Origin of the sequence: Pseudomonas cichorii (assembly GCF_015471405.1) — a bacterium.
Taxonomy (GTDB): domain Bacteria; phylum Pseudomonadota; class Gammaproteobacteria; order Pseudomonadales; family Pseudomonadaceae; genus Aquipseudomonas; species Aquipseudomonas serbiensis.
Genome location: NZ_BLVZ01000006.1, coordinates 115,343 through 229,012, shown reverse-complemented (window position 1 = coordinate 229,012; position 113,670 = coordinate 115,343). Strand labels below are relative to the sequence as shown.

At 57.3% G+C, this 113,670-nt stretch carries 111 protein-coding genes and 3 pseudogenes (2 of these 114 only partly in view); 43 read left to right on the top strand and 71 right to left on the bottom strand.

The features are described from left to right. From JL015_RS11150 to JL015_RS11140, 3 genes are all read right to left on the bottom strand, one after another. A protein-coding gene (locus tag JL015_RS11150) for a lysine N(6)-hydroxylase/L-ornithine N(5)-oxygenase family protein (RefSeq protein WP_236250199.1) crosses the window boundary here: on the bottom strand, nt 1-1,082 show its 5' portion. The gene continues 355 nt to the left of window position 1, outside the view; the window shows 1,082 of its 1,437 coding nt (coding positions 1-1,082); its start codon is at nt 1,080-1,082; its stop codon lies off the left edge, out of view. A 662-nt stretch (nt 1,083-1,744) separates the two neighbouring features. Next, the gene (locus JL015_RS11145) at nt 1,745-2,026 is read right to left on the bottom strand and encodes a DUF1652 domain-containing protein (protein ID WP_201018517.1); all 282 of its coding nucleotides are present in this window, start codon (nt 2,024-2,026) and stop codon (nt 1,745-1,747) included. A gap of 391 nt (nt 2,027-2,417) precedes the next feature. Continuing rightward, nucleotides 2,418-2,900 (bottom strand): GNAT family N-acetyltransferase, encoded by a 483-nt coding sequence (locus JL015_RS11140; RefSeq protein WP_201018516.1) that lies wholly within the window; start codon nt 2,898-2,900, stop codon nt 2,418-2,420. 235 nt (nt 2,901-3,135) lie between these two features. On the opposite strand from JL015_RS11140, the gene JL015_RS11135 reads away from it, so the two are divergent. Further along, nucleotides 3,136-4,080 (top strand): alpha/beta hydrolase, encoded by a 945-nt coding sequence (locus JL015_RS11135; protein WP_201018515.1) that lies wholly within the window; start codon nt 3,136-3,138, stop codon nt 4,078-4,080. Between the two features lie 42 nt (nt 4,081-4,122). Here JL015_RS11135 and JL015_RS11130 read toward each other — a convergent pair whose 3' ends face one another. The 3 genes from JL015_RS11130 to JL015_RS11120 form a co-directional block, all read right to left on the bottom strand. Beyond that, nucleotides 4,123-4,701 carry a hypothetical protein gene (locus tag JL015_RS11130; RefSeq protein WP_236250198.1) on the bottom strand — a complete coding sequence of 193 codons (579 nt, stop codon included), beginning with the start codon at nt 4,699-4,701 and terminating at the stop codon, nt 4,123-4,125. A 10-nt stretch (nt 4,702-4,711) separates the two neighbouring features. Next, a complete protein-coding gene (locus JL015_RS11125; protein ID WP_201018514.1) occupies nt 4,712-5,320 on the bottom strand; it encodes a hypothetical protein in 609 nt (202 codons plus the stop codon). Between the two features lie 252 nt (nt 5,321-5,572). Further along, nucleotides 5,573-6,100, bottom strand: coding sequence for a DUF3237 domain-containing protein (locus tag JL015_RS11120; RefSeq protein ID WP_201018513.1), 528 nt, complete (start codon nt 6,098-6,100; stop codon nt 5,573-5,575). 294 nt (nt 6,101-6,394) lie between these two features. Here JL015_RS11120 and JL015_RS11115 point away from each other — a divergent pair, with 294 nt between their 5' ends. Further along, a complete protein-coding gene (locus JL015_RS11115) occupies nt 6,395-6,823 on the top strand; it encodes a nuclear transport factor 2 family protein (protein WP_201018512.1) in 429 nt (142 codons plus the stop codon). Nucleotides 6,824-6,848: 25 nt separating this feature from the next. Here the strand turns inward: JL015_RS11115 and JL015_RS11110 are convergent, their stop codons facing one another. After that, on the bottom strand, nt 6,849-7,700 hold the full coding sequence (locus JL015_RS11110; protein WP_201018511.1) for a CAP domain-containing protein: 852 nt from the start codon (nt 7,698-7,700) through the stop codon (nt 6,849-6,851). A 95-nt stretch (nt 7,701-7,795) separates the two neighbouring features. Continuing rightward, nucleotides 7,796-8,176: a winged helix-turn-helix transcriptional regulator gene (locus tag JL015_RS11105; RefSeq protein WP_201018510.1), complete on the bottom strand. Its 381-nt coding sequence runs from the start codon at nt 8,174-8,176 to the stop codon at nt 7,796-7,798. Between the two features lie 95 nt (nt 8,177-8,271). On the opposite strand from JL015_RS11105, the gene JL015_RS11100 reads away from it, so the two are divergent. After that, entirely contained in the window at nt 8,272-8,676 is a 405-nt protein-coding gene (locus JL015_RS11100) for a DoxX family protein (RefSeq protein ID WP_201018509.1), read from the top strand. Between the two features lie 31 nt (nt 8,677-8,707). Here JL015_RS11100 and JL015_RS11095 read toward each other — a convergent pair whose 3' ends face one another. The 3 genes from JL015_RS11095 to JL015_RS11085 all read right to left on the bottom strand — a co-directional run bounded on the left by JL015_RS11095 (nt 8,708) and on the right by JL015_RS11085 (nt 11,500). Next, the gene (locus JL015_RS11095) at nt 8,708-9,523 is read right to left on the bottom strand and encodes an oxidoreductase (RefSeq protein WP_201018508.1); all 816 of its coding nucleotides are present in this window, start codon (nt 9,521-9,523) and stop codon (nt 8,708-8,710) included. A gap of 18 nt (nt 9,524-9,541) precedes the next feature. Beyond that, entirely contained in the window at nt 9,542-10,330 is a 789-nt protein-coding gene (locus JL015_RS11090) for an SDR family NAD(P)-dependent oxidoreductase (protein ID WP_201018507.1), read from the bottom strand. Nucleotides 10,331-10,405: 75 nt separating this feature from the next. Beyond that, a complete protein-coding gene (locus JL015_RS11085; protein WP_201018600.1) occupies nt 10,406-11,500 on the bottom strand; it encodes an alkene reductase in 1,095 nt (364 codons plus the stop codon). Nucleotides 11,501-11,681: 181 nt separating this feature from the next. Between JL015_RS11085 and JL015_RS11080 the strand changes: the two genes are divergently transcribed. Beyond that, nucleotides 11,682-12,239 (top strand): TetR/AcrR family transcriptional regulator, encoded by a 558-nt coding sequence (locus JL015_RS11080; protein ID WP_201018506.1) that lies wholly within the window; start codon nt 11,682-11,684, stop codon nt 12,237-12,239. A 10-nt stretch (nt 12,240-12,249) separates the two neighbouring features. Here JL015_RS11080 and JL015_RS11075 read toward each other — a convergent pair whose 3' ends face one another. Then, entirely contained in the window at nt 12,250-12,975 is a 726-nt protein-coding gene (locus tag JL015_RS11075) for a GNAT family N-acetyltransferase (RefSeq protein ID WP_201018505.1), read from the bottom strand. 446 nt (nt 12,976-13,421) lie between these two features. Here JL015_RS11075 and katB point away from each other — a divergent pair, with 446 nt between their 5' ends. Further along, nucleotides 13,422-14,927 (top strand): catalase KatB, encoded by a 1,506-nt coding sequence (katB, locus tag JL015_RS11070; RefSeq protein ID WP_201018504.1) that lies wholly within the window; start codon nt 13,422-13,424, stop codon nt 14,925-14,927. A 51-nt stretch (nt 14,928-14,978) separates the two neighbouring features. Continuing rightward, nucleotides 14,979-15,512 carry an ankyrin repeat domain-containing protein gene (locus tag JL015_RS11065; RefSeq protein WP_201002869.1) on the top strand — a complete coding sequence of 178 codons (534 nt, stop codon included), beginning with the start codon at nt 14,979-14,981 and terminating at the stop codon, nt 15,510-15,512. 161 nt (nt 15,513-15,673) lie between these two features. Here JL015_RS11065 and JL015_RS28080 read toward each other — a convergent pair whose 3' ends face one another. The 4 genes and pseudogenes from JL015_RS28080 to JL015_RS11050 form a co-directional block, all read right to left on the bottom strand. Next, nucleotides 15,674-16,288, bottom strand: coding sequence for a methyl-accepting chemotaxis protein (locus JL015_RS28080; protein WP_374063414.1), 615 nt, complete (start codon nt 16,286-16,288; stop codon nt 15,674-15,676). Between the two features lie 510 nt (nt 16,289-16,798). Then, nucleotides 16,799-17,317: pseudogene (locus JL015_RS28075) on the bottom strand (MCP four helix bundle domain-containing protein); the annotation flags it as partial. Between the two features lie 169 nt (nt 17,318-17,486). Beyond that, the gene (locus JL015_RS11055; protein WP_201018502.1) at nt 17,487-19,580 is read right to left on the bottom strand and encodes a hybrid sensor histidine kinase/response regulator; all 2,094 of its coding nucleotides are present in this window, start codon (nt 19,578-19,580) and stop codon (nt 17,487-17,489) included. A 210-nt stretch (nt 19,581-19,790) separates the two neighbouring features. Beyond that, nucleotides 19,791-20,009: a DUF6434 domain-containing protein gene (locus JL015_RS11050; protein ID WP_201018501.1), complete on the bottom strand. Its 219-nt coding sequence runs from the start codon at nt 20,007-20,009 to the stop codon at nt 19,791-19,793. Between the two features lie 105 nt (nt 20,010-20,114). On the opposite strand from JL015_RS11050, the gene JL015_RS11045 reads away from it, so the two are divergent. Then, complete coding sequence (locus tag JL015_RS11045; protein ID WP_201018500.1) at nt 20,115-20,426, top strand: DUF6966 domain-containing protein; 312 nt, start codon at nt 20,115-20,117, stop codon at nt 20,424-20,426. 399 nt (nt 20,427-20,825) lie between these two features. After that, complete coding sequence (locus tag JL015_RS11040; RefSeq protein WP_201018499.1) at nt 20,826-23,435, top strand: ATP-binding protein; 2,610 nt, start codon at nt 20,826-20,828, stop codon at nt 23,433-23,435. A 253-nt stretch (nt 23,436-23,688) separates the two neighbouring features. On the opposite strand, the gene JL015_RS11035 is transcribed toward JL015_RS11040, so the two are convergent. Beyond that, nucleotides 23,689-24,009: a hypothetical protein gene (locus JL015_RS11035; RefSeq protein WP_201018498.1), complete on the bottom strand. Its 321-nt coding sequence runs from the start codon at nt 24,007-24,009 to the stop codon at nt 23,689-23,691. Between the two features lie 19 nt (nt 24,010-24,028). After that, the gene (locus tag JL015_RS11030) at nt 24,029-24,556 is read right to left on the bottom strand and encodes a hypothetical protein (protein WP_201018497.1); all 528 of its coding nucleotides are present in this window, start codon (nt 24,554-24,556) and stop codon (nt 24,029-24,031) included. An 877-nt stretch (nt 24,557-25,433) separates the two neighbouring features. Between JL015_RS11030 and JL015_RS11025 the strand changes: the two genes are divergently transcribed. Next, nucleotides 25,434-25,673 (top strand): DUF6124 family protein, encoded by a 240-nt coding sequence (locus JL015_RS11025; protein WP_201018496.1) that lies wholly within the window; start codon nt 25,434-25,436, stop codon nt 25,671-25,673. A 131-nt stretch (nt 25,674-25,804) separates the two neighbouring features. On the opposite strand, the gene JL015_RS11020 is transcribed toward JL015_RS11025, so the two are convergent. The 14 genes and pseudogenes from JL015_RS11020 to JL015_RS10955 form a co-directional block, all read right to left on the bottom strand. Beyond that, the gene (locus tag JL015_RS11020; protein ID WP_201018495.1) at nt 25,805-26,239 is read right to left on the bottom strand and encodes a GNAT family N-acetyltransferase; all 435 of its coding nucleotides are present in this window, start codon (nt 26,237-26,239) and stop codon (nt 25,805-25,807) included. 155 nt (nt 26,240-26,394) lie between these two features. After that, nucleotides 26,395-26,730 (bottom strand): hypothetical protein, encoded by a 336-nt coding sequence (locus JL015_RS11015; protein WP_200993291.1) that lies wholly within the window; start codon nt 26,728-26,730, stop codon nt 26,395-26,397. A gap of 616 nt (nt 26,731-27,346) precedes the next feature. Beyond that, nucleotides 27,347-29,761, bottom strand: a complete 2,415-nt coding sequence (locus JL015_RS11010; RefSeq protein ID WP_201018494.1) for a TonB-dependent receptor — start codon at nt 29,759-29,761, stop codon at nt 27,347-27,349. Nucleotides 29,762-29,833: 72 nt separating this feature from the next. Continuing rightward, nucleotides 29,834-30,772, bottom strand: coding sequence for a FecR domain-containing protein (locus JL015_RS11005; RefSeq protein WP_201018493.1), 939 nt, complete (start codon nt 30,770-30,772; stop codon nt 29,834-29,836). Continuing rightward, entirely contained in the window at nt 30,772-31,278 is a 507-nt protein-coding gene (locus JL015_RS11000) for a sigma-70 family RNA polymerase sigma factor (protein ID WP_201018492.1), read from the bottom strand. Before JL015_RS11000 ends, JL015_RS11005 begins: the two co-directional genes overlap by 1 nt. A 280-nt stretch (nt 31,279-31,558) precedes the next feature. Continuing rightward, nucleotides 31,559-32,056, bottom strand: a complete 498-nt coding sequence (locus tag JL015_RS10995; protein ID WP_201004590.1) for a heme-degrading domain-containing protein — start codon at nt 32,054-32,056, stop codon at nt 31,559-31,561. 37 nt (nt 32,057-32,093) lie between these two features. After that, nucleotides 32,094-32,429, bottom strand: a pseudogene (locus JL015_RS10990) (helix-turn-helix domain-containing protein); the annotation flags it as partial. Nucleotides 32,430-32,500: 71 nt separating this feature from the next. After that, nucleotides 32,501-33,469 (bottom strand): XdhC family protein, encoded by a 969-nt coding sequence (locus tag JL015_RS10985; protein ID WP_201004592.1) that lies wholly within the window; start codon nt 33,467-33,469, stop codon nt 32,501-32,503. 3 nt (nt 33,470-33,472) lie between these two features. Then, complete coding sequence (locus tag JL015_RS10980; protein ID WP_201018491.1) at nt 33,473-35,863, bottom strand: xanthine dehydrogenase family protein molybdopterin-binding subunit; 2,391 nt, start codon at nt 35,861-35,863, stop codon at nt 33,473-33,475. Next, the gene (locus JL015_RS10975; protein WP_201018490.1) at nt 35,860-36,852 is read right to left on the bottom strand and encodes an FAD binding domain-containing protein; all 993 of its coding nucleotides are present in this window, start codon (nt 36,850-36,852) and stop codon (nt 35,860-35,862) included. The genes JL015_RS10980 and JL015_RS10975 overlap by 4 nt, the downstream gene beginning before the upstream one ends. Then, nucleotides 36,849-37,337 (bottom strand): (2Fe-2S)-binding protein, encoded by a 489-nt coding sequence (locus JL015_RS10970; protein WP_201018489.1) that lies wholly within the window; start codon nt 37,335-37,337, stop codon nt 36,849-36,851. The genes JL015_RS10975 and JL015_RS10970 overlap by 4 nt, the downstream gene beginning before the upstream one ends. Before the next feature lie 225 nt (nt 37,338-37,562). Beyond that, entirely contained in the window at nt 37,563-38,084 is a 522-nt protein-coding gene (locus JL015_RS10965) for a DUF2255 family protein (protein WP_201018488.1), read from the bottom strand. A 113-nt stretch (nt 38,085-38,197) separates the two neighbouring features. Further along, nucleotides 38,198-39,289, bottom strand: a complete 1,092-nt coding sequence (locus tag JL015_RS10960; RefSeq protein ID WP_201018487.1) for an NADH:flavin oxidoreductase/NADH oxidase — start codon at nt 39,287-39,289, stop codon at nt 38,198-38,200. Between the two features lie 180 nt (nt 39,290-39,469). Then, nucleotides 39,470-40,216: a YkgJ family cysteine cluster protein gene (locus JL015_RS10955; protein ID WP_201018486.1), complete on the bottom strand. Its 747-nt coding sequence runs from the start codon at nt 40,214-40,216 to the stop codon at nt 39,470-39,472. 317 nt (nt 40,217-40,533) lie between these two features. Here JL015_RS10955 and JL015_RS10950 point away from each other — a divergent pair, with 317 nt between their 5' ends. The 4 genes from JL015_RS10950 to JL015_RS10935 all read left to right on the top strand — a co-directional run bounded on the left by JL015_RS10950 (nt 40,534) and on the right by JL015_RS10935 (nt 43,470). Continuing rightward, a complete protein-coding gene (locus tag JL015_RS10950) occupies nt 40,534-41,373 on the top strand; it encodes an SDR family oxidoreductase (protein ID WP_201018485.1) in 840 nt (279 codons plus the stop codon). Next, a complete protein-coding gene (locus JL015_RS10945) occupies nt 41,373-42,026 on the top strand; it encodes a flavodoxin family protein (RefSeq protein WP_201004606.1) in 654 nt (217 codons plus the stop codon). The genes JL015_RS10950 and JL015_RS10945 overlap by 1 nt, the downstream gene beginning before the upstream one ends. An 83-nt stretch (nt 42,027-42,109) precedes the next feature. After that, the gene (locus JL015_RS10940) at nt 42,110-43,111 is read left to right on the top strand and encodes a zinc-dependent alcohol dehydrogenase family protein (protein ID WP_201018484.1); all 1,002 of its coding nucleotides are present in this window, start codon (nt 42,110-42,112) and stop codon (nt 43,109-43,111) included. A gap of 44 nt (nt 43,112-43,155) precedes the next feature. Further along, entirely contained in the window at nt 43,156-43,470 is a 315-nt protein-coding gene (locus JL015_RS10935) for a putative quinol monooxygenase (RefSeq protein WP_201004610.1), read from the top strand. Nucleotides 43,471-43,600: 130 nt separating this feature from the next. Here JL015_RS10935 and JL015_RS10930 read toward each other — a convergent pair whose 3' ends face one another. Both JL015_RS10930 and JL015_RS10925 read right to left on the bottom strand, forming a co-directional pair. Further along, nucleotides 43,601-44,092, bottom strand: coding sequence for a DUF2269 family protein (locus JL015_RS10930; protein ID WP_201004612.1), 492 nt, complete (start codon nt 44,090-44,092; stop codon nt 43,601-43,603). Between the two features lie 9 nt (nt 44,093-44,101). Next, the gene (locus JL015_RS10925; RefSeq protein WP_201018483.1) at nt 44,102-45,223 is read right to left on the bottom strand and encodes a saccharopine dehydrogenase NADP-binding domain-containing protein; all 1,122 of its coding nucleotides are present in this window, start codon (nt 45,221-45,223) and stop codon (nt 44,102-44,104) included. A gap of 634 nt (nt 45,224-45,857) precedes the next feature. On the opposite strand from JL015_RS10925, the gene JL015_RS10920 reads away from it, so the two are divergent. Then, entirely contained in the window at nt 45,858-46,253 is a 396-nt protein-coding gene (locus JL015_RS10920; RefSeq protein WP_201004615.1) for a PA0061/PA0062 family lipoprotein, read from the top strand. Between the two features lie 494 nt (nt 46,254-46,747). Here the strand turns inward: JL015_RS10920 and JL015_RS10915 are convergent, their stop codons facing one another. From JL015_RS10915 to JL015_RS10905, 3 genes are all read right to left on the bottom strand, one after another. After that, nucleotides 46,748-46,918 carry a DUF2986 domain-containing protein gene (locus tag JL015_RS10915; protein ID WP_201018482.1) on the bottom strand — a complete coding sequence of 57 codons (171 nt, stop codon included), beginning with the start codon at nt 46,916-46,918 and terminating at the stop codon, nt 46,748-46,750. A 194-nt stretch (nt 46,919-47,112) separates the two neighbouring features. Continuing rightward, nucleotides 47,113-48,237 (bottom strand): metallophosphoesterase, encoded by a 1,125-nt coding sequence (locus JL015_RS10910; RefSeq protein ID WP_201018481.1) that lies wholly within the window; start codon nt 48,235-48,237, stop codon nt 47,113-47,115. A 139-nt stretch (nt 48,238-48,376) separates the two neighbouring features. Further along, a complete protein-coding gene (locus JL015_RS10905) occupies nt 48,377-49,720 on the bottom strand; it encodes an FG-GAP repeat domain-containing protein (RefSeq protein WP_201018480.1) in 1,344 nt (447 codons plus the stop codon). 202 nt (nt 49,721-49,922) lie between these two features. Between JL015_RS10905 and JL015_RS10900 the strand changes: the two genes are divergently transcribed. Continuing rightward, nucleotides 49,923-50,819, top strand: coding sequence for a LysR family transcriptional regulator (locus JL015_RS10900; protein WP_201018479.1), 897 nt, complete (start codon nt 49,923-49,925; stop codon nt 50,817-50,819). Nucleotides 50,820-51,288: 469 nt separating this feature from the next. Here the strand turns inward: JL015_RS10900 and JL015_RS10895 are convergent, their stop codons facing one another. Continuing rightward, nucleotides 51,289-52,164 (bottom strand): LysR family transcriptional regulator, encoded by an 876-nt coding sequence (locus JL015_RS10895; RefSeq protein ID WP_201018478.1) that lies wholly within the window; start codon nt 52,162-52,164, stop codon nt 51,289-51,291. Nucleotides 52,165-52,262: 98 nt separating this feature from the next. Between JL015_RS10895 and JL015_RS10890 the strand changes: the two genes are divergently transcribed. Both JL015_RS10890 and JL015_RS10885 read left to right on the top strand, forming a co-directional pair. Then, nucleotides 52,263-52,745 carry a multidrug/biocide efflux PACE transporter gene (locus JL015_RS10890; protein WP_201018477.1) on the top strand — a complete coding sequence of 161 codons (483 nt, stop codon included), beginning with the start codon at nt 52,263-52,265 and terminating at the stop codon, nt 52,743-52,745. Between the two features lie 77 nt (nt 52,746-52,822). Continuing rightward, complete coding sequence (locus JL015_RS10885; RefSeq protein WP_201018476.1) at nt 52,823-53,656, top strand: PhzF family phenazine biosynthesis protein; 834 nt, start codon at nt 52,823-52,825, stop codon at nt 53,654-53,656. Nucleotides 53,657-53,669: 13 nt separating this feature from the next. Here the strand turns inward: JL015_RS10885 and JL015_RS10880 are convergent, their stop codons facing one another. After that, nucleotides 53,670-54,821 (bottom strand): MFS transporter, encoded by a 1,152-nt coding sequence (locus JL015_RS10880; protein ID WP_201004623.1) that lies wholly within the window; start codon nt 54,819-54,821, stop codon nt 53,670-53,672. A 317-nt stretch (nt 54,822-55,138) separates the two neighbouring features. Between JL015_RS10880 and rarD the strand changes: the two genes are divergently transcribed. Next, complete coding sequence (gene rarD, locus JL015_RS10875; protein WP_201018475.1) at nt 55,139-56,023, top strand: EamA family transporter RarD; 885 nt, start codon at nt 55,139-55,141, stop codon at nt 56,021-56,023. A gap of 12 nt (nt 56,024-56,035) precedes the next feature. Here rarD and zapE read toward each other — a convergent pair whose 3' ends face one another. Beyond that, nucleotides 56,036-57,151 (bottom strand): cell division protein ZapE, encoded by a 1,116-nt coding sequence (zapE, locus tag JL015_RS10870; protein ID WP_201018474.1) that lies wholly within the window; start codon nt 57,149-57,151, stop codon nt 56,036-56,038. Nucleotides 57,152-57,325: 174 nt separating this feature from the next. Here zapE and JL015_RS10865 point away from each other — a divergent pair, with 174 nt between their 5' ends. The 6 genes from JL015_RS10865 (at nt 57,326) to efeO (JL015_RS10840) (ending at nt 64,714) form a co-directional block, all read left to right on the top strand. Continuing rightward, entirely contained in the window at nt 57,326-58,771 is a 1,446-nt protein-coding gene (locus JL015_RS10865; RefSeq protein WP_201018473.1) for a SulP family inorganic anion transporter, read from the top strand. A 259-nt stretch (nt 58,772-59,030) separates the two neighbouring features. After that, on the top strand, nt 59,031-60,200 hold the full coding sequence (gene ampC, locus JL015_RS10860; protein WP_201018472.1) for a class C beta-lactamase: 1,170 nt from the start codon (nt 59,031-59,033) through the stop codon (nt 60,198-60,200). Nucleotides 60,201-60,461: 261 nt separating this feature from the next. After that, nucleotides 60,462-61,310, top strand: coding sequence for an iron uptake transporter permease EfeU (gene efeU, locus JL015_RS10855; RefSeq protein ID WP_201018471.1), 849 nt, complete (start codon nt 60,462-60,464; stop codon nt 61,308-61,310). Between the two features lie 8 nt (nt 61,311-61,318). Continuing rightward, nucleotides 61,319-62,527, top strand: coding sequence for an iron uptake system protein EfeO (gene efeO, locus JL015_RS10850; protein WP_201018470.1), 1,209 nt, complete (start codon nt 61,319-61,321; stop codon nt 62,525-62,527). A 22-nt stretch (nt 62,528-62,549) separates the two neighbouring features. Next, a complete protein-coding gene (efeB, locus tag JL015_RS10845; RefSeq protein WP_201018469.1) occupies nt 62,550-63,860 on the top strand; it encodes an iron uptake transporter deferrochelatase/peroxidase subunit in 1,311 nt (436 codons plus the stop codon). Nucleotides 63,861-63,889: 29 nt separating this feature from the next. Further along, the gene (gene efeO / locus JL015_RS10840; RefSeq protein ID WP_201004631.1) at nt 63,890-64,714 is read left to right on the top strand and encodes an iron uptake system protein EfeO; all 825 of its coding nucleotides are present in this window, start codon (nt 63,890-63,892) and stop codon (nt 64,712-64,714) included. 80 nt (nt 64,715-64,794) lie between these two features. On the opposite strand, the gene JL015_RS10835 is transcribed toward efeO (JL015_RS10840), so the two are convergent. From JL015_RS10835 to JL015_RS10825, 3 genes are all read right to left on the bottom strand, one after another. Continuing rightward, on the bottom strand, nt 64,795-65,565 hold the full coding sequence (locus JL015_RS10835) for a molybdopterin-dependent oxidoreductase (protein WP_201018468.1): 771 nt from the start codon (nt 65,563-65,565) through the stop codon (nt 64,795-64,797). Then, nucleotides 65,558-66,181, bottom strand: coding sequence for a cytochrome b/b6 domain-containing protein (locus JL015_RS10830; RefSeq protein WP_201018467.1), 624 nt, complete (start codon nt 66,179-66,181; stop codon nt 65,558-65,560). Before JL015_RS10830 ends, JL015_RS10835 begins: the two co-directional genes overlap by 8 nt. Before the next feature lie 142 nt (nt 66,182-66,323). Continuing rightward, nucleotides 66,324-66,929 (bottom strand): hypothetical protein, encoded by a 606-nt coding sequence (locus JL015_RS10825; protein ID WP_201018466.1) that lies wholly within the window; start codon nt 66,927-66,929, stop codon nt 66,324-66,326. Nucleotides 66,930-67,131: 202 nt separating this feature from the next. Here JL015_RS10825 and JL015_RS10820 point away from each other — a divergent pair, with 202 nt between their 5' ends. Further along, complete coding sequence (locus JL015_RS10820) at nt 67,132-67,827, top strand: heavy metal response regulator transcription factor (protein ID WP_201004637.1); 696 nt, start codon at nt 67,132-67,134, stop codon at nt 67,825-67,827. Continuing rightward, nucleotides 67,800-69,191: a heavy metal sensor histidine kinase gene (locus JL015_RS10815; protein ID WP_201018465.1), complete on the top strand. Its 1,392-nt coding sequence runs from the start codon at nt 67,800-67,802 to the stop codon at nt 69,189-69,191. Before JL015_RS10820 ends, JL015_RS10815 begins: the two co-directional genes overlap by 28 nt. On the opposite strand, the gene JL015_RS10810 is transcribed toward JL015_RS10815, so the two are convergent. After that, nucleotides 69,188-69,856, bottom strand: coding sequence for a polysaccharide lyase family 7 protein (locus JL015_RS10810; RefSeq protein ID WP_201018464.1), 669 nt, complete (start codon nt 69,854-69,856; stop codon nt 69,188-69,190). The two genes, JL015_RS10815 and JL015_RS10810, sit on opposite strands and share 4 nt — an antisense overlap. Before the next feature lie 568 nt (nt 69,857-70,424). After that, nucleotides 70,425-71,771 (bottom strand): HD domain-containing phosphohydrolase, encoded by a 1,347-nt coding sequence (locus JL015_RS10805; RefSeq protein WP_201018599.1) that lies wholly within the window; start codon nt 71,769-71,771, stop codon nt 70,425-70,427. A 793-nt stretch (nt 71,772-72,564) separates the two neighbouring features. Here JL015_RS10805 and JL015_RS28070 point away from each other — a divergent pair. From JL015_RS28070 to JL015_RS10735, 15 genes and pseudogenes are all read left to right on the top strand, one after another. Then, a pseudogene (locus tag JL015_RS28070) lies at nt 72,565-72,651 on the top strand (hypothetical protein); the annotation flags it as partial. A 57-nt stretch (nt 72,652-72,708) separates the two neighbouring features. Beyond that, complete coding sequence (locus JL015_RS28065) at nt 72,709-73,377, top strand: ATP-binding protein (RefSeq protein ID WP_374063412.1); 669 nt, start codon at nt 72,709-72,711, stop codon at nt 73,375-73,377. Nucleotides 73,378-73,505: 128 nt separating this feature from the next. Continuing rightward, complete coding sequence (locus JL015_RS10795) at nt 73,506-73,958, top strand: MarR family winged helix-turn-helix transcriptional regulator (protein WP_201004643.1); 453 nt, start codon at nt 73,506-73,508, stop codon at nt 73,956-73,958. Continuing rightward, complete coding sequence (locus JL015_RS10790; protein ID WP_201018462.1) at nt 73,955-76,042, top strand: FUSC family protein; 2,088 nt, start codon at nt 73,955-73,957, stop codon at nt 76,040-76,042. Before JL015_RS10795 ends, JL015_RS10790 begins: the two co-directional genes overlap by 4 nt. Beyond that, entirely contained in the window at nt 76,039-76,248 is a 210-nt protein-coding gene (locus JL015_RS10785) for a DUF1656 domain-containing protein (protein WP_201004645.1), read from the top strand. The genes JL015_RS10790 and JL015_RS10785 overlap by 4 nt, the downstream gene beginning before the upstream one ends. After that, on the top strand, nt 76,245-77,129 hold the full coding sequence (locus JL015_RS10780) for an efflux RND transporter periplasmic adaptor subunit (protein WP_201018461.1): 885 nt from the start codon (nt 76,245-76,247) through the stop codon (nt 77,127-77,129). The genes JL015_RS10785 and JL015_RS10780 overlap by 4 nt, the downstream gene beginning before the upstream one ends. Next, nucleotides 77,126-78,538: an efflux transporter outer membrane subunit gene (locus JL015_RS10775; RefSeq protein ID WP_201018460.1), complete on the top strand. Its 1,413-nt coding sequence runs from the start codon at nt 77,126-77,128 to the stop codon at nt 78,536-78,538. The genes JL015_RS10780 and JL015_RS10775 overlap by 4 nt, the downstream gene beginning before the upstream one ends. Before the next feature lie 579 nt (nt 78,539-79,117). Next, nucleotides 79,118-80,551: a hypothetical protein gene (locus JL015_RS10770; RefSeq protein WP_201018459.1), complete on the top strand. Its 1,434-nt coding sequence runs from the start codon at nt 79,118-79,120 to the stop codon at nt 80,549-80,551. 74 nt (nt 80,552-80,625) lie between these two features. Beyond that, nucleotides 80,626-82,611, top strand: a complete 1,986-nt coding sequence (locus tag JL015_RS10765) for an alkaline phosphatase family protein (RefSeq protein WP_201018458.1) — start codon at nt 80,626-80,628, stop codon at nt 82,609-82,611. A gap of 108 nt (nt 82,612-82,719) precedes the next feature. Then, on the top strand, nt 82,720-83,553 hold the full coding sequence (locus JL015_RS10760) for an ion transporter (protein ID WP_025260848.1): 834 nt from the start codon (nt 82,720-82,722) through the stop codon (nt 83,551-83,553). A 102-nt stretch (nt 83,554-83,655) separates the two neighbouring features. Beyond that, nucleotides 83,656-84,654: a sulfate ABC transporter substrate-binding protein gene (locus JL015_RS10755; RefSeq protein WP_025260849.1), complete on the top strand. Its 999-nt coding sequence runs from the start codon at nt 83,656-83,658 to the stop codon at nt 84,652-84,654. A gap of 363 nt (nt 84,655-85,017) precedes the next feature. Next, nucleotides 85,018-85,440, top strand: coding sequence for a hypothetical protein (locus JL015_RS10750; RefSeq protein WP_201018457.1), 423 nt, complete (start codon nt 85,018-85,020; stop codon nt 85,438-85,440). A gap of 126 nt (nt 85,441-85,566) precedes the next feature. Beyond that, nucleotides 85,567-85,962: a hypothetical protein gene (locus tag JL015_RS10745; RefSeq protein ID WP_025260851.1), complete on the top strand. Its 396-nt coding sequence runs from the start codon at nt 85,567-85,569 to the stop codon at nt 85,960-85,962. A gap of 459 nt (nt 85,963-86,421) precedes the next feature. Beyond that, on the top strand, nt 86,422-86,634 hold the full coding sequence (locus tag JL015_RS10740) for a DUF6124 family protein (RefSeq protein WP_201018456.1): 213 nt from the start codon (nt 86,422-86,424) through the stop codon (nt 86,632-86,634). Between the two features lie 206 nt (nt 86,635-86,840). Beyond that, entirely contained in the window at nt 86,841-87,392 is a 552-nt protein-coding gene (locus tag JL015_RS10735; protein WP_201018455.1) for a hypothetical protein, read from the top strand. 183 nt (nt 87,393-87,575) lie between these two features. On the opposite strand, the gene JL015_RS10730 is transcribed toward JL015_RS10735, so the two are convergent. From JL015_RS10730 to ccmA, 10 genes are all read right to left on the bottom strand, one after another. Next, on the bottom strand, nt 87,576-87,977 hold the full coding sequence (locus JL015_RS10730) for a hypothetical protein (RefSeq protein ID WP_201018454.1): 402 nt from the start codon (nt 87,975-87,977) through the stop codon (nt 87,576-87,578). 10 nt (nt 87,978-87,987) lie between these two features. Then, entirely contained in the window at nt 87,988-89,175 is a 1,188-nt protein-coding gene (ccmI, locus tag JL015_RS10725) for a c-type cytochrome biogenesis protein CcmI (RefSeq protein WP_201018453.1), read from the bottom strand. Beyond that, nucleotides 89,172-89,642, bottom strand: a complete 471-nt coding sequence (locus JL015_RS10720; RefSeq protein ID WP_201004669.1) for a cytochrome c-type biogenesis protein — start codon at nt 89,640-89,642, stop codon at nt 89,172-89,174. Before JL015_RS10720 ends, ccmI begins: the two co-directional genes overlap by 4 nt. After that, the gene (locus tag JL015_RS10715; RefSeq protein WP_201018452.1) at nt 89,639-90,175 is read right to left on the bottom strand and encodes a DsbE family thiol:disulfide interchange protein; all 537 of its coding nucleotides are present in this window, start codon (nt 90,173-90,175) and stop codon (nt 89,639-89,641) included. The genes JL015_RS10720 and JL015_RS10715 overlap by 4 nt, the downstream gene beginning before the upstream one ends. Continuing rightward, nucleotides 90,172-92,145 carry a heme lyase CcmF/NrfE family subunit gene (locus JL015_RS10710; protein WP_201018451.1) on the bottom strand — a complete coding sequence of 658 codons (1,974 nt, stop codon included), beginning with the start codon at nt 92,143-92,145 and terminating at the stop codon, nt 90,172-90,174. Before JL015_RS10710 ends, JL015_RS10715 begins: the two co-directional genes overlap by 4 nt. Nucleotides 92,146-92,148: 3 nt before the next feature. After that, on the bottom strand, nt 92,149-92,616 hold the full coding sequence (ccmE, locus tag JL015_RS10705; protein WP_201004675.1) for a cytochrome c maturation protein CcmE: 468 nt from the start codon (nt 92,614-92,616) through the stop codon (nt 92,149-92,151). Then, nucleotides 92,613-92,789 (bottom strand): heme exporter protein CcmD, encoded by a 177-nt coding sequence (ccmD, locus tag JL015_RS10700; protein ID WP_122316650.1) that lies wholly within the window; start codon nt 92,787-92,789, stop codon nt 92,613-92,615. The genes ccmE and ccmD overlap by 4 nt, the downstream gene beginning before the upstream one ends. After that, nucleotides 92,786-93,589 (bottom strand): heme ABC transporter permease, encoded by an 804-nt coding sequence (locus JL015_RS10695; RefSeq protein ID WP_236250202.1) that lies wholly within the window; start codon nt 93,587-93,589, stop codon nt 92,786-92,788. Before JL015_RS10695 ends, ccmD begins: the two co-directional genes overlap by 4 nt. A gap of 72 nt (nt 93,590-93,661) precedes the next feature. Further along, nucleotides 93,662-94,333: a heme exporter protein CcmB gene (ccmB, locus tag JL015_RS10690; RefSeq protein ID WP_025260862.1), complete on the bottom strand. Its 672-nt coding sequence runs from the start codon at nt 94,331-94,333 to the stop codon at nt 93,662-93,664. Continuing rightward, nucleotides 94,330-94,971, bottom strand: a complete 642-nt coding sequence (gene ccmA, locus JL015_RS10685) for a cytochrome c biogenesis heme-transporting ATPase CcmA (protein ID WP_201018449.1) — start codon at nt 94,969-94,971, stop codon at nt 94,330-94,332. The genes ccmB and ccmA overlap by 4 nt, the downstream gene beginning before the upstream one ends. 187 nt (nt 94,972-95,158) lie before the next feature. Between ccmA and fliK the strand changes: the two genes are divergently transcribed. Both fliK and JL015_RS10675 read left to right on the top strand, forming a co-directional pair. Continuing rightward, a complete protein-coding gene (fliK, locus tag JL015_RS10680) occupies nt 95,159-96,763 on the top strand; it encodes a flagellar hook-length control protein FliK (protein ID WP_201018448.1) in 1,605 nt (534 codons plus the stop codon). Next, nucleotides 96,763-97,083, top strand: a complete 321-nt coding sequence (locus JL015_RS10675) for an EscU/YscU/HrcU family type III secretion system export apparatus switch protein (protein WP_201018447.1) — start codon at nt 96,763-96,765, stop codon at nt 97,081-97,083. The genes fliK and JL015_RS10675 overlap by 1 nt, the downstream gene beginning before the upstream one ends. A 178-nt stretch (nt 97,084-97,261) precedes the next feature. On the opposite strand, the gene JL015_RS10670 is transcribed toward JL015_RS10675, so the two are convergent. The 16 genes from JL015_RS10670 to fliR all read right to left on the bottom strand — a co-directional run. Next, nucleotides 97,262-97,666, bottom strand: coding sequence for a DUF2802 domain-containing protein (locus tag JL015_RS10670; protein ID WP_201018446.1), 405 nt, complete (start codon nt 97,664-97,666; stop codon nt 97,262-97,264). Then, nucleotides 97,667-98,146 carry a chemotaxis protein CheW gene (locus JL015_RS10665; protein WP_025260867.1) on the bottom strand — a complete coding sequence of 160 codons (480 nt, stop codon included), beginning with the start codon at nt 98,144-98,146 and terminating at the stop codon, nt 97,667-97,669. A gap of 57 nt (nt 98,147-98,203) precedes the next feature. Next, complete coding sequence (locus JL015_RS10660) at nt 98,204-99,094, bottom strand: CheW domain-containing protein (RefSeq protein WP_201018445.1); 891 nt, start codon at nt 99,092-99,094, stop codon at nt 98,204-98,206. Between the two features lie 102 nt (nt 99,095-99,196). Further along, nucleotides 99,197-99,985, bottom strand: a complete 789-nt coding sequence (locus JL015_RS10655) for a ParA family protein (RefSeq protein ID WP_201004687.1) — start codon at nt 99,983-99,985, stop codon at nt 99,197-99,199. 46 nt (nt 99,986-100,031) lie between these two features. After that, entirely contained in the window at nt 100,032-100,919 is an 888-nt protein-coding gene (motD, locus tag JL015_RS10650) for a flagellar motor protein MotD (protein WP_201004689.1), read from the bottom strand. Nucleotides 100,920-100,925: 6 nt separating this feature from the next. Beyond that, a complete protein-coding gene (locus tag JL015_RS10645; protein WP_201004690.1) occupies nt 100,926-101,666 on the bottom strand; it encodes a flagellar motor protein in 741 nt (246 codons plus the stop codon). Further along, nucleotides 101,666-102,817, bottom strand: a complete 1,152-nt coding sequence (locus JL015_RS10640; RefSeq protein ID WP_201018444.1) for a protein-glutamate methylesterase/protein-glutamine glutaminase — start codon at nt 102,815-102,817, stop codon at nt 101,666-101,668. The genes JL015_RS10645 and JL015_RS10640 overlap by 1 nt, the downstream gene beginning before the upstream one ends. Nucleotides 102,818-102,868: 51 nt before the next feature. Next, a complete protein-coding gene (locus JL015_RS10635; protein WP_201018443.1) occupies nt 102,869-105,145 on the bottom strand; it encodes a chemotaxis protein CheA in 2,277 nt (758 codons plus the stop codon). 33 nt (nt 105,146-105,178) lie between these two features. Continuing rightward, nucleotides 105,179-105,964 (bottom strand): protein phosphatase CheZ, encoded by a 786-nt coding sequence (locus JL015_RS10630; protein ID WP_201004693.1) that lies wholly within the window; start codon nt 105,962-105,964, stop codon nt 105,179-105,181. A 19-nt stretch (nt 105,965-105,983) separates the two neighbouring features. After that, nucleotides 105,984-106,358: a chemotaxis response regulator CheY gene (locus tag JL015_RS10625; RefSeq protein WP_183134005.1), complete on the bottom strand. Its 375-nt coding sequence runs from the start codon at nt 106,356-106,358 to the stop codon at nt 105,984-105,986. A 259-nt stretch (nt 106,359-106,617) separates the two neighbouring features. Then, the gene (fliA, locus tag JL015_RS10620; RefSeq protein ID WP_025260876.1) at nt 106,618-107,358 is read right to left on the bottom strand and encodes an RNA polymerase sigma factor FliA; all 741 of its coding nucleotides are present in this window, start codon (nt 107,356-107,358) and stop codon (nt 106,618-106,620) included. Next, on the bottom strand, nt 107,355-108,188 hold the full coding sequence (gene fleN / locus JL015_RS10615) for a flagellar synthesis regulator FleN (protein ID WP_201004694.1): 834 nt from the start codon (nt 108,186-108,188) through the stop codon (nt 107,355-107,357). The genes fliA and fleN overlap by 4 nt, the downstream gene beginning before the upstream one ends. A gap of 115 nt (nt 108,189-108,303) precedes the next feature. Next, on the bottom strand, nt 108,304-109,632 hold the full coding sequence (gene flhF, locus JL015_RS10610; protein WP_201004695.1) for a flagellar biosynthesis protein FlhF: 1,329 nt from the start codon (nt 109,630-109,632) through the stop codon (nt 108,304-108,306). 11 nt (nt 109,633-109,643) lie between these two features. Next, on the bottom strand, nt 109,644-111,773 hold the full coding sequence (gene flhA / locus JL015_RS10605; RefSeq protein WP_201004696.1) for a flagellar biosynthesis protein FlhA: 2,130 nt from the start codon (nt 111,771-111,773) through the stop codon (nt 109,644-109,646). A gap of 240 nt (nt 111,774-112,013) precedes the next feature. After that, nucleotides 112,014-113,150 carry a flagellar biosynthesis protein FlhB gene (flhB, locus tag JL015_RS10600; protein ID WP_201018442.1) on the bottom strand — a complete coding sequence of 379 codons (1,137 nt, stop codon included), beginning with the start codon at nt 113,148-113,150 and terminating at the stop codon, nt 112,014-112,016. A gap of 1 nt (nt 113,151) precedes the next feature. Continuing rightward, nucleotides 113,152-113,670, bottom strand: partial view of a flagellar biosynthetic protein FliR gene (gene fliR, locus JL015_RS10595; protein ID WP_201018441.1) — the 3' portion only. 267 nt of this gene lie beyond the right edge of the window; the window shows 519 of its 786 coding nt (coding positions 268-786); its start codon lies beyond the right edge, outside the window; the stop codon is at nt 113,152-113,154.

Genomic DNA, 113,670 nt, shown 5'->3' with positions numbered 1-113,670 from the left:
GGGTAAGTCAGGGACGGCAAGCGAGGCTGATAACCCGTGCATTGCACCACGACACTGGACTCGGCCAAGGCCTGCCCTGCCTTTTCATAATCTGCGGGCTGGCCACCGCTGGTCTGCAGTAACTGCACACGCACGCCTGTCTTGCCGATCCGACCGCTCTTGAGCGCTTCGCAACCGATATCCAGCGCCCTGTAGCGCAAGCCACCGGAACGGTTGATACGCCCCGATATCGGACAGATGTCGGATTGAGGGTCAAACTCATAACCGGCCGCCACAGCCTGCTCGACACTTTCATAGAACAGGCGGATTCGCGTGCGGTGGACCAGCGTCACTTCCTGCAAACCTGCAAACTCCAGGGCATCGGCCAGATTTTCCAGAACCGAAAATGCACTGTGAGAGCCTCCGACCACGGTTATTCGTCTTCCACTGGCCAGAGCAGGCGCAAAGACTTCACGCAGTTGTACGGCATTCATGCGCAGCAGCATGTCGGAGCTCTGGATATTCATCGAAGCAGGCACTGCCAGGCCTTGATCTGCCAGACCACGGATCAGATGCTGAGGGTCCTGGCGCCCTCCCAGATTGAGTACCAGCGTCCGGCAATGGATCAGACGCATGCAGCCTTCGGTTTCAACCTTCAGGCAGAACGTGTCATCGTCGCAGATCACCTCGGTAATGGTCGTACAGCGCCAGATCTTCACGCCATGGTGATGGACGATATAGTTCAGCAACAGCCTGGACGCCTCGGCCATCAACTGCCCGACATCAGACAATTGCGGAGCGCTCTGGGCCTGACCTCTGATACGCCAGTAAGCAGGTGAAGACTCCAGCGGCTCGAACACCTCACTCAACGCCGGATCGCGCAAGCAATCAATAAACACATCTCCAACCGAGTTGGCCGTGATGCGGTACTGCCCCAACACCCCGGTTCCGGGATTGTCACTGGCATCAACCACTATCAAGCCGTTGCGTGCAATATCGGCCAACGTACCGCTTTTCAGCGCGTTGAATAAAAACCCCATACCCGCGAGCCCGGCGCCTCCTACAACACATCCACATGTTGTTTCCAAATGTTCTTCAAACATGATGAGGCTCCATCGTCATATAAATACGTTGGTGCGATCCAGAAGTTCTGGAAGTTATGCGCAAGGCAAGGCGCCCAAGAACAAGGCTCTTGAGCAGAGAAACTTCCCGTTATCTTTATTTTATGAGAGGTGCACCAGGCCTTGATGCACATGGGCTTTTGCAAAAGCCTCTTGATACGGCATAAACATTTTCATATTCAACAAGACTGAACATAAAGCTACCGCCAGCCCGTTAATTAAACAGACGCGGACGACACCTGCATGAAACCCGATATATCCAGCCAGCGCCGGACAGAAGAGAAAGGACTGAATGAATACTTGCAAAGAACACGCAAAGTGTCAAATAACCTTCAAACAACCTGAACAAAATCTGCTCACCGCCGCAACCACATGATCCTTATGAAAATAATAACTCTACTGCTCTAAAACTAGCTTATCCCGCCCACTTTCAAAGCATTCGATGACTTTTTATTTTTACATCGCCCAGGGAAAAACCCGCAAAAGGCCAGCGCCAGCAAATTGACAAACCTGTTCGCAAGCACCCCAGAAATCGTGACTGACTCAAAACCGATACACACGCAAACGCCCCGGCCATGAATGACCGGGGCGTTATGGAGTCAGGCGTTATGGGTACAGGTTATGCGAATAGAATCTGACGTGCGTCAGGCCGTGTGATAGTGAGGTTGAAGCTGGCCGTGATGAGCCCGCTCATCGCGCAACTCCGCTACCAGATCGGAAATGTCCCGGCTGGTCTTGAGCCTGTCCAGGGAGATTCCAGTGACTGAAAGCTCTACACGACCCGTGGATGGATCGGCTATCTGCACGGACATGGTTGTTCTTTCAGGCGTAAGGCCCGGCACGACAGTACAGGTACAACTCAATGGTAAAAAAGCAACTTCTATTATATTTCGCAATTCCAGTGTAGACAGTCCAGAAGCGATCATTTGCCATCTCCTTTTTATCAAACGCTGCAGGGATCAGCAGTTTGCCAATGCTTTTTTAGTTTCCCGCCCAAGCAAGACATTCCATTGCCCGCCAACTAATTACCATCAATAACTGCATATAAACCTGTTTATACGCTCATCCTTCACATCAGGCAAACTTCTTGCCCGGCTATTAATATAGCACTTCTTCAGAATTATTTATGATAACGACCAGAAAAAACGTTTCATCAGGGACTATCAGCCCTTTTGTCCGATACTTTGGCCAAAAAGCATTGCACGTGCTCACTCAGAAGGCAGACAAACGGTCCATGAAGCGACGAAAAACAGCGGCACTTTCAGGCCCTGCGCTCCGTTAAAAGAGCCTGAAAATACCGCACACAACGACACATTATTATTCCGGTGAACGAGGCAGACGCAGATGTATCAAGGCCACACGGGCACCGTGTTTGTCCCGCCGCTCTTCAATGGCAAACGGCCGAAACCCCATGCGGGGATAAAACAACAGGCCTGGAACATTGTGATTGAAGCAAGAAGCGGTCAATTCGGTGGCTTCATGCTTGTCGAACGCGATATTCATCATGCAACTGATCATGTAACGCCCCACGCCCTTGGAGCGGGCCTTGGGTGCAATGATCACATTGCCCAGCGAGCAGCGACCACGGAAATCAGAACGGGAAAAATTGGCAAATCCGACCACTTCGCCATTCATTTCAATCACGGTCGAGTCGAAACGAGTCTCCATGGCCTCCTTGAGTTGAGGCGGTGTCAGTGGATAGACCGCTCTGGGGAACATGTAAAACAGCTCGTCGGCATTCTGAGGCAGCTCGCACACGATGGGGATGTCTTTCTCTTCCATTGGACGGTGATGGAACATTGAACAGTAACCTCTTGAAGGGTTTGAATAACAAGCGATAGGACTATATGCGACCCGACAGATTCCGCACTGCCGCACGACAGAATCACGACATGAAATATTGCCTGACGCTATCCCTGCGGATTCAGGGCCTGCCGCCGACGCAATATTCTGTAACCGATTTTCTACACACCGCCTTGCAACGCGGATACAGAAGCGGCATTTATTTCATTTTGTTTACCGGAACACCACCCTCATGCCGATATTCTCTCTTGCTCGCCTCAAGGCACGCCGATTTACCTGGGCATGCATGGCGGCCATCATTATTGGCTTGCCTGTGGGCTGTGCGGTGCTGGAACACAAGGAGCGAGAGCTGGTCTTTCGCATCGAACCCGGCAATGCCAGCTGGTACAGCGGCCTGCCCGCCGACGTGCAGGAGCTGGAACTCAACACGCCGGCATTCGGCACCTCGCAGAATATCCATGCCTGGTGGTGGCCTGCAACGCGCAAGGATGCTCCAGCGGTTCTGTACCTGCACGGCTCACGCTGGAACCTGACCGGCCAGTTGTTTCGTATCGAACAACTGCGGGCACTGGGCTTCTCGATTCTTGCCATCGACTACCGGGGCTTTGGTCAGAGCATGGGGCAACTGCCGTCTGAAACCACCGTTTATGAGGACGCCCGGATTGCCTGGGATCGTCTCAAGCAACTGCAACCAGACCCGCAACGCAGGCTGATCTACGGCCACTCCCTGGGGGGTGCCGTGGCGGTGGACCTGGCTGCCGAACTGGGGCGCGAAGCCAAGAAAGAAGACACGCCGGCACAGGCTCGCGGCCTGATCATCGAATCCACCTTCACCAACCTGGCCGATGTCGCCACGGCCATTGCCAATACATCGCTACCCGTGCGCTGGCTGCTTTCACAGAAATTCGACTCACTGGACAAGATCGCGGACATTCACATGCCGGTGCTGATCGTACATGGCACCGACGACCGCTATGTACCGGCACGCTTCAGCGAGGAATTGTTCGAGGCCGCACAGGAGCCCAAGAATCTGTTGCTGGTGCCGGGCGGTACTCACAACAACAGCATGCGTCTGGGCAGGCAGGCTTATAGCCAGGCGATTCAAGCCTTGTTGAAGGCTACGGCGTCACCGGAACATGCAAAGAAAGAGGAGAACAGGCAGAAACAGGCGGGATGACTGCTACCGTGCCGAAAATATTTCGGCACGGCATCGATCAGGTCAGATCAGGCCCTTGTTGGCGGCCTCTTCAAGCGTACTGCGTGCCAGTTGCTTGATCAGCACGTCCGAGGACTCGTTGAAGGGAACAGCAAAAACCAGGAACAACTGCATCCAGGTTGTCAGTTTCTCTTGTTTACGCACCTGGCCCAGCTTCTTGCCGTCCTTGTCACGGAAGGTCAACTCAAGCGACAAGGTGTTATCAAACGTGTTGGGGATCAGGAAAAAGGTAAACCCTGTCAGAAAAGCGCCAGCCAGATTGCCTTCTTCATGATTACGCAGTGTCGCAGTGACATACACGTCGGATGATTGCTGCTCGGTGGTAACCCTGGCAAAACGCTGACTGTCCTGAAACTCCTGAACCAACTGCTTTTCCAGACCTGCGATATTGGTATTAGTGTTCATCGCATTGTCGTTATGAGCATACTCGGCGAGCACTTTGAGGTAGACGACAGGTTTATCCTGCTTGGTCTGAGCAAGCGGCCACTGCCCGACAGGCGTCAACTCATGATGGGAGTACGTCATGCAGCCTTGCAGGCTGAGGGAAAAAACAACGACAAGCAACGCAAAAAACTTGTTCACGGAAATAGCCTTATTCTTTGGGAAGTTGTTGAGTGGCGTCTTTGAGCAGGACATTAACCAGCTCGGTCAACTGATGAGAACCCAGGGTCATGTTGTAATAGTCGTTGTCCCACAAACCCGTGTTCTGGTCGCGCTTGAGCACCTGCCGTGACAGGGCCAGTTGCTTGCCTGTGCGATCGGTGATGCTCAGCTCACCCGAAAGATCATATGCATCGACATAAATCGGGCCATTGACCCAGATCCAGACCGTCAATGTCAGCAAGGCGCCAGGAAAATAGCCAGGGTGCGGCGTACGCTTGCCCTTGAGAGACGTGAAGTTGAACGTCAGATCGACATCCTTCTCACCCAGCTTGGCCGGGAACACGATCATTTTCTGGAAGAACTCGCCTCGCTCAATGTACGTATTGATCTGGCTGGTCAACTGAACGCCGATATTACGACGCACATCGGCCTTGATGCTCTCATCCGAAACCTGCACGTCCTTGACCGAGGCCTCTATAGGCAAGGTGTGTTCCGCAATTTCGATAGGAGGGGCAATCGGGCCTGCAGGCGTGAAGGAAACACACCCGGTCAACATCAGCCCCATGAAGCCGATCGCGGCGTACTGCAACTTATTCATTTAACGCACATCCTTGAGATGTCACCGCAAAGCGCCATCTGACCTGTAGAGAGTGAGGGCATACCACAGGCTATCGCCCGTCCGTGGCACGCAAACGATGGCCGAATGCCATCGAGGGCGGCGATTGTAACCACTCTGTATCAGGCGTGCTAATTAATTGATGTGGCGAGGGAGGAAAAGGCTTGGAGGCGCAGGGAAGAGGTTTTACCGGGCAATGCTCACGCTCCCACCCTGGAGCGAAAGTTATGAGTTTCAGTACTTGATACGATAAATATTCAACAGGGTTTCATTGGCATATATATATTCAATCTTGCCGATAAAGGCGCTGCGCTCCAGCCAGTCATTAGGGCCCATCGCGACCTGAAAACGTGGAGTGCAGGTGCATTCATAATGACCTGCCGTCACCGGCCATACGCCGTCCTGAATTTCCTGCTGAGCCGTTTCATCCAGGATAAGCACGCCCTTGTTGATGACGTTGATCAGTTCGCCCAGGTCAGTGCGCAAGGTAAAGCGTGCATTCAAGTGCGCAACATCACCTGAGTTCTCGATAAAGAAATCGGAACCACCTGGCAGTACTACGCCCTGAAATTGCGGGCCATGGAACTCCCCGCCGACAATCGAGGTATTACTGCGAAGACCGTCGCTGCATATACCCAGAAACGCCGGAGCATCGGTACGTAATGTGATAGTGAGAACGTTTTCCAACAAAGGGGTCTTTGTTGTGGTACTTACAGCACGTTCGGTTCTCTTGCGAGAGTCGGTAAAATCAATGACATTCATATCAAGCCCTCTCGCTCGATCCATGTGCGAACATCTGCGCACATTGGCATTACATTTTTATAGTAATAGCACTATTCAAAGTGCATCAAGTTTCGGCTCATCCCAGTTTGGTTGTCAAGATAATTGTACCCGCCAGTTCACTTAATATGATGGGGGTCACATTAACGACCAGAGCAACAAATCCTTGCCATCCCGACAAAATCGGCTAAGTTGTACGATGACAGATGAATGCTAGGAACTCACTATCCAGACCGTCTGTCCGTCTTAATCTAACTACAAAAAAAGGACCTGTTCATGAAAAAGCTCAAACTGCTTGTGGGTTTTCTGTGTCTCTTCACCGGGTTTGTATACGCCGCCTCTTCCGATGAGAACGATGTTGCCGCTGCCGTGGACAAGCTGACCCAGGCCATGCTGCACAAGGATATCGGGCAACTGAAAAAGCTGACCGCAGACAATCTTACCTACGGCCACTCCAGCGGTAACATTCAGGACAAGCAGGCATTCATTGCTGATATCGAAACCGGGAAAAGTGCTTTCAACGAGTTGAAAATGCTCAACCAGAAAATCACCCTTTCCGGCGATGTCGCCCTGGTGCGCAATCACTTTTCGGCCCAGGCAGTGAACAGCGGCAAGGTAGTGCCGACCGAGATCGAAAACTTTCAGATCTGGCAGAAACAGAACGGCCAATGGCTATTGATTGGCAGACAAGCGTTCCGTTTCTGATTCAGGCAATGCGGACGGCCAGTTCTCACTGCGAACCGAACATGGCCGTCCAGTAGATTCCTGCATCGCTCTTGGGGTCGATCGCATAGGCTGCGCCCAACTCGCGAAAGCCCGGATTCATCAGATTGGCGCAGTGGCCGGGGCTGGCTAGCCAGCCATCGACCACCTTGCGCACCGAGTCCTGGCCAGCGGCGATGTTCTCACCGATCTGCTGGGCGATGTAACCGGCCAACTCGGCCCGATCCCCCGGCGTACTGCCATCGCGCCCTTTGTGATCGAAGAAGCTGTTATTGGCCATGGACCGGGTATGCCCTTCAGCCGCCGTTGCCAGCGTGGCATTCCAGGCCAGCGGGGTCGTGGCATTAAAGGCCTGAGTACCGCACTGACGTGGCTGCGTGCGTGCTGTGTTGATCAGCTCAAGCAGCTTTTGCCCTTCAGCCTGCCACTCTCCCAGCCGCGCAGCCAGCAGAGAGCGCGCCAGTACAATGCGCCATTCGCGCCCTTCCCGGCTCACACCGATGTCGACGAATTGCGGGTCCAGCACTACCTGGCAAAAACTTTCCTGCACCGCTTTCATGGCCGATTGCGCATCCCGCGGCCCCGACAGGCTGATAGCCTGCACAGTAACCATCGGATAGGAAGCACGTGCCAGCGATTGCTGCAAATCACCTGACCCGGTAGCCGGCAACACCAGACGTGAATCACTGACCAGCGGCGGCAGCTCCATGGAAACCTGCCCGGCACAGCGTTGAACCTGGCTGCGATAGAGATTGATGGACTCTGCCAGTTGCGTTTCTTCGGTTGCCAGCGCAGCAACGGAAAACACCATTCCCAATGACAGCACAGCAAGACGCAAAGCGGATGACATGACGCGCATGAAGGAGCCTACCTTTAGACCGGACCCGCACATGATGCGTGATTTACGTGGCAAATTGCACTCTGCGGGTGGGGTCTGAATCATCCTGAATAACGTTAACTGTTTTTTGCCTTGCGACCGCGTGTACCCGGTTTTGCCGGCACGCTATTCCCGTACTCGTTCCACCAGACCATAAGCGCTTCCATGGTTGGCCCAAGCCCGCGCGCCTTGGTCGTGATTTCATATTCGACACGAGGCGGCACTTGCGCAAACACGGTGCGCGACACCAGGCCATCGTTTTCAAGCTCGCGAAGTTGCGCCGTCAGCATGTGCTGGGTAATGCCTGGAATTGCCTTGCGCAGTTCTCCGAAGCGATAGATCCTCTGGTTGAGCAACCACATTATTTCCAGCTTCCATTTGCCCGACAGCAACGAGAATGCCCGGCGCATTTCCTCGTGCATATTGATCTTTTCGTCGTCGTTAGTCTGGTTTTCCATACTAAGTATCACTTTTTCATCCTACTTGCGGCTTTTCATATTAGACGACACTCTCGCCGCGAGTCGATGCATTACAACCCGTACAGGACACTTCCATGATTGAAAACTACGCCTACTGGATCAGCACACTGTTGCTGTCTGCGCTCTATCTGGTTTCCGCAGCCATGTACATTCGCAAAAGTGAATGGGTGCGTGAAACGCTGGGGGAACTGGGTTATCCCGGATATCTCGTGCCTCTGCTTATTGTCACGAAAATTCTGGCAGTGGTCGTCATTGTCTCGCGCTTCAACGTAGGGCTTAGCGACCTCGCCTACGCCGGCGTCTTCTATCACCTGCTACTTTCCGCACTGGCCTATATCGGTGTGCGCAAGCCCGGTGGAGCATTGCCAGCAGTGGTGTGTCTGGTACTGCTGACAACCTCTTTCTACACCCAGAATGCCGCCCGTGAAGTGCCATCACCCTATGGTCAGGTCATGGCTTTCTCACAGGAAAGTCAGTAGTCCAGACGGCGTGCCTGACGACAAAGGAAGCTCAGGTATCAAGTTGCAGGTTCTTGCGAATACCCGCATCCAGCACGCTCGCCGGTGCGAATCGACGCAAGAACTGCAACTGCCTTGCAGCCTTGCCCGCGGTGTAACGAAGCTTCGGCCGCTCGGCACTCGCCGCCTGCAACACGACGTCGGCGACGATGGAGGGTTCGTCGGCGTTCGCCATGGCTTGTTTGACCACTTTCGTAACATGCGCACGAATCGACTCATACTCGTTGAGCTTTGCATCCGGCTCAATGTTATTAGCCTCGAACTGCGTCCTGGTATAGGCAGGCTCGATGACCGAGACTCGAACCCCACGGGTACGCAATTCATGATCCAGCGCTTGCGAGTAACCCGCCACTGCATGCTTGCTGGCGCAGTAAAGCGCGACATAAGGCACCGAAACAGCGCCGAGAATCGAGCCGATATTGATGATCCGTCCGCTACCACGCTCAAGCATGTGCGGCACAATTGCACGGGTCATGCGCACGATACCCAGAAAGTTCGTATCGAAGAGAGCCTTGGCCTGTTCGATAGAACTTTCTTGCGCGGCCCCCGGAGCAATCCCGAAGCCCGCGTTATTGACCAACAGATCAATGCGCCCTTCCCGCTTGAGCAACTCGTTGACCGCAGCATCGACGGATTCGTCGTCAGTGACGTCAAGAGCCAGTAATGGAAAACGCCGCTGACCGGCGAGATCACCACGTCGACTCGTGCCATAGACCGTGTAACCCGCCGCCAGGAGTTTATGGGCCGTGGCTTCGCCTATGCCTGAAGAAGCGCCCGTAACGAGCGCAACTGGTTTATTGGTTTTCATGAAGACCTCTTCAGCGGGTTACGAAGCGGTTTGATAGCGCTCGGCAGCATGCGCCTGCCTGATATCCGACAGCAGGCCTTGTCGAGCAGCATCCAGCGCATCCCAACGAGCGGCGTCGTGCAATGGAGGAATGGTGACAAGCTCACGCTTATCAAAACCGACAAGAGCGGCATCAACCAGCTCGCCCACGTCCATCACTTCGGACAGCGTATTGATGTCGATACCGGCACGCTCCCAGATCTCGGTGCGGGTTTCAGCCGGAAGAACGGCCTGTATGTAAATGCCTTTGGGGCCGAGTTCCAGATTCAGGCCTTGGGAAAGGAACAACACGAAAGCTTTGGTCGCACCATAAACCGACATGCCGAACTCCGGGGCCAGGCCAACCACCGAACCGATATTGACGATGGAGCCTTCTCCAGCCTGAACAAGACGCGGGGCGATGGCATTGGCGAGCCGGACCAAGGCCACCGTATTCAATCCGACCATCCGGGTGACATCTTCGGAGGTCTGGTCGAGGAAGCCACCAGACTGGGCTATCCCGGCATTGTTGATGAGAATTCCGATTTGCGCGTCATCGCGCAGGCGCGTCTCCACGCTAACCAAATCGTCGGCACGAGTGAGATCGGCCTGCAGAACGTCGACGGCGACCTCGTGCTCTTTGCGCAGCCGCGCAGCGAGAGTTTCCAGTCGCCCCTTGTCGCGGGCAACCAGTACGAGATTGTGGCCACGACTCGCAAAACGCTCGGCGTAGGTAGCTCCAATGCCAGAAGAAGCACCGGTGATGAGGACTGTCGAAAGGCTGGTCATGAAATGGCTCTCTTGATTAGGTGAACGCATGTCGGGATAGGTGCGAAGCCACATCAATCCGTGGCTCTGCGGGTTTTACTGCGCTTGAGAATCTGCGAAGGTCGGATAGTCGATATATCCCGCTGCGCCGCCGCCATAAATCGTGGTCGGATCGAGCGCTGCCAGAGGCGCGCCGCTGCTCAATCGCTCAACCAGATCCGGGTTGGCAATAAACGGACGCCCGAAAGCAAACAGGTCGGCCTTGTCCTGGTTCAGCCGGGAGGTAGCGAGGTCCAGGTCATAGCCGTTATTGGCGATGTAGGTGTTCTTGAAGCGTCGGCGCAGGGAGTCGAAATCGAACGGCGCAACGTCACGCGGCCCGCCGGTCGCACCCTCGACAACATGCAGGTAGGCAATGCCCAGGGCGTCGAGCTGATCGACGATGTAATCGAACTGGGCCTGCGGATCACTGCTTGAAACCCCATTGGCTGGCGAAACCGGCGAAATACGAATGCCTGTACGCTCAGCGCCGATCTCCTCGACCACAGCCGCTGTCACTTCCAGCAGCAGACGCGCACGATTCTCGATGGAGCCGCCGTAGGCATCGGTGCGTACGTTGGCGCTGTCCTTGATGAACTGATCCAGCAGATAGCCATTGGCACCGTGAATCTCGACGCCATCGAAACCTGCGGCGATGGCGTTTGCCGCGGCCTGACGGAAATCCTTGACGATGCCTGGCAGTTCATTGAGCTCCAGCGCCCGAGGCTCGGAAACATCCACAAAGCTGTTGTTGACGAACGTCTTGGTCTCGGCGCGGATCGCAGAGGGAGCAACCGGAGCAGCGCCATTCTTCTGCAGGTCGACATGCGAAACACGTCCGACGTGCCACATCTGCAGGAAGATTCGCCCGCCTTGCGCATGGACAGCATCGGTAACCTTGAGCCAGCCGTCGATCTGCGCCTGCGTGTAAATGCCAGGCGTGTCCTGATAGCCCTGCCCCTGCTGCGAGATTTGCGTAGCTTCTGAAATCAGCAAACCCGCCGACGCCCGCTGGCTGTAGTAAGTCGCGGCGAACTCACTTGGCACGAAACCGGCACCCGCGCGATTGCGCGTCAACGGCGCTAGAACGATCCGGTTGGAGAGTGTCAGGGAGCCAAGGGTGTAAGGCTCGAACAAGGTTTTCTCGGTCATGTCGTCTTGCTTCCACATCAATTGAAGGTCGTTGCCAAAGGAGCACATCGCCATGCGTCGGCTCCCGAGGCAGGCTTGACGATTATGATGATGATCATAATCTTAGACGTCAACAGTTTTGATGATGAGCGACATCAATGTATAGTGACGACTTGAGCGTAAGCACAAAAGGCATGTCGATATGAGAGTCAGCAAAGCGCAGGCGCAGGCGAATCGAGCGCACATCGTCGATACGGCTTCAGAGCTGTTTCGTGAGCGGGGTTATGACGGCGTGGGCGTCGCCGACCTGATGGCGGCTGCCGGTTTTACCCATGGCGGGTTCTACAAGCACTTCGGCTCCAAAGCCGACCTGATGGCCGAAGCCGCTGCAAGCAGTTTTGCCAAGAGCCTGGCCAATAGCGAAAACCTCAGCGTCGCCGAGTTCATCAATCACTACCTGTCCCGCAAGCACCGCGATGGCCGGAACGTCGGTTGCACAATGGCCGCACTCTGCGGGGATGCTGCGCGTCAATCGCAGGAGGTCAAGGCGACGTTTGCAGAAGGGATCACAAAAATGCTTGAACAGATTGACTCTGCAAGCCCCGACACGGACGAGGCGGATCAACAGCGGGCAAGAATGATCAGCATGCTGGCCCATGCGGTCGGCGCAATTGTATTGTCACGCTCCTGCCCGGATGACTCGCCGCTGGCGGATGAGATCATCGAGGCTTGCAGAGCGCAGATACTCGGGCAGGACTAGGCGACTTCACTCAGCCCACTAACACCGGCCCGCGCCCGCCATTGCGCAAGGCGCCCTCGCCCAACCGCTCGATCACAAACGCCGTGGCGTGACGTGTCATCTCGTCCAGGTGCCGGTCACGCTTTTTCTCGGCGTCCACCATGGCTCTTTTCCCGTGCTGCTTGAGCAGGTACGCATGAATCTGCCGCACCTCCACTGAGCGATAGATCGGCGCGACATCCAGCACTGCCAACAGCCCCTCCGTGCCGTGATCGCGGGTGTTCATGATGACCTGTGGGCCGCGTGCGCCAATGACCTGAAAGCCCAGAGATTCAAAGCACGGCACCTTGCCGACGACGCAGGAAAGTTCGGTGTGAGGGTAACGGCCAAGCATTTTCTGCAGCATCCCGCGTGCGATACCACGGCGACGGTGGCTTTCCCGCACGGCCATATACGCCACGGCACAGGCTTCAGGATCATCCTTGACCGGCAGGTACAGAACGAAGCCGGTCACGATGGAGGGGTCCTGTTCATCCAGCGCCACGATCAGTTCGACCGGAATGCCTTTGGAGCCATTCATTGCATCCAGATAAAGATGAACCTCGTAGCCAATGCCATATTGATAGAGGTTGTAAAGCGGATTGCTCGGGGCAATGGCGACCATGCTGATGTCGGTGACGTAATCGACGACCATCTGCAGAATCTGGCTTTTGATGGCTTCTGGAGGCGTGGCTTCAAGCAGGGTGACAATGGACATCAAACGAGGGGCTCCGGGGCTTACTCATGACAATCTGGCCGCGCCATCATAACGCGCATTGGCCGCAAGCACGGAAGCAATAAAAATGACCGCCACAAAAGCAAGGCCCTCCCGAATTGAATCGCGCTGTTTTAAGGGAGATAACTCATTATTGCCAACAGAAACACGAAAACTCCCGACAAGGACACTTGCCCGACATTCTCTGAGCCATTAATTTAATATCACCCACATATGAAACCTTCAGAAACATATTAAAGCCAACATACAAATAACGATTCTCATCTACACTCACCCGTGTCCCCCATATGTACGTCACACACATTTATCTCAATCGCCCCGATAAATTTTTACGATTACAGATAAATATTCATCCGCCTAGGATAAGTGCGCTGAATACAAAAATATGAGGGATTCAAAAAATGCCGTTTTTAAACTGGTCTGGACAGATGCTGCGTTTAACTGCTGTCGGCTTAATGGTTATTCCGACCGCTTATGCAGCAGATACATTAACCCGCGACAATGGTGCGCCGGTGGGCGACAACCAGAACTCACAGACTGCCGGCCCTCAAGGGCCTACGCTGTTGCAGGATGTGCAGTTGCTGCAAAAGCTCCAGCGTTTTGATCGCGAGCGTATTCCTGAGCGCGTGGTTCACGCCCGTGGTACAGGGGTTCGCGGTGAATTTACCGCGTCGGCCGATATCAGCGATCTGAGCAAGGCAAAGGTGTTCAAGTCGGGTGAGGCGACTCCGGTTTTCGTGCGCTTCTCCTCCGTAGTGCATGGCAACCATTCACCTGAAACATTGCGCGACCCCCATGGCTTCGCCACCAAGTTTTATACCGCCGATGGTAACTGGGACCTGGTGGGTAATAACTTTCCGACCTTCTTTATTCGCGACGCCATCAAGTTTCCCGATATGGTTCATGCCTTCAAGCCTGACCCTAGAACCAATCTGGGTAATGACTCCCGCCGCTTCGACTTTTTTTCCCACGTCCCGGAAGCGACTCGCACTTTGACATTGCTGTACTCCAATGAAGGGACGCCAGCCGGTTATCGCTTCATGGACGGCAATGGCGTACACGCCTACAAACTGGTGAATGCCAAGGGCGAAGTCCATTACGTGAAGTTCCACTGGAAATCACTGCAAGGCATCAAGAACCTCGATCCGGCACAAGCGGCTCAAGTGCAGTCCAAGGACTTCAGCCACCTGACCAACGATCTGGTCAGCGCGATCAAAAAAGGCGACTTCCCGAAATGGGATCTCTACATTCAGGTGCTCAAACCTGCCGATCTCGCAAAATTCGAGTTCGACCCGCTCGACGCCACCAAGATCTGGCCTGACGTACCCGAGCGCAAGATCGGTCAGATGGTCCTGAACAAGAACGTCGATAACTTCTTCCAGGAGACCGAGCAGGTCGCCATGGCTCCGGCCAACTTGGTACCGGGTATCGAACCTTCCGAAGACCGCCTGCTGCAAGGCCGTGTGTTCTCCTATGCCGACACGCAGATGTATCGTCTGGGCGCCAATGGCCTGAGCCTGCCGGTCAACCAGCCGAAAGTCCCGGTCAACAACGGCAACCAGGATGGCGCAATGAACACTGGCCACACCACCAGTGGCGTCAACTACGAGCCAAGCCGTCTGAGCCCGCGTCCGTCCGATACTCAGGCACGCTACAGCCAGTCGCCAGTAAGCGGCACTACCCAGCAGGCGAAGATCACCCGCGAGCAGAACTTCAAGCAAGCAGGCGATCTGTATCGTTCCTACAACACCAAGGAAAAGAGCGATCTGGTCCAGAGCTTTGGCGAGTCGCTGGCTGACACCGACACCGAAAGCAAGAACATCGTGCTCTCGTTCCTCTACAAGGCTGATCCAGACTACGGCACTCGGGTAACCGAAGTGGCCAAGGGTGATCTGGCCAAGGTCAAGTCCCTGGCTGCGAACCTCAAAGACTGACAAGTCGATAGCCGGCCCCGCAAGGGGCTGGCTGTTTTCAGGAGAACGCCCATGCGAACCTTACTTTACGGGTTGGTGCTGTTTGCCGCAGTCGCTCAGGCAGAAACACCTTCGGACCAGACAACCAACCAGCTACGCACCCTGTTTTTCGACGCTTCCCGAGAGGGAAACAGCGAGATGATGGCAACCTTCATCGACGCTCACTACGACCTGAACATCCAGGACGAGAAAGGCTATACGGGGTTGATTCTGGCGGCCTATCACGGCCACGAACAACTCGTTACTCAATTGATCAATGCCGGTGCGGACCCCTGCGCCGAAGACAAACGAGGCAATACCGCCTTGATGGGCGCCATATTCAAAGGCGAACTGAGTATCGCCAAACGCCTGGTCGAAGCCCATTGCGCGCCCGACCAACGCAATAACGCCGGTCAGACAGCATCCATGTATGCCGCCCTGTTCCAGCGAACCGAAATTCTGCAAGCCCTGGCCGCCAAAGGCGCCGACCTGAGCCTTCGCGACAGTATGGGGAATGACGTGAACAACCTGTCCAGAGGCGAGTTTCAGGCACCGCCCGTGCAGTAGAACCAAACCTGTGGGAGGGGGCCGATATGTTCCAAGAGATTTATCGCCAGAAATACCACTGCGCGTAGGAGCGAATTCATTCGCGAGAGGCCCGTACATCCAAAGAAAATGTATTGCCTTCAACACTGCCTCGCGAATGTATTCGCTCCTGCCAAGCGGGCTTACGCCACCTTGAAAAACGCCACCTTCCCGGTCAACCGATCAGCCAGTTCCGCCAGTTCTTCGCTGGAGCTCGCCACTTCACGCGACCCGGCTGCCGACTCAAGGGTGGAGCTGTGGATACGGTTGATATTCTGTGCGACATCATCCGCCACGGCATTCTGCTGAATCGAGGCACTGGCGATCTGGGCGTTCATGTCGTTGATGGCCCCGACCTCTTCACGAATCCTGCTGAGTGCTGCCTGCGCATCCCGGGTCTGCTCGACGGTCGTGCGGGCCAGCTCACAGCTCTGCTGCATGATCTGAGTCGCACCGTGCGTGCCGCCCTGAAGCTTGCTGATCATCTCGCGAATTTCCTGGGTGGACTCCTGGGTGCGCGTCGCCAGCGAGCGCACTTCATCAGCCACCACCGCAAAGCCTCGGCCATACTCACCGGCCCGGGCAGCCTCGATGGCGGCATTGAGCGCCAGCAGGTTGGTTTGCGCCGCAATGGAGTTGATCACCTCGATCACGCTCTCGATGTTTTCGCTGTCTTTGGAAACCTGACCCACCGTCTGCGTGGCCTGCTCCAGAATGGTTGCCAGTTTCTGAATGGTCGTGGCGGCTTCGCCCACCATGCGGTGGCCACTTTCAACCTGACCATCTGCAACCTTGGTCGCCTCGGAAGCCTGAGAGGCATAGCCCGACACCTGACTGACCGAACCCGCCATCTGGTTGATGGCAGTAGCAATATGCTGGGCTTCATTGGTTTGCAGGCTGATCTGGCGATTATTGCTGGCCGAAGTGGACAGCAGACGCGCTGACGAATCGGTTACGTGGGCAGCCGCAGCCCGCACTTCATTGATGGTCTGGGCCAGGTTCCCCAAGGTGGTTTTCAGGGTACCCATGACGCTGTCGGGGTAAGCCGATTCAATCTTCTGATTCAAATCGCCACGGGCCAGACGACGAATGACCTCGGCAACCTCTGCCGGCTCGGCACCCAACGTGGACTTCACAGAACGAATGATCGTCGCAGACACCCCGATGCTGAGCAAAAGCGCCACCGCAGTCGCAATCACCATCAACAACATGAAGCCGCCCGCAGCAGCCTGCACGTTATCGAGCAGCCCCTTGATCTGCGCTTCTTCATGATCGATCAGCGCATTGATGCGCTTGAGCCATTCGCTGTAATCGGCAGACGTCTGGGCCAGCAACATGGCTTGCGCACCCGCCACGTCCTTGTTGCGGCGCAGCTCGATGACTTTGTCCGTAGAAGCCAGCGCCTTGCGCTCGATATCCTTGATGTCCTGCAACAGACGCTTCTCTTCGCTGGAGACGTTTTTCTTCTCGGCGAACAGACGGTCCATCGGCTCGGCGGAAACGTCATATTCCTTACGCAGACGCACGATCTCGTTCAGGTGCCGATTGAGGTCCTGGTCGTTGTTGACCAGCACGGCATCGCGCACGGAAATGGCGCGGTTGTGCACACTGCCACGAAAGTTGATTGCATAACGCTGGATCAGCGCCGAATTGTCGCTGACATACTTCAAGGTATCGTCAATGAAACCCACCCGCTGGATACCCACAGCGGTCACCAGCACCAACAAGGACAACACAGACGCAAAGCCCAATCCGATGCGCTTGGCCAATGAAACGGGTTTACTCATGACGCACCCCAGCGAGAGTGAAAGTTGGCAAATCGGATAGCCAATGGCTATCAACAAACGCAATCTACTCCCACCCAGGCTATGGGCACAATTGAATCTGGAGTTATTACTCCATAAATATTCTTAATGCAGAAAAAAGCATTGGCGACCTCCGGGGTCGCCAGAAAGATCAGTCATCCATGTTCAGCATTTCATGGATGCGGCTGGCAAAGGCTTCCATGGTGAACGGTTTGGTCAGCACCCACATGCCCGGCTCAAGATGGCCGTTGCCGATAATCGCGTTCTCGGCATAACCGGTGATGAACATCACCTTCAGGTCAGGCCGGATGATGCGTGCCGCGTCGGCCAGTTGACGGCCATTCATGCCACCGGGCAAGCCGACATCAGTGACCAGCAGGTCCACACGCATATCGGTGCTCAGCAGTTCCAGGGCCGTGGCCCCTTCCCCGGCTTCGATGGAAATATAGCCATGATCCTCGATGACTTCGCTGACCAGCATGCGAATGGTGGGTTCATCGTCAACGATCATGACCGTCTGCGTACACTCGGCACGGAGGATCTCCGCTGGCTCCGCATCAGGCAAATCCTGCGGCGTGCCGAGGTAATGCCGAGGCAGATAGAGGCACATGGTCGTGCCCTGATCCTTTTCCGAGTAGATCCGCACCTGGCCACCGGACTGGCGCACAAAGCCATACACCATCGAAAGCCCAAGCCCCGTGCCCTGCCCCAATGGCTTGGTGGTGAAAAACGGATCGAAGGCGCGATTGATGACTTCCGGCGACATCCCGGTCCCGGTGTCGCTCACGCACAGTGAAAGGTATTGCCCTGGCGGCAGGTCACGCGCCAGAGAGGCACGCTCGTCGATCCATTTGTTGGCTGTTTCAATGGTAATGCGCCCGCCTTCAGGCATGGCATCGCGCGCATTGATGCACAGGTTCAGCAGCGCATTTTCCAGTTGGGGCGCATCGATGAATGTCGACCACAACCCGACTGACGTCACGACTTCCACCGTGATGTGCGGCCCGACGGAGCGACGAATCAGCTCTTCCATACCAATCACCAACCGATTGATATCGACAGGCTTGGGATCAAGGGTCTGACGTCGCGAAAAGGCCAGCAAGCGATGAGTCAGCGAAGCGGCACGTTTGGAAGCATCCCGTGCAGCGGCAACATAGCGATCAATCTCGTTATAACGCCCCTGACTCAAGCGCGCTTTAAGCAACTCCAGCGAACCGGTAATGCCCGTCAGCAGATTATTGAAATCGTGAGCGATGCCACCCGTAAGCTGACCGACAGCCTCCATCTTCTGCGACTGCCGCAAGGCTTCTTCGGCCTGACTCAGACGAGCCTGCTCCTGAAGACGCTCACTCACGTCATAGGCAAACAGATAGGCACCGATCCGCTCGCCATCGACATTAAGCAGGTTGCTGTAGCGAATTTCATAGTGCCGGGTATCGTCCGCAGAATCGCAAAAACTGGTGACCTCGACAAACTCCTCCCCTGCCAGCGCCCGATCCCAGAAACCGCGAATGACCGCCTGGCTGTCAGGCCGATGCTTGAGCAACTCAAGCATGTTGTCGCCAACCTTGGGCGTGACACCGAACAGACGCTGAAACTCTCGCTCGGCAGAAGCGTTGATCGCCAGCCAGCGGTAATCGGGACCGATGACATGAATGAACGCATTGGTCCCGTTGACCACATCCGAGAGCACCTTACGCTCGGTAACCGCCTCGATGATGCGAGCTTCCAGCGTCTCGTTCAGTTGCCGCAAGGCCTCTTCGGCACGCTTGCGCTCGGTAATGTCCTGAAATAGCACCGCCACCTGGTTACGACTGGCCGGCTCGATACGAAAGGCCGTCAGCGCCAGATAACGCCCGGTCGCCACCAGCTCCCGCTCAAAGCGGATCGGCTCACCGGTGCGCAGCACCTTGCCATAGAACTCGACCCAGCCATCGGCCTCTTCGTGAACCATTTCACGAAGCTTCTGCCCGACGACATTGGGAATACCGGCATGAAAGGCATAGGCCGGGTTGGCCTCGATATGGATGTAGTCACTCAAAGGCCCGTGCGGACCATCGAAAAACTCAATGATGCAGAAACCTTCATCCATGGCATTGAACAGGAAACGGTAGCGCTCCTGAGAAGACGCCAACTCCAGCTCGGCTTTCTGCCTGTTGGTGCACAGCTGATCTTTAAGGCTCAGGTTTTCCTGTTCAAGCGCCTTCAACTGGCTTTTCAGGCTTTCAATATCGGTCGGAGTCAATGCTGCTGTACCTGGAGGTATTGATTACGCTGTTTCACATTCCGCAGAAATGCATGCACACGCTACGAGAAAAAACGGCTGCTGCCAAAAATTAGTGGCGCTTTGAAATCATTAGAGCACTGAGACCTCAGCAAATTCCATCGTAACCGGCTAAAAGAGCGCCAGATGACAAAAATATCCAAACAGGTGTACGAAAGGCAAAAGAATATCCTAACGAGGTAACCCCTGATGCCTGCGCAACCATTCATCTACCAGGTCGCCCATGGTCTTCGTGGTTCCATCGATGATCCAGGCCATGAAGGGTCGGTCGAATTTGAAATCAGGACCGCAATGCTCGGTCATGAAGCGGCGGACGTTCTGGGTATTTTTGTAAGTGGCGGTGACGGGAGTGGATTGGGTAATGGGGTCGGAGTGCCAGTTGAAGGGCATGGGGGCTGGCCTGTATGGATGATGGGGCGTTGTGTTCGAGGGTAATGAGTGAGACATAATCGTCGCGGTATTCCATGAACACAACAGGTTCAAGCGAGACTCAAAATGAGCACAAAAACCGAAGAGCTGATCAGTGTTCTGGACGAACTCATTGCCCTGCTGGAAAGCGACGGTGAAGAGCATTGGAGCCAATGGATGCGCGATGCCCGCGCCCGGTTGGCTGACTCTGATCTGTCAGGAATAACGAAACTGCGCTCGGCCTACGGCGGCATGGGTTCGTTCAACGATCTCATGTTGGGGCAGAGTTATCGCAATGGCGTTTTGTGCTGGAAGTCGGGGTATGGGGAGTTGAATCAGAGGTTTTACAGGTTGCGGGATGATGTTGCTCGGCTTTTGGGTGAGATTGATTGGGTGTAAGCCATGGGTTTTGTATAACAAAGCTGTTTTTACAAAGCCGGCTGGGGCGACTCTGTTGAAAGCAGTCGATCTCGGTTTTGATCCGCAAACAGTACGTGCCTGAGATTGAAATCTTGAATTGTCGCGGAGGATCGGGCTCAGCGCTCACGTAGCAGCATGCTAAAGAAGTCTTTTCATCGGCCAGCCCTTGAGCAGCTTGAGAGAACTGCCTTTTCCAACAGAATCGACCCATTGCTGTCGGTCAAACAATACCGCCCTGATGATGCTTGATAGTCGCTTTTCTGAGAGACTGAAATCCGCCCATGCCGAAAAGAGAGAGTCGCGCCACACCCTCTCTTTCGCCACCATCAATTTGAACCAGACCGCGGAAGAAGACTCTGTGGCCGTTGGGAGTTTCGTTTGCTTACTGTTCCCAAGGATCCAATCGGTGATGACCGCTTATCTCATGTGCTCAATGCCAGTGAGCGGCTGGCCAGTGCAGCATCGGTGGACGAGGTCGTCGCCGTTTTGAGGGACACGGCGCGCGCCACGGTAGGCGCTGAGGGCGTTGCGGTGGTCATTGAAAATGAAGGCCGCTGTTCTTATGTGGCTGAAGATGCGGTCTCTCCCCTTTGGCAAGGCCAGAGCTTCCCGATCGACCACTGTATTTCAGGCTGGGCGATGCGCCACCGCGAGACGGTTGCGATCAGTGACGTTCGGCTCGACCCGCGCATCCCGCAGGACGCTTACGCGCCGACCTTTGTCCGCAGCCTCGTGATGGTGCCCATCGGTAGACCTGTTCCGATCTCGGCGCTTGGCGCTTACTGGTCAGAGGTTCGGGATCACGACCCTGAGACGATCAAACGACTGGAAAGTCTGGCGCGACTGGCAACGATCGCTATTGAGAATGCGCGCCTGACCCAAGCTCGCAATCGCGGGGCAGCACTGGGGGCTACGCAGAACCGTATCCTGGAGCTGGCAGTAAAAGAAAGAGCCCTGAACGTCACGCTGGATGCGATCGTCCGCGAGGTGGAAACGCTATCCATGTCAGGTTTCCTGGGAAGCATCTTGCTCCTGAATGAGGACGGGAATCACCTGGAGCATTGCTCGGGGCCAAGCCTGCCCTACGCCTACAATGATGCTGTCGAAGGCATTGCCGTCGAGCCGAGCGCTGTAACGGCAGTAGCTGACATCACGAACGACCCAGGCTGGGCTGACTTCCGGGATATGGCCGTCGGGCAAGGTCTGCACGTCTGCTGGTCAATCCCGATCCGCTCGGCGCAAGCAACCCCGCTCGGCGCTTTCGTTCTTTACCACCATGAGCTGCGCGAGCCGTTGCCAGCGGATGTAGAAATCATCGACTTCGTGGCTCATACGATCGGGCTGATCGTTCATCGCACACGAGCGGATTCCGCGATCCGTATCAGCGAGTCGAGATTGCGCCTTGCCGTTGACCACGCCGATGTGGGTTTCTGGGACGTGGATTTCGTTAATGACAAGCTGGTTTGGCCGTCACAGACCAAAGCGATGTTCGGCATCTCGGCTGACGTGCCGGTCACGCTGCAAGACTTCTATGAGGGGCTGCACCCCGAAGATCGTGAAGCGACGATCGCAGCCTTCATGGCGGCAGCAGACCCAGAGCGTCGTGCGCTCTACGAAGTCGACTACCGCACGATTGGACGGGAGGACGGCATCGTCCGCTGGGTTGCGGCCAAGGGTCGGGGCGTGTTCGATAAGGCCGGTATCTGTTTGCGCGTGACCGGCACCGCAATCGAAATCACCGCCCGCAAGGCGGCCGAGGAGGAATTGAGGGAGCTCAATGACACCCTTGAAGGGCGAATTGCTCAGGCCATCACCGAACGGGAAGAAGTCCAGAAGGCGCTGCGCCAGAGCCAGAAGATGGAAGCGATGGGGCAGCTTACCGGCGGCGTCGCCCATGACTTCAATAACCTGCTCACCCCGATCGTTGGCACGCTCGACCTGCTCCAGCGACGAGGCGTAGGTGGCGAACGAGAGCAACGGCTCATCTCAGGCGCGATGCAATCGGCAGAACGTGCCAAGACACTCGTGCAGAGACTGCTTGCCTTCGCTCGCCGTCAGCCACTTCAGACGGTGCCGGTCGATGTGGCCAGACTGGTGAACGATATGGGCGATCTGGTTGCCAGCACGACAGGGCCGCAAATCAAGGTGGTCATCGATGCTCCGCAGAATCTGCCCGCTGCCATCGCAGATCAGAACCAGCTCGAGATGGCCCTTCTCAATCTCTCCGTAAACGCACGTGACGCAATGCTTCAGGGAGGAACGATGCGCATATCTGCCAGCACGTCGCTGGTCGGCAATGGGCACCGGTCAAAGCTTCCGCCAGGCGAGTACCTGTGTCTGTCTGTCGTGGACACTGGCATTGGCATGGACGCCGCAACCCTCTCCCGCGCAGTGGAGCCATTCTTTTCCACCAAGGGTGTCGGCAAAGGGACTGGTCTCGGTCTTTCGATGGTGCATGGGCTGGCATCACAGTTGAACGGAGCACTCACGATTCAGAGCTCGCCGGGTTTCGGGACGAATGTCGAGCTGTGGTTGCCGCGCAGTACGACCGAGCCGGCAGTGGCCTTGCGCATTGTCGAGGCGTCGGAACCGCGATTGACGCGCGGGATCGCGCTGTTGGTCGATGATGAAGAACTGGTACGCGCCAGCACCTCGTACATGCTGGCCGAGCTGGGCTACAGCGTGATCGAGGCCGCGTCAGGCGAAGAAGCCATGCAGTTGATGGCCCACGGGGAGCCATTTGATCTGCTCGTCACCGACCATCTCATGCCGGGCATCAATGGCACCGATCTGGCCAGAGTGGTTCAGCGCTCCAGGCCCGAGACCGCAATCCTGCTCGTCTCCGGCTATGCGGAACGTGAGGGCCTTGACCCAGACCTGCCGCGGCTCACCAAGCCGTTTCGCAAGAGCGAGCTAGCGGCAAGCCTTTCCCCACTCCGCGGCGAGTTCCCGGACGATGATGCTGAGGCCAGGGTCGTGGCGCCCTGATCTGTGTATGGGTATGGGTGGCAGTGCCAGTAATCGTCGGGTCGCGTCTTGCTGCCAACGACTGGTCTTCCGGCAACCTCTCGACTGTCGGAAGGCTGTTCTACCAAGTAATGGCGATCAGGGACTGTGTGGGAGGCAGCTTGCTGGCGACTTCAGTGTACAGGCGCAAAATATCTGCCGGTTTCAAGGCCTTTACCGATCTATAGCTACATCCTTTCGTTATCAGAGTTGGCCGAAGGCTCACACGGACAAGCTACAGTTTTTCGTACACCACCTCGAATTCTTCACCCAATTCCTCTTGGATAGATCTCAGTAATTTGGTGGCAGCCTCTTCAAATCTTGCGTAATCGTCTGTATTCCAAGGGCCGGGATCAGGTGGGTAATCCCAGTTCAGCGAGGTGTCATGCCACTGTGAAAGCTTGTTAAGCAGTGCTTGGACTTCGTCACTGAGTGGCAGCATCTCTTCAATAGGCCCTACAGAAAATTTATCAAGGGCAGTATCGTTTCCACACCAAAGGCAACCGCCGCCCCATTCAAACATTAAGCGAATACGATAGCGCTCCGCCCCCATCATTGAGCTCCTTTTTTACACATCAGCAGGGTAAAAATTCAATACTGAGGTCATCCAATTGGTTTCTCGCAGCCTCAATTTTACCGATGATGAGTTCGAGCGAGTGTTTGGAAAATTGGACAAGTTCATGCTCAAGCCCCCTCTTGCTAAATTTAATTTTGACTTGGGTGTACCCATCCTCATTGGTGTGCATCCAATTCGCATGAACAACCTTGTTGCGAAGGCTGCCACATTCCCGAAGATCTGACAGGAGCTGTGAGAACCAGGCAGGCTGATCGCCTCTGTTACGGAAAAAATCAGAAGTGAATCGCTCGAACAAATCCAGCTTAGTGGCATACATCATATTACCCACGACCAAGAGACCTTTTTGATCTGTTCGGTCAGAAATAAATCCGCATAAGATATTATCGATGTCCGCCTCAAGTGTATTAAACCAGAGGACAACCTCTCCGATTAGAGGCATCAACTCGTAGACATACTCATACGCATTATCTGTATCTCCGAGACCTTCAATAATCAGTTGGCCTACAGTTATGGTCTTTGTCCGCATGGGTGTCCGATTCTCTGAATTCATCCGTCGCATACAGTACCGTCTCAAGACTGACGTTACGAGGAGCATCAGGTCGACCAGCGCTGGCCAAATAGCCCATGACGGTCAGCTTAGGATCGCAAGCGGCCTGTCCGGGCATGGACGCCTCAAGCTAGGCCCAAGCAAGCCTCGTGACGGGCAATATAAAAACTCCTGAAGGGCAGCAATCGACTCAAAGCGGGCATTTGACAGTAAGTACTCGATAACTAACTTTTCACTGTGGCTCCAAGTCTGACCATAAACAACTGCGGCCAATGCCAGCCATTAACGTTCCGTAATCTTTAAATTTACAGACATTTACTTCAGCCTGACTCGTCCACGTCGCTTCGCATTCTTCGCACACCCACAGCAAATTTTTTGTAGAGCGAACCCGCATTGCTCGAACGTAACCTTGACCGCACCTTTGGCACTCAATCAGCATGTAAGAAATCTCTGACAGGACTTCGGTGCAGTCTAATCCGATTGACCGCTTTTGGCCGAAAGCTCTCATCAAGTGCTTACCAATTCAAGCTATGCGGCGTTGACACACGACTTTTCCCTTTCTCTCGAACGAAATTTCCTAGAAAATCCCACCCCCTTGCGCCTCCCCATTCAGGTCACTAATGTGCGCCGGTCGCTGCATCGCAGTGATCGGGTTTAGTAGCCCGGGTCGTTGGTCCGCATGGTGTCACCCTACCGTCAGTGAAATATTTCACTGCACTTGATGGTGGCTGTGCGTAGGGCATCTTCGGATGCGCCGGATCCTAACGCCCGGTCTACTAACCTTCGCACAGCCGCCGCCTTTATCGTTTAGTAGCGAGAACTGGCGGCATCCCCCATAGCGTTAGGAATCTCCAACATGCTCAATGCCGAACCCGCGTTACCCCTTGACCCACCTTCCCTTTCCAGCCCGAACACCACCCTTGAACAATCCCTGAGCTATGCCTCGGAACTGCTCAGTTGCGCTGCCGCCACAGCCTATGAAAGCAGTGACCATTTGAGTGGAACGCAACGACATCTGGCACTTTCCGTTATGCATCTGGTGGAAATGGCCAAGACCGTGGTTGATCGTTCTCTGAACGGGATTGAAGTGCGCTGAAATCAGGATATGGGTGGCTGCTTGCTGGCGACTTCAGTGTACAGGCGCAGAATATCTGCCGGTTTTGAGGCCTTTTCGCCAGCAAGCTGCCTCCCACACGTTTTGTGTGTGCCTTGACTGATCGGCATTAGTCATACGTTCTCATTATCCGATCGGGTAAACGAATACCGATCGATATCAGACCTGAGCTGCCAACCCTGGCTGTGCCAATAGTTGGCAGCCGTTGAATTGGTCTTGAAAACGTCGAGGTGACATTTAAGTATTCCGTGTTTCTCAAGACTCGAAAGACAGCGCTCTACCAAGGCATTTGCTATGCCTTGCCGCCGATACTGAGGAAGAACAACCAGATGCTGCAAATATCCTCTGCGGCCATCGTGTCCACACATGATGCAAGCGCAAAGAACGGTTCCGACTTCCGCAACAAAGCTCATCCCGGGATTTCGTTCTAAATACCTGGAGGTCGATTCACGAGAATCAGCATCACGCAAGGAGATGCCTGGAGTACGCCTCATGAGGTCGATGACCGCGTCGTAATCGTCCATGGTCATGACACGTATATTGAACATTGATTGGGCCGTCTTGTTAGCTGACTGGCCCGGCAGACTAGCAGAAGCCGCCTGGAAATTACTGCGCCGATTCGTGTAATCGAAGCGTAGCCCCCTCCCCAATCACCAGAAACAAAAAAGCCCGGCGAACCGGGCTTTCTAAAACCGAGTGCTGATTATTTAGCAGTTTTCAGCTTGATAACATCGCCGGATACGGTAGTGGTGTAGCCGTTCAGGACCCAGGCCCAGAACCACTTTTCCTGCACTTGGGTATTGATCAGTGCATCGCCACCTTTCGCCTGAATTGCAGAGTTTTGAGCGCGAACAAAACGATCGTTCTGACGAATAGGGATCAGGCCGAAAAGCATCAGGCCTGTAGCACTGGCTTCACTGTGACCGACGACGGTGTACTGGTTGCTATCGTATTGCTGAGTCTTCATAGCTGTGCCGGTGCAACCCGCCAGAACCAGACCACATGCTGCAGCAGCGATGACTTTACTAAAGGACTTCACGATGTTTCCCCATGATATATAACCCGAATCCAATTTTCGGGCGGCGCCACTTTACCCGAAGTGCTCAAACTTTTTGAAATTTTTTACACCTGCGTTTCACGAGCACACAGCGTTCTCGTATTGGTATATATACCGGCATCCGGTAGCTTCAAACTTCAGGCAGTCGGCTTCTTGCGACGGTTATTTTCCTACAGGACATGCGTGTGGCTTTTCTATCCATTGCAAGAAAGTGGGCATCGTATGCGCTGCTATTTTTCGGAGCATCCAGTGGACTGGTTTTTTTGCTTGACGCCCTGCTGCCGCCCGACGAGTACAGCGTCGAAAATGTCGTGCCGCGAACATTCCAGGACGGCAAAGTTGTATTTCTCATTCCTTACTCTGGTGGAGATATCGGCACGTGCGAGGTTAGTTCTGACGCACCTTCAACCTATCCGCTGGGTAGCAAGATTCTTGTCTCGAAAAGCCAGGTACTGGGCAGGTGCATACTCACACCACTCCCTGATGGATGGAAAGAACCTCCAATATGTTGCGATCTGCATTGACATAGCAAGGTAGCCTCAGCCGTATACTTTGAAGCTACCACTGCCAGCGTCATGTACCTGTGATTGCAGGGTTATCAAAACTCCAACTGCGCCGAAAAAGCCACAGTCCGCGGATCCCCCAGATAGCTGGTATTGAGCCAATACTTCTTGTCCGTCAGGTTGCTCACGTTCGCTCGCAGGGTCAGGCTGTTGTCGCCCAGCGGCAGGCGGTAGCGGGCTCCGGCGTCGAATGTGGTGAAGGCTGGCAAGGTGTAGTTGTTGGCCTCGTCGGCGTATTGCTTGCCGGTGTAGAACGCGCCGCCGGTCACGGCAAAGCCTGGTAGGGAGGCAATGTCGTATTCGGCATAGACCTTGGCCAGTTGTTTGGCCACGTTGATGGGCGAGTTGCCGTCGTTTGCCGAGGTGGAGCTCTTTTTCACTTCGGGGTCAAGCAGGGTAAGGCCGCTGACAAGCGTCAGTTGCGGGGTAACCTTGCCGGTCACGCTGAACTCCAGGCCATTGTTCTCCTGAAGGCCATCTGCAACGTAAAGACGAGCCGTGTTGCGGAAGGCGTTGGGCTTTTCGATGTTGAACAGCGCCAGCGTCACCAGCGTGTCGCCGAGGCTGGCCTTGGCTCCGATTTCGTATTGTTCGCTGATCTGCGGCGCCAGGGCGGTCCCGGCGTTGATTGCGTTGGCGGGTGCGACGCTGCCACTTTGCAAACCTTCAATGTAGGTGGCATAGGTGGTCAGCCAGGGCACTGGCTTGTAGATCAGCGACACACTGGGTGAGGTCAGGCTCTTGTCATATTCGGTCTTGCGCGGCGTGGTGGTCGTAGTGGCGAAGTTGTTGGTGTAGGCAATGATCTGGGTGTGGGTTGCACCGAGGATGGTCGACCACTGTTCGTTGAATGTGATGATGTCGCCGATCAACAGGTTGTGGGTGTCGCTGGTACTGGAGAGGTGCTGGGCACCATGACCAATCGAATAACCCGGCTTGCTCACCTGCGGCTGCTGGCTGAGCGATACGGCGGTGCCGGTCACCGAACTCTGTTGCTGGCTCGGGGTATGGTCGGTGTACATCAGGGTGCGCGCGGTATTGCCCTGATAACCCAGCGTCAACTTGTGGTCCAGCGGGCCGGTTGCAAACAACGAGTCGAGAAACAGATAGCCTGAGTACTCGCGGGTTTCCAGAGGGGCAAAAGCATACAGCGGCTGTGTATACACGCCTGGCGCATCGATCTGCGGGCCGGTGTAAGTGTATTCCTGGGTGTATTGCTGTGCGGCAAAAGCTGCACGCAGGCTGAACGTGTCGTTCAGGCGCCATTTGGCCCGCACGCCTGCTTTGTCGGTCTGGTTGTCGGAGAAGGCCCATTTCTGGCTGTACAGCTTGTCGGTATCCAGTGATGAAGCGCTTGGGCGATACGCTTCGTTGGCGAAGAACCAATAGCTGGTCAGGCCGCGAGTCTGGCTTTCCTTGTGAGAGGCGTCGAACTGGATCTGCAGGTCGTCGCTGACGTTCCAGTCCAGTGCCAGGCTGACCATCTGCCGACGACGCTTTTGAAGGTCGATTGCGGTTTCGCCATCCTGAGTCAGGACGTTGAGTCTGTACGCGAATTTGCCTTCGCTATCGATCGGGCCACCGAAGTCGCCGTGCAGGTAGTAGTTTTCGCCACCCGCATTGCCGAGTGTGACGCTGTTGTAGCGCTCATAGGTCGGCCGTTTGAGCACGTAGTTGGCCAACCCGCCGGGAGACGCCGGGCCATACAGGAAACCGGTGAGGCCGGTGACCACTTCCAGTTGCTCGGTGTCTTCGATGAAGTTGCCGCCATCGGCCAGTGTGCTGAAACGCAGGCCGTCGTTGGCGATGTTCAGGCTTGAAGAACCGCCGAAACCCCGAATGGTGATAGCACTGGCGTAGCCGGCGGTTTTCGGGGAGTAAAGCTGGGCGAAGGGATTACGTTTGAATACGTCGTCGGTCGAGGTGGCCTGCATGTTCTTGAGCAGCGCCTGGGAAGTCACGCTCATGGAGTAAGGCGTGTCCTGCAGTTTCATGCCGCCCAGAGCGCCGACATTACTGATGTTTTCACTCACATAGCCTGCGGCTTCAGAACCCTCGACCGTGGTGCGGGCGTTGATATCGACATTGGGCATCGTCAGCGTGCCGGCCTCGGTACTGACTTTAACCAATCCATAAACCCGATCGCCCAGTTGCACAGCCCCAAGCCCGGAACCCGCCAGCAGTTTGGCGAGGCCCTGCTCTGCGCTGTAATCGCCCTCCAATCCCGGTGAACTCAAGCCCTGAGCCAGCTCCGGGGCGAATTGCACGGTAATTTTCGCCTGCGAACTGAAACCGGCCAGCGCCTGGGACAGACTCGCGGCCTGAACGCTGTAATGCCGGGTCTCTCCGTCTGCCTGGGCACGCAGCGGCTGAGCGGCCAAAGCAAAGGTCAGCAATGACAGTGCGAGCGTGTTGCGTGTGGCCGCGCGCAGGATACGAGAATGGGTCATGGAGCAAAATGTCCTTTGGTGATTACAGATTCACTACTAAGGACGGACGCCGCAAAAAAACGGGCCAAAAAATCACGCTTTGCTCACCGTCACCCAATAACGGGTTCGATAACTCACCGTAACCGGAAGGGTGATCGGCAGCGCGGAGAGGATGGCGTCGCTGTTGTCGAGCTGGAAACCACCGCTGATACGCAAGGCTGATGCGCTTTCGTCACAGTGCAGCCGACCGGGGCGATAGCGGCTCAGTTCCTGAAGGAAATCGCGCAGCGGCAAGTTATCGGCCACCAGTTCGCCTTGCGTCCAGCGTGTAGCCAGCTCGCTGGCAGGACGTAAAGGGCCGAAGGCATCTGCGCTGAAAGACACTTGCTCGCCGGCCTCTACAACCTGTGACGCGGTGTGCGCAGGCGTTGCCCGAACCCGGCCTTGCAAAACCGCCAGCTGTGTAGTGCCACTGAGCTGGCGCACACTGAAGCGCGTCCCCAAAGGCTCCATGAGCCCTTGTTCACTGGCCACTCGCAAAGGACGTCGAGCAGCGTCAATGCCGGTGCTGATCAATATCTCCCCACGCACCAGTCGGATCAGCCGCTGCCCGGCATCGAATTGCACGTCGATGGCACTGTCGGTGTTGAGGTCGACCACACTTCCGTCCGCGAGTGTCAGTTGCCGCCGTTCGCCTACGCGGGTGCGATAGTCAGCCATCCAGCCCTGCTCGGTGCCAAAGCGGTAGCCGAGGTAGCCAGCGGGTGCGATGGCAGCCAATACCAGCAGCGTCTTCAAGGCCTGACGTCGTTCGCGATTGAGGGTGCCCATGGCAAGCGCGGGCGGAAGGCCACCGAGCTGTTGTTGCACATGCTGCACGCGCTGCCAGGCGCGCTCATGCTCGGGATCGATAGCGCGCCATCGCGCGCAAGCTTGCTGTTGAGCCAGGCTCAGTGGCTGCTCATGCATCAGCACAAGCCAATGGGCGGCCTGACGTGCGACGTCACGACTGATCGGGGCCTGCGCGGACATTAAAACGCTACATCGCTCAGGATGCAGGCTTCAAAGGCAGTGGCCATATGGCGCTTGACTGTGCGCTCACCAATGCCCAACTGCCGGGCGATCTGCACATAGGTCAGGCCATCGATCTGTGCCAGTAGAAATACCGCACGCACGACGGGCTTCAAACGGTCGAGCAAGGCATCGAGCTGGAACAGGGTTTCGCGCATCTGCCATTGCTCTTCAGGCGACAGGGCAAAAGCCTCGGGCATTGTGGCGAGCATGTCGAGATAGGCCCGCTCCAGGGACTGGCGACGGAAATAGTCGCAAACCAGCCGCTGCCCCACCGTCGCCAGATAGGCCCGTGGGCGGTCCAGGGTCAGGGTTTCGCCGGTTCTACGCTGTGAAGTGAGGATGCGCAGGAAAGTATCCTGCGCCAGATCCGCCGCCTGGCTGGTGCAACCCAGACGACGATAAAGCCAGCCCGTCAGCCAGTTATTGTGCTCTGCATAGAGAAGCCCTATACGATCCTCGCCCACGACTTGCCTCCCGAAAGAAGCGGCGATAATAATTGATAATGATTCTCATATCAATGCAAGGCCGGAGCGTTTATCCAGACCGGCCTTCAGGAGCAAGCGCTCGACATACGCTGAGCAGATGGGATTTATTGACGACTCCATGTGAGTCACTGATGAATGTGTCACTTTGTGGGAGGCAGCTTGCTGGCGACTTCCCACACGTTTTGTTTGTGCCTGAACTGATCGGCATTAAACCAGCCACCCGTCCTGGTGCTGTGCTGCTTGAGCGCAACATTTCCGATCACGGTGTCAGTGCCACGTCCGCAAGCTCAACACCACACATCTCGGCAAGCGCCCTGACGACTAACGCATGGTCTTGCCTCTGAGGCAGGCCTGACACTGTCACGACGCCAATGAATCCAACACCCTCGACGTGCAGGGGAAAGCTGCCACCGTGGCATGCATAATCGGCGGGTGGAAGCCCCATGGAAGCCTCCAGCGAATGACCGTCTTCAAATGACAGGCCCACCCGATAAGAACTCTGCCCCATCAATTCCACCACATTGCGTTTACGGCGAGCCCAGTCAGCATTGCTCGAAGCCGTTCCGGGCATCGAGTAAAAAAACACGGTCTCGCGAGCGAGTCTGATTTCAATCGTAGTGCTTACCCCTGCTTCTTCGCACAGGGTCTTCAATCTGAGGCCAAGCTCCCATGCAGCCGCTTTGTCGAAGGCTTTAAGCCGGAGACGTTGTTCCTGAATGACGATACGTCGCAGGTCTTCCTGTTGCTCACTGTCCATAAACTCCGAGTCCTGCGTCTAAAGTGGTAGATCTGCTCTACTGCAACCGCATACGTTTGATATCACGCTGAGGAGGTTCACCAAACAGGCGACTGTACTCACGACTGAATTGAGAGGAGCTTTCATAGCCGACAAGTCCACCGGCGCTGCTGGCATCCACATTCTGGCTCAACATCATTTGCCGCGCCGCCTGGAGCCTGAGCTGCTTCTGATACTGCAATGGGCTCATGCCCGTAGCCGCCCGAAGGTGACTGGGTGAGCCGGCACTTACGATATGCAGCAATTGAAGGCTATGGGGCCCGTTCAACAGACGCACGACTATTTCCTCGACAATGAGCGGCGCGAGAGCGTTTATCAAACACGGATCGTCCAGCCAGGCGTGCACTACCAGTGACAGTGCAAACATCTTTGAAAGCTGAATTCATGATTTTCCCCGATGCGCCACTAGAGTACGTTTTTGCTGATCCCATTACTCACCCGAACGATATCGGACATGACCGCCAGCGCGATCTCGGCAGGTGTCTTGCTGCCCAGATTCAACCCGATGGGTGCATGGATGCGGTTGATACCCTCATCGTCCAGCCCTCCAATGCGCCTCACGCGCTCAAGACGTTTTTCGCTGGTTCGCCGCGAACCCATTGCCCCGATGTAAAATGCAGGCGTCCTTACTGCCTCCATCAGCGTCAGGTCATCCAGACGAGGATCGTGGGTCAACGCGACGACAGCCGTTGATGCGTGACAGCCGCCTTGAGCGATGTAGGTCGCTGGCAGCATTTCAAACAGTGCGACACCTGGCATCCGGAAAGTCGATATCACTTCGGCACGCGGATCACACACGATGACCTCGTAGCCCAACGCAACCGCGAAACTGGCACAAAACTCAGCCACGGGTGACAAACCTGCGATCAAAAGCCGTCGAACGGCCCCGACCCTCAACCGCACTTGCCCAGGCTCAACGGTGACCGGCGCGCACTCCATGTCAGCGTTTTCCATGTAGGCATCGCGCGTCCCCAGAATGACACGACGCACGATTAACTGACGTCCATGCAGAGCCTGTTCAAGCCTCGCGAAATACTCACGCCTGGAGCAGTCAGCCTCGAAATACTCAACGAGAACATCAAGCACGCCGCCACACGGCAACTGCAGGTTTGGAGTAAACCCGCCCTCCCCGTATCGAATGATCTGGCTGTGAGGCTCGAACTCGTGGCGACCCAGTCGCTCCAGAAAGTCTTCCTCCACACACCCGCCTGACAGTGAACCGCAGGACCCTCCTTGCGCCAGCGCCACAAGCATGGCGCCCGGCCCACGAGGCGCAGACCCAAACGTTGAGAGGACAGTACACAGCCACACACCCTGGCCTTGTTCCAGCCAAGTCGATGCCTGTTGAACAACCTGAAGATCTAGACTGTTCATGGATCAGGCGAGCAGCTTATCAAGGGTAAAAGGGAGATCACGAATGCGCTTTCCGGTTGCGTGATACACCGCGTTGCCAATGGCAGCAGCTACTCCCACGATCCCAAGCTCACCCACGGCCTTGCCGCCCAGGGCACTTGCCTGCAGATCAGGTATGCCGACATCGATAGTGATGATTTCAGGCATGTCGGCATTCACGGGAACAACGTAGTCAGCAAGGCTTGCGTTGACAATGCGGCCGTCTCGGCGATCAATGTGGCCCTCTTCAAAAAGGGCCTGCCCGATTCCCATGATCATCCCGCCCATCCACTGACTCTCCGCCAGCTTAGGGTTGTACACCCTGCCACTGTCGAACGCTGCCACCATGCGCTTGACCTTGACCGTACCGAAGTCTTCGTCCACTCGAACCTCGACGAAATGGACACCCCAGCTGTGAGCGGACACCCCGCCATGAGTCGCAGGCAGCATTTGGCTGAAACCGTGGGCGGCAGCATCACGATCGGCCTCGGTGGCACCTGCCTTGAAGGTGTCGGTTGATATCTCGAATCGCTCTTTGCCAATCGCTTTCAGCAGGTCACCCAACGCGATACCGTCGCCTGGTCTCTGTGAAGGTTTGATGCGCCCGTTCTTGAATACCAGGTTTGAGATATCCATCCCGTGCAGAGGCGATTTCGGGTCAGTTGTAGCGACTCGCAGCATCTCGCTACGAGCGACTTTCGCCGCTTTGTAAACAGCGCCTGTCAGGTTATTGGCAAGCTGCGAACCACCCGCGACCGAAGCCCGTGGCAAATCAGTATCGCCGAGGCTGACCTTGACCGCGCTGGTCGGTACATCGAGTACTTCGGCGGCTGTTTGCGCCAGAATCGTGTAGGTGCCCGTCCCCAGATCGGTACCGCCGCTCAGGACCTCTATCCGGCCATCGCGATGGATGATGATCTTCGCTTCCCCAGGCGTTCGCCACACAGGGTAGGTTCCTGCGGCCATGCCCCAGCCAATCAGCTCGCGACCTTCACGCATCGAGCGTGGCTTCGGGTTACGGTTGGCCCAACCGAATGCGTTTGCACCGGCTGCGTATCCTTCTCTAAGACGCCGTGTCGTCCAGGGAACATTGGCTTTCGGGTCTTGGGACGCCCAGTTACGCAGCCTCAGTTCGATCGGATCAAGACCCAGCTCAACGGCCAGCTCATCCATGGCAGTTTCAAGCGCATAGGTGCTGATGTTTTCGCCAGGTGCACGCATCCAGCCAGGATTGACAGTGTTTACAGGGATGATGCTGTGCCGGGCGAGCATATTGGGAGTCGCATACATCAGTGCGGTCACCGATGTGCTGGGTTCCAGGTGCGTGTCATCAATGGCGGTCTCATTCCAGCCTTCATGCACGACCGAAACCAGCGTGCCTTGCGGGGTTGCTCCCAACGCCAGCTTTTGACTTGTCCGGGGCCGGCCACCAAAGCTTGTAAACGTTTGAGGGCGCGTCAACGAAACTTTCAGGGGGCGACCTAATACCTTTGACGCGGCACAGGCCATGGCGACATGAGGATGGGGCGCAACCTTGCAACCGAACCCTCCCCCCACAAAAGGTGAAACGACTCGCACCTTGGCCATCTCAAGCCCCATCCACTGGGCAATGACATTACGCGCACCACCTACCCACTGGCTCGACTCATAGACCGTGAGTTTATCGGCGTCCCAGTGAGCGATGCAGGCATGGGGTTCCATCGGAACGTTGTACTCACGTGGTGTGGTGTAGATACCCTCGATCTTGACCGCTGCCGCTGCGAGGGCAGCAGGCGCGTCTCCCCACTTTGCCTGCAGGTCATCGACAGGCTGGGGTTTCGCACGCGCATCATCCGGGTCGATGATGGCTGTCGTTTGCTCGTAAGTGACCTTGACCAGATTCGCAGCTTCAGTCGCCTGCTCGAACGTTTGCGCCACTACCAGAGCAATATGCTGGCCATTCCAGCGCACCAGATCATCCTGCAGGGGCGTGAAATTTTCAGTGGCAGAGCCACCCTTGATGAATGGGGTGGCTGGCTGAATGGCGAGCGGGTTTAGATGCGTATAAATGGCAATCACCCCCGGCGCATTTTCAGCCCTGCTGACATCAATTGCAGTGATGCGGCCTGCGGGAATGGTCGATTGCACTGCAACGCCGTAAAGCATTCCTTCGATGGCCTGTTCAATGGCATAACGGGCCTCCCCTCTTACCTTGAGGCCGCCGTCTTGCCGAGATGCACGCTCACCCAGCGAACCATTTCGCTCCTTCTCCATCAGCGGCGCTGCCTCCCCCGTCAGAGGGTTGAGCGCAAGGCCGGTATACGCGACAGCTGAGCCCGCAGCAGCGGTCTTGAGCAGTGTCCGGCGATAAACCCTGGGGTTGAAGAGATCGCTCATACCAGACCTCCAACGGTCATCAGTGCTCGCGCAACGACGCGAGGTGCCAGAACTATCTTGAAGCCATTGTGCTCACGGGCCTGAGCGCCGTTGACGGAGTGTCGGACGGCCTCACGAATCACTTTTTCGGTGAATGATTTACCCACCAAAGCCTGCTCTACAGCACGTGAACGCCAAGGCTTGGTACCGACCCCGCCCATAGCAATGCGGACATCCTTGATGGTTTTGCCATCGTCCTCGAACTCGACCCCGACAGCAGCGCTTGCAGCAGCGAACTCATAGGAGGCGCGATCACGCACTTTCAGGTAATGGGAGCGTTTGAGGGCGGCGACCACAGGCACCTCAATGCCGATAATCATCTCGCCGCCTGAAAGATCGTGCTCAATATCCGGGCGTGCGCCAGGTAACCGGTAGAAGTCTTCGGCAAGCACCTGACGGTCGCTTGCACCCCGAATCAAAACCTTGGCATCAAATGCAACCAACGCCACTGCAAAGTCGCCAGGATAGATGGCAATACATCCATCACTTGCTCCCAGCACGGCATGGTTGCGATTGAACCCGTTCAGCGCCGCGCATCCAGAACCTGGATTACGTTTATTGCATTCAGGATAAGCACTGGGGTCACGAAAATAAGTGCATCGCGTGCGCTGCATCAGATTGCCGCCAATCGTGGCCATGTTCCGCAGTTGGGGAGACGCAGCGCGCCAGAGAGCCTCGCTGAGTACAGGTGCCTGAGCCTGAATGTGAGGATTGGCGGCAACATGACTCATCTTCGCCAAAGCCCCGATATTGATCTTGCGGGCACTGACACTGATAGCATTCAGGCCGTCCAGTTGGCCGATATCGACCAGCCGGGCAGGACGCTCCACGCCGCATTTCATCAGATCAAGGAGTGTTGTCCCACCGGCCAGAAAACGGGTTTCCGGCAAGACGACTTCTTGCCTCGCATGGGCGACATCACTGGCACGAATATAGTCAAACGCTCTCATGCCTTTTCCCCCTGCAAGCGTGTCGCCGCAGTGCGTACTGCCGTGACGATATGTGGGTAGGCACCGCACCGGCAGATGTTGCCGCTCATGTATTCGCGGATCTCGTCATCAGACCCTGTATGCCCCTCGCGGATGCAGGCCACTGCGGACATGATCTGTCCCGGCGTGCAGTAGCCACACTGAAACGCATCAAACTCAACGAAAGCAGCCTGCACGGCATGCAGCGTGCCGTCCGCCTTGACCAAGCCTTCAATGGTCGTCACATCACGACCTGCGACCTGAGCCGCAAGCATCAGACAGCTCAAAACCCGCTCACCCTCGACATGAACCGTGCAAGCACCGCACTGACCCTGGTCGCAACCTTTCTTGGTACCGGGAAGAAATGCATGCTCGCGAAGCGCATCCAGCAACGTCGTGCGCGGATCAAGCTCAAAGGCTTGAGGTGCACCGTTGATGGTGAGCTGAAGTCTGTTGCGGTCTGCCATGATGGCCTCTCCAATAATATCCGAAAGCGCTGCACCCACTCATCAGGCGCCATTCTGCGATCAAGTATGGTTGGCCAGCCCCAGGCAGATTTGCCGGAAAAAATGCGTTTATTGCCCAATCCAATTAATTGCTAGAGACCCAGGCTGCTCGTAACAATACATTTCAAGAAAAATGACTGCCCGAAATGATGGGTTCAGCATTTAGAAGTAGCGCCTTAGAAGACATCAGGATGCCTTGGGAGAGATTTTTACCGTTGCGCCTTTCGCTTGATCGCTGATCATGTCCGCGAGATAAGGGCTGCTGCTGTATTTGGCGCGATAGGCCTGATCAATTCGCTCATTGATAGCACCGTCAACGCCTTCAAAACTTACATCGCGGGTCATTCCAGCCGCGATGATGCGCCCGGCCTTTTCACGAATGGCAGCCTTGTACCAGGAAGATGCCTTGCCGTGGTACGCACGCACATAGAGGTTGCCATCCACTTCCACGCACCATATCCAGGTGGGCGTTCCGTAAGTCACGCCATCCTCGCGAAACGGAGAAATCTTGAGGTCATCTGCCTTGATGATGCGATTGAGATCGTCGCCACGCCAAACGCTCAAGTAGGACGTCGCAGCTTTGTCCGGTGCAGCCGGAGCCGATACAACCGCAGCACCATCGGCAACGCTCAGACTGGAAAATACAAGCGCACCCGCAATGAGTAATGAGGCGCTGGCTTCTTTGATGTATGAAACAGACTTGCTCATCTAATGATTCTCCGGGTTTGAGATACAGCCTATAAATCAGGCACAAGACAAATGACTCATTTATCGAGAGCGTCCTGCCCATTCATTCAGGCAGGAGCGCTCGGCAGAATCATTCAGCCCCAGTTCTGCAGCCAGTAAGCGTAGGGTGTCGGCAACACTGAAGCCGGATCAGGAATACCCAACGCACGTGCTGCCTGGAATGGCCAGTGAGGATTTGCCAACAGCGTCCGTGCAAAGAACACAAGATCCAGGGAGCCGGAACGAATGAATCCATCCGCCTCATGGGCGTCGGTAATCATCCAGCTCGTACCGACGGGCAGGTCCGTCTCGGCACGCACACGCTCGGCAAACGGCACCATGAAGTTGGGACCCCATGGCACTGGCTCGCCAGGCACAGCCAGGGAAAGCGAGCAGTCCACAAAATCCACGCCGCCTTCCTGCAGCCATTGGAGAACCTGAATCGACTCTGCCATTGATGCTTCGAGGTCTTCCCCAAAGTCGACCGTTCCGAAACGGACCGTCAGCGGAAGATTTGATGGCCAGACCTGCTTGACCGCCGCGACAATTTCGAGCAGGAAACGCGCTCGATCGGGCAACGATCCGCCGTATTCGTCAGTGCGAACATTTGTCTTGGGAGACAGGAAGCTTTGGCCGAGAAAACCGTGTGCAAAGTGCAATTCCAGCCACTCGAAACCGGCACGGTGAGCACGCGCAGCGGCGGACGCAAAATCTTCTTGTATGCTTTGAATTCCTTCGACCGTCAGCTCGTCAGGGAGGTAAGAGGAGTCAGGGACGTAAGGAAGAGCACTCGATGACACAGGCTGCCAGTGCTGCGGGTCTGACGCTTCAAGTGGATGCCCTCCCACCCAGGGTGGCGTACATCCAGCCTTGCGCCCTGCGTGACCCAGTTGAATACCGGGCACTGCTCCGGCGTTCTTGATTAACAAGGCAACTTCCGCAAAACCGGTAACGTGATCGTCACTCCAGATCCCCGCATCGCCCGGTGTGATACGGCCCTCAGGATTGACTGAAGTCGCTTCAACCACGACCAGACCGGCTCCGCCTTTTGCCAATGCCTCGTAGTGGGTCCTGTGCCAGCCATTCAACGCCCCTTCTACGGCCTGGTACTGACACATGGGTGATGCCACGATGCGGTTGCGTAGTGTGACGTCCTTCAATGTATAAGGTGAAAATAACGAGCTCATGAGTTAATCCGCTTATTGATCAGAATGAGCAAATTATGGCCATGAAGGTGTATTCATTATTTGCCTGATAGAAGCGAAAGACTGCACAAAATGATGCGCTTTCAGATGGGCAATACTCCTCTGCCTCTTGGCGTATATCAGCCGGGTTTTAAATGCACACCTCGAGCATCTATTCCCGCGCTACAACTTATAAAAAATATAGTCGGGCGAATCTCCACTATCGACGTGAGCCCCACGCTTGATAAGTGTTTCTCGCAAATTCTCGTTCTCAATATGCACCCGCCAATGCACTTCGCCCGGCTTGCTCTGCCCCAGGTCAAATCGCTCAATAGCAGTCTTCAACTCATCCCCGAGAGGCAGATAAACCGCCAGCGCGTCTTCCTTCCAGGCAGCAACGGTCATTCCCATCGATTCGCAAATAGCCACTTTGGCCCCGACATCATTCCTGTCAGAGCGCCTGGACTCATTGATCTGATCGAGCACCACAGGATCAGTAACGCGATCAGAGAAAATGACTTCTCCGGTTTCCCATACCTCGGGGGGGCAAATCTTCTTGGCGGGATCCAAGGCAATAAAGGGTGATATTTCCAACGGATAAATTCGGCAAACCAACGGGCGCTCTTCGTAAATACCGCAACGATTCTGGTCATCCAGATTAGGGCATTGAGTGAGTGCATTACCTGCAAAAATCGGGGTCACATTAATCTGATGACTACCGCTTTCAACCGGAACTGAACGACCCGCATTATGGTTGAATCTGTCGGACTCACCAGGCCAGTGAAACTCGTCAAAAGCCTCCAGTAGCACCGCGACCTCATGCCCTCTTTCCAGCCAGCGCCTGGCCTCACCCAGCGTGAGAGGAACCAGACGGCCCTTGCAACACACGCCACATGTATTGCAGGCAAAGCGTACTTCATTATTCCCCATACATTTACTCGCCCGACGACGCGATAAAGCGTCCAAACACCTTGATTGACGTTTGGCGGAGTATGTATGAGCTGCCTGATCACACTGTTGCCCATTTCGCGGCAATACTTGCTCGTTCCAATTACTTACAATTAGTTACAACGTATGCAATACGCGAAGTTTTCCTGCATCACTCTGCTATTCGTCGTTTTAGGCAATATTTCAAACGAAGTCTGCAACCCCTCAACGCTGCCTTGGCGAGAGAATAAGTATGAAACGAGGGGATGTCTCAGACCTGAAGCCTGGCGCTCCCTTACCCTGAAGGCGAGGAAAATCAAATGACGCAGAAAAGTGTATGGCTCATCACCGGTGCCAGCAGAGGCCTGGGCGTTCACCTGGCCAAGTTTGCATTGGCGGCAGGATACGCGGTGGTTGCTACCGGGCGTGACGCTGAAAAGGTAGAAACTGCAGTGGGAAGCCACCCGGATTTGCTCACGGTGAAACTGGATATCACCCAACCTGAAGATGCACAAGCAGCCGTCGCGCTGGCCATTGAAAAGTTCGGCAAGATCGATGTACTCATCAATAACGCGGGTAACTTTTACGCTGGATTTTTCGAGGAGCTTACCCAAGAGCACGTTCGCAGTCAGATCGAAACATTGTTGTTCGGACCGATGAACGTTACTCGCGCGGTCCTCCCTGTACTGCGTAAACAACGCTCTGGCACCGTCGTGACTATTTCTTCAACCGCCGGAATTGTCGGGGGGACGTTCTGCAGTGCCTATGCCGCCGGTAAGTTCGCCGTGGAGGGATGGATGGAATCTCTGGCACCCGAAGTTGAGCCGTTTGGGATCAAGACAATGCTCGTGGAGCCTGGTTTTTTCCGGACAGAACTACTGACCAGAGACTCGACGACATTTGTCGAGCCCACTATTGAGGACTATGCGGAAAAAACACGTGAAACGGTCACTGTGTTGAGTGGCATGAGCGGTAAGCAAGTGGGAGATCCAGCAAAACTCGCGCTGGCTATTGTCACCCTTGCCGGCAGTGCAACCCCACCTTCTCGTTTCGTGGGCGGTACAGATGCATTGGAAGCTTTTGAGGCCAAAGCCAGACTCATGCTCGAACAGGCCAATGCACATCGTACGCTGTCATCCTCTCTGGCGCATGACGATTAGTGGCCGGGAAACCAGGTGATCCTGCGAAAAAAAGCCTCAGTCATCGCTACGTGATTGCTCTGGCATTAGTCGCAGTTGTCGTGAGCCTGAGTGCTTTCACCGCTATGGCGGTGAAGGATCAAACCTATGTGGGAAGCCCTGGATTCAAGGCCACTGCCGACGTACCCCATGAGTATGTTGTTGTGTACTACTCCCGTTCCGGGCATTCGGAAGCCGTCGCGCACGAAGTGGCAACGCGGCTCAATACGCCAATCGCCAGGATCAACGCGAATTACCCATTGAGCTTTCAGGGACAACGCAAAGCGATAGCAGACGCCGAGGCTGAGGCTTTTCCTGAAATCGAAGTTGAAGCGGTTGATATTCAGTCTGCAAAACGCATTTATCTGGTGTCGCCTACCTGGATGTTCCGTCCTGCACCACCGCTGTGGACTTTTGTCAGGGATAGAGATCTTTCTGGAAAGGAAGTGGTGTTGATCATGACCGGCAACAGCCGATTCAAGTCGGAAGAAATCGATAAGTTTTCACAACTGATTGAATCGCGTGGCGGTCACCTCCTTTATCAGGAGTTCATCAGGCGTGGTCGGTTTTTCTGGCAAATGAGCCGAGCCGAACTGCTTGATTCTGTTCAGAACCTCCTGGAGAAAAAGTATTGATATCTCACGCTATAACCACGACAGGCGCTGAATCGTAACGAAATGCCCAAGCATCGGGTTCTCGAATTCTATGAGGTTTACTTTTGAAAGCTATCGCGATCAATCAGCATGGTGACTGCCATGTCTTTATTGAAATAGACACCACTGACCCCGTCGCCCGTCCCGGTCACGTCATCATTGATATTCGCGCGACCAGCGTGAATCCAGTGGATACGAAAATTCGCCGAGGCAGCGAGGGCACGGATGGCCTCACGTTCCCTGCCATTCTCCACATCGATGTTTCCGGAGTGATCAGTTCAGTCGGTGACGGGGTGACCCGCTTCAAACCTGGCGATGAAGTCTACGGGTGCTTCGGCGGTATCGTCGGCATTCCAGGTGCCTTGGCCGATCAGATGGAGGCAGACGCAAACATGCTCGCCCTCAAACCTGAATCGTTGTCCTTTGGAGAGGCCGCGAGCTTGCCACTGGTGGCCATTACCGCATGGGAAGCGCTAATCGACAGAGCCTCGATCAAACCCAACGATAATGTTCTGGTGCACGGCGGTACCGGCGGGGTCGGTCATATCGCCATTCAGTTGGCGAAGGTCATGGGTGCGCGGGTATCAACAACGGTTTCGACGCCTGAAAAAGCCGAAGTAGCCCGCCGTCTGGGTGCCGATGAAGTAATTTTCTATCGCAGCGAGAAACCGCTGGAATACAGTCAGCGAATTACCCGGGGCAAAGGTTTTGATACGGTCTTCGACACCCTGGGAGGCGAAGTCTTACAACACTCGCTGAAAGCAGCAAAACGCAAAGGGCATGTCGTATCGATCATTGGTTACGACACTCACGACCTTACCGACATGCATTTCAAGGCTCTGCGACTCGACTTTGTATTCATGGCCATCTCCATCATTCATGACGAAGACAGAAAACATCATGGCGACATCCTGGAGCGTCTGGCTGCACTGGTTGATCGAGGCCTGATTCAACCCTTGATCGACAGCCGTCATGAATTTACGGCATCAGGAGTCAGCGCTGCGCATGCGCGTCTTGAGTCAGGTCATGCCATCGGAAAGATTGTCATCGAGCGACAGAGCGTATAAACGATACCTTCTGTGTCACTCAAATGAATTGCCAAGGATTAGCCATGAGCACCACTGAATTAGAAAACACACAGGTTCATATCATCGCGACCCTGAAGGCGATTGCCGGTGAAGAATCCCGATTGGCTGAAATGCTGAGTGTGCTTGTCTCTGCGTCCCGGGCAGAGCCGGGCTGTATTCATTATGTGCTGCACGTCGATACAGAGCACTCTGGAACGTTCGTCATTTATGAGGCCTGGTCTAGTCAAGCCGCCCTTGATGAACACACGACCACAGCACACTTTCTGTCATTTGTTTCGGCAGCAGAATCGCTGTGTTCCGAACCCACTCACCTCCAGACGTTGAAGCTGATCCGGTAACCACTCCTTGTATCGATGCCCTTGGCAGGTTTACCAATCGGGAAGGAGGGCTTATCGGCTCAGGTCATAGGCCCTCCACTTTCAACGATCCAGCGGCATCCAGTGGATGCAGTAAGTTATCGGGGCATATTCAAAGCAATAACCCGGCAAACTGCCATGGCGCCATCTTCGTCACCATGATCATCACAATAACGAACATGCCCGCAAACCCGAGCACGCCCATCCAGAACCACTTCCGGTAGATCGACCGATACTCCGCCCCCAATTCTGCACCCGAATCAACCGCGGCCAGAGCCATCGTCTGCAATTGCTTTTGCAGGACCAGCACCGGCAGCCAGAGTGAGCCGACACACAGGAAAATCACCAGCGAGGTCAGTACCCATTCCGTGGTCAGTGGCAGGCCGGTGAGCCGGGTCAGCAGGTAACCGGTGATGATCTGCACAAAACCCGCCGGGGTGGTAATCCAGGTGTCGAAGCGCACCACCATTCTGGCGACATGGGCGATGACTTGCGGGTTGGCGGTGCGGCTGGCGGCGATCAGGTACAGGTAAGACCCCATGCCGAAACCAAACAGGAAAATCGCCGCGATGACGTGGGTGTATTTCAGGAGAAGATAAGTCATCGGTCAGCGCTACTTGTCAGAAAACTGCACAGACATGTGGATATTCAACGGCTCGTTGATCGCTGCCAGGTACTCGTCAACGGTGATCTCTCCCACGCAGGCTCGGGCACCGGGTTCAGGCTTGTAACCGCGATTGACCTTTTCCATCAGGGCGACGGCTGCACAACTGGGAATTTCCGGCCCTTTGTCATTGGAAGCCGTCAATTGCACCGTCATCAGCAACGGCCTGGCGTCATGGTCGCGGCCGAGAACATCAATGAACATCGCACTTTTTCCGTCACCAAAACGCTCAAACCACGTCCCCCAGCGATGCAGCCTCGCAGCCCACGCAGGAACAGAACGGATCAACCCCGCCTTCACTGCCAGAGCCAGCAAATAGTTGGCGACACCTCCGAGCTTCAAACCCGACCCGGCCTTGAAGCTCAGGTTCCTGGCGCCATAGCGCCCGGCAAAGATATCCATGTCGGGGACATCGACATTGGCCAGGAGCCGGGTGCCCATCATCGGCATCTTGCGCAAGGTCAGCCCCTGCCAGCCGGGCACTGGATGCACCTGCCCTTCCTTGAGCTGGCTGATCGGCTTGCCGGCGTACGCCAGCACACCTTCTATGGTCGACAGGCCCGGCATTTTCGCTGACGAAGAAATGCCATGGTTGATGGTGTCGATACGGGTAAAGCGATGGCGATGTTGATCGATGATGGCCGAAGACAACGAAGGCACCGAGCTGCAACCACTGAAGATCGCCACGCCCGCCGCCCTGGCGCGCGCATCGAGCGCTGCAATGCCGTTGACGAAATGACGGCAATCAGACAAATCGCAGTAATTGACACCAGCCTCGATGCAGGATTCGGCAATGGCATAGGATTGCCCCTGAAACGGACCAGCCGTGTGAATCACCCACTGAATGCCCATTTGCACCAGTGCCGGCTTCAGGTCAGCGCCCATGGCATTGCCGCACCAGCTTTGCACGGTCTTGCCAGACTGCCGCCCAAGTGCCTCGACCTTGCCGGACAGCTTTTGCGCATCACGCCCTGTAATCACCAGCTCGATATCGGGTACAGCGGCCAGATGGCGGCAAATGATACTGCCGAAGTTTCCATAGCCACCGACCACCATCACTCTGAGCGTCATGCGCAACTTCCCGATATCCATTGATTGATGCGGCGGCAGCTTCGCTGATATTCCACAGGCGTTCAAGCTGAGAGGATCGTCGCTTGATCCCTTTCGCGGGCGAAGGGCATAGGGAAATTTCAGATCCAACGTATAGCCAAAGGCTTACACGACCCGAGGACAATTCGCTCTTTTTACCCTTCAACAAGGCTCGTAATATTGGATCCAACAACTGGTGAACAAGGAGTTCGCCAGGATCAAGGATGATCGACCATCGCCGGGAAGGCAGCCGACAGGGAGTTGGAATGGTCTTGGGAAAAACCCGCTTCGGCGGGTTTTTATTTGCCTGCAGAAAAGTGAAAGCAGGTTTTTCGGTAAGCGCTCACCACAGCCCCCCCTCAAAGCGAGATCCCTCGAGGCAGGATTATACAATCCTGTGCATAGAGGCTTGCAGCATCTTGCGATGCGGCAGAACATGCTCACGCATAGAATAAGCCGACTCCAACACAATACGAAAACATCAAGTTATCGATCTGGCTGCCCGTGCCAGAAAACCGATGCGCCATCGTTTTGGCCTGCATGTCGTTTCCCTGCGGCCATAAACATTAACTTCATATAAGCCACCCACCCTATCTTTAGACAGAGAAGCCGTACTATGAACTTGTTAAAATCCACGTTACTCATGTTTTCCATATTGATTCTGACCGCATGTTCAACAAAATCTCCTGCTATTAAAAGTGGTGAATCCGTCGTTCACCTACAAGCACGGATTGGCAATGAAATGACCGCCAGACGGCTGGATCAGCAGCGCCCCCAAAGCCTGACACAGTTCCAGGTATCGGAAGGGAAACACGAACTGGAGCTGGGCCTTGTGCAGATCGGCTACCAACAGAGCCATCGCCGCTGCCTGGCCACACTCGCTTATGACAACTTCATGGCTGACCAACATTATACGTTGGTTGAAAAGAACGCAGGCCCGGATCTACAAATAGCGCTTATTGACAACAATGGAAAAACGCTGGCTAAAACCGAAAAGATAGCGTGCCTGTAATCAAGTAAAACCTCTGACTTATCCTTTCTATATTTGCACACACAACAATAGAATCTGCCTTGCCTCTTGATACTCTGTTCATAGTCTGGAATACAGCCGTCGCGACCAGATGGATCAGCGCGCAGGCAGCCTGCGTCCGAAATGGATCAGGGAAATTTCACGCCACGCATAGCCAAAGGCTTACACAACCCGAGGACGATTCGCTCTTTCTACCCTTCGCCAGGCCTCGTAAGATTGGATCCAACAACTGGTGAACAAGGAGTTCGCCAGGATCAAGGACGATCGACCATGGCCCGGAGGGCTGCCGACAGGGAGTTGGAATGGTCTTTGGAAAAACCCGCTTCGGCGGGTTTTTATTTGCCTGTAGAAAAGCTTCGGGCATGCGTTCAATGGTGTGCGCTGAAAATTTCGAGCGAGATCCTGGCGACAGCGGGCCAGTACGAGCCCAACCATATCTCCCTGGCGCTATGAATATTGCCTGCCTGGGCGCGCCTTCACAGGGAGTCGCCAGCAGATGAAACGTTCGCGTCTTGAACGGGTTCAGCAGCCAGCTTCAGTCGGTCAGCTTTACAGATGTATTTCGGCTTGTTTTTCGGTGCCAATTTGGCACTGGCCTTTTTGGCGTGAGCCTTCAATAGCTGCTGTATTTTCTTACGACGGTTCATGTTTTCCACTCAATCTGTGAACTAGCGAATGATATCAGCTTGAGTATGGGGACAATACCGTCACCCCTTGCTCGCCCCAGAGAGCCCGGACTCGCGCACGAGCCTGTTTTTAACGCAGCATCACCGAGCGCAGTCACTTTTCGTACAAAGCCTGGTCCTGCCCGATCACTTACAAGTACAGGCCTTCCACAGACTTAACCTGCTGGCCTGAGTACAAATTCAGTTATCTCGGAAGGGACACCCAGCCGAACAGGGAACCCCATCCATAATCCTGTGCCATTGCTCACGTACAACTTCATCCGGCCCACGTCATAGCCGCGGGATACATACCCTTCGTTGGCACCGGCAACGACTTGATCAAACCCCACGATCATGCCCCCATGCGTATGACCGGACAGTTGCACCTGAACGCCTGCTTCAGCATTTTTCATTGCCCCTTCGGGCCTGTGACTGAGCAGAATCGTTGGTGCGCCGGCCGGGGCTCCAGCCAGTGCCCGGGCCAGATCCGGGCCTGCAAATCCGTATTTCGGGGCGACATCATCCGTGACACCTGCAATCGTGAGGGCCGCACTCCCCTGCTGAAGTACCACATGCTGGTTCTCCAGCATTTTTATCCCCATGCCCTTGAACACAGGTGCCCACGCAGAGTAATCGAAGTAATACTCGTGATTGCCGGGGATACCGATCACGCCGTATCGCGCCTGCAGGTCTGCCAAAGGTTTTACATCGTTACGTCTTGCCTGCGTATAGCCGTCGATAAGGTCGCCGGAGATCAGCACAAGGTCAGGTGAAAGTTCGTTGGTTCGATCGACCACTGCGCGGGCCCAGCGCTCAGGAAACAGCCGACTGATATGAAGGTCGCTGAGCTGTACGAAACGGAATCCATTGAACTCCGGGGGCAGGTTATCAATGGCCAGTTCAACCCTGCGAACCTCCGGGACCCTGGTCGCCTGCTGGACCCCCACTGCCGCCAGACCTAATGCCACCACGACCGAGCCGGCCCGCAACCTGGGGGCTATCCGCGTGAATACTGGCCGACGCCCGGATACTATCAGAGCAAGGCCCGCCACATCGCTGATCAACGTGAACACCGTGAGCAACACAAAGGCGCAGAACAGCCAGCCCAGGATAAGTACGACCCCAAAAGGTAACTCTGGCGACCACATGTCTCCATAGATCAACAAGGACCCATAGTGATACTTGGAAATGATCAGCAGACCGATGGCTATCAACAAGCGTGCGAACTTTGAAATCTTCAGCGGATAAACACACCGCGCCAGGACATAGAGGCAAGCAATAGTGAGATACGTATGAAACACGGCTTCAACCTTGAAATAAAATACAAAGCAGCCGCTTTGGGCGGCTACTTGTCAAACATACCGTCGAGTGCCACGGCAGAGAAACGTGCTCCACACCCGGTACTGTCTCGAAAGACCTGATCGATCCAACACAACAACCCTAGCGTGAAACCGGGGTCAACTGCGTCATGGGCGGCAACGAACTCCGATACCCCTCTTTGTCACTGAGCAGCAGCCGTGCCTGGGTTCCCCAACCGCCGATAAAGACATCGTCCTTGCCATCACCGTCCAGATCACCGCGCCCCATGCTCCAGCTACGCCCTACAGTGATGCCGGGTACGACATCGGCGGTGACATCCTTGAAATGGCCTTGACCATCGTTCTGCCACGCACGCAACTGGAGCGGAACGAACCCCGGGATCTGAATTGCACCGACGAGCAGATCGGGGTGCCCGTCGCCGTTGAAATCCACCACTGTCCCGGCCCAGCTTGAAAACGTGTGCGCGGGGAACCGCTGCGCTGTTTCATCCAGGAAACGCCCCTTGCCATCGTTCACCAGAATCCGGGTTTGAGGATCCTTGTCCCACCCGAAGTTATTGCTGGTGATATTGAAAAATACGATATCCAGATGGCCGTCGCGGTTCATGTCGGCAACGTGTACTTCCCGGGTTTCCATCGGTACGCGCAGGTCGAGTCGGTCGGAAGCATCCTTGAAATGCCCTTTCCCGTCGTTCAGCAAGAGCCGGTTCGGTAACGCCGGGCTTGCCAGCACCATATCGAGATCCCCGTCACCGTCCATGTCAGCCAAAACCACCCCTTCGGTTTGATCGTTGGTCTTTGGCAGATGGGTTTGCGTGGCATTGATGAAATGGCCAGGTCGCTTGGGGTCGTTCAGAAATAGCAGGTTTCGTGCTGGAACAATCTTCGCGTCGGGCGCGTAATCCGTTTCGCCTGTGCTGCCAATCAGGATGTCGGGCAGGTTGTCTCCATTGACATCACCCAACGCCAGGGCATTGCCTTGGCTGGTTTCAGGCAAACGATCACTGGCGTCGGTAAATCCGCCTTTCCCGTCACCCAGAAAAAGCTGATGCACCTCATCGGCTTCAGCCACGAATACCACGTCCATGTTGCCATCAGCATTCAAATCAGCGGCCCGGACATGCTCGCTGTCATGCACCACCGCTCCAAAGGCGCCCGGTTTAATGGTCAATCGGCCATGACCGTCATTGAGATAAAGGCGATTCACACCATGCTCGACGGATACCACCACATCCAGATCGCCGTCCTTGTCGACATCGACGAACACCGAGTCAGTTGCATGGAGGCTCGGCGCGACAGGCACGTGGGTGGCGGTAGCGTCTGCGAAGACTCTTGAAGGTCGTTCAGGGATGATGTCAAAAGCATCTGCAACGGTGGTGGAAGATGCGGCATGGACACCCGCCGAGATGACCGAGAGGAACCCTGAGGTCACCCAGCCCATTCGTCCGTAGAAGCTGCTTTTCATGAAATCTCCTTTCAGTCATTCGAGCGCTCGGCGCGGTGCTATAGCGCCGATTATTGACCGGGAAGATCCGAAAGATTAAGTAGGCAATATCGAATGGGTATATGACGCAACGTCATATATAAACCGGAGATAGGCAGTGAAACGGGGAGCCTATAAGATCCTGAAGGCGTATCGGCGCACAGTTCATGACAAGGGTGACTAAATGTTTCAGGAAGAGATGGGCAGCCTGATGGCTTTTGTGGCCGTTGCCGAAGAATGCAGCTTCACCCGCGCTGCGGGCCGTCTCGGAACATCCCAATCGGCGCTGAGCCATAAGATCCGCAGGCTGGAAGCGCGGCTAGGCGTGCGTCTTCTCACCCGCACCACCCGCAGCGTGTCCCCCACCGATGCCGGGGAACGGCTGCTTGAAACACTCAAGCCCGCGCTTGCCGACATCACGGCTCAGTTGGAAAGCCTGACCGATGTGCGTGACAAACCTGCCGGGACCATCCGCATCACGACAGCAGATCACGTGGCCGAGACCATCCTGTGGCCTGCGCTGAATCGCCTGCTTCCCAAATACCCTGACATCGAAGTCGAGGTCACTGTCGATAACGGCTTCGTCGATATCGTTGCCGAGCGCTATGACGCAGGCATTCGCCTGGGTGAGAACGTGAGCAAGGACATGATCGCCATACCTATTGGCCCCATGGAACGCTGCGTCATCGTGGGTTCACCGGCATATCTGGCCAGGCATCCAGTCCCGACTCATCCAGAGCAACTCGCCAATCATCAATGCATCAATCGCAGGTTTCCGACACTGGGTGGAATGTCCGCGTGGCAGTTCGAGAAAGAGGGTCGGCAGACCCAGGTTCGCGTCTCGGGACAAGTTGCATTCAACCGCCCCGAGATGATCCTGGAAGCGGCGCTTGCCGGATTCGGGCTCGCGTCTCTACTCGACTCCCAAGTGATACGCCATGTCGAAGCCGGACGCCTTGTGAGAGTGCTGGACGACTGGTGCCCTGAGTTTGCGGGTTACTACCTCTACTATCCTAGCCGTCGGCAGAATACTCCCGCCTTTCAACTGCTGGTCGACGCCCTGCGCTACCGGAAGGATTAACCAGCAATGACAAGGCGTTAGAGGCAGACAATGCAGGGCTCACCCTTTCTTGAACACCCTGCCTTTTATTCTCGCGGCCATCAGTGGGAGATTTTTACCTCGACGTATAGCCAAAGGCTTACACGAGCCGAGGACAATTCGCTCTTTTTGCCCTTCGCCAAGGCCCGTAAGATTGGATCCAACAACTGGTGAACAAGGAGTTCGCCAGGATCAAGGATGATCGACCATCGCCGGGAAGGCAGCCGACAGGGAGTTGGAATGGTCTTGGGAAAAACCCGCTTCGGCGGGTTTTTATTTGCCTGTAGAAAATGGCCGGTAGCCGATCAATAAGGTCATGAATCACTTTGTGGGAGCCAGCTTGCTGGCGACTTCACGTACAGACGCAGAATATCTGGCGGTTTTCAGGCCTTTTTCGCCAGCAAGCTGCCTCCTACAAGTTTGTGTGTGCCTTGATTAATCAGTATTACGCCTAAGCTGGCACCAGCGTCTCCAGCAACCACGCCCCTGCCGGTCCCAGGCCTCGCTGGCGCGACCAGATCACATCCACTGCCGAGCTGCGCGGCCAGCCAGGAACCTTGAGTTCCTTCAAGCGCCCACCGGCATAGCCCGACACCAGCCAGCGCGGCAGTGCCGACCAGCCAAAGCCGAAGGCGGCCATGTCCATCAACAACAGGTAATTGGGCGCTGACCAGTTGCGATAGCCACTGGTGGGTAAATCGTCGGTGGGAATGCTGTGCTCGATCAGGGTATTGAGGCGCAACGCCCGGTATTGGGACAGCTGCTGATAACTCACCTGCTCCAGCGCGGCCAGCGGATGTTTGTGCGCCACGAACAGGCCGAAATCCGCGCACTCGGCAATGGTTGCGTGGCCGACTTCCGGCGGATAACTCGCTTGTGCCGACAACAGACCCAATGACGCCCTCCCCGACTGGATCAGGTTGATCGCGTCGCCATGCTCGGCAAACACGCACTCCAGCTCAAGTTCGGGAAAGCGCTGGTCCAGTTCCGTCATGCGCGCCTCGAATTCGGAAAACTGGTTGGCATCGGACAGCACCAGGGTCAGGCGCGGTTCGGCACCTTGCGCCAGGCGCCCGGCGGTGCGGCGCAGGCGATCCGAAGCACTGAGCACATCCTCGACTCGCCCCAGCATGGCCTTGCCCGCTTCGGTCAGGACCGGCTGGCGGGCAGAACGGTCAAACAACTCCACCCCCAGATCGATTTCCAGCCGGGCAATGGCTTCGCTGATGGTGGACTGGCTCTTGCCCAGACGACGGGCAGCGGCGCTGAAAGAACCCAGTTCGACGATCTGCGCAAAGGCTTCTAGGGCTTCGGGTGAAAAACTCATGGACGACCTGCTATCGGTTTTTCCGATGGAAACGATTTTCACTTTAGCCCAATGACCGATGAGAATGCACTCTACCGCAACACAAAAGGTCATCTGTAATGAGCCAGACAAACCACAATCACCCAGCTGTGCCCAGCAAATCCTTCAAGGAGCGCATCCTGCATGCGAGCTTGTTCGAGGTGTTCGGTGTGATCATGATCGCGCCTCTGCTGGCCTGGATCATGGGGCATTCGCTGGGCATGATGGGGGCCATGACAGTCATGATTTCCACGGTGGCCATGATCTGGAACATGGTCTACAACGCCCTGTTCGACAGACTGCGCTCCCGACTCGGTTTCAGCATGACTCTGGGCAAGCGCGCACTTCATGCGCTGGGTTTTGAAGGCGGGCTGATTCTCGCCGTGGTGCCACTGGCCGCCTGGTGGTTGTCCATCAGCCTGCTTGAAGCCTTCCTGCTGGATATCGGCATTCTGCTGCTGTTCCTGCCTTACACCATGCTGTTCAACTGGGCCTACGACCTCGTGCGCGAGCGGGTCATGCAGCGCCGCCTGTCCAGATGTGGCGAGGCCTCACGGTCCTGAATGCATTTGCCGTTGGATTGCAATGAAAGGGTTCGGGCACAATCATCGACCCACAGTGACGATAAGGTCTGCCCGACATGACCACGGAAATTCTCAAACTGGCTGCCTTCAGCGACGGCGATCAAGGCGGCAACCCGGCCGGTGTATGGATTGGCGATGCGCTGCCCGATGACAGCACCATGCAACGCATTGCCGCCGACGTCGGTTTTTCGGAAACGGCTTTCGCCGCCCCGGTCGAAGGTGGCTGGCGCGTGCGTTATTTCTCTCCCCTGGCCGAAGTGCCCTTCTGCGGCCACGCCACCATCGCCCTCGGCGCAGCGCTGGCCGGGCTGAAGGGCGACGGGCTGTTCAACCTCACTCTCAACCAGGCGCAGATCACGGTCGAAGGCCATGCCCATGGGTCGCTGATCTCAGCCGCCTTGCAGTCGCCACCGACTCATAGCAAAGCCATCAGCCCGCAATTGCTGGAGGAAGCCTTGAACCTGTTCGGCTATGAGCACAGTGATCTGGATGAACGCATTCCACCCGCAGCGATCAACGGCGGCGCCGGGCATCTGGTACTGGCGCTCAAAAGCCGCTCAAAGCTCAAGGCCATGCAATACGACCAGGAAGCCGGACGCCAGTTGATGGTGCGCGAAGGCTGGGCAACCATCCTGCTGGCGTTTGCCGAAAGCGGGCAGTTCTTCCATACCCGCAATCCGTTCGCCTTTGGAGGCGTCTACGAAGACCCGGCCACCGGCGCAGCAACGGCAGCGCTGGGCGGTTACCTGCGTGATATCGGCTGGCCCCACGGCGGCGTCATCGACATTCTGCAAGGCGAAGACATGGGCAGCCCGTCACGCCTGCGCGCCGAAATCCCGGAACAGATCGGCAGTTCGATTCGTGTCTCGGGCATGGCGCGCAAGCTGTAACGCATAGGCAGCCTCAGGTCTTGAGCTGGCTGCCACTGATCGCTACGCCCAACAGCATGACGGCAACGATCATGAACGCCAGCTCCAGGCTGCTGACATGGGCAATGAAGCCGATGGCGGCAGGCCCGACCAGAATCCCCGCATAACCGACCGTGGTAATCGCCGGAATCGCGACGCTTTCCGGCATGGTCTTCTGACGACCGACGGCGCTGTAGCAGACCGGCACAATGTTCGAGCAACCGGCGCCCACCAACGCATAGCCCAACAAAGCCGCTTCCCAGGCCGGCACCAGCGTGGCAATCGCCAGACCGCTGGCAGCGCACAACCCGCCCAGAATGATGACCCGATTGGAACCGACACGCCGCACGACGGCATCACCGAACAGACGCCCAAGGGTCATGGTCACGGCAAACACCGCATACCCAAGCCCGGCATAAGACGTTTCAACACCGCGCAGCGAACTGAGGAACACCGCACTCCAGTCGAGCATCGCCCCTTCGGCGAGAAACACGGTGAAGCACAGCAGGCCGATGAACAGCACCACGCCACGGGGAATCGCAAATGACGGCCCGTCGGACTGACTGCCATAAGGCAATAGATGTGGCGCAGCCTTGGCCAGTGCGATGAGCGTCAGCACGACCACCACCAGCATGGCGATCATCGGCGAAGCCCCCAGGCTCAGCAAGGCACTGACACCCGCAGCCCCCACGATACCGCCAAGGCTGAACAGGCCATGAAACCCCGACATCATGGTCTTGCCGCTGGCCCGCTCGACAATGACCGCCTGGATATTGGCCGTGCAATCCACACCGCCCATGCTCGCGCCGAACAGAAACAGAGTCGCCACCAGCAGCGGCAGGCTGGAAACCGTGGCCAGTAATGGCAGGCACAGACAGATCAACAGGGTCGAAATGACCAGCAAGCGGCGGCAACCGTAACGCGACGCCAGCGCACCCGCCAAAGGCATGGACAGGATCGAGCCCATTCCCAGGCACAGCAACAACAAACCCAGTGTGCCGTCATCCAGTCCGACACGGGCCTTGGCATAAGGCACCAGCGGTGCCCAGGAAGCCACGCTGAAACCGGCAATGAAAAACGCTATCCGGGTGGAAGACTGCTCCTGCCGGGCCTTTGTTATCTGGGCCTCGTGGCTGAAAGAGGTCATGCAAGCTCCTTGAGAATGTCAGACAGAATCGTGCTGACAAGCGCAACAGACTAGCAAAGTCAGGGAGCGTTCCACATGTGCAATGCTCACAAATGGGGCGATGTATCCGGTGTCTGTGGGAGAGGCCTGGGCCGCGACAGCATGTTCCGACGTTGAAAATGTGTTGCCTGTCAGTGAAGTCGCGGCCAAGGCCCCTCCCACTTCATGATATGTACGCCCCCCTGACAGCAGAAATACTCCAGCTATTTTCAAACCTTCGCACTAGACTACGCACCTTTGCAGTGCATCCCGCTCGCCCATCCATCAAAGAGGCCGCTGTGTATAAAGGTGTCGTGCTGTCGGTCCTGGCTTCGGTGCTGTTCGGGGTCCTGTATTTCTATACCTCGCTGATGACACCGCTGAGCGGCGAGGAAATCTTCGGCTGGCGCATGTTGCTGACGGTGCCTTGCGCCACGCTGTTCATGCTCGTCAGTGGCGACTGGCAACTGGTGCGTACGCTGGCCGGGCGCATCAGGCGCCAGCCGCTGCTGGTGTTCGGCATTCTGCTGTCCTCGTTGCTGCTGGGCGCGCAACTGCTGATCTTCATGTGGGCGCCGTTGCACGGGCGCAGCCTGGAAGTGTCCCTGGGTTATTTCCTGCTGCCGCTGACCATGATCGCCACGGGCCGTATCGTGTACGGCGAACACCTGTCGCATCTGCAAAAGATCGCCGCCACATTTGCCATGATCGGCGTGGGCCACGAACTGTGGCGGCTGGGCAGTTTTTCCTGGGAAACCCTGCTGGTGGCTCTGGGTTACCCGCTTTACTTCGTGCTGCGGCGCAGGCTCAAGACCGATAATCTGGGCGGGCTCTGGTTCGACATGCTGTTCATGCTGCCCATTGGCCTGTGGTTCATTTTCAATGGCGACCCACTGGCTGTGCAGCAGGCGCCCAAACTCTACTTCCTGATCCCGCTGCTGGGCATCATCAGTGCATCGGCTCTGATCAGCTACATCCTTTCCAGCCGTATTCTGCCGTTCAGCCTGTTCGGCCTGCTCAGTTATGTGGAGCCGGTGCTGCTGGTGTGTGTCGCGCTGCTGTTGGGCGAAAGCATTGGCCATGATGAATGGCTGACTTACCTGCCGATCTGGCTGGCAGTCGTGGTGCTGGTCATCGAGGGCGCCAGGCATATGCTGGCCCAGCGCCGTCGGGATGCGGTTTGAAGGCCTGACCGATCAATGCCCGGTAAAGCGCTCCAGTTGCATTTCCTGCAAGCGGCTGAGGGTGCGGCGAAAGGCAAATGACAGATAGCCTTGGGTATACAGCTCCTCCATGGAGGTCTGCGCTTCGATATAGAGCGGGATACGCCGGTCGTAGCATTCGTCCACCAGCGCAATGAAACGCCGCACGCCGTCATCGTTGGGTGACAACTGCGGCAACTCCCGATCCCCCGCCACGACCTGCTCGACACCGTCTTCGGTGCCTCGGGCGATTTTCGCTTCGCGCTGGGCTGCGCTCAGGGCCGGGACTTCACTGAGCAGGATCCCTGAGAACCGGTCGCACAGGGCAATGAAATCCATGGCCGCCAGAGGTTGTTCGCACAGATCGCGATAGCGGCACCACACCGTCGTGTCGGTGTGCTGTACCACATTGATGCTGCGATAGCCGAGCATCACCTGCGAGTCATACACCGCCTGCCCGCCACTCAAGGCCTTGAAGATGTCGCCCAGCGCACTGGCGCGGCCAGGTTCAGCGACCCAATAACGCTGATGCAACTGGCCGGGATGCAAGCGATGATCTTCGCCGCCGTCCACCGTCACCACATCCATGTAATGCTGGATCGCGGCGATGGCCGGCAGAAAGCGCTCACGGTTGTGGCCATGGCTGTACAACTGATCCGGTGGCTGGTTGGAAGTACAGACCAGCACCACGCCTTCCTCGAACATGACCTGCAACAGGCCGCCGAGAATCACTGCATCGCCGATATCGGTGACGAACAGCTCATCGAAACACAGCACGCGCACGTCTCGCCCCAGTTCCTGAGCCACGACCTTCAGTGGGTGGGGCGTGCCCATCAACTCGAACATGCGCTTGTGAACCCAGCGCATGAAGTGATGAAAATGCTGACGCCGGGCCGGTACGCTCAAGCTCTCGAAAAAGCGGTCCATCAGCCAGGTCTTGCCGCGCCCTACCGGCCCCCACAGATAAACGCCCTTGGGGGTCGCGCCGTTCTGCGTCAGTGCCAGATAGCACGCCTGCAACTGTCGGGCAGCCTGGAGTTGCGCCTCGTCAGGCTGAAAACCACGCTGGACCGCTCGTTCATAAGCATCCAGAGGAGACACGACATCCATCGAGAACGCACCTTAGGCTTCAGGAAAGTTTGCAAGCATATAGAAGCACGAGGCAGATGATAGTCGCACATGACTACTTTTTAACTGGTCGGTTAAACGCAGATTTCGTAACATCTGCACCCTTCTTTTGTATGCCGACGGCTGTAACGCAGTACGTTCGCCCTCAGGTAAGTCATGAAACCACTGCGCATCCGCACCGAAGTCCTGGCCGGACTCACCACTTCCTTTGCCCTGGTGCCCGAGTGCATCGCCTTCGCCCTGGTGGCTCATCTCAATCCGCTGATGGGGCTTTATGGCGCGTTCATCATCTGCACCCTGACCGCCCTGTTCGGCGGGCGACCGGGCATGATTTCCGGCGCGGCAGGTTCCATGGCCGTGGTGATCGTGGCCCTTGTGGTACAGCATGGCGCGCAGTACCTGCTCGCTACGGTGATACTGGGCGGGCTGATCATGATTGCTTTCGGCCTGCTGCGTCTTGGCAAGCTGGTGCGCATGGTGCCCTATTCGGTAATGCTCGGCTTCGTCAACGGCCTGGCCATTGTCATCGCCCTCGCGCAAATGGAGCACTTCAAGAGCGGCGGTGTCTGGCTGAGCGGCCAGAGCCTGTACCTGATGCTGGGGCTGGTCGCCCTGACCATGGCCATCGTCTATCTGCTGCCACGCCTGACCCGTGCCGTACCACCGGCGCTGGTGGCGATACTCAGCGTGGGCCTGCTGGTGTACCTGCTGAAACTGCCGACCCACACCCTGGGTGATATGGCGCGCATCGCCGGTGGCCTTCCGACCCTGGCCTTGCCCGACATACCGTGGAATCTGGAAACCTTGCAGATCGTGGCGCCCTATGCCGTGCTGATGGCAATGGTAGGCCTGCTGGAAACCCTGCTGACACTGAACCTCACCGATGAAATCACCGAAACCCGTGGCCATTCCAACCGCGAGTGCATGGCCCTGGGCGCAGCCAACATGGTGTCCGGCTTCTGCGGCGGCATGGGCGGTTGCGCCATGATCGGCCAGACAGCCATCAACCTCAGCTCTGGCGGGCGCGGTCGACTGTCCGGCGTTGTGGCTGGCGTGATGATCCTGATGTTCGTGCTGTTCCTGTCGCCGCTGATCGAGCGCATCCCGCTTGCCGCGCTGGTGGGCGTGATGTTCGTGGTGTCCCAGCAGACCTTTGCCTGGGCTTCGTTGCGGGTACTGCACAAGATCCCCATGAACGATGTACTGGCGATCATCGCAGTGACCATCGTCACCGTGCTCACCGATCTGGCCGCAGCCGTCGTGTTCGGCGTCATCATCGCGGCCCTCAACTTTGCCTGGCAGCAAGCCCGCGAACTCTACGCCGACACTCATCTGGAGCAGGACGGCAGCAAGATCTACCTGATGCATGGCACCCTGTTCTTTGCTTCCACCACGCCGTTTCTCAACCAGTTCGACCCGGCCAGCGACCCGCAGAACGTCACCATTGACTGCCGTCATCTGAACTTCGTCGACTACTCGGCCATTGCCGCGCTGAAAACCCTGCGCGAACGCTACAGCAACGCCGGGAAACACCTGCGTGTGATCCATCTGTCCGAGCGCTGCAAGAAACTGCTCAAACGCGCCGGAGCGCATGACAACTGAGCGGTCTGAAACACATGGGTCATATCTTGAGAAAGAACGTTTATTGAGCCCTTTCATGCAAGGCTTTATACGAAAAGTCGGCGAGCGAAGGTCAGGCAAGGCAAAAACAGGCGAGGAACGGTCGGAGTCGCGCCCGACTTTACTGGTGTAAATGAGCATTCCGAGCCTGTTTTTAACGCAGCATCACCGAGCGCAGCCACTTTTCGTACAAAGCCAAGTGGTAGGGTCTGCTCCCTCACCGAATACGAGGAAGCTTCAAATGCAATGGATCAAAGCATGTGCTGCACCAGCACTGCTGCTCATGGTCAGCAGTGTCGCCGTTGCCCAGAGCAAGACGCCAGCTCTTGATAAAACCGTGCATGACGAAATCATGAGCGTCATGCAGCAGTACAACATTCCCGGAATGACCATTGCCGTCACCGACAATGGCCAGCGGCGTTTCTATGACTACGGGGTTTCGTCCAGAGACAACCAGGAGAAAGTCAGCAACGACACGCTGTTCGAACTGGGCTCGATCAGCAAGCTCTTCACCGCGACCCTCGCCACCTGGGCTCAAGCCAACGGCCAGCTTTCCCTGACCTCCAGCATCGACACCTATATTCCCCAGTTGTACGGCAGCCGGCTGGGCAAGGTGCCGCTCTTTCATCTGGGCACCCACACTGCCGGTGGCTTTCCACTGCAATTTCCCGAAACGATACGGGATAACGAGCAGATGATGAGCTACTTCAAGGCCTGGCAGCCCCAATACCTGCCCGGTGCTCACCGCAGTTACGCCAACCCCAGTATTGGCCTGCTGGGCATGATCGCGGCCAACCGCATGAAACTGCCGTTCAACGTCGCGATGGAACAGCATCTGTACCCGGCACTGGGCATGACCAACAGCTACCTCGATGTGCCTGCCAACCGGCAGTCCTGGTATGCGCAGGGTTACAACAAGCAGGATGAGCCCGTCAGGCTCAATCCCGGTGTACTGGCCGCAGAAGCCTATGGCATGAAGTCCGGGAGCGGTGACCTGATCCGCTTTGTCGAAGCGAACATGGGCATGGTGCAGACGTCTCCCGCGCTGCAACGCGCCCTCGCGGACACCCGGATCGGCTATTTCAAATCAGGCTCCATGACCCAGGACCTGATCTGGGAGCAGTACACACTCCCTGTCAGACTGGAGACACTGCTTGAAGGCAACTCCAGCAAGATGGCCTACGAAACCCAGCCCGCCACCGCCCTGAATCCGCCCTTGAAGCCGCAGCAAGACGTCTGGATCAACAAGACCGGTTCAACCAATGGCTTTGGTGGATACATCGCTTTTGTACCCGGCAAGAAACTCGGCATCGTGATCCTCGCCAACAAGAACTACCCCAATGAAGCACGGGTTCGCATCGCGTATCGCATCCTCAATGAACTGGGCTGCTGCTCGCTACCAAAGAGCTGAACAGCGCCCCCGGCAGGAGCGAATTCATTCGCGAAGGTCAGGTACATCCGACAGATATATGTCGTTTGAAACACTGTCTTCGCGAATGAATTCGCTCCTACGGAGCACCGCTCTCACTACCTGAACCTGACCTGAACAGCATCGGTATCACCGGAAAAACCACTGGCTCTCATTCGGGAATGAGTATCATTATGTTACTTATTGTTTCAGCCATACAGCTCGCTGAAACATCTCACCCTGAAGCCTTTACCCCGGTGAACCATGCTTGTTCCGTTTTTGATCATGCTGCGCGAAGGTATTGAAGCCGCGCTTATCGTTGGCATCATCGCCAGTTACCTGAAACAGACCGGCCGCGGCGAGTGGATGCCTGCGGTCTGGATCGGCGTATTTCTCGCCGCCGCCCTGGCACTGTTCGTTGGCGGTGGCCTTGAGCTGATGAGCGCCGAATTCCCGCAAAAGCAGCAAGAGCTGTTCGAGGGCATCGTCGGCCTGATAGCGGTCGGCATTCTCAGTTCCATGGTGTTCTGGATGCGTAAGGTGGCGCGCTCCATCAAGCACGCTCTGCACGCCTCACTGGACGCCGCCCTTGCCGGCTCGAAAAACCAGACTTACGCCCTGATCGCCATGGTGTTCTTCGCCGTGGCCCGCGAAGGCCTGGAAACCGTTTTCTTCCTACTCGCCGTCTTCCAGCAGAGCGAAGGCTCCAGCGCGCCATTGGGAGCCCTGCTCGGCCTGCTGCTGGCCATCGGTTTCGGCGTGGCGATCTACAGCGGCAGCATGCGCCTGAACCTCGGCCTGTTCTTCCGTTGGACCGGGCTGTTCATCCTCGTGGTTGCTGCCGGGATTCTCTCCAACTCCGTGCAGGCACTGCATGAAGCCGGTGTGTGGAACCACTTGCAGGATGTGGTCATCGACTTCAGCGCGACCCTGCCGATGGATGGCCCGCTCGGCTCGATACTGGCTGGCATGTTCGGTTATCAGGACGCGCCCACCGTCAGCACCCTGAGCGCTTACCTGATCTACCTGATCGGCGCGCTGGTGCTGTTCTTCCTGCCTCATTCCCCGGCAGAAAAACAGCAGCCCTCACCCACCTCCGTCACGAACGAATAAGGGCCTACATGTCGAACCCTTCCTCTGAGCTTTCCGGTAAAGCCAGGCCTCCCCGTGCCTTGCGATTGGCAGTCGCCGGTTCTGTGATCCTGATGATCGCTGCCGGTGGACTCTTCTACTACGCCTCGCAAGTGGCATCGAAAAAGCGTGCCGCCAATAGCGGCAACGAAACCGTGGTCAACATCCACGCCCACAACTGTGAGCCCAACGTACTGACCGTGCCTGCTGGCAAGAACGCCTTTCGCATCGTCAACCGCTCCGAACGTGCCGTCGAATGGGAAATTCTCGATGGCGTGCTGGTGGTCGAAGAGCGGGAAAACATCGCGCCCGGCCTGAGCCAGGTGATCAATGCCAATTTGCAGCCCGGCGACTACGCCATCACCTGCGGCCTGCTGAGCAACCCGCGTGGCACCTTGCATGTCACCCCGACTGCCGAGTCTGAAGCCAAGGCAAAAGCGCGTCCGTCCATGGTGGCATTTATCGGCCCGCTGTCCGAATACCGCGTGTACCTGAGCCAGCAAAGCTCGGCGCTGATCAAGGCCGTCAACGCTTTGCAACAGGCCATCGAAGCCAATGACCTGAGCGCAGCACAAGCAGCGTACACCCCGGCGCGCACGCTTTATCAGCGCATTGCCCCTGCCGCACAGCGCTTGGCCGAACTGGACAACGCCATCAACGCCCGCGCCGACTACTACGAAAAACGCGAGCAAGACCCGGGCTTCGGCGGCTTCCATCGCATCGAATACGCCCTGTTCCAGCAACGCAACATCGAAGGCCTCGCCCCCGTGGCGCAGCGCCTGCAAACCGATGTCACCAGCCTCAAGCAGCAACTGCTGGCGCAGACCCTGGCCCCGGAACAACTGGCCGATATCGTCGCCCGCAACATGCACAGCCTGGCGGAAGTGCGCAGCAAGGGTGAAGAAGAGCGCTACAGCCACAGCGACCTCAATGGCTTTGCCGCCAATCTGGAAGGCACACGCAAGGTCATTGACCTGTTGCGTCCTCTGCTGGCCAAGAGCGCAGGCGCCCAGTTGCAGCGCATCGACAGCGCATCGAAGGCTCTGGATGAACAACTCAAGGCACTGAAAACAGACGATGGCTATCGACCTTACGATCAGGTCGATGCAACGCAGCGTCAATCGATAGCCGACAAAGCCAAGGCTCTGGCCGATGCGCTCGACGGAATCGACTCGGCTCTCGGCCTCTCCGACCTCTGACAGATGTGAACAAGTGACTACGATGAAAAACCCGGAATCCGATAACGCGCCCCACTCCCTCCAGCGTCGCCGTGTTCTGCTGGGGCTGGGTGCCGCCGGTGCAGCACTGGCGGGCAGCAGCCTGAGCGGCAATGCTCTGGCCGCCTCCACCGCTCAGGTCACCGAAGCACCGAACAGCGACAAGACCCAGGACCACAATGCGTTCCACGGCATTCACCAGAGCGGCATCGTCAACCCGCGTCCGGCCGCGGGCATGCTGGTGGCCTTCGATGTGCTGGCAGCCGATCGTGAAGACCTGGAGCGCATGTTCCGCACCCTCAACGAACGCATCGCCTTTCTGATGACCGGCGGCCCGGTGGCCGAGGTCGATCCGAAGCTGCCGCCGCTGGACTCGGGCATCCTTGGCCCGGTGGTCACCCCGGACAACCTGACCATCACGGTTTCGGTGGGCGAATCCCTGTTCGATGAGCGCTTTGGCCTGGCCTCGGTCAAACCCAAACGCCTGAGCCGCATGACAGGTTTCCCGAACGATGCGCTGGAGGCCAGCAGTTGCCACGGCGACCTGAGCATCCAGTTCTGCTCCAACACTCCCGACACCAACATTCACGCCCTGCGCGATATCGTCAAGAACCTGCCGGACCTGCTGCTGGTGCGCTGGAAACAGGAAGGCACGGTGCCGGCCCAGGCCCCCAAAAAGCCAGGCCAGCCAGCGGAAAGTGCGCGCAACTTCCTGGGCTTCCGTGACGGCTCGGCCAACCCGGATTCCAATAACCAGAAGACCATGAACGAACTGGTCTGGGTCCAGCCCGGCAGCGACGAACCCGCCTGGGCCGCCAATGGCAGCTACCAGGCGGTGCGGCTCATCCGCAACTTCGTCGAGCGCTGGGACCGCACGCCCTTGCAGGAACAGGAATCCATTTTCGGCCGCACCAAGAGCAGCGGCGCCCCCATGGACGGCAAGGTGGAAAGCGACGTGCCGAACTATGCAGCCGACCCGCACGGCAAGAAAACCCGTATGGACTCGCACATCCGCTTGGCCAACCCGCGCACGCCCGAAACCCAGCGCAACCTGATCCTGCGCCGTCCGTTCAACTACTCCAACGGCGTCAACAAGAACGGCCAGCTCGACATGGGTCTGCTGTTCATCTGCTACCAGAGCGATCTGGAAAAAGGCTTCATCACCGTGCAGACCCGCCTGAATGGCGAGCCGCTGGAGGAATACCTCAAGCCTTTCGGCGGCGGCTATTTCTTCACCCTGCCCGGCGTGACCGGCGACAAGGATTTTATCGGCCGCTCATTGCTGGCCGCAGCACCAACTGCCCAAACCGCATGACCCTCAATCACCTCACCCGGAAGAGCACCATGAAAAAGACGCCTCTGGCTTTGCTGCTGACCCTTGGCTTGCTTCAGACCCCACTGGCGGCTTTCGCCGCAACGGCGCCACTGGATCTGGTCGGCCCGGTTTCGGACTACAAGATCTACGTCACCGAAAACATCGATGAACTGGTCAGCCACACCAAAGAATTCACCGACGCCGTCAAGAAAGGCGACATCGCCACGGCCAAGAAGCTCTACGCACCCACGCGGGTCTACTACGAGTCGGTAGAACCGATTGCCGAGCTGTTCAGCGACCTTGATGCGTCCATCGACTCCCGTGTCGACGATCACGAGCAAGGCGTTGAAGCCGAAGACTTCACCGGCTTCCATCGTCTGGAATATGCCCTGTTCTCGCAGAACACCGCCAAGGACCAAGGCCCGATTGCCGACAAGCTGATGGCCGACGTGAACGACCTGCAAGCCCGCGTCGCCGACCTGACCTTCCCGCCGGAGAAAGTCGTCGGCGGTGCTGCCGCATTGCTGGAAGAAGTCGCCGCCACCAAGATCTCCGGCGAAGAAGACCGCTACAGCCATACCGACCTGTATGACTTCCAGGGCAACATCGACGGCGCGAAGAAAATCGTCGACTTGTTCCGCCCGCAGATCGAGAAACAGGACAAGGCTTTTGCCACCAAGGTCGACAAGAACTTCGCCACCGTGGACAAGATCCTGGCCAAGTACAAGACCAAGGATGGTGGCTTCGAGACCTATGACAAAGTGAAGGAAAACGACCGCAAGGCACTGGTCGGCCCGGTCAACACCCTGGCCGAAGACCTGTCGACCTTGCGCGGGAAACTGGGCCTGAATTGACATGGCGTGTAGGAGCGAATTTATTCGCGAAGGCCATTTTTCGCGAATGAATTCGCTCCTACCGGGGATATGGTGTTTGTTTAAATCCCGCTAAACCAGTTATACCCCTGATCCTCCCAATACCCGCCGGGATTCTCGTTGCTCACGACTATCTCGACGATATGCTTGGGGTTCTTGAAGCCCAGCTTGGTCGGCACCCGTACCCGCAGCGGGTAACCGTAGTCCGGCGGCAAGGCGACTTCGCCAAAGTCCAGCGCCAGTAAGGTCTGGGGATGCAGGGCCGTGGGCATGTCCAGGCTTGAGTAGTAACGGTCGGCACACTTGAAGCCGACAAAACGCGCCGTAGTGTCTGCACCGATATATTCCAGAAAAGTCCTGAGCGGTACGCCGCCCCACTGCCCGATGGCGCTCCAGCCTTCGATGCAGATCAAGCGCGTGATATCGGTGCGTTGCGGCAGTTTGCGCAGGGCTTCCAGCGTCCATGGCTGCTTGTCGCGCACAAGCCCCGACACCGCCAGCCGATAGTCGGACAGCTCGACCTCGGGCACGTTGTATTCCGGGTAAAAGGCATTGAACGGGAATGGATTGGTGATCTGCGCCTTACTGTAGGTCGGGGCCAGTTTCTGGCCGTTGAACAGCCAGGCCTGAACCCGGTCATTCCAGCGCGACATGGCCCACAGTGCTCTGTCCACCTGATCGCCATCCTGCAGATTGCAGCCGGTCAGCATCGACATGGCCCCCACCGTCAGCCCGGCGCGCAGGAACGAACGGCGCTGGATATCCACCAGTTGCTTCTGTTGTGCAGGCTCAAGACGGATGCGCTGGGTGATGCGTTTACGAGGTTCATTCATGGCCGGGGTTTCCGTTTTCAGCCGGCAGACGCCCGCCAGTAATCATGGGCAACAAGGTACGCGGGACCAGCACGACCAGTGCCAGGTGAACGATAACGAATGCTCCGATGGCCGCCATCGCGCCGAAATGCACCCAGCGGGCAGCGTCGTAGCCGCCCATCAGGCTGGCCAGTTCCTGAAACTGCACCGGTTTCCACAACGCCAGCCCGGACAACACGATCAACACCCCCATGGCCAGCACCAGCCAGTACATCAGGCGTTGCACGGCGTTGTAGCGGCCTTTGATATGGGCCAGACGAAAGCGCAAGGCATCGGCAATATCGCGCTTCACCTCGGCAGGACGCACCGGCAGCAAGTCGCGCTTGAAGTGGCGGCTGAACACGCCATACAGCACATAAACCAGGCCATTGATCACCAGCAGCCACATCACCGCAAAGTGCCAGGCAATCGAACCACCCAGCCAGCCGCCGAGGGTGAGCGATTTGGGAAAGGTAAAAGCCATCAGCGGCGCAGCGTTATAAATCGCCCAGCCGCTCATGAACATGCAGACCATGCCCACGGCATTGACCCAATGGGTCAGGCGCACGGGCCAGGGATGAATGGGACGGGTTTTCATGATTGTCCTCTCGTGCCGTGGGAGGTATGCCTTGACCGATAGGCAAACCGTAGGAGCGAATTCATTCGCGAAGAAACGTTTCGCGAATGAAACGGATCGCCGCCCGACGGATCGCCGCCCGGTCGCTCCTACGCGCGTTCGATTACATCGGTGGGGTATACCCATCCTTGCCCACTGCAACCCCGCGTGCAGACTTGCCGTCGTCTGCCGGGAACAGCACGATTTTCGCGCCCGCTTTCAACTCGCTGCGCTGGCCCGGCTCGACGTAGGCAATCGGCACATCTTCCGGCACCACCAACTGTTTCTCGCCGCCCTTGTACAGCACGCTCAAGGTACGGCCATTGGCTTTGGACAGGGTGCCCACCGTGCCGTTGGTCATGGTGCCGGTGCTGCCATCGGCGTTTTCCCAGCCGTAGTGGCCTTCGCCGCTGCCTTTGAGGCTGGCTTCGAATACGGTGACTTCCAGCGCCTTGAGCGTACCGTCAGCCTGAGGAATGGCTGCCGAGCCAACGAAGCTTTCCGGCTTGATGGTGTCCAGATCAGCCTTGGAAACCAGGCGGATGCCGGTCTTTTCAGTCAGTTGAATGCTCTGGTGCTGGCCGGCACGGGTGGTGAAATTCAAGGTGTCGGCCTGAAGGCTCTCGACCGTGCCGCGCATCGGTTTGACCACCGGCAGATCAGCGGCCTGGGTCATGACGGCGGCACTGAGCAACAGCAGGCCGAAGGTAGTGGAAAGCGCAGTCTTCATCGGTTATTCCCTGGCAGATTGAATGGAGCGCCATCATTGCTCCGCTACCGGTACTGAAAAATGACCCGCCAATGACATTTTTGTCATTCTCGAAACCGGGCCGGTCAATGACAAAAATGTCACCGACTCGCGGCTGGCAACTGGGTAGACTGCCGGCACCGGCGCGATTGATGGCGCCAGCCAGAGTGTAGCCAGCGCAACAATGCATATCCTGCTGATTGAAGACGACACCAAAACCGGCGAGTACCTGAAAAAGGGCCTCGGCGAATCCGGCTATCAGGTCGACTGGGCTCAACACGGTGCCGACGGCCTGCACATGGCGCTGGAAAACCGCTACGACCTGATCGTGCTGGACGTGATGTTGCCCGGTATCGATGGCTGGCAGATCATCGAAGTACTGCGTGCAAAACAGGATGTGCCGGTGCTGTTTCTGACCGCACGGGATCAGTTGCAGGACCGGATTCGCGGCCTGGAACTGGGTGCCGACGATTATCTGGTCAAACCCTTCTCCTTTACCGAACTGCTGCTGCGCATCCGTACCATCCTGCGCCGGGGCGTGGTGCGCGAAGCCGACCATTTCCATCTGGCCGATCTGGAGCTGGACCTGCTGCGCCGCCGTGTCACCCGCCAGCAACAGGTCATCGTCCTGACCAACAAGGAGTTCGCCCTGCTGCATCTGTTGCTACGTCGCGAGGGCGATGTGCTGTCCAGGGCACAGATCGCCTCCGAGGTCTGGGACATGAATTTCGACAGCGACACCAATGTGGTGGACGTGGCAATCAAGCGCCTGCGCAGCAAGGTCGACCTGCCCTACCCGATCAAGCTCATCCATACCGTGCGCGGTATCGGTTACGTCTGCGAGGTACGGCCATGCAACCCGGACGCCAGCCTTCCCTGACCCTGCGCTCGACCCTGGCTTTTGCCCTGGTGGCCATGTTCACCGTTGGCGGTGCGGGGTTGTATCTGTATCAGTCGATCAAGCAGACCGTCATGCAGCGCAGCGACCATGCGGTGCTCGCGCGCCTGGATCATTTTCGCAAACTGCTGCGCTATGACCTGACCCTGGACACCCTGAAGGGCAGCCCGCAGTTGTTCGAGAACATGCTCGACAGCGAAGAAGACATTTTCATCATTGGCGAACCGGGCAAGCCGCCGGTGATTGTGGTGAACCCGCAACGCGCTCCGCTGCCGGATCTGCCGACGGTCGCTCAGGATCAGCCCCTCAGTGTCAGCGACCTGCGCAGCGGCATGAGCCTGCAAGGCGTACCACTGCGGGCGGCGTCGGTGCAGGCCATGTCCCATGGCGTCGAATTGCGCTTGCAGGCCGCGCACCTGATGGTCAAGGAAATGGCCATGCTCGCCAGTTTCCGTGAACGCATCTATGCCGCGATGACGCTGACTTTTGTACTGACGGCCTTGCTGGGTTATGTGCTGTTGCGACGCGGCTTGCGCCCGTTGCGGCAGATGGCAGCCCATGCGGCCGGTATCTCTCCGACCAGCCTGCACAACCGTCTCGATACCCGAAACACTCCGGTGGAGTTGCAACAATTGAGCGACGCCTTCAATGCCATGCTTGACCGGCTGGATGACGGCTATCAGCGCCTGACGCAGTTTTCCGCCGATCTGGCCCACGAGATCCGCACCCCGGTGGGTTCGCTGATGGGGCATTGTCAGGTCGCGTTGCGCCAGAATCGCAGCGTCGATGACTATCAAGCCTTGCTGGCCTCCAACCTTGAAGAACTGGAGCGAATTTCCCGGCTGGTGGAAAGCATCCTGTTCCTGGCTCGCGCCGACGAGGCTCAGGCGGTGCTGGAACGTCAACCACTTCAATTGCAGGACGAACTGCAACGGGTCACGGGCTATTTCGAGGGGCTGGCCGAAGAGCGGCAACTGGAACTGCATGCCAGCGGCCAGGGCAAGCTGGACGCCGACCCGATCCTGCTGCGCCGGGCCTTGAGCAATCTGGTCGCCAACGCTATCCGCTATGCCGACGAAGGCAGCCGGATTCTGGTACGAGTCGTGTCCCTCAAGCATGAACAGCGGATCGAAGTGGAAAATCAAGGCCCCGTCTTGCCTGCGGCAACTCTGGACCGATTGTTCGACCGCTTCTACCGGGGCGACTCGTCGCGCCATGAAAGCTCCGACTCCAACGGCCTCGGGCTGGCCATCGTCGCGGCGATCATGCATTTGCATGGAGGTCGCGTCGAAGTCGCGCAGCCAAAGGCCGGGAGAATCTGCTTCAGCCTGGTATTTACCGGTTAAGCCTTCTTGTCGTGGGCAATGGTCAGCTTGTAGAACGTAGCCGCGCCCCCTTCAGTCGTGTACCCGGTGTTGTCCTGGGTATAGACCCCCGCCTTGAAGTAGAACAGCTTGGTGCTCCAGGCCGAATCAAGGCTGGCGTTCCAGATATGGTCGTAGGCATTGACCGTGAGACTCCCGCCAGGCGTCAGGTGGATGCTGTAGCTGAAGCGCTCGTTGAGCGGAACACCCTGGGCAATCATGATGACTTCGATTTCTGCATCCGGGCTGCGTCGAAACTTGGCGACAATATTGCCGGTCTGCAACTTCTCCTTGAACTGGTACTCGACCTTGAGCAACGGCTCGGTGCTGCCGTAGCAGTGGATCTGGCCAATCACGATCTTGCCGCTCGAAGGCACCTGATTGACCGTCAGCGACGCACGCAGAAAATTGTCCGCACTCGAGTAAGCCCAGTTGTAGGCTCGACCATCCGCCGTGGTCTCGCGCAACTCGGTACGCGGGTACTTGGCATTTTCCGTGGTGGAGCCGGTAACCGGCGCCCAGAAAAACAGCGTGTTTCCTGAGCGAAAGTAACCATCCTGATAACCGCCCATAAGTTTGGGAGTATCGATGGTGGTGGCTGGCGTTCCGACGGGTACGGACAAATTCCAGGTGGCGAGGTCGATCATGGGGTTGCTCGCAAGGTGCGCAATTCGCACCGGCAGGATGGCTCTGGAACGGGCGTTCGGCGCCCGCTGGATTCGTCCTGACTATCGGCTGAATCGTTTCTTTTTTAAACACCGCCCAACGTTAAATTGGCGTCAAAAGAAAGTCATCAACACCCCAAAGCCACTACTTTGATGTTATTTGTATCCAAAGTTTGACAACTGCGATTTTTGCTCTAAGCGGCCATTCATTTGGAAATGATCACAAACGGATCGCGTCATTTTTTTGAATGGCCATCGCCAGAACGGCTGTTTTTTGCGGGAATTTACCGACAGACGGTAGCAATTATTTTTAAAAATCCAGGCACTTTTCACACCACGGACTGTCACGACGACCGTTCATCGCCTTTTGGGCACAGCAAAAGCCCCCGACCGCATAGCTTCCGGCGATAAATTTCCTGGGGATATAGGGGCCTCTCGCGAATGAATTCGCTCCTACTCAGTGAAGGGGCGACTTCTGTCGCGAGACGTCATTGAAGGCGATGGACTCTCTTGGGATATACAGGCCCCTCACGAATGAATCGGCTCCTGCTCAGACAGCACAAAGAGCCGGTTCAGGCAGGCGAATGAACACGGTGTAAGCCGCACCTTCCATCGCTTCAAAGGCAATCAGCTTCTCGACCAGAGCTTCGCTGAGCACCTTGCCGGCATTGAGCAACAGCATGCCGTTATCAGCGTTGAGGTTACGGGCCAGGACCATGCCGGCACTCAACTCACGGGGTTTCATGGCCTTGACCAGCGGATCGCCCAACGTGATATCCGAGCGGTAGACCGCGCAAGCCTTGATGAAACCTTCCAGCAAGCCCGGGTCATACCAGCGCCCGCTGTACTGGCGGATAAACACCAGCGCTTCATCACTGTTCATACGCCGCTGCAGGATCAGGCCATGCTGCAACTCGATGAAATCAACCGCCAGCTTGAGCAGACGCGAACCGAAGGGAATCGCCTCGCCCTTGAGCCGGTCCGGGAAACCCGTGCCGTCCCAGTGCTCCTGATGGTGCAGAATCAAGCGGGCTGCATCGCGCATGGGGTCCAGGGTCATGAGCAATGATTCGCTCTGTTTCGGGTAGTCCCGATAACGCTCACGCTCGGTGTGGGACAACTGGTCGACAGGCGCGCCGATCATGCTGTCGCTCCAGCCAAGCTTACCGATATTGTGCAGCGCGGCCGCCATGCACAGGTCGCGTCGGCTGGCTTCGTCCAGCCCGTGAACCTGGCAGTAGGTGCGTACCAGATCGATGATTTGCCGGTTGGTCTGCTTGTCCGCCGGCAGGCGCTGATTGACCAGCAACGAGAAGACTTCGGTAGTCGTGGCATAGCTGTGCTTGAGTTCGTCGTAAGCCAGGTCGAGCATGTCGGCGGTCTGCTGCACCTCGCTCGTACGCGCCAGCACACGCTTTTCAAGCGTGGCATTGAGCAGTTGCAGCGCTTCGTTCTGATCGTGGGTCAGTTGCTCAAGGCGTTGCCGCTCGCGCTCGGAATGCTGATGGGCCAGGGACTGACGCAAGGTCAGCAGCATGTCTTCGTCATTCCAGGGCTTGCTGATATAGCGATGAATGCCACCTTCGTTGATCGCTTTGACGATCATGTCCAGGTCCGCATAACCGGTCAGCAGCAAACGCATGGTGCCGGGATAGAGCGCATGGATACGGGCCAGCAACGTCGAGCCGTCCATGTGCGGCATGCGTGCGTCGCTCATCACCAGATCGATGGGGTGTTGCGCCATGATGTTCAGGGCTTCTTCGCCGCTGGTGGCGCAGTGGATGGTGTACCCCTGGGTTCGCAGCAGACGGCGCAGGCTGCTGAGAATCAGCTCCTCGTCGTCGACCAGAAGCACGTTGGGCTTGAATGCACCGGCAGAAACAGACTTGTCGTCCATCGCGAGTACCTCGCTCAGCGGTAGTGGCACATTTGTTCTTGTGAAGTGCCAGGTCATCATGCGCTTCGACCTTGCCCTGAGCATAGCTGGAACTCAAAAAATAGTAGCACTTTGAGATTAAATCCGATGAAAGCTCACCCGCAGCGCTATGCTCAAGTCAGTCAGGGACGCTTCCTGTCACCCACTCGACCGTTGCCGCAGGTGTGCCATGAAAATCCTGTCCAACCGACGCATCCTCCTGATCGACAGCACCCCCGCCACTCACGAAGACTTTCGCAAGGCGCTGGTCCCGGACAGCAGCGGTCAGGCGGATCTTTACCTGATCGAAGCCGCCCTGTTCGGCAATGACATGCCGATCATTACCCACCACTACCAGCTCGATTGTGTGTACGACGCAGAAGATGGCCTGTTCAGGGCACAGCAGGCGCTGGATGACGACCTGCCCTACGCACTGGCCTTTGTCGACATGCATCTGGCGGAAGATGTGCGGATCATCGAAAAACTCTGGCAGATCGACCCGCGCCTGCAAGTCGTGATCTGTGCAGCGCAGTCGGACTATTCATGGGAAACCCTGATAGACCGCCTGCAAGGCCATGACCGGCTGCTGACTCGCAAAAAGCCTTTCAACGATATTGAAGTCCAGCAACTGGCCCACGTGCTCACCACCAAATGGGAAATGACTGAACTGGCGTCCGTACAGATGGACCGGCTGGAGCAACTGGTCGAGCAACGAACCGAGGAACTGACCCGCACCAGCGAAGAGCTGCAACATCAGATCGACGAGCGCAAACACCTGGAAAGCCAGCTGGTGCAGTCGGAAAAACTGGCCTCGCTCGGGCAACTGGCGGCCGGGGTCGCCCATGAAATCAATAACCCGATCGGGTTCATCTCTTCCAACCTCGGCACCCTGGAAAACTATTTCGCCCAGGTGAAGGAAATGCTGCTGGCCTACCGCAACATCGAACAGGCCATCCCCGCAGGCCCTGAACGGGAGCAACTGACCGCCCTGCGCGAACGCATAGAACTGGATTACCTGATCGACGATATCCCGGTGCTGATCAGTGAATCCAAGGAAGGGATCGACCGGGCCGGGAAGATCGTCAAGGACCTCAAGTCATTCTCCCGGGCAGACAGCAACGAGCAGTGGCAGTGGGCGGACCTGCATCAAGGGATCGACTCGACGCTGAACATCGCGGCCAACGAAATCAAGTACAAGGCCGACGTGATCAAGGAATACGGCGATCTGCCGCAGATCGAGTGCCTGCCTTCGCAAATAAACCAGGTGGTCATGAACCTGGTGGTCAATGCGGCTCAGGCCATCGGCGACGAGCGCGGGCAGATCACCATTCGCAGCGGCCAGGAAGGCGACACGGTATGGCTACAGGTGACCGACAATGGCTCGGGCATGGCGCCGCAGGTCATGCAACGTATCTTCGACCCGTTCTTCACCACTAAACCCGTGGGCAAAGGCACCGGGCTAGGGCTGTCGCTCTCCTACGGCATCGTCAAAAAGCATGGCGGGAGCATCAGCGTCAAAAGCGAGGTGGGAGCCGGTACTTCATTCAAGGTCGTGCTACCGATCCATCAGGCCAAAACCGGCAGTTGACGCTGGATTCCACGACCGTCGGGAAATTTGCAGTTGACGGAAAGACTTTGTTACAGGATATTATTAGTTAGCAAGCTATTAATATCCTCGCTAACAATATCGCTCCTAACTAAATTTCCGGTTTTCCCATGTCACTCGATTCACTTCACAGAGCCATCAGCAGCGGCATGGTCGCAGCCTCCCGCCAATGGCGGCGCATCTGCCAGACCACGCTGTCCACGTACGGCATTTCCGAAGCCTGCGCAGGCCCGTTGCTGGCCATTGCCCGACTGGGCGACGGCGTGCATCAGGTGAAAGTGGCCCAGGCCGCCGGCATGGAAAGCCCGACACTGGTACGTCTGCTGGACCAGCTCTGCTCTGCCGGCATCGTCTGCCGTACCGAAGACCCCAGCGACCGCCGCGCCAAGGCCTTGAGCCTGACCGAAGACGGCCGCAAGCTGGCCGGTGCAATCGAACAGGAACTCACTCGCCTGCGCGCCGATGTGCTCAAAGGCATCGACTCCGCCGACCTCGAAGCCACCTTGCGCGTGTTCAAGGCCTTCGCCGATGCGGCTCACCCCGACAACGCAGGCCAGTCGTGAACGGCTTCTTCGCAGGATTTCCACCTGCCCGCGACTGGTTCTATGGCGTGCGCACCTTCGCCGCCGCCATGCTCGCGCTGTATATCGCCCTGATCATGGAAATGCCACGGCCGTACTGGGCCATGGCGACGGTCTATATCGTTTCCAGCCCGTTCGTCGGCCCCACCAGTTCCAAGGCGCTGTATCGCGCCCTCGGTACGCTGGCAGGTGCCGCCGCCTCGGTATTGCTGGTGCCGGTCTTCGTACAGACGCCTTTGCTGCTGGCCATCGTGATCGGCCTGTGGACTGGCACCCTGCTGTTTCTCTCCCTGCATCTGCGCACCGCCAACAGCTACGCGCTGATGCTGGCGGGCTACACCATGCCGCTGATTTCCCTGCCGGTGGTGGACAACCCGCAAGCCGTCTTCGAGATTGCCGTCTCGCGTACCGAAGAGATTTTCCTGGGCATCATCTGTGCCGCCGTGGTCGGTGCGATGTTCTGGCCTCGTCGCCTGAAACCGGTGTTCCAGGCCACGACTGAAAAATGGTTCAGCGATGCCAGCGCTTACAGCGAGCGGTTCCTGGGGCGCAGTGTTCAGGCCGAAGAAGTCGGCGCACTGCGCAACTCCATGGTCGGCAGCTTCAATTCGCTGGAGCTGATCATCAGCCAGTTGAGCCATGAGGGCGCGCGCAAACAGACCGTGCGCAACGCCATGGAATTGCGCGGACGCATGATTCACTTGCTGCCGGTGATCGATGCCCTCGACGACGCACTCTGGGCACTGGAGCGCCGCACGCCAGAGCTGCTGGCTAGCCTGTCGCCACTGCTGGTGGAAGCCCGCAACTGGCTGGGCAACACCGCCAAAGGTCCGCAACTGGAGCAATGGCAGTTGCTGCATCGCGAGCTGGAGCGCCTGCAACCGGATTCCGCACAACTGGATGAACGCGAGCAACTGCTGCTTTCCAACGCGCTGTATCGGCTGAGCGAATGGATCGACCTGTGGCTCGACTGCCGCACCTTGCAATACGCCATCGACACAGACGATCAATCGCCCTGGCGCGCTGTTTATCGGCACTGGCGTCTGGGTCGGCTTACGCCGTTTCTGGACCGTGGCCTGATGCTGTATTCGGTGGCATCGACGGTGCTGGCGATTATCGCCGCTTCGATGCTGTGGATACTGCTGGGCTGGAAAGACGGCGCCAGCGCGGTGGCTCTGGCCGCCGTGTCTTGCAGCTTCTTTGCTGCCATGGACGACCCGGCGCCGCAGATCTACCGGTTCTTTTTCTGGACCCTGCTGTCAGTGGTGTTCGCCAGCCTGTATCTGTTCGTGGTGCTGCCCAACCTGCATGATTTCCCGATGCTGGTACTGGCCTTTGCCGTGCCGTTCATTTGTGTAGGCACGCTGACGGTGCAACCGCGCTTCTTTCTCGGCACGCTGCTGACCATCGTCAACACCTCGTCCTTCATCAGCATCCAGAGTGCTTATGACGCCGACTTTCTGAACTTCCTCAACGCCAATCTGGCAGGGCCTGCCGGCCTGTTGTTCGCCTTTATCTGGACGCTGGTGTTCCGCCCGTTCGGTGTCGAGCTGGCGCTCAAGCGCCTGACCCGCTTCAGTTGGCGCGACATCGTGAGCCTGAGCAAACCGGCCACCCTGGCCGAACACCGGCACATGGGCGTGCAGATGCTCGACCGCCTCATGCAGCAACTGCCGCGCCTGACCGTTACCGCCCAGGATTCCGGCATTGCCCTGCGCGAATTGCGGGTCGCCCTCAACATCCTCGATCTGCGGGCCTATACGCCGCGTGCCACCGCCGTTGCCCAAGGCTTGCTGAATCAGGTGGTGGATGAAGTCGGCAGCTATTTCAAAGCCTGCATCAAGGCAGACGAACGCTTGCCAGCACCCAAAGGCTTGCTGATGACCATGGACCGGGCGCGTCGCTCGCTGACCGATCAATGGATGGGCCAGGACCCGGCGCGCATTCACCTGCTGCATGCCTTGAGCGGCCTGCGCCTGGCGCTGTTGCCAGGCGTCGAGATCGTCAGCGTTGCCGGGGAAACGACCGAACAACCGCCCTATGGCATCGATGGAGCACCGTCATGATTGGTGATCTGGATATCAGCGGCATCTTCGTGCCCACCTTCCTGGCGCTGATGGGCATCGCCTATCTGCTGTTTCTCGGGGTGCATGCGTTGCTGTCGCGTGCCCACTTCTACCGCCTGGTATGGCACCGGGCTTTGTTCAACGTAGGTCTATACGCTTTGTTGCTCGGCGCCGTGGATACTCTCAGTCGATACCTGATGACATGAAAAAACCATTACTGACTTTGGGCCGTGTGGTCCTGACCCTGCTCGTTGTACTGCTGGCCACCGTCGTCGTCTGGCGCATGGTGATGTATTACATGTATGCACCCTGGACCCGTGACGGGCATATCCGCGCCGACATCGTGCAGATCGCCCCGGACGTATCCGGCCTGATCCAGAAAGTCGACGTGGGCGACAACCAGCAGGTCAGCAAGGGCCAGGTGTTGTTCACCATCGATCAGGACCGCTTCCAGCTGGTCTTGCGTCAGGCGCAGGCAACGGTTGCCGAGCGCCAGGAAACCTGGGAGCAGGCGCGCCGCGAGAACAAGCGCAACCGTGGCCTGGGTAATCTGGTGGCCCGCGAGCAACTGGAAGAAAGCCAGTCCCGCGAAGCCCGCGCCCTGTCGGCCCTCAATGAAGCAAAGGTGGCAGTAGATGCCGCGCAGCTGAATCTGGATCGCTCGGTGATTCGCAGCCCGGTGGACGGCTATCTCAACGACCGCGCGCCGCGTCCCCATGAGTTCGTGACGGCAGGCCACGCCGTATTGTCGGTGGTGGATACCGCGTCCTTTCACATCGATGGCTACTTCGAGGAAACCAAGCTGGACGGCATTCATATCGGCCAGAGCGTGGACATCCGCGTGGTCGGCGACAACGCACGCCTGACTGGCCATGTGGTGAGCATCGTCGCCGGTATCGAAGACCGCGACCGCACCAGCGGCTCGAACCTGCTGCCCAACGTCAACCCGGCGTTCAGCTGGGTGCGTCTGGCGCAGCGCATTCCGGTGCGTATCGCCTTTGACGAGGTGCCTTCGGACTTCCGCATGATCGCCGGGCGCACCGCCACGGTATCGATCATCGACGACCGTCAGGGAGCGGCACAATGAAACACGCCACGCACATGGCCACGCTGGGGTTGGGTTTACTGTTGTCGGCCTGCCAGATGGTCGGGCCGAACTACGAGCTCCCCAAGGACGGCGCGATCAATCGCCCGGACCTGCAAGGTGAACTGGCGGGCCAGTCGGTCAATACCGTTTCGGCACCAGTGCCTGAACACTGGTGGCGTCTGTATAAGGACCCGCGACTCGATGAACTGGTGCAACAGGCCATGGCCTCCAACACCGACCTGCGGGTCGCCGCCGCCAACCTGCAACGCGCCCGCTATCAAACGGCCGAAGCCCAGGCCGCCGGTGGTTTTACCAACAGCGCAACAGTCGGTGTCCAGCGCTTGCAGGAATCGGGTGAAGCCTTTCTGCTGGCCGACAAGGTGCCGGTCGCCAATGTTGGCGATGTGGGGCTGACCACGTCCTATCAGTTCGACCTGTTCGGGACCTTGCAACGCGGTATCGAAGCCGCCCAGGCCAATATCGATGCCAGCCAGGCCGCCGCCGATACGGCACGCATCACCCTGGTGGCCGATGTCGTGCGGGCTTACACGCAGATCTGCGCCGCCAATGAAGAACATGACATCGCTCAGGAGTCGCTGAACCTGCAACAACAGAGCGTGACCCTCAACCAGCGCCTGCGCGATGCAGGGCGCGGCGATGAAACCCAGGTCACCCGCTCACAGACGCAATTCAAATCCCTGCGCGCCGAGCTGCCACGCTACGAAGCCATGCGTCAGGCCGGGTTGTTCCGCCTGTCGATGCTGCTGGCTCGACCAGTGGAAAAACTGCCTGCCGGGGTCAGCACCTGCAACGAGCTGCCGCATATTGCGCAAGTCATGCCGGTGGGCGACGGCGCAGCATTGCTCAAACGCCGCCCCGATGTGCGCCAGGCAGAGCGTCATCTGGCCATGGCCACCGCGCAGATCGGCGTCGCCACAGGCGAGCTGTACCCGGACATCAGCATCGGCGCGACCATCGGCAGCATCGGCATCCTCGAAAACCTCGGTAAACCGGCGGCCAATCGCTGGGGTTTTGGCCCACTGCTGAACTGGACCGTCCCGTCCAATGGCTCACGTGCCCGCATCCATCAAGCCGAAGCCTCGACCCAGGCGGCGCTGGCGCGCTTCGATGGCGTGGTCCTCAATGCCATTCGCGAAACCCAGACCGGCCTTGCGCAATACACCGCCCTGCTGGACCGCCGCGATGCCTTGAAAGATGCCGAACAATCGGCACAGGAAGCCGCCGACCAGACCCACCGCTTCTACAAGGCCGGCCGCGCCTCGTTCCTGGCAGACCTTCAAGCCACCCGCACCTACACCGACGTCCGCGCACAACTGGCGGCGGCCAATACCCAGGTGGCCATGGGGCAGATTGATCTGTTTCTGGCATTGGGTGGGGGTTGGCAATAAGGTCAGTATCATTGTGCAGGGCCGAACTCATTCGGGAAGACCTGACATACGGCACGAATAGATGTCGTTTGAATCGTCTTCGCGAATGAACTCGTGCCCACCAAATCAAACGACATCAATACCCTCCCCCACTGCAAACCTTGGCGCCAGGCAATATAAAACCCTCCTCTTTAATAACTGCTCGAAAACAGGGCAGCACGCAGTGGCCTGCGGGTATCAGCGCCCTGTTTCAACCCACAAAAAATTTAACGGCGTTTGTGCTTGCGAGCAGATTTCAATAATGCTATTAAATAGCAGAGCCATCATATGGCCATTAATCTTAAAACTATAATCAAGGATGACCGCCATGCATGGCGTACTTCTCTTTCAGTAGATAACCATTCGGTTCTACGACCCTTGTAGTTTGTCGAGAACACTGCCTTGCAGCGTCATCAGGCATGTCCTTCACACCCAATACCACACTGATAGAAAAGCGACTGGATGTTATTCCGGTCTTCACTTTGTTGTGCCTGTGTATATGTACTTATTGCACACAGGCAACAGAATTCTTACTGACTTCATCAACCTGAGGTAAACATCATGGGCTGGCCAGGCAAAGGTGTCGATTATTACGCTTACGTGGAAACCAACGACTTTACTACCCTCTTCCAGCAACCCACCGATTTGGGTGATAAAACGGCCTCCTATCAACTTGATACGCCGAACACGATGCAACATGGCAACCTTCAGATCTCGGAAAGCGATATCGGTATTCTCTCGCACACCGGACGCTATAAGTGGCAAATTTCAAAGAACCAGAAACCGATAGCGAACAGGTATGCAGATATTGCACCCTTTACCGGAAACCTTGGCGATACCACCATGGGCAACATGCTGCAGACCCCCTCCCTGTTCGGGCAGGGCTGGGCGATTTCCTATGGTTTTTACGACAGCGGAAGCGGAAGCGGCGGTCTTACCAACCAGGACCAGTCTTATGTATACGCCACAGGCGACATGTCAGGCTGGATGGGAGATCTCGCAAACAGCATGGGAGCGGCACTGACAGAAAAGCCGTTTTCCACCTTTGCATTGCCGGGTGCCCATGACGCCGGCATGTTTGACCCGACACTGATCACAAAACTGTTGGATGACGCAGAGTTCGTATCCAGCCTCGCAAGCATGCTTCCTCCTCCCATCGGCCCCATTGCTTTCATCGCTTCTCTGAGCAAACCCAATGCCTTGCGCGCAATCATCAACCTGGCGTTTACCCAGAAAGACAACATAACCGCACAGCTCAACCTGGGGACCCGCTACTTCGACTTCCGTCCGGGATATTGCTATCAGAACATTACGGACGGTATCTATCACCAGCACAACCTGATTCCAGGCTATTCGTATCAGAGCTTCCTGCAAGACATACTGAACTGGCTGGCTCAGCACCCGACGGAAATTGTCGTCATCAGCCCGAACTTCCAGGGGTTCGCGCAAGACACAATGAAACCAGCACCCGATGTACTCGACGGGATGCTCAATACTGCACTGGCCAACACCAAGACCCTGGGCAAGATCGTACCCGGCTACAAAGGTGATCTTGCCTCAAGTTATGCCACCCTGCTCTCGCAATCGAAACGCCTGATCCTGCTACAGCAGACCAAATCTGGCAATGACGCCACAAAGTACGACTCCTACAACGGCAGTTACACCACGACAGACGTCAGCAACATTCTGGCTGCCTTGAACGGAATGACGCCGAAAGGCCAAGCCGAAAACGACTACACCGTACTGCAACTTCAAGGAACAGCCAGTGGAGTGGACGGGGCAGCCGGTCCCGCCATTGTGACCCTGAGCGATGCCTCTTCTCCGTTGATGTCCACCAAGCCGGGATTCGACTTCCATACCTATCCGTGGCTGGTCAAGAACGTCGCCAGCAATCTGAGCGCATCGGGACTTGTCGTCTTTCTCAACGACTTCTGTGACAACGCCCTGGCTTCCATTGCGAAACAGATCACACAGGTCAGAGCCGGCAAACTCTAGTTATCCGCCAATTCAAGCCTTTGTAACAAGCCTGATAATAACAGCCAACTCTTGTATGTAAGGGAAGTACCAGCATGGGCACAAAACACAACGCGACCATTTTCATCACCAATGACACGGGCGGAAATGCCGATATTATTCTGTTCCACACAGACTCAAACGACCAAAGACAGTCTGGGCAATGGGCTGCACAGCCGGGACAAACTGTCGGCCCACTGGAAGTTACTTTTGAAACAGGGCTGGATGTCATTGATGTTCTGGATTACTGGTCCGTCATGGTCAACGTCAGGGATGGTGAATCGCCAGGCTACTACGCCAATACAGGCACAGCGGCAAACAATTACAAGAAGGAATGCCAACTGCAAAGCAAGGATGCAGGGCAAACCATTACCCTGTCTGTGAGCACCGCGAAGTTCAATATTGCATTGAAGTCAGGTGGATGCAGTGATGGTATGAAAAAGCTGGCACCCGCTGCCGCTGCCCCCATCACCCACGTATTTGTCGTCATGCTGGAAAACCATTCGTTCGACAATATATTCGCCATGTCCGGGATTCCAGGCATAACGGCAGCCACAATCAATGACTCGAACACTTACAAGGAAGACGTCTATAAAGTTCAGGCCAGCGCGCCCGTCAGCATGCCAAGCGATCCGGGGCACGAGTTCACTGATGTCTTGGAACAACTGACCGGGGGCACCCCTTTTGTCAAAGGTCAACCTTATCCCACCATCAACAATTCCGGGTTCGCTTCAAGCTACGCAACATCAACAACGGAATACCCGAAAAAAGCGCCATCGCCCGAAGACGTCATCGATGTCATGTCGTGCTTCGACACGCGGACTCAACTGCCTGTCATCTATAACCTGGCGACCGAATTCGCTATATGCGATCACTGGCACTCTTCCATTCCGGGACCGACGTGGCCGAACCGCTTCTTCGTTCATGGCGCTTCTTCGGCCGGCTTCGACGACAGCCCGAAACAGGATCAGATGCTCACCTGGGAAACAACCGATGGATTTGTATACCCCAACGGGTCCATTTTCCAACGGCTCAAAGATGCCAACATTCAATACAGGATCTACAACGACTCTCAGGTTCAGCCAAAAACCTATCTAAGCCTGTACAGCGATCAGCCTGAACGAGGAACACCACTGGGTGCGATCCCACAGGTCGCCGCCCTCAAAGGCCTGTCAGTGTTTGATATTGAATCCCTTCAGCACTTTGCGGACGACCTGCAACAACCCTACCCGTTTTCCTACACGTTCATAGAGCCTCATTACGGGAGTGCCAGTACTGATTATGCAGGCGGCTCATCACAGCACCCGATGGATGACGTCTATGGTGGAGAGCACTTGCTGCAGGCCGTCTATGCCGCTATCCGCAACTCGCCTTACTGGAACACCAGTCTGTTGATCGTCACTTACGACGAACATGGCGGTCTCTATGACTCGGTCGCGCCAGGAACAATAACTGCGCCGGGTGATAAATTTCCCGCAGCCAACAACACCCATGGTTTCGACTTCACGACAGCAGGCGTTCGAGTGCCAGCCATCGTGGCATCCCCGCTGATTCCCAAAGGCACGGTGGACTCAACACTTTACGACCATGCTTCGGTTCCTGCGCTGCTGGAAAAACTCTGGGGCCTGACCCCCTTGACGCAGCGAGACGCCAATGCCAATACCCCCTTGCACCTGCTATCACTGGCCACGCCACGCGATACACCAAGCGCACTGGCAAACCCGAAGCCTCCAGTGAAAGAAACCAAGGCAGCAAAGGGCGCAACCGAGAACGCTGCAACGCTGGCCAACCCCGTTCCCGTTTCCGGAAATCTGGCGGGCACCCTGGCCATTCTTCGCAAAATGGATGCAGAGCTGTCAGCAGGCAAACCTGCCGGACTGCTTCCCGAGCAAAACCTGGCTGCCGTCGGACTGCTTGCTGCCACAGGCCAGGTCGCCACCGTCAAGACGCTGGGTAACGCAGAGCAATATGCCGAACAGGTTCTGGATAAAGTACATCACGCAAAAGTACTGAAAGGGCTCGCAGAAGCTGACAGAAGCTGATCAAAAAAGGCTGGCGCTTGCGTACCGTGTTACGCAAGCGCCAAAAGAAAATGGATTCTTCGTGACGCAGGGCATTAAGCTTTCTCCATATTCATTGCGAGAGCCCTCATGAACACCACCCTCAGCCGCCGCGAGCGGCTGCACAGCATCATTTTCCAGACCGACACACCCGCCGGGCGGCGTTTTGACAAGATTCTGCTGGTTGTCATTCTGCTCAGCCTGCTGGTGACCATGGTCGACAGCATTCAGGACATCCACCGCGACTACGCCGCCCTGCTCACCTATATCGAGTGGGGCTTTACGCTGGTTTTCGCCATCGAGTACATCCTGCGCCTCTACTGTTCGCCAAGGCCGCTGAAATACGCTTTCAGCTTCTATGGCCTGGTGGACCTGCTGGCCATCGTGCCGGGTGTATTGGCGATCTACTACAGCGATGCCCAATACCTGCTGATCGTGCGGATCATCCGCATGCTGCGTATCTTCCGGGTACTCAAGCTGAGTCCTTATCTGAAGCAGGCCCACTATCTGGTGGAAGCCCTGCGTGGCAGCAAGCAGAAGATCATCGTGTTTCTGGTCAGCGTCTCGACTCTGGTCACCGTGTTCGGCACCCTGATGTACGTGATCGAAGGCCCGCAACATGGGTTCACCAGCATCCCCAAAGGCATTTACTGGGCTATCGTGACCCTGACCACCGTGGGCTTCGGCGATATCGTGCCCAAGACACCGCTGGGGCAAATGGTCTCGTCGGTAGTGATGATCATCGGTTACTCGATCATTGCCGTACCCACCGGTATATTCACCGCCGAACTGGCCAATGCCATGCGCGGTGAACAGTTGAAACACGACTGCCCGGTCTGCGTGAAAAAGCACCATGAGCATGGCGCCGCGTTCTGTTCGCGGTGCGGCAATGCGCTGTTTCCCAAGGCGCAAGAGCAGGCATAAGCAAATACGTTTTTAATCTTTATGAGGCCAATGCTCAGCGGCTATAGTCGCGGCATTACGCCATCAGCCTATAACAATGACTGTCAACTCAAGGAATCCGCAGTGAAAAAAATCTTCGCCGCCTCGCTACTGGCCGCAGGCCTGGCTTTTGCCAGTGCCGCACAGGCCGCCCCGACTCTGCTCAACGTCTCCTACGACGTGATGCGTGACTTCTACAAGGACTACAACAGCGCCTTCCAGAAGCACTGGAAAGCCGAGCACAAGGAAGACGTCACGGTACAGATGTCCTTCGGTGGGTCGAGCAAGCAGGCGCGTTCCGTGATCGATGGTCTGCCGGCTGACGTCATCACCATGAACATGGCCACCGACATCAATGCCCTGGCCGATAATGGCGAGCTGGTGCCGAAGAACTGGGTAACACGCCTGCCGAACAACAGCGCGCCCTTCACTTCCGCCACTGTGTTCATCGTGCGCAAAGGCAACCCTAAAGCGCTGAAAGACTGGCCGGACCTGATCAAGGATGGCGTCGAAGTCATCGTGCCGAACCCGAAAACCTCGGGCAACGGCCGCTACACCTACCTGTCGGCCTGGGGTTACACCCTGAAGAACGGCGGCGATGAAGCGGCTGCCCGCAAGTTCGTCGGCCAGTTGTTCAAGCACGTACCGGTACTGGACACCGGCGGTCGTGGCGCAACCACCACCTTCATGACCAACCAGATCGGCGACGTACTGGTGACCTTCGAGAACGAAGCGGAAATGATCGCCCGCGAGTTCGGTCGCGACCAGTTTGAAGTCGTCTACCCAAGCGTTTCCGCCGAAGCCGAGCCGCCTGTAAGCGTGGTCGACAAGGTCGTGGACAAGAAAGAGTCCCGCGCACTGGCCGAAGGCTACCTGAAATACCTGTGGTCCCCTGAAGCTCAGGAAATCGCCGCCAACAACTACCTGCGCCCACGCGACGCAACAGTGTTGGCCAAGTACAAGGATCGCTTCCCGAAAGTCGATTTCCTGTCCGTAGAGAAAACCTTCGGTGACTGGCGCACCGTGCAGAAGACCCACTTTGTTGACGGTGGCGTGTTCGATCAGATTTATTCGGGCAAGTAAGTAAATACAGGCCTCACCGGCGCTATCGCGCTGGTGGGGCCTTTTCATTCGTAACAAAACGCTTGCACACCCCAGACATAATCGCTATAAACATGCCACACAAGCACGCTCAGTACTTGAATATGGATATGATCATGTCGACACAGGGAAGGTGTTCAATACCCAAGTGTATTCACACTTAGACCTCCACTTACTTAAATGCATGCGCCTGAACATGACCGCATAACAGCGTGTCAATCTTTCGACGCGCGCCCATTAAAGACAGAATAAAAACAATACCTTTTTTCAAAAAAGGGACACTGCTACGCCTGATTGAAAGTTTAAAACTTTAAAATCATCGTCAACACCAAAAGGATTTTCCACATGCTCAAGAAGACCTGCCTGGCTCTCTTTGCAACTGCCGTACTGGCCACGGGTAACGCCCATGCCGCCTGTGCCAACCTCAACGTCAACGGCAGTGGAGCCAATGTCCTCGCCCAAGGCGATGCCATTGTCTATGGCCCTTACAGCATTTCATGTGCCGGGCCACAGAGCTTCACCTTCCAGGATTTGTCGGCGACAAACAGCAATAACTCGATCAAGCATATTTTCGAGAAACAGAACGGTTCCACCTGGACCGTCGTTTCCAGCAGCACCAGCACCGGCGCAGCGTCCGTTACCAAAAGCTTTTTCATCAGCACTAACGGCACTTACCGTTATCGGATAGAAAACGTCGGCACCTCAAGAATCGCGAACTGGACAATGAGTGGCCGAGTCACCTTGTTCACCATTCCGGGCACGCTGTAACTCTATCGTTTATTAAAGCCCTTTACACATTTAACAAAAATAATACCTTTTTAAAAAAGGAATACTGCTACGCCTGATTGAAAGCTTAAAACCTTAAATCATTGCCAACACCAAAAGGATTTACACATGCTCAAGAAGACTTTCCTGGCCCTCTTTGCGACTGCCGTATTGGCCACGACCAATGCCTATGCCGCCTGTATCAACCTCAACATCAACCGCAGCGGTTCCGATGTTTACCCTCAGGGTGAGACCGTTGTCTATGGTCCCTACACCACTTCATGTGCAGCAACACAGACCTTCAGGTTGCAAGACTTGTCGTCACGATTTGTCACCAACAATATCAAGCACATTTTCGAGAAACAGAACGGTGCCACCTGGACCGTCATTTCCAGCACCACTAGCTATGGTGGCGCATCACTGAGCTTTTACGCCCCCACTCCAGGCACCTACCGCTACCGGATCGAAAACGTAGGCACCACGCCTATCGCGAACTGGACAGCGAGTGGCAGAATCTCCATCTAACTGAACAGCCTGGCAGCGAGTACGGTGTACTCCTGCCAGCCTTCATGATCGGTTTGAACATCCTTCTATAGCGAATTCATTCGCGAAAAATGTCTTCGCGGATAAATCCGCTCCTACCCCATCGCCCACCGCAAGCTTACGAAATACCGAAAATATAGGACGTTTCTTACAGTCTTATCCCTTTCATGCGCATGAACTTTCCTAGAAAATCCTACCCCCTTGCATGGGTGTTTTTGGCTCTCTAGGCTGTGTCGGTCACTGCTCATCAGTGATCGGGTTTAGCAGCCCTCAGGACATACTCACCATGCAAAAGTACTGCTTATGGCGGCTTTGCGTGGGGCACCTTCGGGTGCGCCGGTTTTTTTGGTGAGTATTCCCCGGTCTGCTAACCCGCGACAAAGCCGCCACCCTCAATCGTTTAGCAGCGAGTGAAAGGTGGCCCCATAAGGAATGCTTACCATGAAAAAAGTAACGCCCGATCCACCAGCCCCGTCACTCGAAGAATCCCTGCTACACGTCTCCGATCTGCTGCGTTGCGCAGCCGCTACCGCCTACGAATCCGGCGACAGCCTCAACGGCCCGAAACGCGACCTGGCCTTTTCTGTCGTGCATCTGATCGGCATGGCCCGAACCGAACTCGATCGCTCGCTGGAGCGGGTTGAGCCACGCTGACACAACCGCGGTAGGAGCGAATTCATTCGCGAGAGGCCCATACATCCGAAGAAAATGTATCGACTTCAAATGACGTCTCGCGGATAAATCCGCTCCTACAGACTAATCTATAGACCGTTGCTCTAAGTCACCGCAGGCAAGTCGATGTTCCGTTGACTATGCTTGCAGCGAAATCCCCTATGGATAAAGGGTAATCAGGATGATTTATGTACATACCCTCTGACCCAAAAACTATACAAGCTGTCGCCGAAGACGGGTTTGTGCGACGTTGGAGCTTTTGGCTACCGCTGGTTATAGCGACTCTTCTGGTTTATTTAGGCCCTGAGGAGTCTACATCTTCAGGCGGTGCCTTAAGGCTGTTTACATGGCTACCAGTTGTTATTTTCCCATCAATAGATGTTTGGGCCAGCAGATCCTCATTCCCTGAAAGTACAAGAGTTCTGTTTTCCTTTTTTGCCTATGTATCGATTTACTACGCCGTTCTGGTTGCGGGCTGGGAAAAATACAAACTGACATTTATAGGAGAGCGTAACTTTCCAAAAAGGCATCTCAAGCCTTTGATTGTCGCGTTGTATCTATTGCCGCCATTACTGCTGTTCAGTGTGGCCCTTCCCGCTGAGGAGAAATGCTTGAACCTGTGCATTTACGAATCAAGAGCTCTACAAATCATCTACTCATTTTTATTGTCTTTTTGGTTGGGCTTTGGCCTGGCGTCGCTGTATTGGTGGGTCAGGAATTTCTCAAGAATTCATTTTTAAAAAATAAGCTCCCACTTCACAGGCACAAACAAAACGTGTGGGAGGCAGCTTGCTGGCGACTTGAGCGTACAGACGCAGAATATCTGCCGGTTTCACAGACCTCTTCGCCAACAAGCTGCCTCTCACAAAGTGATCTATGTGGCCTTTACTGATCGGCATTTCACCTACCCGCCGATCAGTCAATCAATTACTGAACTGCCTCCCCAACCCCGCCGGAACCCCACTGGCATCGGTCGCCTGCCATGGACCATCAGGGCGAGTGGACCAGCTCCAGCCGTTGTTCCATTGGTAGTAGGTGCGCTGGCGGTAGAAGGTATTGGGCTGGTCGTCCATCACGTACACGCCCATGCGCGCATCCCAGTGGCTGTTGCCGCCCGGTGGCGGGGCGAAGCTGGCGGAGGTTTTCGGCGCAGGTGCCGGGGCCTTGGGCGGGGTTTTGGGGGTGGTCGGGCGTGGGCTGCCGGGTTGCTGGCTGCCCGGCAAGGACTGGATGGGTTCCTGGCCATGGGGTTCGGGTGGCTGAACCGCACAAGCACTCAAACCAAGAGCCAGACCCAATAAGGTAATGCGTGCGGTGCGGTACATAAGCGATTCTCTATTTGTCTGGACTGTCGATAGTTAACGCCTGCTGTGCCGTGATGCTACTGGCCAGTGGCTGGCTGCGGCCGATCCACTCACCGGTGGTTGGCTGCCCTGCACGGGACACCCGTGCAACCAGTTGGACTTGCGCAAAGTTCGACAGTTTCAGTTGCGGCATCATTGCGTCGGAATCACCCAGCTCGACCTGCGCCGGCAGGTCGGCCACGGTGATGCGCTTGACCGCCAGAGGTGCCGGCGGGCCGTTCACGGCACGGGCAAAGATGAATACGCTGTCGCCCGGCTGGACACTGGCCTTGAGCGCTGGTGCCAGGTCGACACGCACTTTGATACGCGCAGCATCGGCAACGGCCGGAGCCGCCTTTACCCCCAGGTTTTCGCGGGCACGGGCAATGCCGCCTTCCAGTGCCGAGCGGGACGGGTCCTGTGGGGGCAATACGCCCAGCAGACGGGTCCAGTAATCCACCGCGACCTGATAGCGCTCGCTTTCAAAGGCGGCGATACCCAAGAGCCCAAGGCTGGTGGCCTCTCGCGGATCGGCTGTGAGGGCTTCGTCGGTCAAAGCCTGGACCTGAGGCGTGAATCGCTTGTCGCTGGCGAAGTACAAGGCCTGCGCCCATTGCCCCAGCAGTTCCGGCTGACGCCCGGCCAGGGCCACGGCCCGCTCAAGCATTTTTGCGGCATCGCCCGGACGTTCCTGGGCCATGTAGCTGCGGGCCAGAAAGTAAAAGCCTTCGGCCGAATCCGGCTGAGCCTCGACCGTGCGTTCAAGACGCCGGGTCATGTCCGCCAGGGAAGTCGGCGGCTGGGAGAACTCACGGGCCAGTTCGACCTTGTCGCTGGCCCCGTAATGCAGGTAGAGGCCCATACCGAGAACCGGCACCAGTACCGCCGCCAGTAAAGGCAGGGACTTGCCCAGCCGCGAGTTGCGCACAGGCCCGGTGTCTTCGGTATCGGCCAGCAGTTCCCGCGCCGCTTCCGCACGGCCGCTCTGCATCTGCGCGGCAGACAACACGCCCTCCTCCTGCTGGCCTTGCAACTCGGCCACGCGCTCTTGATACAACGCGACGTTGAGGGCGGTGCGATCCTCTTCCTGTTGCACATGACGACCGCGCAGGATCGGGATCAACAAGAAACTCAGAGCCACCAGTAGCAGCAAGCCGGCTGCCATCCAGAAATCGATCATTCTCGGTTTTTATCCAACAGATGGGCGAGGCGCTGACGCTCCTCCTCGGAAAGAACATCGGCCTCTTCGCGGCGTTCACCGCGGCGGCGACCAACAATCACGCCAATCACGACCAGCCCGAGAAGCAGCAACGCGGCCGGGCCGAACCAGAGCAGCCAGGTGCGCGAACTCAGTTGCGGGTTGTAGCGCACGAATTCGCCGTAACGATTGACCATGAACTCGACGATCTGCTGATTGCTCTGGCCTTCACCGAGCATGCGGTAGATTTCCTTGCGCAGGTCAGCGGCAATCGGTGCGTTGGAGTCGGCGAGGTCCTGGTTCTGGCATTTGGGGCAACGCAGCTCCTTGGTCAGCTCGCTGTAACGGGCACGCTCGGCTTCGTCGCGAAACTGATAGGCATCGATGGCCGCCTGGGCGAAACCGGCCAGACCAAGGCTCAGGACAGCAGCAGTCAACCAGCGCTTCATGGCCTGGCCTCATCGACCAGCGCCTGATACAGACCAGCCAGTTTTTCCCGCCAGACCGTCTCGTCGATCACGCCGACGTACTTGTGGCGGATGATGCCCTTGCTGTCGATCAGGAAGGTTTCAGGCGCGCCATAGACACCCAGGTTCACGCCCAGCGAGCCTGCTTCGTCGCGGATATTGAGCTGGTAGGGATCGTGGAAATCCTTGAGCCACTTGATCGCATCGGCGTTCACATCCTTGTAATTGATGCCATAGATCACAACGCCTTGCTGCATCAGCTTGTTGAGCACCGGATGCTCGACACGACAGGCGACACACCAGGTTCCCCACACATTCACCAGTGCCGGTTTGCCCAGCAGATCGGCGCGGGTCAATACCTTGTCGCTCTCGACCTGCGGCAGGGAGAACTCGGGGAATGGCTTGTCGATCAGCGCCGAAGGCAGCTCGGCGGGGTCCAGGTAAAGACCGCGATAGAGAAACACTGCGACAACCAGAAAGATTGCCAGTGGCAGCACCATGATCCAACGCTTCATACCGCCGCTCCCTCCATGCCCAGCGCTTCACTCACTTTATTCTTGACCTTGACCCGGTAACGCCTGTCCATCGCTGCAAGCACTCCACCCAGGCCGGTCAGCAGACCGCCGAACCAGATCCAGCGCACGAACGGTTTGACGTGGACCCGAACCGCCCAGGCGCCGTTGCCCAAGGGCTCGCCAAGGGCGACATACAGGTCGCGTGTCACACCCGCGTCGATACCGGCCTCGGTCATCATCGATTGCTGCACGGTGTAGAGGCGTTTTTCCGGATGCAGCACCGAAATCACTTTGCCGTCCTGCAAGACCCGGACAGTGCCGCGATCGGAGGTGAAGTTCGGCCCTTCGTAGTGCCTGGCTCCCTCGAACACGAACTGATAGCCGCCCAGTTCGGTGGACTCGCCGGGGGCCAGACGCAGGTCGCGCTCGGCGCTGTTCTGGCTCGACAGCACGACACCCAGCGCGCAGACCGCAATCCCGATGTGCGCCAGTTGCATGCCCCAATAGCTGCGGCTCAGACCGCGAGCGCCCTTGAGCAGGCCTTTATGGCGGGTCTTGTCCAGAAGGTCCCGAACACCCGCCAGCAGCACCCAGGCCGCCAACATGAAGGTGGCCATCACCGCCCAGTGGAAATCCCCCAGTACGAAACCGGCGATAACCGCCAATACCGCACTGCCGATCAGCACTGGCGCCAGCATGCCCAACAGCCATTTCAGTGGCGTGTCTTTCCAGCGCACCAATACACCGACCGCCATCACCACCATCAACAACCCCATCAGCGGCACGAACAGCGCATTGAAATACGGTGGGCCGACCGACATCTTGGCGCCGCTCACGGCATCGAGTACCAGCGGATAGAGCGTGCCGAGCAGGATCATGGAAGCCGCGACCACCAGTACCAGGTTATTGCCCAGCAACAGCGTCTCGCGGGACCACAGGCCAAAACCCACATGGCTTTTCACCACCGGGGCGCGGACGGCAAACAGTGTCAGCGAGCCGCCCACTACCATCAGCAGGAATATCAGGATGAACACGCCACGCTCCGGGTCGGAGGCGAAGGCATGCACGGAGGTCAGCACGCCGGAACGCACCAGGAACGTACCCAGCAGACTCAGGGAAAACGCCGCAATGGCCAGCAATACTGTCCAGCTTTTGAAGACACCGCGCTTTTCCGTGACCGCCAGCGAGTGAATCAGCGCCGTGCCCACCAGCCAGGGCATGAAGGACGCATTCTCTACCGGGTCCCAGAACCACCAGCCGCCCCAGCCCAGCTCGTAATAGGCCCACCAGGAACCCAGAGTGATGCCGATCCCCAGAAACGCCCAGGCGACGATGGTCCACGGACGCGACCAGCGCGCCCACGCCGCATCCAGACGCCCGCCCAGCAAGGCAGCGATGGCAAAGGCAAAGGCCACCGAGAAACCGACATAGCCCATGTACAGCATCGGCGGATGCACGATCAGGCCAATGTCCTGCAACAGCGGGTTGAGATCACGGCCATTGGCCGGAACCTGCGGCAGGATGCGCGAGAACGGGTTGGAGGTCAGGATCAGGAACGACAGAAAGCCGACGCTGATCATGCCCATCACTGCCAGCACCCGAGCCAGCATGATCTGCGGCAATTGCCGGGAGAAGACCGATACGGCGAAGGTCCAGCCGCTGAGGATCAAGGCCCAGAGCAGCAAGGAACCTTCATGGGCGCCCCAGACGGCGCTGAACTTGTAATACCAGGGCAAGGCGCTGTTGGAGTTCTGTGCGACGTAAGCCACCGAGAAGTCATCGACCATGAAGGCATGGGTCAGGCAGCCGAACGCGAAGACCAGAAAGCTGAATTGCCCCCAGGCGGCGGGACGCGCCAATCCCATCCAGAGGCGGTCGCCTCGCCAGGCACCCAGCAGCGGTACGATGGCCTGCACGATAGACAGGCACAGCGCCAGAATCATGGCCAGATGGCCGAGTTCAGGAATCATGGCTCAACCCTGCTTCGATGGTGTGGGGGATGGAGCCGGAGCGGACTGACCGCTTTCCTGCAACGCCTTGGTCACTTCGGGCGGCATGTACTTCTCGTCATGCTTGGCAAGCACTTCATCAGCCACGACCACGCCCTCGGCATTGAGTTTGCCCAGCGCGACAATGCCCTGCCCTTCACGGAACAGATCCGGCAGGATGCCGCGATAGGTGATGGTTACGGATTTGCTGAAGTCGGTGACCACAAACCGGACATCCAGAGAGTCGGACGAGCGTTGCAACGACCCCTTCTCGACCATACCGCCCGCCCGGATGCGTGTGTCCAGCGGTGCTTCGCCGTTGGCGATCTGGGTCGGGGTGTAAAACAGGTTGATGTTTTCCTTCAGGGCACTGAGCGCCAGGGCCAGGGCAATGCCGACCCCGGCCAGTATTGCGAGGATGATCAACAGACGCTTCTTGCGCAGCGGATTCACTTCTTGCTCTCCCAGCGCAGACGACGCGCCTCTTGTTGCAGGTAACGCCGACGCGCCAGCAACGGCAGCGCCACATTGAGAATCAGCACGAACAGGCAGATACCGTAAGCCGACCAGACGAACAGGCCATGGCGCCCCATGGCCAGAAAATCACTGAATGACTCGAAACTCACTGTGCGCCTCCACGTTTTGAAGATGCCGGGTCAGCGGGGTCATGGCCGAGGCTGATCAGGATTTCGGCTTTCACCCAGCTGGTACGCGACTCGCGCTTGAGCACTTCAAGGCGCATGCGCACCAGCAGGACCGCACCGAAGAAGCAGTAGAAGCCCAATGTCGTGAACAGCAGCGGCAGCCACATTTCAGCGGGCATTGCCGGTTTTTCCGTCAGCGTGAAGGTCGCGCCCTGATGCAGGGTGTTCCACCACTCCACCGAGTACTTGATGATCGGAATGTTCACGACCCCGACGATGGCCAGCACCGCACAGGCTTTGGCGGCACTGTCGCGGTTGGTGATGGCGTTGCCCAGAGCGATCAGACCGAAGTACAGGAACAGCAGAATCAGCATGGACGTCAGGCGTGCATCCCACACCCACCATGAACCCCAGGTCGGCTTGCCCCAGATGGCTCCGGTGACCAGCGCCACGGCCGTCATCCAGGCGCCGATGGGCGCCGCGCTCTGCAATGCGACATCGGCCAGCTTCATCTTCCAGACCAGACCGACCACGCCACAGACTGCCAGCATCACGTAACAGGACTGGGCCAGCATGGCAGAGGGAACGTGGATGTAGATGATGCGAAAGCTGTTGCCCTGCTGGTAGTCAGGTGGCGCAAAGGCCAGGCCCCAGACCGTGCCGGTGCCGATCAGCAGCACGGCGGCAATGCTGAGCCAGGGCAACATGCGCCCACTGATGCCATAAAACCACTTCGGCGAACCGAGCTTGTGGAACCAGGCCCAACTGATGCTGTTTTTCATCACGCTGCTTTTCATCACGGTGTATCCCGGGTTTTTACTGATGGCCGGCATTTGCCAGCCTCAGAACCTCAATTATTCGCCGACGCTGATCTTCAGGCCGGCGGCTATTGCAAAGGGTGTCAGGGTTACAGCCAAAGCGGTCAGGCTACCAAGCCAGAGTAGATAACCGGTTGCCGGCATGCCTTGCAGTGCGGCTTGCAATGCGCCACTGCCCAGGATCAGTACCGGGATATACAGCGGCAGGATCAACAAGGCGAGCAACAGGCCACCCCGCTTCAAACCGACTGTCAGTGCGGCTCCGACTGCCCCCAGCAAACTCAGCACTGGCGTTCCCAGTAGCAGGGAAAACAGCAGAACCGGCAAGCATTGGGTGGGCAGGCCGAGCATGAGCGCCAGCAACGGCGCCAACAATACCAGTGCCAGCCCGGAAAAAACCCAGTGTGCCAGCACTTTGGCCAGAACAAGAAGCGCCAGAGGGTGTGGCGAAAGGACCCATTGCTCCAGTGATCCGTCCTCGAAATCACTGCGGAACAGGCCGTCCAGCGAGAGCAGGACCGATAAAAGCGCAGCGACCCAGAGCAGCCCTGGCGACAAGGTTTGCAACAATTGAGTCTGCGGGCCGACCGCCAGTGGGAACAATGCAATCACGATAGCGAAAAAAACCAGTGGGTTGAGCAGCTCCGCCGGGCGACGCACAAGCAGACGCGCCTCACGGGCGAGCAGAAGGGTAAAGACATTGCTCATACCGACCACTGTCCCAGATCAATATCCCGATAACCCGCCGGAATGCGGGTCAGTGTGTGATGGGTGGTCATGACGATCATTCCGCCTTGTTCACAGTGTTGGGCCAGATGGTTTTCCAGTTGCGCGACACCCTGTTTGTCCAGGGCGGTGAAAGGCTCGTCGAGAATCCATATCGGTGGCGCCGCCAGATACAGACGCGCCAGCGCGACGCGCCGCTGCTGCCCGGCCGACAGGGTGTGGCACGGCACATCCTCGAAACCCCGCAAACCGACGGCGTCGAGTGCCTGCCAGATATCGCAGACCTGCACCGGCTGATGCAAGGCACAGAGCCAGCTGAGGTTTTCCACCGGTGTCAGCAGGTCCTTGATCCCGGCGGCATGGCCGATCCACAGCAGGTTACGCGCAAGCTCGGCGCGCTGGCCCTCAAGTGGCAGGCCATTGAGACGAACCTCCCCGCTCGTGGGCTGCATCAGCCCGGACAACAACCGCAGCAGGCTGGTCTTGCCACTGCCATTGGGGCCGCTGATCTGTACCATATCGCCCGTATCGAGGCGCAGCTCGAAATGCTCGAACAGCATGCGCCAGTCACGTTCACAAGACAGACTGTCAGCTTCCAGAAGGGGGGTCGCGAGGGTCATCGATGGCTTCCAGCATTGCGTTGACGTCGTGAGGCATAACGTACAGGGCGCAAACAGAGAAAGGGTGGTTCAAGTCGGCATTGAAACGGCCGTTACATTGGTGCAACTTTATTTCCGGGCCATGCGTGGCCGGCATTATACATGTGTGTCCTGATACCAAGAGGGCAACTTCCAAGGTCGAGATTCAATGACGGGCGATATCACCAGCGTTCCTGCCGCTACACCTGCTACAGCTCTGTTGAAGGCGGGAATTACCCAGGCGCAGGTCCTGACGTTGCTCAATGCGGCAGAAAACCTCGTGCCCGAAGGTGAAACCGCCGAAGCCGAGGTGCTGACCCTCAAACAGGTCAACCAGCAATTCCAGTTACTGCTCAGGCTGATGCTCAGCAATGGCAGTCAGACCAACCTGCCGGTCAACAGCAACCTGCCCTTCACACCGGGCACCACCCTGCAAGTAGCCCAAGCTTCGCCCAATGAACTGACGCTGACCTTGCAGCAGATCAACAATGCGTTGAAAAACTCGCAAACCAGCATAGATCTTAAACAGTTACCTGTGGGGACTCTGCTGCAAGGCAAGGTCATGACCAGCCAGGTCGTCAGCCAGTTGGCGGGGCAAGCCTTGGCAGGCGCAGGCAACCCGCAGGTCTATCGCTCGATCGTGATGCTGCTCAATACCGCTCAGGCGGGTGCCAGCCTGACCATCGAGAGCCCGCAGCCATTGACCGTCGGCAGCCTGCTCAGCGCCCAGGTGCAGGGCAACCAGTCCTTGAACTTCGTCCCCCTGCCCGGCCGTCTCGATCAACTGGCGGTCGCGCAGCAACTGGCCACTCAACAGAATCGTCAGGGCTCGCTGGAAAACCTGATTGCGGCTCTGCAAAACCTGCCGCGCGGCAATACAGCGATTCCCGCGCCATTGCAGGCCAGTATCAACCAGTTGCTGGCCGGCATTCCCGATATCGAGCAGATGAGAACATCGGGGAATGTAGTCCAGGCACTCAATGCCAGTGGCATGTTCATGGAGGCCAAGTTGCTGGCGGGCCTGAACCCGATGCAGGCACCGGACATGAAGGCCAACCTGATGCGCCTGATCGCCCAGATATTGCCCGAACTGCCGGGTAACGCCTCTTACAATGCGGCGGCTGCCTCCAACATGCTGACGCGAGTCATCCCCAGCACGATCCGCAACGCCCTGGGCACGCTGGGCCTGGTAGCACCGCGCCCGCAACCGACCAGCTTCCCCCTGCCCTCGCGCGATGTAAGCGGTGGTGACAAGGAAGAGGATCTGGAAATACTCCTCAAACTTGCAGCGGCGGCAGTGTCGCGCCTGCAAAGCCATCAACTGGGCGGCCTGGAGCAGACCCGTACCAATGCCGACGGCACGCAGGTCACCACCTGGCAGATGGAAGTGCCGATGCGCAACGCCCATGACATCGTGCCTTTGCAGGTCAAGATGCAGCGTGAGGACGCACCGGAACAGGAAACCGCCGAGGACCAGGACAGCAACGAAGTCAAAGGGCCTCGGGAAAAGCTCTGGCGCATAGAGCTGGCGTTCGATCTGGAGCCGTTGGGGCCTTTGCAGGTCAGTGCGCAGTTGATCAGTGGCACGCTGTCCAGCCATCTCTGGGCCGAGCGCCCCAACAGTGCAGCCTTGATCGGCCAGGAACTGGGTTATCTGCGTGAACGGCTGATCGCCTGTGGTCTGGCAGTAGGCGAACTGGCTTGCAGCCACGGAGCCCCACCCCAAGGCCCGCGCACCACTCTTGAACAACGCTGGATCGACGAGAACGCCTGATGAGCCTACCTGACCACATGCCTCGTCAGGCCATCGCCCTGACCTACGACGGCCAAAAGGCCCCGACGCTGAGCGCCAAAGGCGACGATCAACTGGCGGAAGCGATTCTGGCGATTGCCCGGGAGCATGAAGTCCCGATCTACGAAAATGCCGAGCTGGTCAAATTGCTGGCGCGCATGGAGCTGGGTGACAGCATTCCCGAGCAGTTGTACCTGACCATCGCCGAAATCATCGCGTTTGCCTGGCACCTCAAAGGCAAGTTCCCCGCAGGCCAGGACCCGGATGCCCCGCCCATCGAGCGCGATATCACGCCTCGGTAAACAACCTCAAGGATAGGCTGGGCACAATCCGTGGGAGGGGCCTTGGCCGCGACAGCATTCTGAAGTGCGCTGAAAATGTGTTGCCTTCAAGCAGGTCGTCGCGGCCAAGGCCCCTCCCACATCAGGCGCAATGACCATGTGAGAGGGAGCTTGCCTGCGACGAGGGCTTACAGACTGGTTACTGATCCGCAGTGTTGCGATGCAGTTTGCTCATCAATTGCGCTTCGGCCTGGGTCAGGCCGCAGGATTGAGTCAGCTCATCGACACTTGCACCCATGCCGACCAGGCGTGCAGCCTGGGCGAAGGACAGCGTGGAGGGATCGCGCTGTTCAAGGGCCGTGAGCTTGTCAGGCAGAGGTGCAACCATCGCACGCAACTCATGCAGGTCTTCCCCCATGCGCACCGTGCCGTTCTGGAAGGTGTCCACACGCTTGGCCAACTCCCGGAGCCGCTGGTCCCGCAAGGCACTGGCCGCATCACGTTCAGCATCAAGCAGCCGCTGACGCTTGGTATGGGCCAGGAACATTCCCAGGGTCACAGCCCAGAGAATGCCCAGGAAGACAACTGCTGCCTCAAGAATCAATCAGATGTTCTCCAGCTCGGACCACTCTTCCTCGGACATCATCTTGTCCAGCTCAACCAGAATCAGCAGTTCGCCGTTCTTGTTGCAGACGCCCTGAATGAACTTGGCCGTTTCGTCGTTGCCCACGTTCGGCGCGGTTTCGACTTCAGACTGACGCAGGTAAACCACTTCAGCCACACTGTCGACCAGAATACCGACGACTTGCTTGTCGGCTTCGATGATCACGATACGGGTGTTGTCGCTGACTTCCACCGGAGCCAGGCCGAAGCGCTGACGGGTGTCGATCACGGTCACAACGTTACCGCGCAGGTTGATGATGCCCAACACATAGCTTGGCGCACCCGGTACAGGAGCGATTTCGGTGTAACGCAGCACTTCCTGGACCTGCATCACATTGATGCCGTACGACTCGTTGTCCAGACGGAAAGTCACCCACTGCAGGATAGGATCTTCGGAACCTTGTGCAGACGTCTTATTCATACCCCTAACCCCTCACGTGTGTACTCTGCGGGCAACGCCTCTGGCGCCAACCCATGATTATTTCGATTTGTTCAACTGCTTGACCGCGCCACTGGCTATCAACTCGGCCAACTCTGCAACATCTACCAACGCGCACATATGCTCGATCACTGTCCCGGCCAGCCATGGACGCTGACCACGATGGCCTCGCCACTTGATCTCGGCCGGATCGAGGCGCAGTGAACGGCTGACCTGATGCACCGCCAGCCCCCACTCGTAGCCTTGAACCGAGATCACATACTGCAATCCCTGGCGAAAATCGTCGCGGTAGCGATCAGGCATGATCCAGCGCGCTGTATCCAATACTTTCAGGTTGCCTGCCTGACTGGGCAGGATCCCGAGAAACCAGTCCGGCTGACCGAACAACGGTGTCAATTCCTGGCCCGCCAGAGGATAGATCGACCCCAGGCATATCAGCGGTACGGCCAACGTCAAACCCGCTACATCAAACAACAGGCACTCGAAAGGCTCTTCAGCCCAGGCCGGACGACCCTCACGGGTTGGCGGCGGAGTCGGCGTGCGTTGCCCGACGGCAGTACTCAACTGCACGACAGGTTCGACCACTTCCACCGTCGGCACGGCAACAGGCACTGCCACTTCGGCAACCACAGCCTCGGCAACCACCACCGGCGCCGGCACCACAACAGGCGTCACGACCGGCGCGACAACCGGCGCAGCCACAGCTACGGGGACAGCCACCGGAGCAGGTGCCGCAACAGCGACAGCAACGGGCTTGACCTGTTGTTGTCTGCGCGCATCCAGTGCCTGCTCTTCGAGCACTGCAGCCTGGAACTCATCAATGGTATCCGACGGTTCTTCCAGTTCTTCAGTGGCATCCTGAAGCAAGGCATCCAGATACGACTGCAATGCCAGTTTTGGTCGTGTAGCAACTTCTAAAGGGCGGTTCATACCGGGGCCCAACAAAAAATGGAGCGAGTGCCACCTGCTAAGGTTATCGGCCGCATTGAGGCCTGACTTGAGCGGGCTGCACAGAAAGAATAAGGGCGCACGTCAAGCCACCTGAGCCGTAAGCTGCTCGGAGAGCATGTGTTTGAGCAGTGCGCGGTAAGCCATGACACCGCGGCTCTTGCCGTCGTTCTGCGAAGGTGTGACACCCGCCCTGCTGGCATCGCGCAGACGGGTATCGACGGGCACGTAAGCTTTCCAGACATGGTCGGGAAAACTGTCGCGCAGCAACTTGAGCGTGCCCATGGATGCCTGGGTCCGGCGGTCGAACAGGGTTGGCACGATGGTGTACGGCAACGGTGTCTTGCGCGAACGATTGATCATCGCCAGGGTGTTGACCATACGCTCCAGGCCTTTGACAGCCAGGAACTCGGTCTGGACCGGAATGGCAAGCTGCTGGCTGGCAGCCAGGGCATTGACCATCAACACACCCAGCAAGGGCGGGCTGTCGATCAAGGCATAGTCAAAATCCTGCCACAACTGCGCAAGGCTCTTGGCGATGACCAGCCCCAGGCCGCTCTGGCCGGGCGACTGGCGCTCCAGCGTGGCCAAAGCCGTGCTGGAAGGCAACAGGGAAATACGTTCATCGCTGGTCGGCAACAGCAACTGACCGGGCAAACCTTCAGGAACAGAGCCCTTGTGCAGGAACAGATCGAAGACGCTGTGCTCCAGCTCGTCGGGGTTGTGCCCGAAGTAACTGGTCATGGAGCCGTGGGGGTCCAGATCGACCACGACCACGCGCTTGCCCGCATCAGCCAGTAATCCGGCCAGGGCAATGGTCGTAGTGGTCTTGCCGACTCCACCTTTTTGATTGGCTACTGCCCAGACTCTCATTGATGTTTTTCCTTCCGCACAACGACGACCATATCGATAACGACTGCTAGAGGGCGGGTGACGGAGAATTGACGGAGTTCGCTCGTACCGGCGGCTTTGCTGGCACAGGTGCAGTTTGTGTGCCAGCACGCCTCAATGCCGCATCAGGTTGTGCATTGGCCGTTCCGGTACTGGTCAGACTACGCCGTACATCGAGATTACGCGAAATGACCAGCACCACGCGACGGTTCTTTGCACGCCCCGACGCTGTGCTGTTGGTGGCAATCGGCTGGAACTCGCCATACCCCACCGAAGCCAGCCTGGCAGGATTGACTCCATCCATGGCCAGCATGCGCACGATACTCGCGGAACGGGCCGAAGACAGCTCCCAGTTGGTCGGGTACTGCGCCGTGCTGATCGGCTGGTCGTCGGTGAAACCTTCTACGTGGATCGGGTTGTCGAAGCGTTTGACGATCCCTGCCACCTTTTCAATGATGGTGAAAGCCTTGTCGCTGGGCATTGCATCACCACTGCCAAACAACAGGCTCGAATTGAGTTCGATCTCGATCCACAGCTCGTTGCCGCGCACGGTCATCTGGTCGGACTTGATCAGATCGCCAAAGGCATCGCGCACATCGTTGGCGATGGTCTGTAGCGGGTCATCGGACTTCTGGCCGATACCGGCATCGGTCTGCTCGCTGTCCTTGATCAACGGCTCGGCAGGCGTGACGCTCTGCGGACGCTGCTCGCCGATTGGAATGGGTTTCATGGTGCGCTCGGCGTCGTTGAACACACCGACCAGCGCCTGGGACAGAATCTTGTACTTGCCTTCGTTGATCGACGAAATCGAGTACATCACCACGAAAAAGGCAAACAGCAGGGTAATGAAGTCGGCATAGGAAACCAGCCAACGCTCATGATTCTCGTGCTCTTCGGGCGGACGACGTCGAGCCATGAGGCATTACTCCATGAAGCCTTGCAGCTTGAGTTCGATGGAGCGCGGGTTCTCGCCCTCGGCAATGGAAAGCAGACCTTCGAGCAGCATTTCCCGGTAACGGGCCTGACGATGGGCAATGTTCTTGAGCTTGTTGGCCACCGGCAAAAGGATCAGGTTGGCAATCGCGACGCCATAGATGGTTGCCACGAAAGCCACGGCGATACCGCTGCCCAACTGGCTTGGATCAGCCAGGTTGCCCATCACATGGATCAGGCCCATGACCGCGCCGATGATTCCCACGGTCGGCGCATAGCCGCCCATGCTTTCAAATACCTTGGCAGCATGGATATCGCGAGTTTCCTGGGTAATGAAGTCCACTTCCAGAATGCTGCGAATCGCTTCAGGCTCTGCCCCGTCCACCAGCAATTGCAGGCCTTTGCGGGCATAGTTGTCGGGTTCGGTGTCAGCAACCGACTCCAGCCCCAGCAGACCTTCCTTGCGGGCTGTCAGGCTCCAGGCAATGACACGGTCGATGCCGCCCGCCAGATCGATGCGTGGCGGGAACAGAATCCAGCCCACGATCTGCATGGCGCGCTTGAAAGAGCTCATCGGCGACTGCAACAGCGAAGCACCCAGAGTACCGCCCAGCACGATCAAGGCTGCCGGACCGTTGACCAGGGCACTCAGGTGTCCACCTTCGAGAAAGTTACCGCCGATGATCGCAACGAACGCCAGGATAAGACCGATAAGACTCAATACATCCATCAGATACAGGCCTCGACCAGATGCCTGCCGATATCGTCCAGGCTGTAGATCGCATCTGCCAGATCGGCTTTGACAATCGCCATTGGCATGCCGTAGATCACGCAGCTCGCCTCATCCTGCGCCCAGATGCTGCTGCCGCCCTGCTTGAGCAGGCGGGCACCTTCACGGCCATCGGCACCCATGCCGGTCAACACTACGGCCAGCACCTTGTCACCATAGGACTTGGCAGCCGAACCGAACGTGATGTCCACGCAGGGTTTGTAATTGAGGCGTTCGTCACCCGGCAGGATTTTCACCGTGCCGCGGCCATCCACCATCATCTGCTTGCCACCGGGCGCCAGTAACGCCAGACCCGGACGCAGGATGTCGCCATCCTCGGCTTCCTTGACGCTGATGTTGCACAGCTTGTCCAGACGCTCGGCAAAAGCCTTGGTAAACGCTGCCGGCATATGCTGAATCAAGACCAGCGGTGCCGGAAAATTGGCAGGCAATTGAGTCAGGACTCGCTGCAACGCAACCGGGCCACCGGTAGACGTACCAATTGCTACCAGCTTGTAGGCTTTGCGCTTGGGCGCGCCCGAATGAGCATGCGGCGCAGGCGCGTGATGAGCTGGCGCATGGGCGGCCGGAGCCGCGGCAGTGCGCGATGGCACGGTGCGGGCGGCAGGCGCAGGAGCACGGCCCGGCGCAGCGGCCGGAGCCGGCGCTGCCGCAGCAGGTGCCGCTGGCGCACTTACACCACTGAAACGACGATTGCTGCGCGCGATGCTGTTGATCTTCTCGCACAGCAGTTGCTTGACCTTCGTCGGGTTACGCGAAATGTCTTCGAAATTCTTGGGCAGGAAGTCCACCGCACCGGCGTCCAGGGCATCCAGCGTAACGCGGGCACCTTCATGGGTCAGTGAAGAGAACATCAGGACCGGGGTCGGGATGCGCTGCATGATGTGTCGAACCGACGTAATGCCATCCATCATCGGCATTTCGTAGTCCATGGTGATCACATCAGGCTTTAGCGCCAGAGCCTGTTCGATTGCTTCCTTGCCATTTGTCGCCGTACCGACGACCTGGATGTTGGGGTCCGAAGAAAGAATTTCCGATACGCGGCGGCGGAAGAAACCGGAATCATCCACCACCAGGACCTTGACTGCCATAAACACTCCAATAGGCGCAGCAGGCAGCATGTGCTGCCCGCTACCCCAGAATCAAATACGCCGTGCGGCGTAACGCTTGAGCATGCTCGGTACATCCAGAATCAAGGCGATGCGACCGTCACCGGTGATGGTGGCGCCCGACATGCCTGGCGTACCTTGCAACATCTTGCCCAGCGGTTTGATAACCACTTCTTCCTGACCGACCAGTTGATCGACCACAAAGCCGATACGCTGGGTGCCAACCGAAAGGATCACCACATGGCCTTCATGCTGTTCTTCGTAAGCGGCAGAGCTGATCAGCCAGCGCTTGAGGTAGAACAGTGGCAAGGCCTTGTCACGCACGATCACGACTTCCTGACCATCGACGACGTTGGTAGTCGACAGGTCCAGGTGGAAGATTTCGTTGACGTTGACCAACGGGAAGGCAAAGGCCTGGTTGCCCAGCATCACCATCAGGGTCGGCATGATTGCCAGGGTCAAAGGCACCTTGATGACAATCTTGGAGCCCTGGCCCTTGGTGGAGTAGATGTTGATCGTACCGTTGAGCTGGGCAATCTTGGTTTTCACCACGTCCATGCCCACACCGCGTCCGGAGATATCGGAAATCTCGGATTTGGTCGAAAAACCTGGAGCGAAGATCAGGTTGTAGCAATCGGTGTCGCTCAGGCGGTCGGCAGCATCCTTGTCCATCACGCCACGCTTCACAGCGATGCCGCGCAGAACGTTAGGGTCCATCCCCTTGCCGTCGTCGGAGATCGACAACAGGATATGGTCACCTTCCTGTTCGGCCGAAAGAATCACACGACCGCCACGGGACTTGCCTGAGGCTTCGCGTTCTTCGGGAGTTTCGATACCGTGGTCGACCGCGTTGCGCACCAAGTGGACCAACGGGTCGGCAAGCGCCTCTACGAGGTTCTTGTCCAGGTCGGTTTCTTCACCAACCAGCTCCAGGTTGATCTCTTTCTTGAGCTGACGCGCCAGATCGCGAACCAGTCGCGGGAAGCGACCGAAGACTTTCTTGATCGGCTGCATGCGGGTTTTCATCACCGCAGTCTGCAAGTCGGCAGTCACCACATCCAGGTTCGACACAGCCTTGGACATGGCTTCATCGCCACTGTTGAGACCCAGGCGAACCAGACGGTTACGCACCAGCACCAGTTCGCCGACCATGTTCATGATCTCGTCCAGGCGCGCGGTATCGACCCGTACGGTGGTTTCCGCTTCGGACGCCACAGGCTTTTCGGACGCACCGCCAGCAGCAGGTGCGCGTGCCGGGGCAGGAGCCGGAGCAGCAGGCGCGGCCGGTTTGGCAGCAGGTGCGGGAGCGGGAGCGGGAGCCGGCTTGGCTGCCGCAGCAGGTGGTGGCGGAGGCGCAGCGGCTGCCGCCACATTACCGGCAACGGCTTGAGGCTCGAACTTGCCCTTGCCGTGCAGTTCATCGAGCAGGCTCTCGAACTCGGTATCGGTGATTTCATCGGAGGCCGCCGCAGCAGGAGCTGCCGCAGCCTTGGCAGGTGCAGCCGTTGCAGCAACCGGAGCCGCAGCGACACCGCCATCGAAGGAACCCTTGCCATGCAATTGATCGAGCAAGGCTTCAAATTCGTCGTCGGTAATTTCATCGCTGGCAGGTGCAGCGCCACTGGCCGGGGCAGCCGCTACTGGAGCGGGTGCAGGCGCAGCAACGGCATCAGGCGCAAACTGGCCCTTGCCATGCAACTGATCGAGCAGCGACTCGAATTCCTGATCGGTGATTTCATCGCTGGCCGCAGGAGCTGCCGCAGCTGCAGCAGGCGCTGCATCAGCCTTGGCCGCGCTCATGGTGTCGAGCAGGTGCTCGAACTCGGCGTCAGTGATGTCATCGCTTGCAGCTGGCTCGACGGGAGCCGCCTCGACCACAGGAGGTGGTGGAGGTGGAGCCTCCTCGGCCTGCTGAGCCGACTGTGGCTCTGCAAGACGCGACAGCGCAGCCAGCAGTTCTGGAGTCGCAGGCGTAAGGTCGGTCCGCTCGCGCACCTGACCGAACATGCTGTTGACTGTATCCAGAGCTTCAAGGACCACGTCCATCAATTCGGCGTCAACGCGGCGCTCACCCTTGCGAAGGATGTCGAACACGTTTTCGGCGATGTGGCAGCACTCCACCAGCTCATGGAGCTGGAGGAAGCCGGCGCCCCCTTTTACAGTGTGAAAACCGCGAAAAATTGCATTGAGCAGATCCGCATCATCTGGTCGGCTTTCCAGCTCGACCAACTGTTCAGACAACTGCTCCAGAATTTCGCCGGCCTCTACCAGAAAATCCTGAAGGATCTCTTCATCGGCGCCGAAGCTCATTGGGGTGCTCCCTAAAATTAACCGTCAACAGACCTAGAAGCCAAGGCTCGATAGCAGATCGTCTACATCATCCTGTCCGGATACGACGTCTTCACGTTTATCGGCATGAATCTGCGGACCTTCACCCTGCGTGATATGTTTTTTAGGATCTTTTTCAGCAAGGATCGCTTTTTCGTCATGTTCGATGCCCGCAAAGCGGTCGACATGACTGGCCATGAGGACCAGTTTGAGCAGATTGCTTTCGACTTCAGTGACCAGCTGCGTAACGCGCTTGATCACCTGACCGGTAAGATCCTGATAATCCTGGGCCAGCAGAATGTCATTGAGATGGCTGGCAACGGTATGAGCTTCGGATTCGGTACGGGACAGGAAACCGTCGACACGCTTGGCCAGATCACGAAACTCTTCGGCACCGATTTCCCGACGCATGAAACGCCCCCAGTCCGCGCTCAGCGACTTGGCATCTTCGCTCAGCCCGTTCATCAGCGGCGTGCTCTGCTCTACCAGGTCCATCGTGCGGTTGGCCGCATTCTCGGTCAGTCGTACAACATACGACAGACGATCGGCGGCATCAGTGATCTGCGACACTTCTTCGGCTTGCGGCATGTTCGGGTCAATATGAAAATTGACGATCGCACTATGCAGTTCGCGAGTCAGCTTGCCGACTTCCTGATACAGGCCACGGTCACGAGCCTGGTTGAGCTCATGGATCAATTGCACGGCATCACCGAAGCGGCCTTTTTCAAGGCTGGCAACCAGTTCCTGCGCGTGTTTCTTCAGGGTTGACTCGAAGTCACCCAGTGAATCGTTGTTGTCCATAGCGCCCTCGCGGCATGCATCAGCTGTTGACGCGTTCAAAGATCTTTTCGATCTTCTCTTGCAGCACTTGGGCCGTGAACGGTTTCACGACGTAACCGTTCACACCAGCCTGGGCAGCTTCAATGATCTGCTCACGCTTGGCTTCAGCGGTCACCATCAGTACCGGGAGACTTTTGAGACGCTCATCCTGACGCACCTGACGCAACAGATCGATACCGGTCATGCCAGGCATGTTCCAGTCAGTCACCAGAAAGTCAAAGGAACCGCTTTGAAGCATCGGCAAGGCAGTGATGCCGTCGTCCGCTTCGGATGTGTTGGTGAACCCCAGGTCACGCAACAGATTTTTTATGATCCGCCGCATCGTTGAGAAGTCATCAACGATGAGGATTTTCATGTTCTTGTCCAATTCGACCTCCAAGCAGTCTTTAACGCATTCAGCACCTGAACACGCTGTTCACTCAATACTGGCACAGCACACCCCCGGCTGTACGAAAACGACGACGGGCTTGGCAAAACAACAAAACAGAAACCTGAACCAGCAGGCCATAGGCTCTGTCCGAACAGGCTCCTGCCTTGTCTATCCTGATACCACGTAACGCTCTGCACAGCCGGCTTGCGACAACCTGAGACTCTTGCAAGTCACAAATCGCCCATCAACGCGCTCGCCACTCCCCCAAACGCCCTCGCAAACGAGCTGCGCACTGGCTGTGTAACTGGCTGACCCGCGACTCGCTGACCCCAAGCACCTCACCGATTTCCTTGAGGTTCAGCTCTTCGTCATAGTACAGCGCCAATACCAGCCGCTCACGCTCCGGCAAGTTGGCGATTGCATCTGCCAGCGCTGCCTGGAAACGCTCATCTTCCAGGTCACGCGACGGTTCGAGCGAGCCGCTTGCGCCGTCCTCATGCAACCCTTCATGGTCGCCGTCCTGCAAAAGGTCGTCGAAGCTGAAGAGACGGCTGCCTAAGGTATCATTCAAAATCCCATAATAATCATCGAGACTTAACTGGAGTTCGGCAGCAACCTCATGATCTTTAGCGTCACGACCGGTTTTTGCTTCAATTGCGCGAATTGCGTCACTCACCATGCGCGTATTGCGATGCACCGAACGTGGCGCCCAGTCACCCTTGCGCACTTCATCGAGCATGGCACCGCGGATACGAATCCCGGCATAAGTCTCGAAACTCGCACCCTTGGTGGAGTCGTACTTGGTAGAAACTTCCAGCAAGCCGATCATGCCGGCCTGGATCAGATCTTCAACCTGCACACTGGCAGGCAGACGCGCCAGCAAGTGGTAGGCAATACGCTTGACCAACGGCGCGTAACGCTCGATGAGTTCGTACTGCGAATTCCTGGAAGCCTTGCTGTACATTTGAAAGCCGCTCGCTGTCATTGAACAGGCCCCGCACTGGTCTGGTGAACAAGTCGTTCGACGAAGAACTCCAGATGACCACGCGGGTTGGCCGGCAACGGCCAGGTATCAACCTTCTGGGCAATGGCCTTGAAAGCCAGTGCGCATTTGGAGCGTGGAAACGCCTCGTAAACAGCGCGCTGCTTCTGAACCGCCTTGCGAACACACTCGTCGTAAGGAACGGCACCGACATATTGCAGAGCCACATCAAGGAAGCGATCAGTCACTTTCGTCAGTTTGGCGAACAGATTGCGCCCTTCCTGTGGGCTCTGGGCCATATTGGCCAGAACGCGAAAACGGTTCATGCCGTAGTCGCGGTTAAGCAGCTTGATAAGCGCGTAGGCGTCGGTAATCGAGGTAGGCTCATCGCAGACCACCAGCAATACTTCCTGCGCTGCGCGCACGAAGCTGACAACCGACTCGCCGATACCGGCAGCGGTGTCGATCACCAGCACATCGAGGTTGTCGCCAATCTCGCTGAACGCCTGGATAAGACCGGCATGCTGGGCTGCTGAAAGATGGACCATGCTCTGGGTGCCGGACGCCGCAGGCACGATGCGCACACCGCCCGGCCCCTGCAACAGGACATCGCGCAGGTCGCAACGGCCCTCGATGACGTCAGCCAGCGTGCGCTTGGGCGTGAGGCCCAGCAGAACATCGACATTGGCCAGACCAAGGTCGGCATCGAGCAGCATGACGCGCCGGCCGAGTTCGGCCAGGGCCAGTGAAAGGTTCACTGACACGTTAGTCTTACCGACGCCACCTTTGCCACCGGTCACTGCGATAACCTGTACGGGATGCATGCTGCCCATGTTATTTCTTTACCTTGTCTTGCGTAGACCGAAACCACATTACGGGCTGCACGTTCGCGAACGAACAATGCCTGGCAGACCATTGATGCAGGGACATTCCAGTAATATCCATCAGTTACCCCACTCTCTTGCCAGGGGTGTGATAGAGGTCGGCAAACATATCGGCCATCGCTTCCTCGCTCGGCTCATCCTGCATTTGCACGCTGACTGCGCGGCTCACCAACTGGTGGCGACGCGGCAGGTGCAAGTCATCAGGAATACGTGGTCCATCCGTCAAATAAGCCACAGGTAATTCATGGCCAATCGCAAGGCTCAACACTTCTCCGAGGCTTGCGGTTTCATCAAGCTTGGTCAGGATGCAACCTGCCAAACCACAACGCTTGTAACTGTGATAGGCCGCAGTCAGTACCTGCTTCTGGCTGGTTGTCGCCAGCACCAGGTAGTTGCGGGCACGTATGCCACGTCCGGCGAGGCTTTCCAGCTGCATGCGCAAGGCCGGATCACTGGCCTGCAGGCCGGCGGTATCGATCAGCACCACGCGCTTGCGCAGCAGCGGCTCCAGCGCCTGGGCCAATGACTGGCCCGGATCGACGTGGGTAACCGGAACATTGAGGATGCGCCCCAGAGTCTTGAGCTGCTCCTGGGCACCGATACGGAAACTGTCCATGCTGACCAGCGCGATATTCTGCGGGCCGTACTTGAGAACATAACGAGCCGCCAGCTTGGCGAGGGTCGTGGTCTTGCCCATGCCGGCAGGGCCGACCATGGCGATCACGCCACCTTCTTCGAGCGGTTCGACGTCAGGCACGGCAATCATTCGTGCCAGGTGAGCCAGCAACATGCGCCAGGCCTGACGTGGCTCGTCGATTTCCGGGATCATCGCCAGCAGGTCACGCGACAGCGGGCCGGACAGACCGACGCGCTGCAGACGACGCCACAGGCTGGCCTGCTGCGGACGGCTGCCTTGCAGTTGATTCCAGGCCAGGGAGCCGAGCTGGACTTCCAGCAGCTCGCGCAGACCATTCAATTCGTGACGCATGGAGTCGTAGGCGCGCTGACCGACTGCCGGCTCTACAGCGGGTGCTGGTGCCTGGGCAAACGGGCGCGGCGGCTCTTCGAGCGTCGGTTCGATATGTTTATCGAGGGCGTTGAGCGGCATGCCGGAGAACAGCTGGCGATTGATCGAAGCATCACTGTCACCGCGGTTGTCCAGTTCGGCCTGAGCGGAAACGATGCGCGACTGAGTCTTGCGCAGTTCGTCCTCAAGCTCCATGTTCGGCACACGAGGCGCCAACGCGGACAGCTTGTAGTCCAGAGCGGCAGTCAGCTCGACACCACCGGCGATGCGGCGATTGCCAATGATGGCTGCCTCGGCGCCCAGCTCATCGCGAACCAACTTCATGGCTTGACGCATATCGGCGGCGAAAAAACGCTTAACTTGCATGACTCACTACCTCAGCCGTTAGGCCCGACAGTCGCTACGATGGTGACTTGCTTATTGTCAGGAATTTCCTGATACGCCAGAACATGCATGTTCGGTACAGCCAATCGTCCAAATCGTGACAGCATGGCCCGGATGGGGCCCGCTACCAACAGAATTACCGGCGACCCTTGCATCTCCTGACGCTGGGCGGCCTCAATCAACGAACGCTGAAGCTTTTCAGCCATGCTCGGTTCAAGAAGAACGCCTTCTTCCTGACCCTGACCAGCCTTCTGCAAACTATTGAGCAATATTTGTTCCAACCTTGGCTCCAGTGTGATCACAGGCAGCTCCGGCTCAATCCCTACAATGCTTTGCACGATTGCGCGGCTCAAACCGACCCGCACGGCCGCCACCAAAGCGGCGGTATCTTGACTCTTGCCAGCGTTGTTCGCGATGGCTTCGGCAATGCTGCGGATATCACGCACAGGTACGTGTTCAGCCAGCAGCGCCTGCAACACATTGAGCAACGCCGACAGCGAAAGAACGCCAGGCACCAGCTCTTCAGCGAGTTTGGGTGAGCTTTTGGCCAGCAATTGCATCAATTGCTGCACTTCTTCGTGCCCGATCAGCTCGTGGGAGTGCTTGTAGAGAATCTGGTTGAGGTGCGTTGCCACCACAGTACTGGCATCCACCACCGTGTAACCCAGTGACTGAGCCTGGCTGCGCTGGCTGATTTCGATCCAGACCGCCTCAAGACCGAATGCCGGATCTCTGGCAGTAATGCCGTTGAGCGTGCCAAACACCTGACCCGGGTTGATCGCCAGTTCGCGATCAGGATAAATCTCGGCTTCGGCCAGAATTACGCCCATGAGCGTCAAACGATAGGCGCTGGGCGCCAGATCCAGGTTGTCGCGAATGTGTACGGTCGGCATCAGGAAGCCCAGTTCCTGAGAGAGCTTCTTGCGCACACCCTTGATACGCGCCAGCAGTTGACCACCCTGGTTGCGATCCACCAGCGGAATCAGGCGATACCCGACTTCCAGACCGATGATGTCGATAGGGGTCACATCATCCCAGCCAAGCTCCTTGGAGTCCTGAACGCGGGTTGGCGACGGCAGCAGTTCCTGCTGGCGCTGAACCTCAGCCAAGGCCTCGACCTTTGCCATGTTCTGCTTCTTCCACAGCCAGTAGGCTGCACCGCCCGCCACCAGACCCAGGCTGATGAAGGAGAAGTGCGGCATGCCCGGCACCAGACCCATGACAATCATGATCGCTGCCGATACGGCCAGGGCCTTGTGAGAGGTGAACATCTGGCGATTGATCATCTTGCCCATTTCTTCCGAACCGGAAGCACGGGTCACCATGATCGCCGCAGCAGTGGACAACAGCAGTGATGGCAATTGCGCCACCAAACCGTCACCGATGGTCAACAGCGTGTACACACGCCCCGCATCGGCAAAAGTCATGTTGTGCTGGAAGATACCCACCAGCATGCCGCCGATAAGGTTGATGAACAGAATCAGCAGACCCGCAATCGCATCACCGCGCACGAATTTGCTGGCACCGTCCATGGAGCCGTAGAACTCGGCTTCCTGGGCCACTTCGGCACGACGGCGCTTGGCTTCTGGCTGATCGATCAGACCGGCGTTGAGGTCGGCGTCGATTGCCATCTGCTTGCCCGGCATCGCATCGAGGGTGAACCGCGCACTGACTTCGGAGATACGCCCGGCACCCTTGGTGATTACCACGAAGTTGATGATCATCAGGATCGCGAACACCACGATACCAACCACGTAGTTACCACCGATGACCACTTCACCGAAGGCCTGGATCACCTTGCCCGCAGCAGCATGACCATCCTGACCATGGAGCATGACCACACGGGTGGACGCCACGTTCAGTGCCAGACGCAGCAATGTGGCGACCAGCAGAATGGTCGGGAAAACCGAGAAATCCAGTGGTCGCAAGGCGTAGACGCAGACCAGCAGAACGACGATGGACAATGCAATGTTGAACGTGAAGAACACGTCCAGCAGGAAAGGCGGTATGGGCAACATCATCATTGCCATCATGACCAGCAACAACAGCGGGACGCCCAGTTGCCCACGACCAAAGCCGGCAAGGTTGCTACGTGCGCTACTGATTATCTGAGAGCGATCCACTGTTCTTTACCTGCGCACTAAATCAAAACTTTGACGCCCAAGGCGACCTGAATCGACCTATTGCAAAAAGCCGTCCAACTTTAGCAGCGAGTAGCCAGTACAAAGCTGCAAGCTGATGACAACTTGTTGTCCTGCTTGGAGATATGGGGCTTTCGCGAATGAATTCGCTCCTACAGAGAATCAATCTGCAGATGTCATTCGCGAATGAATTTGCGCCTACGCAGGTGTGAACTTTCGCGATCAGGCGTCGCGTTGCAGATCCGGCGGAATAGGCAGAACACCCAGCGGATCGGGGCGCTTGCCTCGGCCAGAGTGGTACTGGCGGATCTGATAGACATAGGCCAACACCTGGGCCACGGCCAGGTAAAGCCCGGCCGGGATCTCCTGCTCAAGCTCGGTGCTGTAGTAGATAGAGCGAGCCAGGGCGGCCGACTCCAGGATCAGAATCTGGTTGTGGGCGCCGATTTCGCGAATCTTCATGGCGACAAGATCGGCACCCTTGGCCAGCAGCATCGGCGCCCCGCCCTTCTCGGGATCGTACTTGAGCGCCACGGCAAAGTGAGTCGGGTTGGTGATGATGACATCGGCTTCGGGAATCGCCGCCATCATCCGGCGATGGGACATCTCGCGCTGCAACTGGCGAATGCGCTGCTTGACCTCAGGGCTACCTTCGCTGTTCTTGTGCTCGTCACGCACTTCCTGCTTGGTCATCAACAGCTTCTTGTGCGCCTCATACAACTGGAAGGGCACATCGGCCGCCGCAATGAAAAACAATCCGCACGCCATCCAGAAGCTGCTCCACCCCACCACCAGCAGGCTGTGGATGATGGCCTGTTCCAACGGCTCATGGGCAATGGAGACCAGATCGTTACGCTCCTTGCTGAGCACCACCAGCGCCACCGCCAGAATGATCAAAAATTTGGCGAAAGACTTGAGCAACTCCACCAATGCATGAGGCGAAAACATGCGCTTGAGCCCGGAAGCCGGGTTCATGCGACTGAATTTGGGGGCCAGCGACTTGGTCGCAAACAACCAGCCACCCAGCATGATCGGCCCTACCAATGCCGCCACCAGCATGGCAATCAGAAACGGCAACACCACAATCAGCGCATGCTCACCGGAGCTGAGCAGCAGCTTGCCCATGTAGGTGGTGTCCATCAGGGTTTCGCGGCTGATCGTGAAGTTGTTGCGCATCAACTCCACCATCATTTGCGCAATATCACTGCCGAACATCAGCAGCCCGCCCGCCCCCATCAGCATCACGACGAGGGTGGTCAGCTCCTTGGAGCGGGCAATCTGCCCTTCGGCCCGGGAGTCCCGGACCTTTTTCTCCGTGGGGTCTTCTGTCTTGTCCTGACCATTCTCGTTCTCAGCCATTTCAGCGAGCCCTCACCATGTCACGCAAGGCCTGCAAAGCCTGAACGGCGATGGGCTGATACTGATTGAGAATGTCAGCCATGGTCATCCACAGGATGACCATGCCAAGCACCAGAGTCAGGGGAAAACCGATGGAGAAGATATTGAGCTGCGGTGCCGCACGAGTCATGACACCAAACGCGATGTTGATGATCAGCAATGCCGTAATGGCCGGCAACACCAGCCTCAGCCCTGAACTCATCACCCAGCCGAGCCCCGTGGCCAGCTCCCAGAAATTGCTGACCAGCAAACCGCTGCCCACCGGCATGGTGGTGAAACTCTCGACCAGGATCTCAAGGACTACGAGATGCCCGTTCATGGCCAGAAACAACAGCGTGACCAGCATGGTGAAGAACTGGCCAATGACCGCCGACGACACACCGTTGGTGGGGTCGACCATCGAGGCAAAGCCCATACCCATCTGGGTGGCGATGATCTGCCCTGCCACGACGAATATATGGAAGAACAACTGAAGCGAAAG

What these genes read in the sequence shown, in the direction of transcription:
- JL015_RS10645 (WP_201004690.1), bottom strand. Translation starts at nt 101,666, where the DNA reads ATGGATGTATTGAGTCTTATCGGTCTTATCCTGGCGTTCGTTGCGATC.
- JL015_RS11010 (WP_201018494.1), bottom strand. Translation starts at nt 29,761, where the DNA reads ATGACCCATTCTCGTATCCTGCGCGCGGCCACACGCAACACGCTCGCA.
- JL015_RS28065 (WP_374063412.1), top strand. Translation starts at nt 72,709, where the DNA reads ATGCTGCTGGCCTACCGCAACATCGAACAGGCCATCCCCGCAGGCCCT.
- JL015_RS10930 (WP_201004612.1), bottom strand. Translation starts at nt 44,092, where the DNA reads ATGACTTATCTTCTCCTGAAATACACCCACGTCATCGCGGCGATTTTC.
- JL015_RS10915 (WP_201018482.1), bottom strand. Translation starts at nt 46,918, where the DNA reads ATGAACCGTCGTAAGAAAATACAGCAGCTATTGAAGGCTCACGCCAAA.
- zapE (WP_201018474.1), bottom strand. Translation starts at nt 57,151, where the DNA reads ATGGATGTCGTGTCTCCTCTGGATGCTTATGAACGAGCGGTCCAGCGT.
- JL015_RS11050 (WP_201018501.1), bottom strand. Translation starts at nt 20,009, where the DNA reads ATGCCCTTCAACTGGCACTCCGACCCCATTACCCAATCCACTCCCGTC.
- JL015_RS10820 (WP_201004637.1), top strand. Translation starts at nt 67,132, where the DNA reads ATGCATATCCTGCTGATTGAAGACGACACCAAAACCGGCGAGTACCTG.
- motD (WP_201004689.1), bottom strand. Translation starts at nt 100,919, where the DNA reads ATGGCTCGACGTCGTCCGCCCGAAGAGCACGAGAATCATGAGCGTTGG.
- JL015_RS10635 (WP_201018443.1), bottom strand. Translation starts at nt 105,145, where the DNA reads ATGAGCTTCGGCGCCGATGAAGAGATCCTTCAGGATTTTCTGGTAGAG.
- efeO (WP_201018470.1), top strand. Translation starts at nt 61,319, where the DNA reads ATGTCGAACCCTTCCTCTGAGCTTTCCGGTAAAGCCAGGCCTCCCCGT.
- JL015_RS28080 (WP_374063414.1), bottom strand. Translation starts at nt 16,288, where the DNA reads ATGGTGGGCGAAGCCGCCACGACCATTCAGAAACTGGCAACCATTCTG.
- JL015_RS10625 (WP_183134005.1), bottom strand. Translation starts at nt 106,358, where the DNA reads ATGAAAATCCTCATCGTTGATGACTTCTCAACGATGCGGCGGATCATA.
- JL015_RS10730 (WP_201018454.1), bottom strand. Translation starts at nt 87,977, where the DNA reads ATGTACCGCACCGCACGCATTACCTTATTGGGTCTGGCTCTTGGTTTG.
- JL015_RS11085 (WP_201018600.1), bottom strand. Translation starts at nt 11,500, where the DNA reads ATGACCGAGAAAACCTTGTTCGAGCCTTACACCCTTGGCTCCCTGACA.
- efeO (WP_201004631.1), top strand. Translation starts at nt 63,890, where the DNA reads ATGAAAAAGACGCCTCTGGCTTTGCTGCTGACCCTTGGCTTGCTTCAG.
- JL015_RS10775 (WP_201018460.1), top strand. Translation starts at nt 77,126, where the DNA reads ATGAAACACGCCACGCACATGGCCACGCTGGGGTTGGGTTTACTGTTG.
- JL015_RS10835 (WP_201018468.1), bottom strand. Translation starts at nt 65,565, where the DNA reads ATGAATGAACCTCGTAAACGCATCACCCAGCGCATCCGTCTTGAGCCT.
- JL015_RS10660 (WP_201018445.1), bottom strand. Translation starts at nt 99,094, where the DNA reads ATGAACCGCCCTTTAGAAGTTGCTACACGACCAAAACTGGCATTGCAG.
- JL015_RS11115 (WP_201018512.1), top strand. Translation starts at nt 6,395, where the DNA reads ATGAAAAAGCTCAAACTGCTTGTGGGTTTTCTGTGTCTCTTCACCGGG.
- flhF (WP_201004695.1), bottom strand. Translation starts at nt 109,632, where the DNA reads ATGCAAGTTAAGCGTTTTTTCGCCGCCGATATGCGTCAAGCCATGAAG.
- JL015_RS10805 (WP_201018599.1), bottom strand. Translation starts at nt 71,771, where the DNA reads ATGGACGACAAGTCTGTTTCTGCCGGTGCATTCAAGCCCAACGTGCTT.
- JL015_RS10950 (WP_201018485.1), top strand. Translation starts at nt 40,534, where the DNA reads ATGACGCAGAAAAGTGTATGGCTCATCACCGGTGCCAGCAGAGGCCTG.
- JL015_RS11090 (WP_201018507.1), bottom strand. Translation starts at nt 10,330, where the DNA reads ATGACCAGCCTTTCGACAGTCCTCATCACCGGTGCTTCTTCTGGCATT.
- JL015_RS10665 (WP_025260867.1), bottom strand. Translation starts at nt 98,146, where the DNA reads ATGAATAAGACGTCTGCACAAGGTTCCGAAGATCCTATCCTGCAGTGG.
- JL015_RS10955 (WP_201018486.1), bottom strand. Translation starts at nt 40,216, where the DNA reads ATGGGGAATAATGAAGTACGCTTTGCCTGCAATACATGTGGCGTGTGT.
- JL015_RS10885 (WP_201018476.1), top strand. Translation starts at nt 52,823, where the DNA reads ATGACCACGGAAATTCTCAAACTGGCTGCCTTCAGCGACGGCGATCAA.
- JL015_RS11020 (WP_201018495.1), bottom strand. Translation starts at nt 26,239, where the DNA reads ATGTTCAATATACGTGTCATGACCATGGACGATTACGACGCGGTCATC.
- JL015_RS11110 (WP_201018511.1), bottom strand. Translation starts at nt 7,700, where the DNA reads ATGCGCGTCATGTCATCCGCTTTGCGTCTTGCTGTGCTGTCATTGGGA.
- JL015_RS10900 (WP_201018479.1), top strand. Translation starts at nt 49,923, where the DNA reads ATGTTTCAGGAAGAGATGGGCAGCCTGATGGCTTTTGTGGCCGTTGCC.
- efeU (WP_201018471.1), top strand. Translation starts at nt 60,462, where the DNA reads ATGCTTGTTCCGTTTTTGATCATGCTGCGCGAAGGTATTGAAGCCGCG.
- JL015_RS10980 (WP_201018491.1), bottom strand. Translation starts at nt 35,863, where the DNA reads ATGAGCGATCTCTTCAACCCCAGGGTTTATCGCCGGACACTGCTCAAG.
- JL015_RS10830 (WP_201018467.1), bottom strand. Translation starts at nt 66,181, where the DNA reads ATGAAAACCCGTCCCATTCATCCCTGGCCCGTGCGCCTGACCCATTGG.
- JL015_RS11120 (WP_201018513.1), bottom strand. Translation starts at nt 6,100, where the DNA reads ATGAATGTCATTGATTTTACCGACTCTCGCAAGAGAACCGAACGTGCT.
- JL015_RS10810 (WP_201018464.1), bottom strand. Translation starts at nt 69,856, where the DNA reads ATGATCGACCTCGCCACCTGGAATTTGTCCGTACCCGTCGGAACGCCA.
- ccmI (WP_201018453.1), bottom strand. Translation starts at nt 89,175, where the DNA reads ATGATCGATTTCTGGATGGCAGCCGGCTTGCTGCTACTGGTGGCTCTG.
- JL015_RS10740 (WP_201018456.1), top strand. Translation starts at nt 86,422, where the DNA reads ATGAAAAAAGTAACGCCCGATCCACCAGCCCCGTCACTCGAAGAATCC.
- JL015_RS10970 (WP_201018489.1), bottom strand. Translation starts at nt 37,337, where the DNA reads ATGGCAGACCGCAACAGACTTCAGCTCACCATCAACGGTGCACCTCAA.
- JL015_RS11035 (WP_201018498.1), bottom strand. Translation starts at nt 24,009, where the DNA reads ATGATGGGGGCGGAGCGCTATCGTATTCGCTTAATGTTTGAATGGGGC.
- JL015_RS10720 (WP_201004669.1), bottom strand. Translation starts at nt 89,642, where the DNA reads ATGAAGCGCTGGTTGACTGCTGCTGTCCTGAGCCTTGGTCTGGCCGGT.
- ccmB (WP_025260862.1), bottom strand. Translation starts at nt 94,333, where the DNA reads ATGAGCAATGTCTTTACCCTTCTGCTCGCCCGTGAGGCGCGTCTGCTT.
- JL015_RS10925 (WP_201018483.1), bottom strand. Translation starts at nt 45,223, where the DNA reads ATGACGCTCAGAGTGATGGTGGTCGGTGGCTATGGAAACTTCGGCAGT.
- JL015_RS10880 (WP_201004623.1), bottom strand. Translation starts at nt 54,821, where the DNA reads ATGACCTCTTTCAGCCACGAGGCCCAGATAACAAAGGCCCGGCAGGAG.
- JL015_RS10905 (WP_201018480.1), bottom strand. Translation starts at nt 49,720, where the DNA reads ATGAAAAGCAGCTTCTACGGACGAATGGGCTGGGTGACCTCAGGGTTC.
- JL015_RS10785 (WP_201004645.1), top strand. Translation starts at nt 76,039, where the DNA reads ATGATTGGTGATCTGGATATCAGCGGCATCTTCGTGCCCACCTTCCTG.
- JL015_RS10770 (WP_201018459.1), top strand. Translation starts at nt 79,118, where the DNA reads ATGGGCTGGCCAGGCAAAGGTGTCGATTATTACGCTTACGTGGAAACC.
- JL015_RS10715 (WP_201018452.1), bottom strand. Translation starts at nt 90,175, where the DNA reads ATGAAGCGTTGGATCATGGTGCTGCCACTGGCAATCTTTCTGGTTGTC.
- JL015_RS10975 (WP_201018490.1), bottom strand. Translation starts at nt 36,852, where the DNA reads ATGAGAGCGTTTGACTATATTCGTGCCAGTGATGTCGCCCATGCGAGG.
- JL015_RS10935 (WP_201004610.1), top strand. Translation starts at nt 43,156, where the DNA reads ATGAGCACCACTGAATTAGAAAACACACAGGTTCATATCATCGCGACC.
- JL015_RS10640 (WP_201018444.1), bottom strand. Translation starts at nt 102,817, where the DNA reads ATGGCAGTCAAGGTCCTGGTGGTGGATGATTCCGGTTTCTTCCGCCGC.
- JL015_RS11065 (WP_201002869.1), top strand. Translation starts at nt 14,979, where the DNA reads ATGCGAACCTTACTTTACGGGTTGGTGCTGTTTGCCGCAGTCGCTCAG.
- fliA (WP_025260876.1), bottom strand. Translation starts at nt 107,358, where the DNA reads ATGACAGCGAGCGGCTTTCAAATGTACAGCAAGGCTTCCAGGAATTCG.
- JL015_RS10815 (WP_201018465.1), top strand. Translation starts at nt 67,800, where the DNA reads ATGCAACCCGGACGCCAGCCTTCCCTGACCCTGCGCTCGACCCTGGCT.
- JL015_RS10995 (WP_201004590.1), bottom strand. Translation starts at nt 32,056, where the DNA reads ATGGACAGTGAGCAACAGGAAGACCTGCGACGTATCGTCATTCAGGAA.
- JL015_RS10825 (WP_201018466.1), bottom strand. Translation starts at nt 66,929, where the DNA reads ATGAAGACTGCGCTTTCCACTACCTTCGGCCTGCTGTTGCTCAGTGCC.
- JL015_RS11005 (WP_201018493.1), bottom strand. Translation starts at nt 30,772, where the DNA reads ATGTCCGCGCAGGCCCCGATCAGTCGTGACGTCGCACGTCAGGCCGCC.
- JL015_RS10695 (WP_236250202.1), bottom strand. Translation starts at nt 93,589, where the DNA reads ATGAAAAACAGCATCAGTTGGGCCTGGTTCCACAAGCTCGGTTCGCCG.
- JL015_RS11045 (WP_201018500.1), top strand. Translation starts at nt 20,115, where the DNA reads ATGAGCACAAAAACCGAAGAGCTGATCAGTGTTCTGGACGAACTCATT.
- JL015_RS10960 (WP_201018487.1), bottom strand. Translation starts at nt 39,289, where the DNA reads ATGAGCTCGTTATTTTCACCTTATACATTGAAGGACGTCACACTACGC.
- JL015_RS10675 (WP_201018447.1), top strand. Translation starts at nt 96,763, where the DNA reads ATGAGCCTACCTGACCACATGCCTCGTCAGGCCATCGCCCTGACCTAC.
- JL015_RS10765 (WP_201018458.1), top strand. Translation starts at nt 80,626, where the DNA reads ATGGGCACAAAACACAACGCGACCATTTTCATCACCAATGACACGGGC.
- efeB (WP_201018469.1), top strand. Translation starts at nt 62,550, where the DNA reads ATGAAAAACCCGGAATCCGATAACGCGCCCCACTCCCTCCAGCGTCGC.
- ccmA (WP_201018449.1), bottom strand. Translation starts at nt 94,971, where the DNA reads ATGACCCTCGCGACCCCCCTTCTGGAAGCTGACAGTCTGTCTTGTGAA.
- JL015_RS11105 (WP_201018510.1), bottom strand. Translation starts at nt 8,176, where the DNA reads ATGGAAAACCAGACTAACGACGACGAAAAGATCAATATGCACGAGGAA.
- JL015_RS11100 (WP_201018509.1), top strand. Translation starts at nt 8,272, where the DNA reads ATGATTGAAAACTACGCCTACTGGATCAGCACACTGTTGCTGTCTGCG.
- JL015_RS11030 (WP_201018497.1), bottom strand. Translation starts at nt 24,556, where the DNA reads ATGCGGACAAAGACCATAACTGTAGGCCAACTGATTATTGAAGGTCTC.
- JL015_RS10630 (WP_201004693.1), bottom strand. Translation starts at nt 105,964, where the DNA reads ATGGACAACAACGATTCACTGGGTGACTTCGAGTCAACCCTGAAGAAA.
- JL015_RS11095 (WP_201018508.1), bottom strand. Translation starts at nt 9,523, where the DNA reads ATGAAAACCAATAAACCAGTTGCGCTCGTTACGGGCGCTTCTTCAGGC.
- JL015_RS11025 (WP_201018496.1), top strand. Translation starts at nt 25,434, where the DNA reads ATGCTCAATGCCGAACCCGCGTTACCCCTTGACCCACCTTCCCTTTCC.
- JL015_RS11075 (WP_201018505.1), bottom strand. Translation starts at nt 12,975, where the DNA reads ATGTCCATTGTCACCCTGCTTGAAGCCACGCCTCCAGAAGCCATCAAA.
- JL015_RS11145 (WP_201018517.1), bottom strand. Translation starts at nt 2,026, where the DNA reads ATGATCGCTTCTGGACTGTCTACACTGGAATTGCGAAATATAATAGAA.
- JL015_RS11125 (WP_201018514.1), bottom strand. Translation starts at nt 5,320, where the DNA reads ATGAATAAGTTGCAGTACGCCGCGATCGGCTTCATGGGGCTGATGTTG.
- JL015_RS10760 (WP_025260848.1), top strand. Translation starts at nt 82,720, where the DNA reads ATGAACACCACCCTCAGCCGCCGCGAGCGGCTGCACAGCATCATTTTC.
- JL015_RS11080 (WP_201018506.1), top strand. Translation starts at nt 11,682, where the DNA reads ATGAGAGTCAGCAAAGCGCAGGCGCAGGCGAATCGAGCGCACATCGTC.
- JL015_RS11135 (WP_201018515.1), top strand. Translation starts at nt 3,136, where the DNA reads ATGCCGATATTCTCTCTTGCTCGCCTCAAGGCACGCCGATTTACCTGG.
- JL015_RS10965 (WP_201018488.1), bottom strand. Translation starts at nt 38,084, where the DNA reads ATGAGCAAGTCTGTTTCATACATCAAAGAAGCCAGCGCCTCATTACTC.
- JL015_RS10745 (WP_025260851.1), top strand. Translation starts at nt 85,567, where the DNA reads ATGCTCAAGAAGACTTTCCTGGCCCTCTTTGCGACTGCCGTATTGGCC.
- JL015_RS10890 (WP_201018477.1), top strand. Translation starts at nt 52,263, where the DNA reads ATGAGCCAGACAAACCACAATCACCCAGCTGTGCCCAGCAAATCCTTC.
- JL015_RS10780 (WP_201018461.1), top strand. Translation starts at nt 76,245, where the DNA reads ATGAAAAAACCATTACTGACTTTGGGCCGTGTGGTCCTGACCCTGCTC.
- JL015_RS10920 (WP_201004615.1), top strand. Translation starts at nt 45,858, where the DNA reads ATGAACTTGTTAAAATCCACGTTACTCATGTTTTCCATATTGATTCTG.
- JL015_RS10795 (WP_201004643.1), top strand. Translation starts at nt 73,506, where the DNA reads ATGTCACTCGATTCACTTCACAGAGCCATCAGCAGCGGCATGGTCGCA.
- katB (WP_201018504.1), top strand. Translation starts at nt 13,422, where the DNA reads ATGCTGCGTTTAACTGCTGTCGGCTTAATGGTTATTCCGACCGCTTAT.
- JL015_RS10735 (WP_201018455.1), top strand. Translation starts at nt 86,841, where the DNA reads ATGTACATACCCTCTGACCCAAAAACTATACAAGCTGTCGCCGAAGAC.
- ampC (WP_201018472.1), top strand. Translation starts at nt 59,031, where the DNA reads ATGCAATGGATCAAAGCATGTGCTGCACCAGCACTGCTGCTCATGGTC.
- JL015_RS10865 (WP_201018473.1), top strand. Translation starts at nt 57,326, where the DNA reads ATGAAACCACTGCGCATCCGCACCGAAGTCCTGGCCGGACTCACCACT.
- fleN (WP_201004694.1), bottom strand. Translation starts at nt 108,188, where the DNA reads ATGGGCAGCATGCATCCCGTACAGGTTATCGCAGTGACCGGTGGCAAA.
- fliK (WP_201018448.1), top strand. Translation starts at nt 95,159, where the DNA reads ATGACGGGCGATATCACCAGCGTTCCTGCCGCTACACCTGCTACAGCT.
- JL015_RS10895 (WP_201018478.1), bottom strand. Translation starts at nt 52,164, where the DNA reads ATGAGTTTTTCACCCGAAGCCCTAGAAGCCTTTGCGCAGATCGTCGAA.
- JL015_RS10655 (WP_201004687.1), bottom strand. Translation starts at nt 99,985, where the DNA reads ATGAGAGTCTGGGCAGTAGCCAATCAAAAAGGTGGAGTCGGCAAGACC.
- JL015_RS10710 (WP_201018451.1), bottom strand. Translation starts at nt 92,145, where the DNA reads ATGATTCCTGAACTCGGCCATCTGGCCATGATTCTGGCGCTGTGCCTG.
- JL015_RS10750 (WP_201018457.1), top strand. Translation starts at nt 85,018, where the DNA reads ATGCTCAAGAAGACCTGCCTGGCTCTCTTTGCAACTGCCGTACTGGCC.
- JL015_RS10985 (WP_201004592.1), bottom strand. Translation starts at nt 33,469, where the DNA reads ATGAACAGTCTAGATCTTCAGGTTGTTCAACAGGCATCGACTTGGCTG.
- JL015_RS11140 (WP_201018516.1), bottom strand. Translation starts at nt 2,900, where the DNA reads ATGTTCCATCACCGTCCAATGGAAGAGAAAGACATCCCCATCGTGTGC.
- flhB (WP_201018442.1), bottom strand. Translation starts at nt 113,150, where the DNA reads ATGGCTGAGAACGAGAATGGTCAGGACAAGACAGAAGACCCCACGGAG.